The organism is Leeuwenhoekiella aequorea (assembly GCF_004104375.1).
In the GTDB taxonomy this organism is placed as follows: Bacteria; Bacteroidota; Bacteroidia; order Flavobacteriales; family Flavobacteriaceae; genus Leeuwenhoekiella; species Leeuwenhoekiella aequorea.
Genome location: NZ_QOVM01000002.1, coordinates 1 through 115343 on the forward strand (window position 1 = coordinate 1; position 115343 = coordinate 115343).

The 115343-nt window shown below is 34.3% G+C and carries 112 protein-coding genes and 1 tRNA gene (1 of these 113 running past the window's edge); 57 read left to right on the plus strand and 56 right to left on the minus strand.

Annotated features, from left to right (window positions below):
* Window positions 1-98 precede the first annotated feature (98 nt).
* The 6 genes from DSM00_RS03975 to DSM00_RS04000 form a co-directional block, all read right to left on the minus strand.
* Window positions 99-767 carry a recombination protein NinG gene (locus DSM00_RS03975; protein ID WP_128756740.1) on the minus strand — a complete coding sequence of 223 codons (669 nt, stop codon included), beginning with the start codon at window positions 765-767 and terminating at the stop codon, window positions 99-101.
* Window positions 768-770: 3 nt separating this feature from the next.
* Window positions 771-2006 (minus strand): AAA family ATPase, encoded by a 1236-nt coding sequence (locus DSM00_RS03980; RefSeq protein WP_128756741.1) that lies wholly within the window; start codon window positions 2004-2006, stop codon window positions 771-773.
* A gap of 357 nt (window positions 2007-2363) precedes the next feature.
* Window positions 2364-4187, minus strand: a complete 1824-nt coding sequence (locus DSM00_RS03985) for an ABC transporter ATP-binding protein (RefSeq protein ID WP_128756742.1) — start codon at window positions 4185-4187, stop codon at window positions 2364-2366.
* A 107-nt stretch (window positions 4188-4294) separates the two neighbouring features.
* Window positions 4295-6013 (minus strand): phospho-sugar mutase, encoded by a 1719-nt coding sequence (locus DSM00_RS03990; RefSeq protein WP_128756743.1) that lies wholly within the window; start codon window positions 6011-6013, stop codon window positions 4295-4297.
* A 59-nt stretch (window positions 6014-6072) separates the two neighbouring features.
* Window positions 6073-7020: a glycosyltransferase family 2 protein gene (locus DSM00_RS03995; protein ID WP_128756744.1), complete on the minus strand. Its 948-nt coding sequence runs from the start codon at window positions 7018-7020 to the stop codon at window positions 6073-6075.
* Window positions 7021-7026: 6 nt separating this feature from the next.
* Window positions 7027-7557, minus strand: a complete 531-nt coding sequence (locus tag DSM00_RS04000) for a DUF4199 domain-containing protein (protein ID WP_128756745.1) — start codon at window positions 7555-7557, stop codon at window positions 7027-7029.
* A 209-nt stretch (window positions 7558-7766) separates the two neighbouring features.
* On the opposite strand from DSM00_RS04000, the gene DSM00_RS04005 reads away from it, so the two are divergent.
* Entirely contained in the window at window positions 7767-8018 is a 252-nt protein-coding gene (locus DSM00_RS04005; RefSeq protein WP_028375723.1) for a type B 50S ribosomal protein L31, read from the plus strand.
* Window positions 8019-8101: 83 nt separating this feature from the next.
* On the opposite strand, the gene DSM00_RS04010 is transcribed toward DSM00_RS04005, so the two are convergent.
* From DSM00_RS04010 to DSM00_RS04050, 9 genes are all read right to left on the minus strand, one after another.
* The gene (locus DSM00_RS04010) at window positions 8102-8326 is read right to left on the minus strand and encodes a DUF6095 family protein (protein ID WP_128756746.1); all 225 of its coding nucleotides are present in this window, start codon (window positions 8324-8326) and stop codon (window positions 8102-8104) included.
* Window position 8327: 1 nt separating this feature from the next.
* Window positions 8328-9140 (minus strand): N-acetylmuramic acid 6-phosphate etherase, encoded by an 813-nt coding sequence (murQ, locus tag DSM00_RS04015; RefSeq protein WP_128756747.1) that lies wholly within the window; start codon window positions 9138-9140, stop codon window positions 8328-8330.
* 51 nt (window positions 9141-9191) lie between these two features.
* Window positions 9192-10001 carry a DUF4249 family protein gene (locus DSM00_RS04020; RefSeq protein ID WP_128756748.1) on the minus strand — a complete coding sequence of 270 codons (810 nt, stop codon included), beginning with the start codon at window positions 9999-10001 and terminating at the stop codon, window positions 9192-9194.
* Window positions 10001-12367: a TonB-dependent receptor gene (locus DSM00_RS04025; RefSeq protein ID WP_394365791.1), complete on the minus strand. Its 2367-nt coding sequence runs from the start codon at window positions 12365-12367 to the stop codon at window positions 10001-10003. Before DSM00_RS04025 ends, DSM00_RS04020 begins: the two co-directional genes overlap by 1 nt.
* Window positions 12368-12505: 138 nt before the next feature.
* Window positions 12506-14731 (minus strand): NADP-dependent isocitrate dehydrogenase, encoded by a 2226-nt coding sequence (locus tag DSM00_RS04030; RefSeq protein WP_128756749.1) that lies wholly within the window; start codon window positions 14729-14731, stop codon window positions 12506-12508.
* 616 nt (window positions 14732-15347) lie between these two features.
* Window positions 15348-15698, minus strand: coding sequence for a 50S ribosomal protein L19 (gene rplS, locus DSM00_RS04035; RefSeq protein ID WP_128756750.1), 351 nt, complete (start codon window positions 15696-15698; stop codon window positions 15348-15350).
* A 132-nt stretch (window positions 15699-15830) separates the two neighbouring features.
* Window positions 15831-16508, minus strand: a complete 678-nt coding sequence (gene trmD, locus DSM00_RS04040) for a tRNA (guanosine(37)-N1)-methyltransferase TrmD (RefSeq protein WP_128756751.1) — start codon at window positions 16506-16508, stop codon at window positions 15831-15833.
* Window positions 16509-16559: 51 nt separating this feature from the next.
* Window positions 16560-17171, minus strand: a complete 612-nt coding sequence (locus DSM00_RS04045; RefSeq protein ID WP_128756752.1) for a hypothetical protein — start codon at window positions 17169-17171, stop codon at window positions 16560-16562.
* A 239-nt stretch (window positions 17172-17410) separates the two neighbouring features.
* Window positions 17411-18808, minus strand: coding sequence for a trypsin-like peptidase domain-containing protein (locus DSM00_RS04050; RefSeq protein WP_128756753.1), 1398 nt, complete (start codon window positions 18806-18808; stop codon window positions 17411-17413).
* Between the two features lie 132 nt (window positions 18809-18940).
* Here DSM00_RS04050 and dapF point away from each other — a divergent pair, with 132 nt between their 5' ends.
* From dapF to DSM00_RS04070, 4 genes are all read left to right on the plus strand, one after another.
* Window positions 18941-19717 carry a diaminopimelate epimerase gene (gene dapF, locus DSM00_RS04055; RefSeq protein ID WP_128756754.1) on the plus strand — a complete coding sequence of 259 codons (777 nt, stop codon included), beginning with the start codon at window positions 18941-18943 and terminating at the stop codon, window positions 19715-19717.
* Window positions 19705-20235, plus strand: a complete 531-nt coding sequence (locus DSM00_RS04060; RefSeq protein ID WP_128756755.1) for a GNAT family N-acetyltransferase — start codon at window positions 19705-19707, stop codon at window positions 20233-20235. The genes dapF and DSM00_RS04060 overlap by 13 nt, the downstream gene beginning before the upstream one ends.
* A 2-nt stretch (window positions 20236-20237) precedes the next feature.
* Window positions 20238-21281 carry an endolytic transglycosylase MltG gene (mltG, locus tag DSM00_RS04065; protein ID WP_128756756.1) on the plus strand — a complete coding sequence of 348 codons (1044 nt, stop codon included), beginning with the start codon at window positions 20238-20240 and terminating at the stop codon, window positions 21279-21281.
* 231 nt (window positions 21282-21512) lie between these two features.
* Complete coding sequence (locus DSM00_RS04070) at window positions 21513-22175, plus strand: peptidoglycan-binding protein LysM (RefSeq protein WP_128756757.1); 663 nt, start codon at window positions 21513-21515, stop codon at window positions 22173-22175.
* A gap of 48 nt (window positions 22176-22223) precedes the next feature.
* Here DSM00_RS04070 and DSM00_RS04075 read toward each other — a convergent pair whose 3' ends face one another.
* The 3 genes from DSM00_RS04075 to dnaA form a co-directional block, all read right to left on the minus strand.
* Window positions 22224-22943, minus strand: a complete 720-nt coding sequence (locus tag DSM00_RS04075) for an SAM-dependent methyltransferase (RefSeq protein ID WP_128756758.1) — start codon at window positions 22941-22943, stop codon at window positions 22224-22226.
* 9 nt (window positions 22944-22952) lie between these two features.
* The gene (locus DSM00_RS04080) at window positions 22953-23414 is read right to left on the minus strand and encodes a low molecular weight protein-tyrosine-phosphatase (RefSeq protein WP_128756759.1); all 462 of its coding nucleotides are present in this window, start codon (window positions 23412-23414) and stop codon (window positions 22953-22955) included.
* A 71-nt stretch (window positions 23415-23485) separates the two neighbouring features.
* Window positions 23486-24916, minus strand: coding sequence for a chromosomal replication initiator protein DnaA (gene dnaA / locus DSM00_RS04085; protein WP_128756760.1), 1431 nt, complete (start codon window positions 24914-24916; stop codon window positions 23486-23488).
* Window positions 24917-25116: 200 nt separating this feature from the next.
* Between dnaA and DSM00_RS04090 the strand changes: the two genes are divergently transcribed.
* A complete protein-coding gene (locus DSM00_RS04090) occupies window positions 25117-25515 on the plus strand; it encodes an acyl-CoA thioesterase (RefSeq protein WP_128756761.1) in 399 nt (132 codons plus the stop codon).
* On the opposite strand, the gene DSM00_RS04095 is transcribed toward DSM00_RS04090, so the two are convergent.
* Genes DSM00_RS04095 through ribD form a run of 4 tightly spaced genes read right to left on the minus strand, consistent with a single transcriptional unit; the run spans window position 25512 to window position 28661 of the window.
* Window positions 25512-26129 carry an IMPACT family protein gene (locus DSM00_RS04095; protein WP_128756762.1) on the minus strand — a complete coding sequence of 206 codons (618 nt, stop codon included), beginning with the start codon at window positions 26127-26129 and terminating at the stop codon, window positions 25512-25514. The genes DSM00_RS04090 and DSM00_RS04095 overlap by 4 nt on opposite strands.
* 3 nt (window positions 26130-26132) lie before the next feature.
* Window positions 26133-27005, minus strand: a complete 873-nt coding sequence (locus DSM00_RS04100; protein WP_128756763.1) for an EamA family transporter — start codon at window positions 27003-27005, stop codon at window positions 26133-26135.
* Entirely contained in the window at window positions 27002-27616 is a 615-nt protein-coding gene (locus DSM00_RS04105) for an HAD family hydrolase (protein WP_128756764.1), read from the minus strand. Before DSM00_RS04105 ends, DSM00_RS04100 begins: the two co-directional genes overlap by 4 nt.
* The gene (gene ribD / locus DSM00_RS04110; protein WP_128756765.1) at window positions 27609-28661 is read right to left on the minus strand and encodes a bifunctional diaminohydroxyphosphoribosylaminopyrimidine deaminase/5-amino-6-(5-phosphoribosylamino)uracil reductase RibD; all 1053 of its coding nucleotides are present in this window, start codon (window positions 28659-28661) and stop codon (window positions 27609-27611) included. The genes DSM00_RS04105 and ribD overlap by 8 nt, the downstream gene beginning before the upstream one ends.
* 33 nt (window positions 28662-28694) lie before the next feature.
* On the opposite strand from ribD, the gene DSM00_RS04115 reads away from it, so the two are divergent.
* The 5 genes from DSM00_RS04115 to DSM00_RS04135 are packed head-to-tail and all read left to right on the plus strand — an operon-like array spanning window position 28695 to window position 33372.
* On the plus strand, window positions 28695-29174 hold the full coding sequence (locus DSM00_RS04115; protein WP_128756766.1) for a GNAT family N-acetyltransferase: 480 nt from the start codon (window positions 28695-28697) through the stop codon (window positions 29172-29174).
* Entirely contained in the window at window positions 29174-30025 is an 852-nt protein-coding gene (gene prmC / locus DSM00_RS04120; protein WP_128756767.1) for a peptide chain release factor N(5)-glutamine methyltransferase, read from the plus strand. The genes DSM00_RS04115 and prmC overlap by 1 nt, the downstream gene beginning before the upstream one ends.
* Window positions 30025-30615, plus strand: a complete 591-nt coding sequence (locus tag DSM00_RS04125; RefSeq protein WP_128756768.1) for an LOG family protein — start codon at window positions 30025-30027, stop codon at window positions 30613-30615. The genes prmC and DSM00_RS04125 overlap by 1 nt, the downstream gene beginning before the upstream one ends.
* A 50-nt stretch (window positions 30616-30665) precedes the next feature.
* Window positions 30666-32657 carry an NAD-dependent DNA ligase LigA gene (gene ligA / locus DSM00_RS04130; protein WP_128756769.1) on the plus strand — a complete coding sequence of 664 codons (1992 nt, stop codon included), beginning with the start codon at window positions 30666-30668 and terminating at the stop codon, window positions 32655-32657.
* A gap of 25 nt (window positions 32658-32682) precedes the next feature.
* Window positions 32683-33372, plus strand: a complete 690-nt coding sequence (locus tag DSM00_RS04135) for a hypothetical protein (protein ID WP_128756770.1) — start codon at window positions 32683-32685, stop codon at window positions 33370-33372.
* On the opposite strand, the gene DSM00_RS04140 is transcribed toward DSM00_RS04135, so the two are convergent.
* The gene (locus DSM00_RS04140) at window positions 33369-34277 is read right to left on the minus strand and encodes a bifunctional metallophosphatase/5'-nucleotidase (RefSeq protein ID WP_128756771.1); all 909 of its coding nucleotides are present in this window, start codon (window positions 34275-34277) and stop codon (window positions 33369-33371) included. The two genes, DSM00_RS04135 and DSM00_RS04140, sit on opposite strands and share 4 nt — an antisense overlap.
* Before the next feature lie 5 nt (window positions 34278-34282).
* Window positions 34283-35032 (minus strand): 5'-nucleotidase C-terminal domain-containing protein, encoded by a 750-nt coding sequence (locus tag DSM00_RS04145; protein WP_128756772.1) that lies wholly within the window; start codon window positions 35030-35032, stop codon window positions 34283-34285.
* Window positions 35033-35096: 64 nt separating this feature from the next.
* On the opposite strand from DSM00_RS04145, the gene DSM00_RS04150 reads away from it, so the two are divergent.
* From DSM00_RS04150 to DSM00_RS04210, 13 genes are all read left to right on the plus strand, one after another.
* The gene (locus DSM00_RS04150) at window positions 35097-35615 is read left to right on the plus strand and encodes a DUF6913 domain-containing protein (RefSeq protein WP_128756773.1); all 519 of its coding nucleotides are present in this window, start codon (window positions 35097-35099) and stop codon (window positions 35613-35615) included.
* Complete coding sequence (dapA, locus tag DSM00_RS04155; RefSeq protein ID WP_128756774.1) at window positions 35616-36497, plus strand: 4-hydroxy-tetrahydrodipicolinate synthase; 882 nt, start codon at window positions 35616-35618, stop codon at window positions 36495-36497.
* 36 nt (window positions 36498-36533) lie between these two features.
* Window positions 36534-37340: an outer membrane protein assembly factor BamD gene (locus DSM00_RS04160; protein ID WP_128756775.1), complete on the plus strand. Its 807-nt coding sequence runs from the start codon at window positions 36534-36536 to the stop codon at window positions 37338-37340.
* A gap of 18 nt (window positions 37341-37358) precedes the next feature.
* Window positions 37359-37685 (plus strand): DNA-directed RNA polymerase subunit omega, encoded by a 327-nt coding sequence (locus tag DSM00_RS04165; protein WP_128756776.1) that lies wholly within the window; start codon window positions 37359-37361, stop codon window positions 37683-37685.
* A gap of 3 nt (window positions 37686-37688) precedes the next feature.
* Entirely contained in the window at window positions 37689-38900 is a 1212-nt protein-coding gene (coaBC, locus tag DSM00_RS04170; RefSeq protein WP_128756777.1) for a bifunctional phosphopantothenoylcysteine decarboxylase/phosphopantothenate--cysteine ligase CoaBC, read from the plus strand.
* Window positions 38893-39777 (plus strand): type IX secretion system protein PorD, encoded by an 885-nt coding sequence (porD, locus tag DSM00_RS04175; RefSeq protein ID WP_128756778.1) that lies wholly within the window; start codon window positions 38893-38895, stop codon window positions 39775-39777. Before coaBC ends, porD begins: the two co-directional genes overlap by 8 nt.
* Before the next feature lie 89 nt (window positions 39778-39866).
* Window positions 39867-41519, plus strand: a complete 1653-nt coding sequence (gene recN, locus DSM00_RS04180) for a DNA repair protein RecN (RefSeq protein WP_128756779.1) — start codon at window positions 39867-39869, stop codon at window positions 41517-41519.
* A 39-nt stretch (window positions 41520-41558) separates the two neighbouring features.
* Window positions 41559-42380: an enoyl-ACP reductase FabI gene (locus DSM00_RS04185; protein ID WP_128756780.1), complete on the plus strand. Its 822-nt coding sequence runs from the start codon at window positions 41559-41561 to the stop codon at window positions 42378-42380.
* 83 nt (window positions 42381-42463) lie between these two features.
* Entirely contained in the window at window positions 42464-43462 is a 999-nt protein-coding gene (locus tag DSM00_RS04190) for a glycosyltransferase (RefSeq protein ID WP_128756781.1), read from the plus strand.
* 23 nt (window positions 43463-43485) lie between these two features.
* The gene (locus DSM00_RS04195; RefSeq protein ID WP_128756782.1) at window positions 43486-44430 is read left to right on the plus strand and encodes a CdaR family protein; all 945 of its coding nucleotides are present in this window, start codon (window positions 43486-43488) and stop codon (window positions 44428-44430) included.
* Window positions 44427-45020 (plus strand): dephospho-CoA kinase, encoded by a 594-nt coding sequence (gene coaE, locus DSM00_RS04200; RefSeq protein WP_128756783.1) that lies wholly within the window; start codon window positions 44427-44429, stop codon window positions 45018-45020. The genes DSM00_RS04195 and coaE overlap by 4 nt, the downstream gene beginning before the upstream one ends.
* 66 nt (window positions 45021-45086) lie before the next feature.
* The gene (locus DSM00_RS04205) at window positions 45087-46658 is read left to right on the plus strand and encodes a sensor histidine kinase (RefSeq protein ID WP_128756784.1); all 1572 of its coding nucleotides are present in this window, start codon (window positions 45087-45089) and stop codon (window positions 46656-46658) included.
* A 4-nt stretch (window positions 46659-46662) separates the two neighbouring features.
* Window positions 46663-47382 (plus strand): response regulator transcription factor, encoded by a 720-nt coding sequence (locus DSM00_RS04210; RefSeq protein WP_128756785.1) that lies wholly within the window; start codon window positions 46663-46665, stop codon window positions 47380-47382.
* A 20-nt stretch (window positions 47383-47402) separates the two neighbouring features.
* Here DSM00_RS04210 and miaA read toward each other — a convergent pair whose 3' ends face one another.
* From miaA to DSM00_RS04255, 9 genes are all read right to left on the minus strand, one after another.
* Entirely contained in the window at window positions 47403-48314 is a 912-nt protein-coding gene (gene miaA, locus DSM00_RS04215; protein WP_128756786.1) for a tRNA (adenosine(37)-N6)-dimethylallyltransferase MiaA, read from the minus strand.
* Entirely contained in the window at window positions 48307-49152 is an 846-nt protein-coding gene (locus tag DSM00_RS04220) for an ion transporter (protein ID WP_128756787.1), read from the minus strand. Before DSM00_RS04220 ends, miaA begins: the two co-directional genes overlap by 8 nt.
* 14 nt (window positions 49153-49166) lie before the next feature.
* Entirely contained in the window at window positions 49167-49541 is a 375-nt protein-coding gene (locus DSM00_RS04225; RefSeq protein WP_128756788.1) for a hypothetical protein, read from the minus strand.
* On the minus strand, window positions 49542-50909 hold the full coding sequence (locus DSM00_RS04230) for an exonuclease domain-containing protein (RefSeq protein ID WP_128756789.1): 1368 nt from the start codon (window positions 50907-50909) through the stop codon (window positions 49542-49544).
* Window positions 50910-50949: 40 nt separating this feature from the next.
* Window positions 50950-51612 (minus strand): YggS family pyridoxal phosphate-dependent enzyme, encoded by a 663-nt coding sequence (locus DSM00_RS04235; protein ID WP_128756790.1) that lies wholly within the window; start codon window positions 51610-51612, stop codon window positions 50950-50952.
* Window positions 51613-51668: 56 nt separating this feature from the next.
* Entirely contained in the window at window positions 51669-52901 is a 1233-nt protein-coding gene (locus tag DSM00_RS04240) for a DUF1015 domain-containing protein (protein WP_128756791.1), read from the minus strand.
* Window positions 52902-53080: 179 nt separating this feature from the next.
* On the minus strand, window positions 53081-53968 hold the full coding sequence (locus DSM00_RS04245; RefSeq protein ID WP_128756792.1) for a 3-hydroxyacyl-CoA dehydrogenase family protein: 888 nt from the start codon (window positions 53966-53968) through the stop codon (window positions 53081-53083).
* Window positions 53969-54059: 91 nt separating this feature from the next.
* Window positions 54060-54356, minus strand: a complete 297-nt coding sequence (locus DSM00_RS04250; RefSeq protein ID WP_128756793.1) for a putative quinol monooxygenase — start codon at window positions 54354-54356, stop codon at window positions 54060-54062.
* A 9-nt stretch (window positions 54357-54365) separates the two neighbouring features.
* Window positions 54366-55196: an SAM hydrolase/SAM-dependent halogenase family protein gene (locus DSM00_RS04255; RefSeq protein WP_128756794.1), complete on the minus strand. Its 831-nt coding sequence runs from the start codon at window positions 55194-55196 to the stop codon at window positions 54366-54368.
* 109 nt (window positions 55197-55305) lie between these two features.
* Between DSM00_RS04255 and DSM00_RS04260 the strand changes: the two genes are divergently transcribed.
* The 9 genes from DSM00_RS04260 (at window position 55306) to DSM00_RS04300 (ending at window position 63874) form a co-directional block, all read left to right on the plus strand.
* Complete coding sequence (locus DSM00_RS04260) at window positions 55306-56259, plus strand: PhoH family protein (RefSeq protein WP_128756795.1); 954 nt, start codon at window positions 55306-55308, stop codon at window positions 56257-56259.
* A gap of 23 nt (window positions 56260-56282) precedes the next feature.
* Window positions 56283-57236: a phosphoribosylaminoimidazolesuccinocarboxamide synthase gene (locus DSM00_RS04265; protein WP_128756796.1), complete on the plus strand. Its 954-nt coding sequence runs from the start codon at window positions 56283-56285 to the stop codon at window positions 57234-57236.
* A gap of 95 nt (window positions 57237-57331) precedes the next feature.
* Window positions 57332-58702, plus strand: a complete 1371-nt coding sequence (locus DSM00_RS04270) for an alanine/glycine:cation symporter family protein (RefSeq protein WP_128757380.1) — start codon at window positions 57332-57334, stop codon at window positions 58700-58702.
* Window positions 58703-58892: 190 nt separating this feature from the next.
* Entirely contained in the window at window positions 58893-59312 is a 420-nt protein-coding gene (locus DSM00_RS04275; protein WP_128756797.1) for a response regulator, read from the plus strand.
* Window positions 59309-59866, plus strand: coding sequence for a heme NO-binding domain-containing protein (locus tag DSM00_RS04280; protein WP_128756798.1), 558 nt, complete (start codon window positions 59309-59311; stop codon window positions 59864-59866). Before DSM00_RS04275 ends, DSM00_RS04280 begins: the two co-directional genes overlap by 4 nt.
* Entirely contained in the window at window positions 59847-62213 is a 2367-nt protein-coding gene (locus tag DSM00_RS04285) for a PAS domain-containing sensor histidine kinase (protein ID WP_128756799.1), read from the plus strand. The genes DSM00_RS04280 and DSM00_RS04285 overlap by 20 nt, the downstream gene beginning before the upstream one ends.
* A 67-nt stretch (window positions 62214-62280) precedes the next feature.
* The gene (locus DSM00_RS04290; RefSeq protein WP_128756800.1) at window positions 62281-62604 is read left to right on the plus strand and encodes an Hpt domain-containing protein; all 324 of its coding nucleotides are present in this window, start codon (window positions 62281-62283) and stop codon (window positions 62602-62604) included.
* 4 nt (window positions 62605-62608) lie between these two features.
* Complete coding sequence (locus DSM00_RS04295) at window positions 62609-63331, plus strand: LytR/AlgR family response regulator transcription factor (RefSeq protein ID WP_128756801.1); 723 nt, start codon at window positions 62609-62611, stop codon at window positions 63329-63331.
* 249 nt (window positions 63332-63580) lie between these two features.
* Complete coding sequence (locus DSM00_RS04300; RefSeq protein ID WP_128756802.1) at window positions 63581-63874, plus strand: hypothetical protein; 294 nt, start codon at window positions 63581-63583, stop codon at window positions 63872-63874.
* A 530-nt stretch (window positions 63875-64404) separates the two neighbouring features.
* On the opposite strand, the gene DSM00_RS04305 is transcribed toward DSM00_RS04300, so the two are convergent.
* On the minus strand, window positions 64405-65016 hold the full coding sequence (locus DSM00_RS04305; protein WP_128756803.1) for an alpha-ketoglutarate-dependent dioxygenase AlkB family protein: 612 nt from the start codon (window positions 65014-65016) through the stop codon (window positions 64405-64407).
* A gap of 244 nt (window positions 65017-65260) precedes the next feature.
* Between DSM00_RS04305 and DSM00_RS04310 the strand changes: the two genes are divergently transcribed.
* The 7 genes from DSM00_RS04310 (at window position 65261) to ligD (ending at window position 70921) form a co-directional block, all read left to right on the plus strand.
* Window positions 65261-65334: transfer RNA gene (locus DSM00_RS04310), tRNA-Arg, on the plus strand.
* 230 nt (window positions 65335-65564) lie between these two features.
* Window positions 65565-65732, plus strand: coding sequence for a BatA domain-containing protein (locus DSM00_RS04315; protein WP_128756804.1), 168 nt, complete (start codon window positions 65565-65567; stop codon window positions 65730-65732).
* A 189-nt stretch (window positions 65733-65921) separates the two neighbouring features.
* Entirely contained in the window at window positions 65922-66200 is a 279-nt protein-coding gene (locus DSM00_RS04320; protein WP_128756805.1) for a hypothetical protein, read from the plus strand.
* A gap of 22 nt (window positions 66201-66222) precedes the next feature.
* A complete protein-coding gene (locus DSM00_RS04325; protein ID WP_128756806.1) occupies window positions 66223-66687 on the plus strand; it encodes a hypothetical protein in 465 nt (154 codons plus the stop codon).
* A gap of 13 nt (window positions 66688-66700) precedes the next feature.
* Window positions 66701-67549 carry an SDR family oxidoreductase gene (locus tag DSM00_RS04330; protein WP_128756807.1) on the plus strand — a complete coding sequence of 283 codons (849 nt, stop codon included), beginning with the start codon at window positions 66701-66703 and terminating at the stop codon, window positions 67547-67549.
* Window positions 67550-67702: 153 nt separating this feature from the next.
* Window positions 67703-68479, plus strand: coding sequence for a non-homologous end joining protein Ku (gene ku, locus DSM00_RS04335; protein WP_128756808.1), 777 nt, complete (start codon window positions 67703-67705; stop codon window positions 68477-68479).
* Window positions 68480-68482: 3 nt separating this feature from the next.
* Window positions 68483-70921 carry a DNA ligase D gene (ligD, locus tag DSM00_RS04340; protein ID WP_128756809.1) on the plus strand — a complete coding sequence of 813 codons (2439 nt, stop codon included), beginning with the start codon at window positions 68483-68485 and terminating at the stop codon, window positions 70919-70921.
* A 72-nt stretch (window positions 70922-70993) separates the two neighbouring features.
* Here the strand turns inward: ligD and DSM00_RS04345 are convergent, their stop codons facing one another.
* From DSM00_RS04345 to DSM00_RS04355, 3 genes are all read right to left on the minus strand, one after another.
* Window positions 70994-71683: a type 1 glutamine amidotransferase domain-containing protein gene (locus DSM00_RS04345; RefSeq protein WP_128756810.1), complete on the minus strand. Its 690-nt coding sequence runs from the start codon at window positions 71681-71683 to the stop codon at window positions 70994-70996.
* Between the two features lie 120 nt (window positions 71684-71803).
* Entirely contained in the window at window positions 71804-73228 is a 1425-nt protein-coding gene (locus DSM00_RS04350) for a phytoene desaturase family protein (RefSeq protein ID WP_128756811.1), read from the minus strand.
* Entirely contained in the window at window positions 73228-74097 is an 870-nt protein-coding gene (locus tag DSM00_RS04355; protein ID WP_128756812.1) for an SDR family oxidoreductase, read from the minus strand. Before DSM00_RS04355 ends, DSM00_RS04350 begins: the two co-directional genes overlap by 1 nt.
* Before the next feature lie 469 nt (window positions 74098-74566).
* Between DSM00_RS04355 and DSM00_RS04360 the strand changes: the two genes are divergently transcribed.
* From DSM00_RS04360 to DSM00_RS15710, 3 genes are all read left to right on the plus strand, one after another.
* A complete protein-coding gene (locus tag DSM00_RS04360; protein WP_128756813.1) occupies window positions 74567-76447 on the plus strand; it encodes a PAS domain S-box protein in 1881 nt (626 codons plus the stop codon).
* 8 nt (window positions 76448-76455) lie between these two features.
* Window positions 76456-76824 (plus strand): response regulator, encoded by a 369-nt coding sequence (locus tag DSM00_RS04365; protein ID WP_128756814.1) that lies wholly within the window; start codon window positions 76456-76458, stop codon window positions 76822-76824.
* Between the two features lie 113 nt (window positions 76825-76937).
* Window positions 76938-77069 carry a hypothetical protein gene (locus DSM00_RS15710; protein WP_262707464.1) on the plus strand — a complete coding sequence of 44 codons (132 nt, stop codon included), beginning with the start codon at window positions 76938-76940 and terminating at the stop codon, window positions 77067-77069.
* Between the two features lie 55 nt (window positions 77070-77124).
* On the opposite strand, the gene DSM00_RS04370 is transcribed toward DSM00_RS15710, so the two are convergent.
* The 4 genes from DSM00_RS04370 to sbnA form a co-directional block, all read right to left on the minus strand.
* On the minus strand, window positions 77125-79266 hold the full coding sequence (locus DSM00_RS04370) for a catalase (RefSeq protein ID WP_128756815.1): 2142 nt from the start codon (window positions 79264-79266) through the stop codon (window positions 77125-77127).
* Between the two features lie 266 nt (window positions 79267-79532).
* Window positions 79533-80954: a Y4yA family PLP-dependent enzyme gene (locus DSM00_RS04375; RefSeq protein WP_128756816.1), complete on the minus strand. Its 1422-nt coding sequence runs from the start codon at window positions 80952-80954 to the stop codon at window positions 79533-79535.
* The gene (locus tag DSM00_RS04380; RefSeq protein WP_128756817.1) at window positions 80944-82710 is read right to left on the minus strand and encodes an FAD/NAD(P)-binding protein; all 1767 of its coding nucleotides are present in this window, start codon (window positions 82708-82710) and stop codon (window positions 80944-80946) included. The genes DSM00_RS04375 and DSM00_RS04380 overlap by 11 nt, the downstream gene beginning before the upstream one ends.
* Window positions 82710-83690, minus strand: coding sequence for a 2,3-diaminopropionate biosynthesis protein SbnA (gene sbnA / locus DSM00_RS04385; protein ID WP_128756818.1), 981 nt, complete (start codon window positions 83688-83690; stop codon window positions 82710-82712). The genes DSM00_RS04380 and sbnA overlap by 1 nt, the downstream gene beginning before the upstream one ends.
* Window positions 83691-83883: 193 nt before the next feature.
* Between sbnA and DSM00_RS04390 the strand changes: the two genes are divergently transcribed.
* Window positions 83884-84426: a DUF421 domain-containing protein gene (locus DSM00_RS04390; RefSeq protein WP_128756819.1), complete on the plus strand. Its 543-nt coding sequence runs from the start codon at window positions 83884-83886 to the stop codon at window positions 84424-84426.
* A 56-nt stretch (window positions 84427-84482) separates the two neighbouring features.
* On the opposite strand, the gene pepT is transcribed toward DSM00_RS04390, so the two are convergent.
* Entirely contained in the window at window positions 84483-85718 is a 1236-nt protein-coding gene (gene pepT / locus DSM00_RS04395) for a peptidase T (RefSeq protein ID WP_128756820.1), read from the minus strand.
* Window positions 85719-86051: 333 nt separating this feature from the next.
* Here pepT and DSM00_RS04400 point away from each other — a divergent pair, with 333 nt between their 5' ends.
* From DSM00_RS04400 to guaB, 4 genes are all read left to right on the plus strand, one after another.
* The gene (locus tag DSM00_RS04400) at window positions 86052-87071 is read left to right on the plus strand and encodes a quinone-dependent dihydroorotate dehydrogenase (protein ID WP_128756821.1); all 1020 of its coding nucleotides are present in this window, start codon (window positions 86052-86054) and stop codon (window positions 87069-87071) included.
* A 57-nt stretch (window positions 87072-87128) separates the two neighbouring features.
* Window positions 87129-89075, plus strand: a complete 1947-nt coding sequence (locus tag DSM00_RS04405; protein WP_128756822.1) for a tetratricopeptide repeat-containing sensor histidine kinase — start codon at window positions 87129-87131, stop codon at window positions 89073-89075.
* A gap of 57 nt (window positions 89076-89132) precedes the next feature.
* Window positions 89133-89999: a hydroxymethylglutaryl-CoA lyase gene (locus DSM00_RS04410; protein WP_128756823.1), complete on the plus strand. Its 867-nt coding sequence runs from the start codon at window positions 89133-89135 to the stop codon at window positions 89997-89999.
* A 118-nt stretch (window positions 90000-90117) separates the two neighbouring features.
* Window positions 90118-91590: an IMP dehydrogenase gene (gene guaB / locus DSM00_RS04415; protein ID WP_128756824.1), complete on the plus strand. Its 1473-nt coding sequence runs from the start codon at window positions 90118-90120 to the stop codon at window positions 91588-91590.
* 76 nt (window positions 91591-91666) lie between these two features.
* Here the strand turns inward: guaB and DSM00_RS04420 are convergent, their stop codons facing one another.
* From DSM00_RS04420 to DSM00_RS04430, 3 genes are all read right to left on the minus strand, one after another.
* Window positions 91667-92176 (minus strand): OmpH family outer membrane protein, encoded by a 510-nt coding sequence (locus DSM00_RS04420; RefSeq protein WP_128756825.1) that lies wholly within the window; start codon window positions 92174-92176, stop codon window positions 91667-91669.
* 112 nt (window positions 92177-92288) lie between these two features.
* Complete coding sequence (locus tag DSM00_RS04425) at window positions 92289-92525, minus strand: hypothetical protein (RefSeq protein WP_128756826.1); 237 nt, start codon at window positions 92523-92525, stop codon at window positions 92289-92291.
* Between the two features lie 34 nt (window positions 92526-92559).
* Window positions 92560-93003, minus strand: coding sequence for an SRPBCC family protein (locus tag DSM00_RS04430; RefSeq protein WP_128756827.1), 444 nt, complete (start codon window positions 93001-93003; stop codon window positions 92560-92562).
* 172 nt (window positions 93004-93175) lie between these two features.
* Here DSM00_RS04430 and DSM00_RS04435 point away from each other — a divergent pair, with 172 nt between their 5' ends.
* From DSM00_RS04435 to DSM00_RS04455, 5 genes are all read left to right on the plus strand, one after another.
* Window positions 93176-94042: a peptidyl-prolyl cis-trans isomerase gene (locus DSM00_RS04435; RefSeq protein ID WP_128756828.1), complete on the plus strand. Its 867-nt coding sequence runs from the start codon at window positions 93176-93178 to the stop codon at window positions 94040-94042.
* Window positions 94026-95456 (plus strand): peptidylprolyl isomerase, encoded by a 1431-nt coding sequence (locus tag DSM00_RS04440; protein ID WP_241652354.1) that lies wholly within the window; start codon window positions 94026-94028, stop codon window positions 95454-95456. Before DSM00_RS04435 ends, DSM00_RS04440 begins: the two co-directional genes overlap by 17 nt.
* A gap of 3 nt (window positions 95457-95459) precedes the next feature.
* Window positions 95460-96413 carry an AAA family ATPase gene (locus tag DSM00_RS04445; RefSeq protein WP_128756830.1) on the plus strand — a complete coding sequence of 318 codons (954 nt, stop codon included), beginning with the start codon at window positions 95460-95462 and terminating at the stop codon, window positions 96411-96413.
* A 246-nt stretch (window positions 96414-96659) separates the two neighbouring features.
* The gene (locus DSM00_RS04450) at window positions 96660-98924 is read left to right on the plus strand and encodes an aconitate hydratase (RefSeq protein WP_128756831.1); all 2265 of its coding nucleotides are present in this window, start codon (window positions 96660-96662) and stop codon (window positions 98922-98924) included.
* A 121-nt stretch (window positions 98925-99045) separates the two neighbouring features.
* The gene (locus DSM00_RS04455) at window positions 99046-99936 is read left to right on the plus strand and encodes an anti-sigma factor (RefSeq protein ID WP_128756832.1); all 891 of its coding nucleotides are present in this window, start codon (window positions 99046-99048) and stop codon (window positions 99934-99936) included.
* Window positions 99937-100021: 85 nt separating this feature from the next.
* Here DSM00_RS04455 and DSM00_RS04460 read toward each other — a convergent pair whose 3' ends face one another.
* Entirely contained in the window at window positions 100022-100756 is a 735-nt protein-coding gene (locus DSM00_RS04460; RefSeq protein ID WP_128756833.1) for an XRE family transcriptional regulator, read from the minus strand.
* A 409-nt stretch (window positions 100757-101165) separates the two neighbouring features.
* Between DSM00_RS04460 and guaA the strand changes: the two genes are divergently transcribed.
* The 3 genes from guaA (at window position 101166) to DSM00_RS04475 (ending at window position 105227) form a co-directional block, all read left to right on the plus strand.
* On the plus strand, window positions 101166-102698 hold the full coding sequence (gene guaA, locus DSM00_RS04465) for a glutamine-hydrolyzing GMP synthase (protein WP_128756834.1): 1533 nt from the start codon (window positions 101166-101168) through the stop codon (window positions 102696-102698).
* A 138-nt stretch (window positions 102699-102836) separates the two neighbouring features.
* Window positions 102837-104816, plus strand: coding sequence for a LysM peptidoglycan-binding domain-containing protein (locus tag DSM00_RS04470; protein ID WP_128756835.1), 1980 nt, complete (start codon window positions 102837-102839; stop codon window positions 104814-104816).
* A 6-nt stretch (window positions 104817-104822) separates the two neighbouring features.
* Window positions 104823-105227: an OsmC family protein gene (locus tag DSM00_RS04475; protein ID WP_128756836.1), complete on the plus strand. Its 405-nt coding sequence runs from the start codon at window positions 104823-104825 to the stop codon at window positions 105225-105227.
* A gap of 96 nt (window positions 105228-105323) precedes the next feature.
* Here DSM00_RS04475 and rplT read toward each other — a convergent pair whose 3' ends face one another.
* From rplT to DSM00_RS04525, 10 genes are all read right to left on the minus strand, one after another.
* Window positions 105324-105668, minus strand: a complete 345-nt coding sequence (gene rplT / locus DSM00_RS04480; RefSeq protein WP_128756837.1) for a 50S ribosomal protein L20 — start codon at window positions 105666-105668, stop codon at window positions 105324-105326.
* A gap of 107 nt (window positions 105669-105775) precedes the next feature.
* On the minus strand, window positions 105776-105973 hold the full coding sequence (gene rpmI / locus DSM00_RS04485; RefSeq protein ID WP_128756838.1) for a 50S ribosomal protein L35: 198 nt from the start codon (window positions 105971-105973) through the stop codon (window positions 105776-105778).
* 114 nt (window positions 105974-106087) lie between these two features.
* Entirely contained in the window at window positions 106088-106615 is a 528-nt protein-coding gene (infC, locus tag DSM00_RS04490; RefSeq protein ID WP_128756839.1) for a translation initiation factor IF-3, read from the minus strand.
* A gap of 49 nt (window positions 106616-106664) precedes the next feature.
* Window positions 106665-108611 carry a threonine--tRNA ligase gene (gene thrS / locus DSM00_RS04495; protein WP_128756840.1) on the minus strand — a complete coding sequence of 649 codons (1947 nt, stop codon included), beginning with the start codon at window positions 108609-108611 and terminating at the stop codon, window positions 106665-106667.
* Between the two features lie 82 nt (window positions 108612-108693).
* Window positions 108694-110025, minus strand: a complete 1332-nt coding sequence (locus tag DSM00_RS04500) for a DUF58 domain-containing protein (protein WP_164916307.1) — start codon at window positions 110023-110025, stop codon at window positions 108694-108696.
* An 8-nt stretch (window positions 110026-110033) separates the two neighbouring features.
* Window positions 110034-110999 (minus strand): AAA family ATPase, encoded by a 966-nt coding sequence (locus DSM00_RS04505; RefSeq protein ID WP_241652369.1) that lies wholly within the window; start codon window positions 110997-110999, stop codon window positions 110034-110036.
* Between the two features lie 61 nt (window positions 111000-111060).
* Window positions 111061-112290, minus strand: a complete 1230-nt coding sequence (locus DSM00_RS04510) for a DUF4350 domain-containing protein (protein WP_128756842.1) — start codon at window positions 112288-112290, stop codon at window positions 111061-111063.
* Window positions 112287-113036, minus strand: a complete 750-nt coding sequence (locus DSM00_RS04515; protein WP_128756843.1) for a DUF4129 domain-containing protein — start codon at window positions 113034-113036, stop codon at window positions 112287-112289. The genes DSM00_RS04510 and DSM00_RS04515 overlap by 4 nt, the downstream gene beginning before the upstream one ends.
* Window positions 113036-113893, minus strand: coding sequence for a hypothetical protein (locus DSM00_RS04520; protein WP_128756844.1), 858 nt, complete (start codon window positions 113891-113893; stop codon window positions 113036-113038). The genes DSM00_RS04515 and DSM00_RS04520 overlap by 1 nt, the downstream gene beginning before the upstream one ends.
* Complete coding sequence (locus tag DSM00_RS04525) at window positions 113890-114861, minus strand: stage II sporulation protein M (RefSeq protein WP_128756845.1); 972 nt, start codon at window positions 114859-114861, stop codon at window positions 113890-113892. Before DSM00_RS04525 ends, DSM00_RS04520 begins: the two co-directional genes overlap by 4 nt.
* Before the next feature lie 151 nt (window positions 114862-115012).
* Between DSM00_RS04525 and DSM00_RS04530 the strand changes: the two genes are divergently transcribed.
* A protein-coding gene (locus tag DSM00_RS04530; protein WP_128756846.1) for an RDD family protein crosses the window boundary here: on the plus strand, window positions 115013-115343 show its beginning. The gene runs 392 nt beyond the window's last position; only the first 331 of its 723 coding nucleotides appear in the window; it begins with the start codon at window positions 115013-115015; its stop codon lies beyond the right edge, outside the window.

A 115343-nucleotide genomic window follows, 5' to 3' on the forward strand; every position in this document is an offset into this window, starting at 1 on the left:
GATCTGTAGTTACAGATTTTAGCAAAGGATACGTATGTCTCAAATTTAATGTAGAAAAGAGTTGTTTTTTACCTCAGTTCTTTGTTGGGCACAGGCTTTTAGTCAAAGTATTGTTCAAAATCAGCTTTCATTACTTCATTTTCTCGAATTATCCATCTTTTGAATGCAGTGAAATTTGATGATTTTTTTAGATGTCTTTTTATATGTGCCAAAAAATTGGCTTTATCATCATCGTCAAATCCATCACTGTAATAGTTGAATAAATATTTTTGAAAGTCACGAATATCTTCTAATATTTTATTTCTCAAATTACTAGCTTCAATGGTTTTTAGTTTTGTAGTCCCATTAAAAACTGAATTTAATAATTTAGCAGTTGAAAGTGTTGATTGATTTTGGTCTAAAGGTTCAATAGTAACTGTTTCTTTAGGAAACGGTTTCATTGTTATTTTTAGTCTATTTTCAATGTCTTCATTTAAGTCTGTGCAGTCTATGATATCATCATAGTTATCTAATTTCGTGTTGTTACAATGACTACAAGACCAAAATAGATTCTCCCATTGAAATTTTAAATCATTATTTCCTTTATGAGGTCTAAAATGTTCAATATTTATTGTAACGGGTTCTTTATAACCACAGATGTAGCATTTGTTTTTAAAATCTGTTTTTATTCTATCTAAAACATCACCACATTTGTAATCACCACTTGCTTTTTCTTTTTCTGTTTCTAAACAATCTGGTGCTGGTTGAGATTTTTCAAAATACACCATAACTTATTGTTCTTTTTTCTTTTTGGTTAATTCTTTTAAACTTAATTCTTGAAGCTTAACCATTAGTTCATTAGAAAGGTATTTAGGTGAATGTGCAAAATAATTTCTTAAATCAATAAGTGTGATTTTTTGCTTAGGTGTTAAATCTTCTTTTTCGATAAGTTTTTCAAACTCTATAATTTTGCTTTTTATTTCGTCCGAGTACTTATCAGTTTTGAAATAGCTTTCAATTAATGCATCATAAGAATAGTTTGATAGGTCAGTAGTAACTATTTTAGTTTCTAAATCACAAATTGTAGCATTGGAAATGGATGATAAAACAAATGGTGAGTGTGTGGTTACAATGAATTGAATTTTAGGAAAAAAGTCAGTTAAGAATGGAAGTATTTTTTTCTGTAAATCTACGTGAAGGTGAGTTTCAATTTCATCAATTATTACTATGCCTTCTAAATCGTAAGACTTAACATTATGTGCTTCCATTCTCAATATTAATTCCGAAACAATACTTATAATAGCTGAATACCCGTCTGAAAGGTTATTAAAATTGAACGGTTCGATTTCATTTGTAATAATTTCAAAATTATAAGATTTTCTATCAAATTTTAGTTTCAACTTTTCGAAATCAAAAATATACTGAAGGCGATTTTCGAATCTTTTAAACCATTCATCAATTTTATGAACAGTATCCATTTCATTGTCATCTCGAGCAAATGACCTATCAGCTTTTAGATTAACTAAATATTGAATAAAATTGGTGTTTACTTTATCTGATAGTCTATATTTTTTCTTTAATTCAAGTTTATTTATACCTTTCGGAATGCTAAGGTTACTTAATCTCTTTGAGTCAAAAAAAGCGAGTAAAAATTCTCCACTTTGACATTTATTAGATATTGTCATAGTTTCAGAAGAAAACTTTATTTCAGTTCCACCAAAGTTAGAAAGCCATTGTTCAACACTTTTAATATTGTTTTGTATTGTTAGAGTTTGGTTTTTATCAGTTTGAGTTGTTATTTGGCGTTTTAATTGTTCTAAATAATTAATTTGTCCTTGTAAGCTTTTAAAATTTCCATCATCTATTTTTGATAAATATTTGTTTAATTCTAACAGTAGACTTGTTTTACCACTTCCATTTTTTCCTGTTAAAATTAAATGTTGTCTTTGTTCAGAGGACAGAGGAATATTGAAATTTTTTAGATTTCTTGATGAATTTATTTTTATTTCAGTTATAAAATTCTCCATTTTATTATTTTTTTTCAGCTTGTGCCCAACAATTGGATATGTGTACATGGTACACATATATCCATTTTATAAACTTAGTTTTAAACGCTTGTAACTAGTTGTAAATACTTACAAATACGTTCTAAAATTAAATGTAGCGAATATTTAGATACCTAGTTTATAGATCTCCGTAAATAGTACAAAGTTTCAATTTATTTATAAAATATTTTTGGGCAATCACGGTGTCCTATATGAAAATTAAAAGTATTAATGTTGTTTGCTTTTCGCAACACTTATAACAGGTATAAAAAAACAGCCTCGAAGATCTAATCTTCGAGGCTGTTTTTTTAAATCTAGTACAATTGATAATTAAATATTTTATTCAAAAGACTGCATATCTACCAGTTTTTTATAAGTACCGTTTAAAGCTAATAATTCTTGATGTTTGCCTTGTTCTACGATCTTTCCTTTATTCATTACGATAATTTCATCGGCATTCTGTATAGTAGATAAGCGGTGTGCAATTACAATTGATGTACGATTCATCATCATATTTTCAAGTGCTTTTTGCACCAGTCGCTCACTTTCAGTATCTAGAGCAGAGGTTGCTTCATCCAGAATCATAATAGGAGGGTTTTTAAGAACCGCTCTGGCAATAGAAAGACGCTGCTTTTGACCACCACTTAATTTGTTTCCGCTATCCCCGATGTTGGTATCTAGTCTAAGTGGTAATTCTGCTACAAACTCCCAGGCATTAGCAATTTTAAGCGCATCTATCACTTCTTCATCGCTAGCGTCTGGCTTTCCTAGTAAAATGTTATTTCGTACCGTATCGTTGAAAAGAATAGAGTCCTGGGTTACCAATCCCATTTGAGCGCGTACCGAATTTTTTGTAAGGTCTTTTAAATCTATCCCGTCAAGCTTTATCGCTCCTTCATTTACATCATAAAAACGAGTAACCAGATTGGCTATTGTACTTTTTCCGCTACCACTTTGCCCTACTAAGGCTACGGTTTTGCCTTTAGGTATTACTGCACTAAAATTTGAAAGTACCGGCTCATCTTCATAGCTAAATGTGATGTTTTCAATGTGTACCGATTCTGAAAAATCTGCTGCAACTTGTGCGTTTGGTTTGTCTTTAATTGTTGTTTCCGTATTAAGTACAGATAAAATACGTTCTGCCGCTGCATTTCCTTTTTTAACGCTATACGACGCCTTGCTTATTTGCTTTGCCGGTGTAAGTATCTGGTATGATAAACCTAGAAAGGCTATAAATTGAGATGCTTCGAGCGTATTTTCTATTAGTACCATTTGCCCTCCAAACCATAGAATAATCACAATTACAAAAATTCCTAAAAACTCACTTGTTGGAGATGCGAGATTTTGACGATTTACAAGACTATTTAATATCGAATTTAAGCGGCCGGTACTTGATCTAAATTTAGCTCTAAACTGATTTTCCCCGTTAAATCCTTTTATAATTTTTAAGCTGGACAGGGTTTCTTCTACAATCGATAAAAAAGTGCTGTTTTCTTCTTGTGCATTATTTGATTTTCGCTTGAGCGATTTTCCTATACGTGAAATAATTATACCCGAAATAGGTAAAAACACAAAAACAAATAAGGTAAGTTTTGGACTTATTATAACCATTGCTATAATCGTAAAAATAATAGTCAAAGGTTCACGTACTACCATTTCTAAAATAGATAAGAAAGAATGTTCTACCTCATTTACATCTGCAGTAATTCTCGAAATAGTATCTCCCTTTCTTTTTTCTGAAAAGTAGGAGATAGGTAGCTCCAGTAACTTATCATAAATCGCATCACGTACATCACGCATTACGCCATTACGCAAAAAGGTAATAAAGAAAGTTGCCAGGTAACCAAAAATATTTTTAAGGAAAAACAGGATGACCACAATTGCACATATAAAAACCAGTGCCGAAAGTTCGTTATCTGCAACACGCTCACTTACGTTATAGTAAAAGTAATTTACCGCATAATCCTTTGCAGAGCCCCAACCCTCCCAAACCGGAAGGATAGTAACGCGCTTGCTTTTATCAAAAAGAATTTCGATAACCGGGATTAGTGCTAAAAATGATAAGGTGCTAAAAATAGCGTAAAGTATATTACAAATGATATTAAGAAACGCAAAGCGCTTGTAGGGAATGGCAAATTGTAATATTTGTTTGAAGTAATTCATAGAGCTCTGGAGCTTGTGAAATTTAATATCTATTCTTAATTATAAATCCACCAGTGATTTCAAATACTGGTGGATTTAAATGATTAGCTAAATGATTTGATAACCTTTTACAGACCTAATTCTTTACGAATTCCTGCTATTTTATTATCAAGTCTTTTTTCTGTTTGTTCTAAATCTTCCAGACTGTCTGCCGTATCATTTACACTAATGTAAAATTTAATCTTAGGCTCTGTACCACTTGGTCTGGCTGCTATACGCGAACCTTTATCTGTATGGTAAACCAGAACGTTAGATTTAGGTATTTCAATATCTGTAGAACTCCCAGTATTTACTTTTAATGATTTTGAACTTGCATAATCATCTATTTGTACAATACGTTCTCCAATTATTGTTGTCAACGGATTTTCACGCAGATTTATCATTGTTTTTTTAATCTCTTCTGCTCCAGATATTCCTTTCTTAACCAATGAGGTAAGATCTTCTTTGTAAAACCCGTGATTTACATATAAATCTTGTAATTTTTTATAAAATGACGAACCTTCACTTTTTGCTTTAGTCAAAATCTCACAAGCAAGTAGGGTAGCAGTTACCGCATCCTTATCGCGTACAAAATCGCCTACCATATAGCCAAAACTCTCTTCACCACCACCTATAAAATGTTGGTTAGGGTGATCTTTAATCATTTTAGCAATCCATTTAAAACCGGTAAGCCCTAGTTTACATTCTACATCATAGGATTTTGCTAATACCTCCATCATAGGTGTAGAAACAATTGTAGAGCCTATAAATTCGGTGCCATTTGCTTTGTTATGTTCAAAGTAGTTGTTGAGTAAAAAGTCGGTCATAACAACCATAGTCTGGTTTCCGTTAAGTAAAACCAGTTTCCCAGAATTATCACGAACAGCAATACCCAGACGATCACAATCAGGATCTGTACCTATTACTATATCTGCATTTTTTTCTTCAGCAAGATCCATTGCCATTTTAAGGGCTTCTGGCTCTTCTGGGTTCGGTGATTTAACCGTAGGAAAATTACCATTTGGCTCACGCTGTTCTTCTACAACGTGTACATTTTTATAACCGGCTTGTTCTAGAACATCAGGAATTATTGTTACCGAAGTACCATGTAACGGCGTAAAAACGATTGTTACATCATCACGGTGCTTATCAAGTTCAGAGAAGCTTCCATTTTCTAATGAAGCTTCAATAAAAGCCTGATCAACTTCTTTATCTATGTAGGTGATATGCTCCTTTTTTGCTGAAAAGTTAACTGCGCTATAATCGAGTTCTTCGATACGCGCAACGATTTCAGAATCTTGTGGTGGCACCAGCTGTCCTCCATCTTGCCAGTACACTTTATAACCATTGTATTCTGGCGGATTATGACTTGCCGTAAGTACGATACCACAATGGCAATCTAAGTGTTTAACCGCAAAGCTTAATTCTGGAGTAGGTCTTAAATCACTAAATAGAAATACTTTTATATCATTTGCAGAAAAAACATCTGCAACAACCTGAGCAAGTTCTTTACTATTGTTACGGCAATCATAAGCAATAGCAACTTTTGGAGTCTCGTTAGGAAAAGACATTTTTAAATAATCAGATAAGCCTTGTGTATTTTTTCCTAATGTATATTTATTGATTCGGTTTGTACCTACGCCCATAATACCGCGCATTCCTCCCGTACCAAATTCTAGATTTTTATAAAAACTCTCATTTAAGTCTTCGCTGTTATTCGCTATTAACTTTTTTACTTCCTCTTGAGTGGTTGCGTCAAAGGTTGGAGATAACCATGCCTCCGCTTTCGCAGTAATTTCAGGATTCATAGTGCGCAATTAATTAGTTTAAATTCAAAAATAGTCATTTCGATTAACGTACACTTTACTTAAAATCCCTTTTTATCTTTTATAAGATATCTGGGTCTTTCATTTTTTGTACGCTGTAAAAGTTCGCCAAGAAATCCGGCGATAAAGAGTTGCATACCTATAATCATACTGGTAAGTGCAACATAAAACTGGGGGCGCTGTGTTAATAAACGAGCTGTAGTATTTATAAATAATTTATCGATACCTAAATAGGCTAGAAGGCCAAAACCTATTAAAAACATAATGGCTCCAAGTGTACCAAATAAATGCATAGGTCGTTTGGCAAAATGGGTTACAAACCAGATCGTTAATAAGTCTAGAAACCCTTTTATAAACCGGTCTGTGCCAAATTTTGTTTGGCCATATTTGCGAGCTTGGTGCTGTACTGTCTTTTCGGTAATATTTGTAAAGCCTGCATTTTTTGCGAGTAAAGGAATATAGCGGTGCATATCGCCATATACATCTATATTTTTCACGACTTCGTTGCGGTATGCTTTTAAACCACAATTAAAATCATGTAATTGGAGTCCGCTGGTTTTACGGGCAGCAGCATTAAATAATTTTGACGGAAGATTTTTTGCTAATACAGAATCGTATCTCTTTTTTTTCCATCCTGAAACAATATCGTATCCCTCTTCACTCACCAGCCTATAAAGTTCTGGTATCTCGTCTGGACTATCTTGAAGATCGGCATCCATAGTAATTACCACGTCACCTTCTACGGCAAGAAAGCCAGCATTTAATGCCTGGCTTTTGCCATAGTTTCTGTTAAAACGTAATCCTTTAATGTTGGGATTGCTTTCTGAAAGTTCTTCAATGAGTTGCCAAGAACCATCTGTACTACCATCATCTATAAATAGAAGCTCATACGTTAATTGCTCTGAAGTAATAACTTTTAAAAGCCAGTTATAAAGCTCTTGTATAGATTCTTTTTCGTTAAGAAGAGGTATAACTACCGATAGTTGCATACTGTATTAATCTTGATATGGATTCTCTTTTTTAAGTACGAGACCGCTTATAAGTGATATTATGAAACCAAAAAAGATACCACCCACAATTTGAAATGACGATTGTACCCAAGGACGCGCAAAATTACTCGCCATAGCAAGACCTTGCTCTATTTGTGCATCGGTCATATTAGGTGATTGCTCGATCATCGCTTCACGTTGCTTTTCTACAATTTGATCTACTAATCCTGGCTCAATAAAAGTTAAGAAGATAAAGTTATAAACAGCAGCTATAAGTGCACCGGTAATCGCTATACCTACACCCACTTTTAAAGCTTCTTTAAAACTCATATAACCGCCATTCCCATTCTTATAAACTTTTTGACCGTACACGATCATACCTATCATAATAGCAAAACCTATTACAGCCGTAATCCAATTTTGATCGAGTAGGCTATTAGTAATATAAAGAATAACAGCTTGTATTATAGATAATACACCTAGTAAGGTTCCATAAGTTAAAGCGACTTTACCTGTAGTTTGTTTTTGATCGTTCATCTTGGTTAAGATTTAAGTTTGTAAAAGTAAGTATTAGGTATATATAGACCTATATTTTTAATAACTCATAAGTAGTTATTAATTGCTTAATGTTACATTTAGAATCTTTTTTAAAGAAAAGATAAATATTATTGAAAATAGGCTTGTTAGATTATAAATTATTTCTAAATTTGCACCTCAAAATTCAGCAGATTTTAAAGCATTTTACGATGAAAAAAGAGATACATCCAGAAAATTTTAGAGTAGTAGCATTTAAAGACATGTCTAACGATGATGTGTTTTTAACTAAATCTACTGCCAATACAAAAGAAACAATTGAAGTAGAAGGTGAAGTTTACCCATTGGTAAAACTGGAGATTTCAAGATCATCACACCCATTTTACACCGGTAAATCTAAATTAGTAGATACTGCTGGTCGTATTGACAAGTTCAAGAACAAATACAAGAAATTCGCTAAGTAAGCGATTTCATAAAGTATATAGAAAAAGCCTTTGCAATTTTTGCAAAGGCTTTTTTATTTGTCAATTTATTAGAAATTTGGCTTTTACTTTTTACCGAACATCGAATTCATAATACGGTTGATGCCTTTAAAACCAAAGTAAATTGCTAATACCGCGGCAATACCTCCTAATACAAGTACGGGGATATAAAGTGGATGTTCTTGATTTTTAAAAGCTTGGTATATAAGACCAGGGCCTAAGAACATAAATAATAGCGACATCGCCATTGTTTGTACTCCCTTTGCTAATGCATCTTTATCTGTTCCCATTTTATTTAATATGATTGGTGACGGCACCTCGTACAGAGCCATATTCTTTTAAAAGTTTTGCAGCTTCCTCATTTGAGACTTGTAGTTCTGCCTGAATCATACGAATGCCACGATCTACAAGTTTATCATTGCTCAATTGCATATCGACCATTTTATTGCCTTTCACCTTTCCCAGCTGAATCATAGTTGCTGTAGAAATCATATTCAACACCAGTTTTTGAGCTGTTCCTGCTTTCATTCTACTGCTTCCGGTTACAAATTCTGGTCCTACTACCACTTCAACAGGTAGTTGTGCTTCTAAGGAGATAGGACAACTAGCGTTGCAAGTTATGCTTCCGGTAGATATACCATTTTCATTACATTTTTTTAATGCGTGTAATACATAGGGTGTCGTACCAGACGCCGCAATACCTATTACAATATCATCTTTAGAAATCGCATAATCTTGTAAATCTAACCAGCCTTGAGTGGTGCTGTCTTCAGCAAATTCTACAGCCTTGCGTATTGCAGTTTCTCCTCCGGCAATTAACCCGATGACTAATTCGTGAGGTACTCCAAAAGTAGGTGGACACTCAGATGCATCAACAACACCAAGGCGACCACTTGTACCTGCACCCATATAAAAAAGTCTTCCGCCTAACTTTAATTGTTTGACTACTTTTTCAACTAATCGTTCAATCTGTGGTAAAGCCTTTTCTACTGCGTAGGGTACAGTTTTATCTTCGTTGTTAATAGCCGATAGTAATTCTGAAATAGATTTAGTTTCTAAATCAGAATGGTTTGAATCTTGTTCGGTTACTTTGGTAAAGCTCATGGGTACTAATATATGTTGCTATCAATTCTACAGAATCAATAGTTCTCAAAGTTATTCAATTATTAATTGGTTTGTATAAACTTCACCAATTGCAAAATATCCAAGTGGATAATTAGCTTCATTCGTTTCGTTTGTGACATTACCTCGCACTTCGGTAGGAGGTGCGGCAAAAGGATTACCAGAGCCGGTACCAGATTGATTTATCACAATACTCATATAATCAAAAAATGGTTTGGTAATACCTATAAGTTCTATATTAAGCGTGTCTTGCGGCTCTAAATCTTCATAGAAATAGGAAAAGGAAAAACGCTGACCTTTATAAAAAGTATCTTCACTGGTAAGGTATTCACCTTGATCCAGATCAAAAAGATAATAATTATCCTGATTGGGTGTATCGGTATAAGTGACAATCACTTCTGTTTCATCGCCAGAAAATAAACTTCCATCTCCCTGCTCCAGAGATTCTATAGGAACGGCCGTAATGTACCTAGCTGTAGCTGTGTAAATTTCATCATTATAATATACACGAAGAATCATTAAATCTTGTTCAATTTGATCTCGCGGAATCATCGCACTATAAAAACCATTGCCATTGGATGTAAGTGTATACATTTCAGATGCGCTATCAAGAGTAACTAATGCATCGTCAATAGTAGGAATAGTAGATTCAAAAAAACCTGTTGTTAAACTAAGTCTGAGTGAGGCCTCTACGAATGTAGTACTTGCATTGGGAATACGCATTAGGGCATCTACAACAAGTCGTTCTTCAGTTTGTGGCAAATCAACATCTATTGTTTCCTGACAACTAATAGCGAGAAGCAGAAAAGCACTGGCCAATAAGAATTTTGATATACTTTGCATTAAAATTTAAAATTATAAGTTACTGATGGTAGTATCCCGAATATCGAAGTCTTTACAGCTTCATTGACTCCGGTGTCTTCATTTTGTCTAAAATTTATCGATGCAGCATTCATACGGTTATACACATTATAAATACTGAAAACCCACTCTCCTTTAACGCGACGCTCACTATTTTTTGATGGTGTAAGTGTAGCTGAAATATCTAACCGATTATAAGCGGGTAAGCGCTCCTGATTACGCATACCGTAATTTGAAGTGATTAGATCTTGAAACTGAGACTGACTCACCGGATAATTTGTAGGTTGGCCCGTTTGATAAATGAAATTTGCATTAAAATTCCATTTTTTACTTGCTTTATAATTTATATAAGCGCTTATATCGTGTGTTTTATCATAAGCTGAAGCATACCAATCCCCGTTATTTATACCTAATTCTCCAGGCATTTGTCCGGGTGTTTGTTGCTCACTTCTAGATAGCGTATACGCTAACCATCCTGAGAAGTCACCAGAATTTTTACGTGCTAAAAACTCAAGTCCATAAGCACGGGCTTTACCTACCAGTACTTCACCTTCAATTGCATCATTTGCAATAAGTTGCGCGCCGTTGCGATAGTCAAGTCGGTTTTGCACATCTTTATAAAAAGCTTCAGTCTCTAAAGAATAATCTCCGTCTGCGAGTTCTTTGAAATATCCTACAGCATATTGATCTAATAATTGCGGCTTTAAATAGGGGCCGCTCGGAGCATAAACATCTAGTGGAGTAGGGGCGTTAGTATTTGAAATGAGATGTAAATATTGTGCCATCCTATTATAACTAGCCTTTATTGAGCTTGTGTTGTTTAAAACATAAGATAGCGATGCTCTGGGTTCTAGATTTGTAAATGTTGCCAATGTACCGGTGTTGCGATCTACTTCAGACGGCACTGCTGGTTGGTAAATTTTTAAATTTTCGTCATAAGTCAACGGATTATCATTGAGATATCTATTAAACTCGTCTTGACCCAATCTAGTAAAATGGCTAACTCGCAAGCCATATCTTAAAGTTAGTTTTTCAGAAATATCTTGTTCTGCCTCTAAATATGCCGAAAATTCATTGGCAAATTTATGAGTGAGTTGAGAAGCTACAATTCCAGAATCATCACGATTGGGTTCAATTGTAGCGGGATTAAAGCGGTAATAAATATTATTTAGGCCATAACTCAATTTCAGTTTGTTACTTATATAATGCTGAAGATCGTATTTGAGATTAAAATTGCGTATTCCGGAGTCATATTGAAAACCGACAAAATCCAATTCTAAACCATAATAGTAATCAGAATATATAAGAGATAGATTAGAAAATAATTTATCTGAAAATATATGGTTCCATCTCAAATTTACAGTCGCATTTCCATATATGTTCACAAAGCTTTCGCTTACGCTAAACAAATCTCTTCCAAAATAACCTGATAAGTAAAAATTGTTAGCATCATCTAATTTGTAATTAAATTTTGCATTCAAATCATAGAAATAAGCTTTGTTATCCAGATCAAACAACGGTAAAAACAAATGCGCATAAGACGCTCTACCGCCTATTAAGAATGCCGATTTACCTTTCTGAATAGGTCCTTCTACTAAAAGCCTGCTTGCTACGGCGCCTATGCCACCATTGGCGTGAAACTCTTTACTGTTTCCTTCTTTTTGATAAATATCTAATACCGAAGATACCCGTCCACCATACTTTGCAGGAATACCACCTTTGTATAATTTCAGATCTTTGATGGCATCCGGATTAAAAACAGAGAAAAAACCAAATAAATGGGATGAGTTAAATATAATAGCCTCATCCAGCAAAATTAAATTTTGATCTGCTGCGCCGCCTCGCACATTAAAGCCACTAGCACCTTCCCCAGCGCTGGTTACACCGGGTAATAATAAAATTGATTTGATTACATCTGCTTCCCCAAAAGCAACCGGAATTTGTTTTATAGTCGAAGCGGTAAGTGCATTAACGCTCATTTGAGGTTTTCTGATGCTTAGTTTTTCGATGTTCTCTTCGATTATAACTTCGTCTAAAGCTTCGGTTGATTCTTCTAAGCTAAAATTCAGTTTTGTATTTTGGGTAAGATTTAGTTTTTGAGTAATGGGATCAAAGCCCAAAAAACTTATTTGAATATCATACGTACCTTCTGGAAGTGTAATAGAGTAAAAGCCATACTCATTAGTAACTGCTCCGGTATTTAATTGAGGAACGAGGATATTAACACCTATAAGGGTTTCATTTGATGATGCTGCAGAAACAATACCACTAAACGTGTATTTATTTTGACTTAATCCGGCGTGTGCTATTCCAATGATGAAGAATAGAATGAGATAGTTCTTAATCAATTTTTTATTTCAAAATTAGTTGACTTTACTCTTTAAATCACAAATTGACTCGTAAGATTTCTATGGGTAGTATTTCAAACAAAAAAAATGGGTTTTGAAAGAATTTCAAAACCCATTTTACAGTTATAAAAAATGCAATTATGAATTTATAATAGCATTAAATGTTGCACTAGGACGCATTGCTTCTGAAGCTTTATTATCATCTGGAAAATAATAGCCGCCAAGATCAACCGTTTTTCCTTGAGCTTCTAATAATTCAGATAAGATTTTATCTTCATTTGTTTCCAGCTCACTTGCAATCTCTGCAAAATGTACCTGAAGTTCCTTGTCCTTATCTTGAGCTGCTAGAGCCTGAGCCCAGTATAAAGCTAAATAAAAATGACTTCCACGGTTGTCTAACTCGTTTACATTACGTGAAGGAGATCTGTTGTTGTCTAAAAATTTAATAGTTGCTTCATCAAGAGACTCTGCAAGAACAAGTGCTTTTTGATTTCCGTTAGCTTCCGCTTCATGTTCAAGCGAAACTGCTAATGCAAGAAACTCACCTAACGAATCCCAACGTAAATGACCTTCTTCAACAAATTGCTGAACGTGTTTAGGAGCAGATCCACCGGCACCGGTTTCAAAAAGACCTCCACCATTCATAAGTGGAACAATAGAAAGCATTTTTGCACTCGTTCCTACTTCTAGAATAGGAAATAAATCTGTATTGTAATCACGCAATACATTTCCGGTTACCGAAATTGTATCCTTGCCAGCTTTCATTCTTTTAAGCGTAAAACGTGTTGCTTTCTCAGGAGACATAATTTGAATGTCTAATCCTTCAGTATCGTGATCTTGTAAGTAAAGCTTAACTTTTGAAATTAATTCGGCATCGTGAGCGCGATTTTCATCTAACCAAAATAGAGTAGGAGTACCGGTAGCTCTTGCACGATTTACAGCTAATTTAACCCAATCTTGAATAGGAGCATCTTTAGTCTGGCACATTCTCCAGATATCACCTGCTTCAACATTATGTGATAACAGGACATTACCTGATGCATTAATTACATCAACTTTACCATCAAGTGGAATTTCAAAAGTCTTGTCGTGAGATCCATACTCTTCAGCCTTTTGAGCCATTAAACCTATATTAGGTACAGTTCCCATTGTTTTAGGATCAAAGGCACCGTGCTCTTTACAAAAATCTATGGTTTCCTGGTATATACCAGCATAACTGCTATCTGGTATTACAGCTTTAGTATCTTGAGAATTCCCTGCAGAATTCCACATTTGACCGCTGTTTCTTATCATAGCAGGCATAGAAGCATCAATGATAATATCACTAGGAACGTGAAGGTTAGTAATACCTTTATCTGAATTAACCATAGCAAGATCTGCTCGATTTTCTAGCGTATCAGCAATTGCTAGCTCAATCTCCTGGCTTTTATCTGCAGGTAATTTTTTAATATCGCTTAGTAAAGCTGCTAGTCCGTTTTTAGCATCTGCACCAACTGACTTTAATTCTTCTCCGTATTTTTCAAAAACTTCTTTAAAGTAAACGCGTAATGCATGACCAAAAATGATAGGGTCTGAAACCTTCATCATTGTTGCTTTTAAGTGAACAGATAGCAAAATGTTTTTTGCCTTAGCATCTTCAATTTGTTCGCTTAAGAAAGATAGTAATGATTTTTTACTCATCACCGTAGCGTCTATAACCTCTCCAGACTTAAGCGCTAAATTGCTTTTTAGATTTGTTTTGGTTCCGCTGGCGTCAGTATGAACGATTGAAACTTCGGTTGCATCAGGAAGAGTAAGTGATTTCTCGTTAGATTTAAAATCTCCTGAAGACATTGTTGCAACATGAGATTTGCTATCACTACTCCAGGCTCCCATACTATGTGGGTTTTTCTTTGCGTATTCTTTAACCGGTTTAGGGGCACGTCTATCTGAATTTCCTTCACGCAATACTGGATTCACTGCACTACCTAATACTTTAGCAAAACGTTGTTTTAGCTCTTTTTGATCTTCGGTAGTGGTTTCCTCCGGGTAATTAGGAACTGCAAATCCTTTTGCCTGCAATTCTTTAATAACCTCAGTAAGTTGAGGAATAGAAGCACTTATGTTAGGTAACTTAATAATATTTGCATCTGCACTTTTAGCAAGATCTCCAAGAACAGCAAGTGCATCTTCTACTTTTTGATCCTCGTTAAGATAATCTGGAAATGCAGCTAGTAATCGTGCTGCTAATGAAATATCCTTAACTTCTAATTCGATATTTGCAGCTTTTGCAAATTTTCTAATTATCGGTAAAAGAGAATGAGTAGCTAAAGCCGGTGCTTCGTCTGTTTTTGTGTATGCTATTGTAGACGTTTTGGTTGACATAGAAAGTTTTATTTTTAAATCTTGGTTTTAGGATCACTTCATTTTCCAAGGAGATAATCCAGTATAAATTATATAAAATCTAAAATTGATTTTACTATTTTTTCAGTTTGCAAATATAGAATTTTAAAGCACATTTTAACACTTAAATTGTTGTTAATGCTATTGATATAAGGTATGTAACAGTGCATAACTACGCGATGGCAATAAAAAAGCTCTATTAAGATTTAATAATCTTAATAGAGCTTCAAATGGCTTGATTTTTTACCGGTGAACCCTTTAAGTTCTTTAGTAAGAATATTAGTACTTACACCGTAAATCAATACATAGGGATTAGTCATTTAATCCCGTCCTCTACATTTATGAAATTTAAAAATTCTGAACACGTGTTGTGCTTCATAACTGTATAGGCAACAAATAATACTTTTCAGAATAAATAAAAGTATTACTAAACTTTTGATATACTAATTTACTAAATTATTTGAAAACGATGTAGTTTTTTCAACTATTTAGTTTTAAACATCTTATAAACAAAGCTTATTAACTTTTGTTAATAAGCTTATACATAAAAAATGCCTCTATTTCTAGAGGCATTTTAAATACTATACGTAGTAAAGAATTATTTTCTAACTTCTTTAATTCTAGCTTTCTTACCAGTAAGACCTCTAAAGTAATAGATACGAGATCTACGTACTTTACCTTGTTTGTTAACTTCAATTTTTTGAAGAGCAGGTAGGTTTATTGGGAATATACGTTCTACACCTACAGTACCAGACATTTTTCTGATTGTAAATGTACGTGTTGCACCTGTACCGCGTACCTGTATAACAACACCTCTAAAGAACTGAGTACGTTTCTTTTCACCTTCACGAATTTCGTAATAAACAGTGATAGTGTCTCCAGCACCAAATTCTGGGAATTCTTTTTTCTCTACAAATTCGTTTTGTACAAAACTGATTAAATCTTCCATTTTTGAGATTTTTTAAATTTTATAAAAGCAACATTCACGTATATCGCCAGAGGTTATTCTTAACAGGCTGCAAATTTAGGATTATTTTTAAATCTAACAATCCATTAATTTTATTTTTTTTACAAATAGAACTTAATCTTTTAAAAGATCGGGTCTTCGCTTAAGTGTGTGTTTGTAAGCTTGTTCTTCTCGCCAACTTTCTATTTTTGGCGTATTCCCAGAAGTTAAAATTTCGGGGACTTTCCATCCTTTGTATTCAGCAGGTCGTGTGTAAACCGGCGGTGCAAGTAAATCATCTTGAAAAGAATCTGTTAATGCCGATGTTTCATTACCCAAAACCCCGGGTATAAGCCGTATTACAGCATCACATAAAATTAATGCTCCTAATTCGCCACCACTAAGAACATAATCTCCTATAGAAATTTCACGGGTTATAAAATGATCTCTTACACGCTGATCTACACCTTTATAATGACCACATAATATGATTATATTATTAAGTAAAGACACTTGATTAGCGATACTTTGATTTAAAGTCTCGCCATCTGGAGTCATATATATGATCTCATCATAGTCGCGCTCTTCTTTAAGTGCAGAAATACACTTATCGATAGGTTCTACCATCATAACCATACCGGCTCCACCACCAAATTGATAATCATCAATTTGCTTGTAGGAACTATCTGTATAATCTCTCAAATTGTGAAAATGTACTTCAACAAGTCCTTTAGATATTGACCGTTGCATAATAGAGGCTTCAAACGGACTCTTTAGAAGATCAGGGACAACAGTGATAATATCTATGCGCATTTTAGGAAAATAACTTAATGAATAAACACAATTTGTGAATCACCAAAAGTACTATTTTTTAGGGCTTTTGAGTGCTTTATTGCGTTCGTCCTGAAGCATACGACCCATTTTTTGCTCTTTTTCTAAAGCTTTTTTGCGATATTCATCGTATTCGATTTCAGTTTCATTTAATTTTTTCTGCGCTTCCTGCGTATGTGCATTACTACCTTTATACTTGTAGATAAATAAAACAAGTCCTAATGCTAATACCCCTACAATAGCCCACATCATTGTCATATAGCCTACTTTACTCATTGGTATCCCAAAAAAGTTAATTGAGTCTTTCTCATCTATAGTCGAAGAAAGCGTATTCTTAGTTTCAGCTAATGAATCATTTAATTCTTTGACAGATGATTGTTTAGAATCTATTTCTTGCTGAAGGGTATTTATTGTTTGTTTTAAACTTGATATACTATCAACAGTATTTTGCTGAAGTTTTAAATATAAGTTCTTCTTAATATTTTTGTATTCTTCCCAGCTGTTTGAGTTCTCAAATAAATCTGTAAACTGCTGGTTAATTGTATTGATTTTAGGCTCTTCGCTAGGTACATTATCTACTTCCTGAGCACTCACTCCTGTGAGTGTAAATAATGTAATTATGAGGCTAATTTTAAATGTATTCATTTCTGGTTTGACGTTTTTCTGTTTCTGGGAAAACGAGATGCTTTCCGTATTAGTATAATTAGTACGCAAAAATAATCAATTCCCTTTCTAATGATCTATTTGTCATAATTAAATCATTATAATTTCAACTCCTAAAATTTAGCATTCATTCCTACTAAATTTTTCAGAAATCATGTAAAGTATAGTGCAAAAAAAAAGCCCTTCTAATTTGAAGGGCTTTTTTTTAATTCAGAAAAATTTTATTGAAAAATAATCTGCTTTTTTTCTCCGCCTTTGCTTGCAAAACTTATGCTTATAGGCTCGTTAGAAGCTTTAGACGAAACAATTCGTTTAACATCATCCACAGATTTTACTTTTTGATCATCAATGGCAGTTATAACGATGCCACTAAGGTCATATCTTTTTAATTGATCATTTGTCGCTTGTGCTATCACGACTCCATTCTGGGCTCCATAATCCTTTAGAAGTTCTTTTGAAATCTCACGAACTTCAAGACCTGGCTTTTCAATAATATAAGAGGAGTATTTAAGTAACTTAACAGAAGTGGTTTTTTTATCATCTCCTCGTATATAAGTTACTTCAACCACATCATTAGGTCGTTTTGATCCCAAATAACCAGAAAGATCAGCAAATTTTCTAATAGCTACATTATCAATATTGACAATTACATCCCCTTTTTTTAGTCCGGCTTTTTCGGCTCCTCCTTCAGGTTCAACAGAATCGATATAAAAACCTTCAACGGCATCAATATCATATTCCTTTGCATAGTTAGAATTCATACTACCTCCAGAAACTCCAAGAATACCACGTTGTACATCGCCGTATTCCATAATATCCTCTACAATCTTACGCGCATTATTAGAAGGTACTGCAAATGCATAGCCCACATAACTACCAGTCTGCGAAGTAATCGCGGTGTTGATCCCAATTAATTCTCCATTAATATTTACAAGAGCGCCACCGCTATTTCCAGGATTAATCGCCGCATCTGTTTGAATAAACGATTGGTTATTTCCATCTAATTCATTAAAATCACGAGCTTTTGCTGAAATTATCCCAGCGGTAACAGTACTGGTAAGGTTAAACGGATTTCCTACCGCTAGAGCCCATTCACCAATACGTACATTATCAGAATTTCCAAACGGCAGGTAAGGTAATTCACCATCTGAGTCGATTTTAATCAATGCGATATCTGCTTTTGGATCAGTTCCTACCACTTCAGCTTTATAAGTTCGATTATCATTTAAAGAAACTTCAAGTTCTGTGGCACCATCAATAACATGATTATTAGTAACGATATATCCATCTGCAGAAATAATTACACCGCTGCCGGCTCCAACTAATCCTTTTCTAATTTCCCCACCCCCATAAAATAGATCCTGTAAACTACGAGGTTGTCTCGATACCTGCACATTCTTGACGTGAACCACTGCGTGAACGGTACGATCTGCCGCTTCGGTAAAATCGGCATTTGTACTAGTAATAGGAGTACCATTAAAACTAACGGGACTAAATTTTGATTCTGAAGCTAAAGTTGTGATCTCACTTCCAGTTTCTTCCTCTAGGAATTTATACGCTCCAAGAGTAATACCACCACCTAGGATGGCAACAAACAATAGGCTTGCAAATTTTTTCATAAATAGTTTTCTTTTTATATAACAAATTAAATACGACCGTCAATAATGGGTGTTGCAGTATTTAACTAGTCTTTAACAAGCATTAGAATTCTTGCTTTATGTATTTTTGCCTGCTTATTCAAAATACTTAAAATGGCATTATCATTTTATAAATACCAAGGAACTGGCAACGATTTTGTAATTATTGACAATCGGCAGCAAGTGTTTTCCAAAAATAATACCAAACTTATTAAAGCCATGTGTGACCGTAAATTTGGCATAGGAGCAGATGGTTTAATGCTTCTTGAGAATCACGATACACTAGATTTTACAATGGTTTATTTTAACGCAGATGGCAATCCAAGTACGATGTGTGGGAATGGCGGCCGCTGCCTGGTGGCATTTGCAAAAGAATTAGGCGTAATATCAGATACAACAACCTTTGAAGCGGTAGATGGTATTCATGAGGCTGTAATCAAAGATAATTTAGTACATCTCAAAATGCAGGATGTTGAGAATATAAAAAATAACGATTCGTATTTATTTCTAGATACAGGATCGCCACATCATGTTACTTGGGTCAATGAAATAGAATTATACGATGTAAAGAAAGAAGGTGCAGCGATACGGTATAGTGATTTATATGGTAAAGCTGGAAGTAATATCAATTTTGTAGAGAAAACAGCTTCAGGTTACAAAATGCGTACTTATGAACGCGGTGTAGAAGATGAAACTTTGAGTTGTGGTACGGGAGCCACGGCAGTTGCTCTTGCAATACATAAGCTTGGAAAAACAAATGAAACTAAAATTGCACTGCAAGTAGCTGGTGGAGATCTTGAAGTACAATTTGAAGCCACCGAAGAAGGGTATAAAAATATCTTTCTTATAGGTCCCGCTAAACAAGTTTTTACAGGAGTATGGCCTATATAACGCTAACCGGGGATCTGGTCTATCTTAGGGCTCTTGAACCTGAAGATTTAGATCTCGTTTTTAAGATTGAGAACGATGAAAATCTTTGGGAGCTTACATCTACGATCACTCCATTTTCACGATTTTTACTTAAACAGTATCTTAAAAATTCGCATCGCGATATCTTTGAAGTAAAGCAATTACGCTTGGTTATTTGCAAAATAGATACGTGTGAACCTGTTGGGATGATCGATCTATTTGATTTTGAGCCCAAGCACAGTAGGGCAGGTCTGGGTATTCTCATTTTTGATAATAAAGAACGCAGAAAGGGTTATGGGGCAGAGGCTCTAGAATTAATTATTAAATATAGTTTCAAAGTCTTAGAGCTTCATCAATTATATGCTAATATCTTAGAGTCAAATTCAGGAAGTATTAATTTATTTGAAAATCAAGGATTCAAACCCATAGGTCTTAAAAAAGATTGGGTACGCATAGCAGGCAAGTTTCAAAATGAGTATTTATACCAATTAATAAAATAAAAATGTATATAAAACGAATTATCGCCGCTACGGCAATTATTGGATTGATAATAGCAGGTTTTTTCGCCTATACAATCTACGGAAAATTTTTGACGCCCAATACTGCTTTCAATAATGAAGAAGCTCATGTTTATATTCCTACAAATGCATCTTATCAAGATGTTCAAGCGGAGTTAGAGCCTCTTTTGAAGAATAAAACTTCTTTTGACGAAGTGGCTCAGCGTAAAGGATATATAGGAAATATAAAGGCGGGACATTTTATTATTAAAAAAGGAAGTAATAATAATGATATTGTGAATGCCATACGCAGCGGTAATATTCCTATTAAGATCTCATTTAATAATCAAGAACGATTAGAGGATCTTGCGGGTAGAATTGCACAACAACTAGAGGCCGACAGTACTTCCTTAATGAAAGCATTTAAAGACACTCAGTTTCTCGAAACTAATGGGTTTACTGAAGAAACTGCTTTAAGTATGTATTTGCCAAACACCTATGAATTTTATTGGAATACAGATGCAGTAGGTTATAGGGATAAAATGCTTACGGAGTATAAAAGATTTTGGACAGAAGATCGATTGGCAAAAGCCGAAAAACAAAATTTAACGCCTGCAGAGGTGTATACTCTGGCATCTATAGTGCAAAAGGAGACCGCAAAAAATGATGAGCGTCCGCGTGTAGCAGGTGTTTATCTAAATAGATTGCACAATAACTGGACTTTAGATGCAGATCCCACTGTAATCTATGCCGTGAAAAGAGAATCTAATGATTTTGATCGTGTAATTAAGCGTGTTTTATACAAAGATCTAGAAACAGATTCTCCCTACAATACCTATAAATATGCGGGTTTACCTCCCGGACCTATTTTTATGCCAGACCTTTCTGCAATCAATGCGGTATTAAATCCTGAAAGTCATGAATACTATTTCTTTGTTGCTAACGTTTCTAAACCCGGATATCATTTGTTTGCCAAAACAATAGGTCAGCATAATGCAAATAGAAAGCAATATATCGACTGGATTAATAATCAGGGAATTAACAGATAACTGATATATGTTAAAATTTTGATTTATATGCAATGGAAGCTATAAAATTTGTTAAAAACGGTAGCTAAATGAGTAAATGAAGATTAAAAGTAACGAATAATAACGAAAACTTTAATTTTATAAAAAGCTTAACCATTTCATTATCAGCAACTTAATTAAAAGTTGTATATTTGCCGAGTAATATAGACAGGTATATAAGTAGCGTTTGACTACCGGTCTGAAAAATTATTTATGACAAGAAACATAGTAAAATTAGCAGCGCTCCCTTCTGTATTTGGTCTTGTAGCACTAAGTATGTCTATAAAAGATACAGAAATGCCTCTTGATAACTCTACTGATGGTTTAGAACTTTTTTATACAGTTCCTCAGGCAGACGAGTTAGATTCTTCTACTATTTTTGATGAAACAAAAAATTCAAGTTTAGCGACTACCGGCAAATCATTTACCGGTTTTAAAGAAGCCTTAGGGTTTAAAGAGTCACAAAATGATTACAAACGTATAAACCAGTTTGGATATTTAGGTAAATATCAATTTGGTAGAAGTACGTTACTTTTATTAGGTATTTCAGATACTGATGCATTTTTAGAAAACCCGGTTTTGCAGGAGAAAGCCTTTGTAGCAAATGCTTCGCGTAACAAATGGGTTTTACGCAAAGACATTAAGCGTTTTAGCGGTAAAAAAATGAACGGTATTACGATTACAGAATCAGGGATTTTAGCGGCCGCTCATCTGGCAGGGCCCGGAAGCGTAAAAAACTATTTACGTTCTGGAGGTGCAGACGGATTTAAGGATGCATTTGGTACTTCGGTACACAGCTACCTTAAGAAATTTGGCGGTTATGATATCTCTTTTATCGAAGCAAATAAAAATGCTAAGGTAGATTTAGAAAGTTAAATAGAAACTAAATTTTTAAAAAAAACGACCTCTTTGAGGTCGTTTTTTTTATGCGTGAATTATAAATAATGCAGGTCTTTTGTGTAGATCAGGTTGCTTAGTTTTCCACATAGATATTGGTTTAGTGACTATAAACTCTGTGGGTAGGGTTATATCACAAGCTATACAAAGTCTGGTCGATGCATTTAATGAATTACAGAGCTCTTCAATAAGTTTGTTATTTCGATAAGGTGTTTCAATAAACAATTGAGACTGATTATAATCTCTTGATATGGTTTCTAATCTTTTTAATTCTTGACGTTTTTCCTTCTGGTCAATAGGTAAATAGCCGTTGAAAGCAAAATTTTGACCGTTCATACCACTACTCATCATTGCCATTAAAATAGAAGAAGGGCCTACAAGAGGAACAACCTGAATCCCTTTTTCGTGAGCCAGACGCACAATGTCTGCACCAGGATCTGCAACACCCGGCACACCAGCTTCAGACATTAATCCTATAGATATTCCTTTAAGGCAGGAGTCTAGAAAAGTTGGTATATCTGTAATATCTGTATGTTTATTTAGAGCGTGTAATCTAAGGTTTGGTTGCGATTTGTCAGTACAAAGCTGTTTGATAAATCTGCGTGCGGTTTTTTCATTTTCTACAATAAACTCATCAAGTTCATAAACAATTTTCTGCACCATACCAGGCATTACTTCTAATGGTGCCGTTTCACCTAAAGTGGTAGGGATCAAATAAAGTTTTCCAAATGTTGAATTTATATGCATAAGTCGTAGTTATATCTTAGTCATTCGTTCTGCGATTTTTGAAGTTGCCTCATCGAGCATTTCAAATACAGAATCAAAGCCTCTCAAACTGTCGTTATATGGATCTGGAACATCTACTTTTTCGCCAGGAAATAATTCGTCAAGAATAAGTTTTACTTTAGCTTTATCAGCTTCTGAGCGTGCTAGATTCTGTACATCTTCGAGATTGTAAATATCCATAACGAATATGTGATCATAAGCATCAAAGTGTGCAGTTTTAAATTGCATACCACGTTGATCTGTAATATCAATTCCATTTTTTTGTGCAACAGCTATACTTCTTGAGTCTGGCAAACTACCTATATGCCAAGAACCGGTACCGGCAGAATCTACTTGAAATTTTGTGGGATCCAGTTTTGATTTTAATAATCCTTCAGCCAAAGGAGATCTACAGATATTTCCTAAGCAGACCATAAGAATATGTGTTTTCATTTCAAGAATTTTTAAAATAAGAAGTTAATCTTGATGAAAAGAATTGTAAAAAAAAGGTCTGAACAAGAGACTTACATCGTAAGTTTCTTGTTCAAATCTTCTACATATTTTCTAAACTGTTTATCTGTTGCAGATAAATTATCTACAGTCTTACAAGCGTGTAATACCGTTGCGTGATCTCTTTTTCCTATTTGAGATCCTATACTTGCTAAAGAAGCCTTAGTAAGTTTTTTTGCAAAAAACATAGCTAGCTGACGGGCTTGAACAATATGTCTTTTTCTAGTTTTAGATTGTAATGTATCTACATCCATTTGAAAATAGTCACTTACTACTTTCTGGATATATTCAATAGAAACCTCGCGCTTAGTATGCTTAACATAGTTGTCAACAATACGTTTTGCAAGCTCTAGATTAATTTCTTTTCGGTTGAACGAAGAATGAGCAATTAGGGATATAATAGCTCCTTCTAGTTCTCTAATATTAGTTTTGATGTTATTTGCTAAAAACTCAACAATATCTTCTGGCATTTCGACACCATCTTGATATAGTTTATTTTTAATAATAGAAACACGTGTTTCAAATCCTGGTTGCTGCAATTCTGCAGAAAGACCCCATTTAAAACGAGATAATAAACGCTGTTCTATATCCTGCATATCTACAGGAGCTTTATCACTCGTAAGAACGACTTGCTTTCCGTTTTGATGTAAGTGATTGAAAATGTGAAAAAATACATCTTGTGTTCCTGCTTTACCAGATAATAATTGAATATCATCAACAATTAATACATCAATGACCTGATAGAAATGTATAAAATCGTTACGGTTATTCTTCTTTACAGACTCAATGTATTGCTGCGTAAATTTTTCTGCGGAAATATAGAGAACAGTTTTTTCTGGATATCTATCTTTAATTTGAACACCTATAGCGTGTGCTAAATGTGTTTTACCTAAACCAACACCACCAAATATTAATAAGGGATTAAAAGACGTGCCTCCAGGCTTATTGGCAACAGCCATACCTGCAGAACGAGCTAATCTGTTTGAATCTCCCTCCAGAAAATTATCAAAATTATAATTTGGGTTTAATTGAGATTCAATCTGTAAGTTGCGAATTCCTGGAATTATAAACGGATTCTTAAGCTCTGGATTTTTGTTTTTAAAAGGAGCATCAACCTCCTGAGACTTCATCGTAGAAGGTCTGTTTGTACTTGGAATTTTTTCTGTAAAAGGCTGTCTGTTTCCGTAGGTGTTTTCCATACGTATTACATAAACCAGCTTTGCACTTTCCCCAAGCTCTTTTGTAAGCGAAACTTTTAAAAGTTTAACGTAATGCTCTTCTAGCCACTCGTAAAAAAATTTACTAGGAACCTGTATACTTAAAGCATTATCTGTAAGTTTAACCGCCTTAATGGGTTCGAACCAGGTTTTGTAAGCCTGCGGGGTTATATTGTCTTGAATAAATAAGAGACAATTATCCCAAACTGTTTGCGCAGTCATACTCATTATAATGGTTAAATTTTAAGTTGTTTATAATTTAGATCACTTGAAAAGTGAGAAAATGTAGAGATCTTCGTTTCTTTCAGTGCGGGGCAAATATGTGAACAAAATATGTAATAAAAAAAGAAAATTAGATTGGTTTTGTAGAATTTTTATCGCATACTAAGCTTCTTCTCGAACCTCTAATTATATATGTTAATAAGTCTATGAAAACAAGTACAACCACTGTTAAAGTTCGTTACGCTGAAACTGATAAAATGGGAGTAGTGCATCACGCGAACTACCCAATATACTTGGAACTCGCTCGTATTGAGTGGTTAAACGATATTGGTATTTCTTATAAAAATATGGAGGAGGAAGGTGTGATGCTGCCTGTTTATGAAATGCAATTTTCTTTCTTAAGTCCGGCATATTTTGATGATACTTTAACCATAAAAACTATACTAAAACAATTACCTCGTGCTCGTATTACTTTTGACTACGAAATTACTAATGAAGCGGGTAAATTATTAACAAAAGCGCAAACAACTTTGGTCTTTATCGATACCAAAACTAATAGGCCAACCCGTTGTCCAGAATATGTTTTAGACCGACTTAAAAATTAAAAGTCTTCTAGCGTTGTTTTTAATCCAAAAACCAAGTCAAAACGTTCTTTTACTTGTTCAATTGCATTTTTGCGGACGCTCACGGTAATTGAACAACTTAAATGCATTTCTTGATTAACAATATCTAATTGCTCTTCTTTAATAATACGCATTACGGTATGTAAAAGTGGGTATTCAAATTGAATATTTAAGCTTTGTGTGATTACCTTTATCTTAATTTTTGCACTTTCTAATGCGAGTTGTGCGGCTGTTTTATAGGCTTGGATTAATCCTCCCACACCTAAGTTAGTTCCACCATAATAACGAATTACAGTTACCAGTATTTCAGTAACATCAAATGACTGGATTTGACCGTATATTGGAATTCCCGCAGAATTATTGGGTTCACCATCGTCATTTGCCCGATACTGTTCATAATTTTTTCCTAGCTGCCAAGCATAACATACGTGTGAAGCTTTATTATGATTGGTTTTTAACTGAAGTAATATTGGTTCAATCTCATTTTCTGAACTTACTGGATGTGCTTGACCAATAAATTTACTACCCCGATCTTTAAAAAGGGATTCTTCACTGGTTGTATTAATCGTTTTATAAGTGTCTATGTTGTCAAACATTAATTATGATTTAACTATTGCGATACAAATAATACTAATAAGAGCTAGAAAAAATCCGAGCCAGTTTTTTCTGGACAGCTTTTCTCTAAAGAATAAAATACCTAGTAATACAGCACAAATTAAAATCCCCACATTATTTAAGGTAAATACAACCGAACTTTCGAGCTGCGGATTTCTAAGTGCTTTTACTAAAAAGTAAATGGAATAATAATTAGGTATTCCTAAGGCGAGGCCTCCCACTAGATTCTTGAACTTTATTTTTTCATTTTGCCTCAATACTTTAAATATCAAAATTGATATGCCAATAACAAAAGCAGTTAAAAAGATAACGGCAGAGAATAATGAGATGTCATCCTGCTCAACATAGCTTGTTTCTAAATATTTTATTGTAGTATCTATAATACCGCTACCTAGAAAAACTAAAATAGGAAATAGCAGCTCATTTTTAGAGACTAGTTTAGAGGTATTATCTTTAACTGAAACTAGATATACCGCAATTAAAGCTAAAATAATGCCTGAAATTTTTAATAAACCTGCATTTTCATTATAGTATAATAAACCAAAGGCAATGGGAATGACTACGCTCATTTTTGTAGAAACAGAGACTACAGAAAGACCACTACGTTGTGTGGTGATGGCCATTAAATTAAAAATTAAAATAAATAAAAAACCTAGAAATACAGTTCCTCCAAACCAGGAATAATTAGGAAGATCGATTAGATTTATGGGTTTTGCGTAACCAATTATACCTGCAGCACACGCAATGGCATAGTTAACTACAATTGCTTGGAAGGTGTTTATTTTAAATAAATCAAATAATTTAAATACGAGAAATATTACACTTGATGCTAAAATACTTAGAAGTAGATAAATCAAAAGTATTGTTTTTTTGTGGTGAACAATTGGGTTATATCATCTTGGCCCGGTTCTAAATGCCACGTCTTAATGTTCATAGATGCGGCTGCAGCAGTATTTAAAATCGTGTCATCTATAAAAAACGTTTCTTCAGCAACTAATTTATTTTCTTCAATTACGTAGTCATAAATTTCTAGATCTGGTTTTCTAAGGTTTATTTGTTGAGACAGATAAAAACGCTCAAAGCAATTCTGAAATTGAGAATAACGCAAAGCACCCATATTCTTTATTACTTGTTCAATGTGTAGGTCATTTGTATTACTTAATAAGAATAGCCTGTATTTACCTTGTTGTTTTAACTCCATTAACCAATCTAAACGGTGTTGTGGGAAATCTAAGATGATGCTATTCCACGCAGTTGTAAATGAAATCTTTGTTAGTGATGGAAATTTGTCTAAATAATTAGCTATTAATGCTTCTGTAGTAATCAGTCCTTTTTCATAACTATTATGCCATCTATTCATATCTGCATCTATGTCCCGTATTCCCATTTTTGCTAATGCTTCTTCAGGAGCTTTTTTGTCGAGATTTATAAAAACATCTCCAAAATCAAATAGTAGATTTTTAATCATTTTGATTATAATAATAGGTTAGTATGTCTCCTGAGATTTTTGATACTGATGACTCTTTGTATAATGTTAGTTTAGGTGCAGCTAAACCTTTTTTAAAGTTTGTACTTCCTTTAAAAACTCGTGCTTCATCCCACAGATTGTTGTCTATAAAATGCTGAAGTGTTATCGTACCACCTTCTATTATTACAGATTGCAAGTCTTCAGAATAAAGAAGATCACAAATTTTATAAGGTAGTTCTGTATCAAACTTCATAGTATGATACGTTACATTTTTTGAATCAATTCTCTCTTGTTCAGTAATCACTACTGTGGGTGTGCTACTATCAAGCAATTTACTATCCGTTTTAATAACCAAGTTTCTATCTAAAACAACGCGAGTGGGAGAGTGGCCGTACCATTCACGGGTGGTTAATTCTGGATCATCTGCTTGTGCGGTATTTGTTCCTACTAAAATACTTTGCTCTTCTGAACGCCATTTATGCACGCATATTTTTGTGTGTGGATTAGTAATCCAGAATGGCTGTTTTTCTTGTCTAAAAATAGTATCGGGTGCAATGAAACCATCGTTACTTTCTGCCCATTTTAAAAGTATGTAAGGTCGTTTATTATTATGATAGGTAAAAAAGCGTTTATTTAAATCCTGACATAGTTTTTCTAAAACCCCTACTTGAACTTCACAACCTGCATCCAATAATTTTTTTATGCCTTTACCAGCAACTTGAGCAAATGGGTCTACGGTACCTATAACAATTTTCTTTATTCCTTTTGCAATTATTAAATCACTGCAAGGAGGAGTTTTTCCAAAATGGCTACAGGGTTCCAGACTTACATAAATAGTAGACTCTTTTAATAAATCTTGATTAGAAACGCTATTTATTGCAATTACTTCAGCGTGGGCTTCTCCGGCTTTGCGATGCCAACCTTCACCTATAATTTTTCCGTTATAGACAATTACACTCCCTACCATAGGGTTGGGGTAGGTAGTTCCTAGTCCGTTTTTAGCGAGTTGCACGCAACGTGCCATGTATTTTTCGTGTATCTTCACAAGCTCAAAAATACCAATTAAAACTAAGATAGGATGTTACAAATTAGGCCAGTTGAGCTTCAGGATAATTCTAAGCTCGCTGAAACTATTAGAACGGTTTTGATAGAATTAGGTGTTCCTAAAGTAGGAACTGCTTATGCAGATACGTCACTAGACTTCATGTATGAAACCTACAGAGCAAGTAATGAATCTTACTTTGTAATCACCGATGGTAATCGCATTGTAGGTGGTGCGGGGATTGCTCCTTTAGCAAATTACGAAGGTAATACCTGCGAGCTGCAGAAAATGTATTTGCTTGCCGAAGTAAGAGGTTTAGGCTATGGTATGCAGTTAATACGAACCTGCCTGGATTTTGCTCTTGCTGCGGGATTTGAAGATGTATATTTAGAAACTATGCCTTATATGAAAAATGCTCAAAGATTATATGCTAAAGCCGGTTTTGAATATATAGATGCACCATTAGGAAATACAGGTCATAGCGCTTGCCCGATTTATATGCTAAGAAAGCTGTAATGAAACTAAAATTATTTAAAGAGCAATTTTATAATAAGCTGGAGTCTAAGTTTCCGCAGTCTGAAATTGCTACATTTTTTAAGATACTAATCGATAGCTATCTTTCTATAAAACCCGTAGACCTGGTGCTCAATCCAGATTTAGAATTGAGCGTTGAGCAACTGAAATTAATGAAAACTGCTGAAGAGCGTTTACATACAAATGAACCCATTCAGTATATAATAGGAGAGACAGAATTTTATGGATATCCGTTTGAAGTGACAGATGCTGTACTAATTCCTCGACCTGAAACAGAAGAATTAGTAGAATGGATTACTAAAGACTTACAAGAACAGGTATTTACAAACCTCTCAATTCTAGATATAGGCACCGGATCAGGATGTATTGCAATTAGTCTGGCAAAAAACCTTCCAAATGCTAAAATTTCGGCAATTGATATTTCAGAAAGAGCTATAGAATTAGCCCAGCGCAATGCTGAGAAAAACGCTGTTTCAGTAAATTTTTTAGAACGAGATATACTCAATACCTCAGTTTTACCTCATAAATACACGGTAATTGTTTCAAACCCGCCTTATGTACGTAATCTGGAAAAGGCAGAAATAGTATCTAATGTATTAGATCACGAACCTGAATTAGCCTTATTTGTAGATGATAATGACCCCTTAATTTTTTATCGAAAAATTAGTGAGTTGGCATATTCGTTTTTAGAAGAAGAGGGTATTTTGTATTTCGAGATCAATCAGTATCTTGGTGCAGAAACTATAAATCTTATAAAAAATATAGGTTTTACCACTGTTGAATTGCGTGATGATTTTGCAGGAAAACCTAGAATGATTAAAGCAAAACGTTGATGAACAATTTAAAATCTATTTGTGTTTTCTGCGGAAGCAGTGAGGGAACAGATCCTATAATCGTTAAAGAAGCGCAACAACTTGGAGTTGAATTTGCCAAACGCAATATTGACTTAATTTATGGCGGTTCAAAAATAGGGATAATGGGTAAAATAGCAATTTCGTGTATAGAAAATGGTGGCAAAGCAATAGGCATTATTCCACAATTTTTAAAAACTAAAGAGATTGTTCATGAAGGTCTTGATGAACTCATCACCACTCAAAATATGCACGAGCGAAAGCTTAAAATGCAGGAAATGAGCGATGGTTTTATAACTCTTCCAGGAGGTTTTGGCACTTTTGAAGAGCTTTTTGAAATTATTACCTGGAGTCAATTAGGTTTACACCATAAGCCTATAGGAATATTAAATTCTAATGGTTTTTATGATCATCTAATTGCAATGCTGGATGAGATGGTATCCAGAGGGTTTTTAAAGCCTGAAAACAGAGCATTGCTCATTGAAGATACAGATATTGAGAAACTATTTAATAAGATGGAGAATTTTGTACCAGATTATTCTACAAAATTATTAAAACCGGAAAATACCTGATTTTAAATAATTCTCATATTTACTAATTGCCCAATTTCCATTTTTAATTTATGAATATCAAAGATAAAATACAGGCGCTGCGCGACGAACTGCAAAGTCATAACTATAACTATTATGTTTTAGATAAACCTGTAATAGATGATTATGCTTTTGATCTTAAATTGAAAGAACTTCAAGAATTAGAAGCAACACATCCAGAATTTTATGATCCCAACTCCCCGTCGCTGCGTGTGGGTGGTCAAATCACAAAGAGCTTTAATACGGTTAAACATGAAACACGTATGTATTCTTTAGATAATAGCTATTCTCTACAGGATCTTGAAGACTGGGAAAAACGATTAAAAAAATTAGTAGACGGTGAGGTAGAATATGTTTGTGAATTAAAGTATGATGGAGCTTCGATAAGTTTAACCTACGAAAAAGGAGAATTAATACGAGCAGTTACCCGAGGCGATGGAGTGCAGGGAGATGATGTGACAAATAATATAAAAACGATAAGATCTGTACCTTTAAAATTAAAAGGAGATTTTCCTGAGAAATTTGATATTCGTGGAGAAATTGTATTGCCGCTTGCAGGTTTTGCGGCAATGAATGCAGAACGTGTAGAAGCGGGTGAAGAACCTTATAGTAATCCCCGTAATACTGCTTCGGGTAGCTTAAAACTTCAGGATAGTTCTGAAGTTGCAAAGAGGCCTCTTGAATGCTTATTGTATAGCATTGTAGGAGAGAATTTAAATATTAAGTCGCAGTTTGAAAGTTTAGAAAAGGCACGGTCCTGGGGGTTTAAAGTTCCTGAAGTAGCAAAATTAACGAGCTCAACAGAAGAAACCTTCAAGTTTCTAAATCATTGGGATGCGCATAGACACGAATTGCCATACGAGACAGATGGTGTTGTAATTAAGGTAAATAGTTTTCAGCAACAAGACGAACTAGGGTTTACTGCTAAGGCTCCGCGCTGGGCAATGGCCTATAAGTTTAAAACCGAACAAGCAGAGACATTACTTGAAGAGATTACATATCAAGTAGGGCGTACAGGTGCCATAACTCCGGTTGCTAATCTACAGGCTGTACAGCTAGCGGGTACAATTGTAAAGCGAGCATCTTTACATAATGCTGATCAAATCGCTAAGCTGGATATTCGGGAAGGCGATATGGTTTATGTAGAAAAAGGAGGTGAAATTATACCTAAGATTGTAGGTGTGGATTTTGAAAAACGTTCTATTGATTCAAAGGAAACTCAATATATTACCAACTGTCCAGAATGTAACACCGAGCTCGTAAGGCAACCGGGAGAAGCGCAGCATTATTGTCCCAATACAATGGGATGTCCTCCTCAAATTATCGGAAGAATACAACATTACATTTCTAGAAAAGCTTTAGATATTGAAGGTTTAGGGGGTGAGACCGTTGCCTTACTTGTAAAGCAAGGCTTAATTACAAACTATGCCGATTTATATAGTCTAAAGAAAGAGCAAATATTACCATTAGAGCGTATGGCAGAAAAATCTGCTGTGAATCTTATTAATGGTATTGAAGCCTCTAAGAAGATAGCATTTGAGCGTGTTTTGTTTGGTTTAGGAATACGCTATGTGGGTGAGACGGTTGCGCGTAAATTAGCTAAGCAATTTAAAAATATCGGCGCCTTAGCTAATGCATCTTTAGAAGATTTGATTGCTGTAGATGAAATAGGAGAGCGTATAGCTCAAAGTGTAGTTGAGTTTTTTGGTTCTGAGCAAAATAAAGAATTAGTTGATAGGCTAAAAGAATACGGTGTCCAATTAGAATTAGACGCTGCTGTGTTAGAGAATCAAACTGAAAAGCTAAAAGGAAATACGTTTGTAATTTCTGGAGTATTCACCCAGGTTTCCAGAACAGAACTCAAGAAATTAATTGAAGATAACGGAGGCAAAGCTTCAGGGAGTATATCTTCGAAAACTAATTATCTGGTTGCTGGGGAGAATATGGGGCCAAGTAAACGGGAGAAAGCAGAGAAACTAAATGTACCTATAATTACAGAAGCAGAATTTCTAGATATGATCTAGTAATTTTGATAGACTATAAGAAAATATGAAACCTACTAGATTCTGGTACTTAGCACTCTTAAGTTGCCTGCTATACCTTATTATATCTGAAATTGATATGGAGTGGGGGTTTTATATTAAGCCACTTTATGGGATGTTTTTCTATTTGTTTTATTACTATGCGGTAAAGAAACATAGTATTGTTCTTCTCATTTTTCAGATTACTTCTATTATTGCTGAAGTGTTTTTTGTGCTAGATCTGAATATGTACTTTGATGAGGTACTGTATTTTTATTTTATAGCAACATCCATGATGCTTTTCTTATTTGTACCTATTTTGAAAATTAAATCTAGGGAAGTAACACGAGAAATGACTCTGGAGCCTTTACTTGGAGTCTTATTTTGTGCATATTTAATAGGTCATATGTTGACGCTGTTTTATGATAGCGTACCTAATAAATTACTTCTAATAATTGGAGCTGTATTTTTATTTGCCTTCACGGCGGTTTGTTCACTTATACCCTTACGCTCAGGTCATCCTAGTAATATCAAAGCATATATAATAGCTGGCACCTTAGTTATAGAGTGTGTAACAGGCTTTATTTATTATTACATGCTTGAAATACCGATCATGTTTTCGGTACTCACGATATCTATCTGTTTTCATAAGGCCGCAGTAACCTCATATTTTGTAGATGTTACTAAAATTCTTAAGGATCAGGAAGAATATATCTAAACCCTGATTAACGTAGCAGAATTGCTCTTCTTTCCGTCCATATCAAATTCAAAATCAATTCTCCCTAAATTGACACCGGCCCAGCCTACTTGATTTACAAGCACATCCTTACCTTCGATGTTTTTTAGAATTTCAGGTTTTGGTAAAAAAGTATGAGTATGCCCACCTATAATTAAGTCGATGTTTTTAGTTTGAGATGCTAGCTTACGGTCAGATATTTTATCGTATTTATAATCGTAGCCCAGATGAGAAAGGCTAATAATAAGATCACATTTATGCTCTTCTTTTAATACACGAGTTGTGTCTTGGGCAATTTCTAAGGGGTTGAGGTATTTTGTTTCTTTCGACAGACTTTCAGTAACGAGTCCATCAAGTTGAATGCCCAATCCAAAAACACCTATTTTAATACCGTCTTTTATAAATATATCGTAGGGTTTAGTCAGCCCTTCCATAATTGTATTGGTGAAATCATAATTAGCGCTCAGTAACTTAAATTTTGCGTTAGGCATTTGAGCTGCTAATCCGCCAACACCATTATCAAAGTCATGGTTTCCTATTGTAGCGGCATCGTAACCCATCATACTCATCAATTTAAATTCGAGTTCTCCACCATAGAAATTAAAATAGGGAGTGCCTTGAAAGATATCACCTGCATCTAAAAGGAGTGTGTGCGGATTTTCGTTACGTATATTTTGAATAAGCGTCAATCGTCTTGCTACACCACCCTGATTTGAAAAAGAAGGATCTTCTACTGGAAAAGGTTCGATGTGGCTATGTACATCATTAGTATGTAAAATGGTGATTTTCTTAGTGCTTCTAGTTTCTGCAAAAAGATTAAAACTAGGAGTTGTACTTAAAAGCGCAGTCGCAGCACCTGTTTGCATTAAAAACTTTCTTCTTTCCATAGAATTTATTCCTTAATAAATCGATTGTCGCGTATGGGTGCGATTGTATCCTGTTTTGTAAAGTGATCAATTAAGATACTTCTCATTTTATAATCTAAAATGGTTGTTGATTTTGGATTTGTAAAAAATACCATTCCGTCTCCACCTTGTTGTAAATAATCATTCGTAGCAATAAAATAGGTTTTGCCATCTTCAATAGCTTTGCCGTTCAAAGTTGCGGAAGCTAATTCGTTTTCTGAATTTAGAATGAGTTGCATATTTGATATAGGGTGTGCTTTTCCGGTTTTAAGATATTCAAACATAGCCCGCACATCTCCACTTGTAATTTCTACCACGACAATACTGTTTTCAAAAGGCATAATCTCATATGCGCTTCCCATAGTTACGTCACCTGCACGTAAAACAGATCGTATTCCACCGTGATTTAATACAACACCGTCTATATGTTTACCAGTTTTTTTAAAAAATACCGGATCGCCATATTCGAGAACAGTATCTGCCATCATATTGCCAATAGCCGTGTTGTAAGGGCCATCAGATTTAGATAGACTTTGAGGAGCATAGGCAAGAACTGCGTTCATCTCATCGTCGATACGTTTTTTGTAAGGAGCGATATAGTCAATCACCATTTGATTAGACTCAAGGCTGTCTGTGACTGCAATCTGTTTACCTTGTACAGCTTTTAGATTTGCTTGAGAGGGCTTACAGGTAACGAAGAGAAAACCTATAAGTATTAGAGTATAAATTCTATTCATACGTGTTAAATTAGCGGTTTACATTGAGGTATAATTGTCTACATTTGCCGCAAAACAAAGGTAAATGTTTTTAGACGGATGGAAACTATATTCGCTTAAAAGAAAGCTTCAAAAAAGTGTAGAAAATAGCACGTCAAATCATTTTGATAATGGTAACACGCAGCAGATTGGGATTGTATTTGATGCACGTTATGTAGATAAAAGCCAAATGCTTGCTCTGGCGCAAGATGTTTTTAACGGTTATGAACTGCAGTTATTCGGGTTTTCAAATACTAAAACTTCAGAAGACTTAATTGAAAACACAAGTTTTTCAACTCGTGATTTTACGGTATTTGGAGGTATTAAGAATGAGGCATTAAATATGTTTCTAGCCAAACCTTTTAATATCTTAATAAGCTATTACGATAGAGAAAATGTATTTTTGCAGTTTGTTACATCACAGTCAAAAGCAAGTTTTAAAGTTGGTCTGCCCGTAGAGGATTTAGGAATAAATGATCTTACAATCAGTACTGATTTAGATAATATTACTTTGTTTAAAATTGAATTAGTAAAGTATTTGAAAATATTAAAACGCATATACTAAATGCAAGAATTAAAAGGTACAGGAGTAGCGCTAGTTACTCCATTTAAAGAAGATCTAAGCTTAGATCTTGAAGGATTAAGCAATGTAATTGAAAATTGTATTGCTGGTGGGGTAGATTATCTTGTTGTAATGGGTACAACGGCAGAAAATGCTACATTAACTGAAGATGAAAAGGAAAAGGTTGTAGCGAAGGCTATCGAAGTTAACGCAGGTAGATTACCTTTAGTACTTGGAGTAGGAGGTAACAATACAACTCGTATTATTCAAGAGCTTACCGAAAAAGATTTAAGTGCTTTCACGGCTATCTTATCGGTTTCTCCATATTATAACAGACCCAGCCAAATCGGTATATATGAACACTATAAAGCACTTGCTAGTGTGTCAAAACTGCCTATAATTTTGTACAATGTACCTGGACGCACAGGAAGTAATGTGCTTCCGGAAACTATTATTAGGTTAGCAAATGATTGCCCAAATATTATAGGAGTAAAAGAAGCGGCTGGAGATATAACGCAAATGATGCACATTATTAAAGATCGTCCATCTAATTTTCTAGTTATTTCTGGAGATGATGTTTTGGCCTTGCCTACAATAAGTGCTGGTGGCGATGGTGTGATTTCGGTTTTAGGACAAGGTGTTCCTAAACCATTTTCTAAGATGGTTAAAGAAGGTTTAAATGGTAATTTTAAGGAGGCTTATGCGTTGCATTATCAATTGATGCCTGCTGCAGACCTTATTTTTGCTGAAGGTAATCCTGCAGGGATTAAAGCGATGCTGGCTCAAAAAGGGGTTTGTTCAGATACGGTACGGTTGCCATTAGTTGCAGCAAGTATGTCTTTGAGAGCAAATATTGCAACATACTTAAATGACACCGGTCTTTAAGTTTTTTAATCTATAGAAAAAACCTATTTTTGCACGATGTTTTCAAGAATAAATAAGAAAATTATAATAGTAGCAGTTGCAGCAGTGAGTCTGGCATCTTGTAGTGAGTATCAAAAGGCGTTAAAGTCTGAAGATATGGGTAAGAAGTATGCAATGGCAGATTCTCTATATGACTCTGGTAAATACCGAAAGTCTTTAAAGCTTTGGGAGCAAATTGTACCTAGCTATCGAGGTAAGCCTCAGGCAGAACGCATTATGTTTTTATATGCAGATGCACACTTTCAGGTAGAAGACTATTATTTGGCAGGTTATCAGTTTGATCGTTTTGTTTCTGCCTATCCAGATTCAGAAAAAACAGAGGAAGCACAATACAAAGCGGCTTTAAGCTATGCAGAGTTGTCGCCTAATTATCAGTTAGATCAATCAGAGACTCAAAAAGGTCTTGATCAACTTCAACAATTTATTGCAGCATATCCAGAATCTGAATATACTGAGGATGCTAGTGAGCGCATTAAGGAGTTGAGTATTAAAATGCAGAAAAAATCTTATGAGATTGCAAAGGGATGGCACAAGATTATGGAGTATCCTACAGCTATATCAGCATTAGATGATTTTATTTCAGATTATCCGGGCTCACCTTTTCGTGAAGCAGCATTTTTCTATAAATTAGATTCTCAGTATCAATATGGTTCAAAAAGTATAAATGTACTTGTTAGACCTCGACTGGAAGAAGCATTAGAAATGTACGAGACCTTAACACGTTATTTTCCGGAAGGAGAATACAGAGCTCAGGCAGATGAGATAAAATTAGATATTGAAAAAATATTAGAAAATTATTCCTAATTAAATAATTGAATTACTATGGACGTTAAAAATATGGAAGCACCAGTAAATACAGTAACTCTTAATAGAAGTGAAATTGACGCTCCTACAGGAAATATTTACGAGGCGATCTCAATTATAGCAAAACGTGCTACACAAATTAATACTGAGATTAAAAAAGAATTATTAGAGAAATTAGATGAGTTTGCTACTTACAGTGACAGCTTAGAAGAGATCTTTGAAAATAAAGAACAAATAGAAGTCTCTAAATTCTATGAGCGCTTGCCTAAAGCACATGCAATGGCGGTTCAGGAATGGTTAGATGATAAAATATATTTTCGCGATACGACTACACCTACAGAGTAGTTTATGTCTATTTTAAGTGAAAAAAAGGTATTACTTGGAGTAACTGCCGGAATAGCTGCCTATAAAGCAGCTATTTTGGTTAGAGGGTTTATCAAAGCCGGAGCACAGGTACGTGTGGTTATGACTCCTGAAGCAAAAAATTTTGTAACCCCTTTAACCCTTTCTACACTTTCAAAAAATGAAGTGCATTCTACATTTGTAAGTACAGAAAATGAGAATGCTGTTTGGAATAATCACGTTGAACTCGGTCTATGGGCCGATTTCTTTGTTATAGCCCCGGCGACAGCAAATACACTTTCAAAAATGGCTTCAGGAGCTAGTGATAATTTATTATTGGCAACTTATCTTTCAGCTAAATGTCCGGTTTATTTTGCACCTGCAATGGACCTTGATATGTACAAACATTCCAGTACGCATCATTCCTTTGAGAAATTAATTGGTTTTGGGAATATTATGATTCCTGCTACGAGCGGAGAATTAGCTAGTGGTCTTGAAGGTCAGGGTAGAATGGCTGAGCCAGAGGATATTGTTGCGTTTATTGAACGTGATATACTTAGCAAATTACCTTTAAAAGGAAAGAAATTTCTAGTTACAGCAGGACCTACCTATGAATCTATTGATCCGGTACGCTTTATAGGAAATCACAGTAGCGGCAAAATGGGATTTGCAATAGCAGAAGCCGCTGCTAACTTAGGAGCATCGGTTTATTTGATAGCAGGACCCACACATTTAAATACAACTCATAATTTTGTTACTACAATACGCGTTACTTCAGCTGAAGAAATGTTTGCTGAAGTGACTAAGCATTACGATACTTGTGATGTAGTGATAGCTGCCGCTGCAGTGGCAGATTATAAACCTGCAGCTGTTGCTAATCAAAAAATTAAGAAGAAAGACAGCGCTTTAGTAATAAATTTAGAACCCACGCAAGATATTCTCGCATATATGGGTTCAGAAAAAAAGCAACAATTTTTAGTAGGTTTCGCTTTAGAAACCGAAAATGAGCTTGAAAACGCAAAAGGTAAATTAAAGCGAAAGAATCTAGATTTGATTGTTTTAAATTCACTAAATGATACAGGTGCCGGTTTTAGAACAGAAACTAATAAGGTAACGTTCATAACAGCAGACAATCAGATTTTGCCACAAGAACTCAAACCAAAAAATGAGGTTGCTGAAGATCTACTTGATATAATTCAAAAAGGAATACATGTATAAACTCGTAGTATTATTCTTGTTTTGTGGACTAGGCTTATCAGCTCAAGAGCTTAACTGTTCTGTAATTATTAATGCAGAGCAAACGGGACAAAGCAATCTTCAGGTTTTTAGAACATTAAAAACCGAGTTGACTGAATTTATGAATAATACCACCTGGACAAATTTAAATTTTAAGCAGCAAGAACGTATAGATTGTAGTCTGGTGATTTTAGTATCCAATATCGATTCAGATTCGTTTACTGCTTCGATTCAAGTTCAATCATCACGTCCAGTTTATAATAGCACTTATAGTACGCCGATTTTTAATTTTAACGATAAGCAGTTTAGTTTTAGATATACAGAATTTCAGCCTTTAAATTATAATCCCAATACATTCGACTCTAATTTAATCTCTGTCCTAGCATTTTATGCATATACTATTATAGGTCTTGATGCCGGTAGTTATGAGCTAAACGGAGGTGAGCCTTATTTTGAGGAAGCTAAACAAATTGTAAATACGGCTCAGCAACAAGTGAGTGACGGGTGGTCTGCTCAAAGCGGTACACAATCACGCTTTAGATTAAATCAGGATTTATTATCTCCTAATTTTAGAGAGTTTTCTGATGTGTTATATGCGTATCACAGAAACGGACTTGATTACATGGCAGATAATCCCAGAGAGGCAAAACAAGGAATTGCAGTTAGCTTAGAACTTTTTAATCAAATGTATTTAAACAGACCTAACAACTTTTTGTCTCGGGTATTTTTTGATACTAAGGCAGATGAAATAGCAAAAATGTTTTCATCAGGCCCGCAGGTGAATATAAGTAATCTGGTGTCTATGTTAAATAAAGTAGCTCCTACAAAATCTTCTTCCTGGCAACAAATCAAATTATAAGAGAGCTCCTAAATTCTTTGACTGTCGTTAATTTCTCTACTATATTTACTTTAAATTATTATTCAAAGAAATCTAAACACATTACATAATTGCTCAATTCAATACACATAAAAAATTACGCTTTAATTGAGGAAGTTAACCTTCAGTTTAACAATGGGTTTACAGTAATTACTGGAGAAACTGGAGCTGGTAAATCAATACTTTTAGGAGCTTTAGGGCTCATTTTAGGAAAGCGTGCAGATATTAGTAGTATTGGTAATCCCGATGAAAAATGTGTTATTGAAGCGCATTTTGATCTTACACGATACAATTTAGAGCCTTTGTTTAATTCTGAAGATCTGGATTATGAACCGCAAACTATAATTCGCAGAGAAATATTAGCGAGTGGAAAAAGCAGAGCATTTGTAAATGACACACCAGTTACCTTAAACCAACTCTCTGCTTTAGGTATGAACCTGGTTGATATACATAGTCAACATCAAACTATGGAGGTTACTGATGTTGATTTTCAATTTCAGGTTTTAGATGCTTTTGCCGAAAATGGTAGAAATCTTTCTGAGTATAAAAATGTTTATACGAGTTATAGAAAAAAAGAAAGTGAATTAAAGAAGCTTATTAAGCAAAAGGCTGATGCTCAAAAAGAAGAGGAATATAAGTCCTTTCTTTTAGAAGAATTATTAGCTGCAAATTTAAAACCCGGAGAACAGGAACAATTAGAATCTGCACACGATACACTTAACAATGTAGAGCAAATCACCGAAGGTTTAGCTGCCGCATATCAAACATTAAGCAGAGAAGAAGTGGGTGTCAATGAAATGCTTCTCACAGCAAAAATCCGCTTATCTAAATTATCTGGTTTCAGTCCTAAACTACAAGCATTGAGCGATCGCCTTGAGGCAGTAACCATTGAACTCGATGATATTTCAGAAAGTATAAATGATCTTGCCGCAGATACAGAAGGTGACCCTACTGAACTTGCGCGTTTAGAAAGTAGATTAAAATTGTTTTTTGACCTTCAGAAAAAACATCAGGTTGCTAGTGTTGAAGAGTTGATAGCGATTAGAGATACACTTGATGAAGAGGTGCAATCTCTTACAAATCTTGATCAAAATATTACAAAGCTTGAACGTGAAATTGTCCAGTCTAAAACAGAGCTAGAAAAATTAGCAGTCATTATAACGGGTAAGCGTAGAAATACCATTGAGCCACTTACTGAAAAATTACAGCAAATATTGTCTAACCTGGGAATGCCTAATGCGCGTTTTGAGGTTAGTTTATCAGACAGTACTTCCTTTTTAGAAAATGGAAAAGATATATTAAGTTTCCTTTTTACTGCCAATAAAGGAATGCGAGCTCAAGAACTTAAAAAAGCCGCATCTGGTGGAGAATTATCTCGTATTATGCTTGCTATTAAATCTGTACTTAGTGATTATACTCAACTGCCTACCTTAATTTTTGATGAGATTGATACAGGTGTGAGCGGTGAAATCGCACTTAAAATGGGGCATATTATGAAAGCTATGGGTAATCGTATGCAGCTCATAAGTATTACTCATTTACCTCAAATTGCAGGGCAGGGAGCACATCACTTTAAAGTATTTAAAGAGGATAAACAACAGAAAACCACTACGGGTATTCGGGTTTTAGATCAGGATCAGCGTATTGCAGAGTTGGCAGAAATGCTGGGTGGCAAAGCATCATCTGATGCTGCATTTGATCACGCAAGGCAACTTCTCAATTAATAAAATAGTATATTTGACCACTTAAATTAAACAACAATTATGTCCTATAATTTATTAAAAGGAAAACGAGGAATCATATTTGGAGCGCTTGACGAAAATTCAATCGCTTGGAAGACAGCAGAACGCGTTCACGAAGAAGGTGGAACTTTTGTCTTAACAAATGCACCTATTGCTATGCGTATGGGAAGCATAAATAAGTTAGCTGAAAAAACAGGTTCTAAAATAATTCCTGCAGATGCAACTTCTGTTGAAGATCTAGAGAAACTTGTGGCCGGTGCTGTTGAAGAATTAGGTGGTAAACTTGATTTTGTTTTACACAGTATAGGAATGTCTATTAATGTACGTAAAGGACGTCATTATACAGATCAGAATTATGACTGGACTCAAAAAGGTACAGATGTAAGTGCAATGTCTTTTCATAAAACTATGCAGGTGTTGTACAAACACGATGCAATGAATGAGTGGGGAAGTATTGTAGCTTTAACATATATGGCTGCTCAACGTGTTTTTCCAGACTATAATGATATGGCAGACAATAAAGCATACTTAGAAAGTATAGCACGTAGTTTTGGTTATTTCTTTGGTCGTGATAAAAAAGTACGCGTTAATACTATTTCACAATCACCAACTCCTACAACTGCAGGGCAAGGTGTTAAAGGGTTTGATGGTTTTATAGCATATGCTGAAAAAATGAGTCCGTTAGGAAATGCTACAGCTCAAGAATGTGCAGATTATACAATTACATTGTTTTCTGACCTTACTAAAAAAGTTACTCTTCAGAATTTATTCCACGATGGTGGTTTTAGTAATATGGGTGTTAGTAACGAAGTGATGGAAGCATTTGTAAACGAGCAAAAATAATATTTAATAAGCTTATTTAAATGCCCGAAGATCTACTTCGGGCATTTTTTGTATCAATTAACCAGTAGTAATTAAGGTGTATTATGAACTTAGTTTTTTCTGTTATTGTTCCTGTTTATAACAGACCTGAAGAAGTTCGGGAATTACTTCATAGTTTATGTTTGCAAACTTATAGAAAGGATTTTGAGATAATTATAGTTGAGGATGGATCTACTGAAACTTCTAAAGCTGTAATAGAAGAATTTGGAAATTTAAACATCACCTATTTCTATAAAAAGAATACTGGTCCCGGAGACTCACGCAATTACGCAATGCAGCGTGCTAGTGGAAATTATTTTATTATCCTCGATAGTGATTGTGTACTGCCTAAAGCATATTTAAGCAGTATAGATACCCATCTTATCTCTAATTATTCTGACTTTTTTGGTGGGCCAGATGCTGCTGCATCTAATTTTACATCACTGCAAAAAGCCATTAATTATTCAATGACTTCCTTATTAACCACAGGAGGAATACGAGGAAGAAAGGAAGCAGCAACTAATTTTGAACCCCGAAGTTTTAATATGGGAATATCAAAAGCAGCTTTTGAAAAATCTGGTGGTTTCGGTAAAATTCATCCTGGAGAAGATCCTGATTTAAGTATACGGCTATGGAACTTGGGATTTAAATCTCAGTTAATTTCGGAAGCTTATGTGTATCATAAACGTCGTATCTCTTGGCCTAAATTTTATAATCAGGTGCGCAAGTTTGGTTTAGTACGACCTATACTTACAGTCTGGCATCCCCAAACCGCTAAAATAACATTCTGGTTTCCTACTTTATTTACGTTGGGATTATTTATTTCCTTTGTAATGAGTTTATATGGAATATATTTTCCACTTGTTTTAGTTGCACTATATTTTCTGATTATTCTAGGGCATTCAACTTTCAAAAATAAAAGTTTGCAAGTTGGCTTTTTATCAGTCTGGGCAGTTTTGGTTCAGTTTGCTGGTTATGGTATTGCATTTGCAGAATCTACAATTAGCATACGGTATTTAAAAAACGATCCTCGTAAAAAGTTTCCTCACTTATTTTTTAAGTAATTTTAGCGTTAATCTCTCATTCCATGTCAGAAAAAAAGAAACGTAACAGGAATTCAAACCTTCGGGTTTTTCTAACAATTTTGTTGGTTGTAGCTTCTATTTCGATAATGATTAAGCTTAATCGCAATTTTAGTTTTACCGTAAAGATTCCGCTTACCTTTCAAAATCTTTCCGAAGATTATATACTTAAAAAAAGTTCGACTACCTCTGTAAAAGTTACCGGTAAAGCCAGCGGATATGATTACTTTAAATACCGTTTTTTTTCACAGGCATTTCCTATAGATTTATCAAATCTTCCTAAGGATGGTAAAGAATCTTATTATGTTTTTAATAAAGAAAGTGATGCGTTAAAAGGAAGTTTAAGTGGTAGTGAGATTATTGCATTTGAACCCGATACAGTATTTTTCCTTTTAGATAGAAACTATGATAAGCGTGTGCCGGTTATATCTAATTTTGATATTTCCTATTCACCTGGCTACGGAAGCTTTCAGGGAATGCAAATCACACCAGATAGTATTACCGTGCGAGGCCCCGAGTCTGAAGTTGATACCATCACAAAAGTATATACCAGCTCACAGATTTTTGAAAATACCAGAGCATCAAAAGACGGAGATATATCGGTACATCTCTATAAAAAAATTGCTAATGTCGAACTCATACCAAATACTATAAAGTATAGTTTACAAGTAGATAAATTTACCGAGGGAACGGTTTCTGTACCGTTACAGCTACTTAATGTTCCAGCAAACGTTTCGGCAAAAGTTTTTCCAAAGCGTATTAATGTAATATTTAATGTAAATGTTACAAATTATGATCTTGTAAAATCATCTGATTTTAAGGTGGTAGTTGATTTTGATGAAGCAGATAGTCTATCTACATCTTTAACTCCACAAGTAATTGAGACCCCAGATTTTGTAAGAGATGTGCGTATTAGTGAAAGTACGGTTCAATATTTACTTGTAAAATGAAAATAGTAGGGATCACGGGAGGTATAGGCAGTGGTAAAAGTACGATTGCAGCTTATTTTAATTCAGAATATAATATACCAGTTTACTACTCAGACGCTGAGGCCAAGAAATTGATGGTATCCCCAGATCTCAGAACTCAAATTATTGACTTATTAGGAGTAGCGGCTTATAATGGAAATGATTTAGATCGAAAGTTTGTGGCTTCAAAAGTATTTAATGACGCACAGTTACTAGAAGCACTGAATGCAATAGTGCATCCCGCAGTAGGGGAGCATTTTATAAAATGGTCACGCTCTCAGGACGCTCCTTATGTATTAAAGGAGGCGGCTATTTTATTTGAAAACAACACAGAGACGCTATGTGACTATGTGATTTTAGTCACTGCTCCCGAAGAGGTACGTATTAATCGTGTTTTAGAAAGAGATCAAACTACTGAAGCAGAGATCAAAAGCAGAATGGATAAGCAGTGGAAGGACTCAAAAAAAATTCCTCTTGCAGATTTTGTTATTGAAAATACAGATCTGGAGTTCAGTAAAAAAATGGTTTCTAAAATTCATAGCCAACTCTTGGCAGCCCCTATAAATACCTAGCTTAATCTTGTTAACATTTGGTTAAACCAATTATTCCCTAAATGTTAAAATCATACATTTGGGGATATGAATAAAAAACTCTTTGTACTACTTGTTGTGTTGATGAGCTTGTCTCTCATAGGCATTATATTTGTGCAGGGTTATTGGATATCTAATAGTATAGATGCCAAGCGTGGTCAATTTGGTTTTAATGCGAAGCAAGTATTAAATGCAGTTGCCCGAGATATTCAAATTAAAGAAGTAAACACATGGTATAATCCTGTACTTAAAATGCGGGATAGTTTAGGAATTCCTGATGATGTAAGCCTCTATGATTTGGTTTACAAGCAGGAAGACTCAATAACAAATGAGTCGTATGTTTTTAGAAATAGTATTGTAGAGCAAGACTACAAATTAAGCTCTCCTATTCTTGATTATGAAGTTGATAGCATAAAATTTAAAAAATATCTACAGCGGCAGTATACTCAAATTATAGATAATAACGATATTGACAAAGGGGATGTAGACCGCACAACAATATTCACCAGAATGTCTGATCTAAGTGATATTGAGCGATACAATATTGAGCAGGCGGTGATGTATATTACGCGTAAAATACCTATTCATAAGCGGGTAGATGTTGAGGAGCTAGAACGTCTTCTTACAATGGAGCTTGCTGAACGGGATATGGAAACCAATTTTGAATATGCAATTTACAGTAACAATTTTGTTACTAACGTGCGTTCTAAGGATTTTGATATTCAATCTCCAGATCAAAATTTTAGTGTTCCACTTTTTGCAGATGATGATGGTAATAGTGATTACCAATTAGTGGCGAACTTTCCCGGTGAAAAAAAATATGTAGTTTCTTCGGTTATTGGAATGGGAGGGTTGAGTATTTTATTTACCCTTATAATTGTTATCGCATACAGTAGTGCGTTACAACAATTAGTAAAACAACGTCAGATTTCAGAAATCAAAACCGATTTCATAAATAATATGACGCACGAGTTTAAAACTCCTATAGCAACTATTAATCTTGCCCTTGACGCTATTAAAAATCCAAAAATTAATGGCAACCCGGAGGCGTTAACGCGCTATATGGGAATGATACGTGAAGAAAATAAGAGAATGCATGCCCAAGTGGAGAATGTATTGCGCATTTCAAAATTAGAAAAGAACGAACTTGATATTAAGAAAGAGCGTTTAAAACTTCATGATATTATTGAAGATGCAATCATGCATATTGAATTAATTGTTGAAGATCGCCAAGGATATATAAAAACTCATTTGGGAGCTGTAAAAAGCTCAGTTCTTGCAAATGAATCTCATTTTACAAATGTTTTGGTCAACATTTTAGACAATGCTGTTAAGTATTCGACAGATGTTCCTAAAATAGATATTTACACAGAAAATCTAAAAAATTTCATACTGATTAAAATTAAAGATCAGGGTGATGGGATGACAAAACAAGTTCAAAAGAAAATATTTGATAAATTTTATCGCGAGCATACTGGCGATATACACAATGTAAAAGGTCACGGTCTGGGTCTCGCATATGCAAAACGTATGGTAGAAGATCACGCAGGTGAAATCTGGGTACAGAGCGAAAAAGGCAAAGGCAGTACCTTTATTATTAAACTACCACTAATATCTTAAACAAATGGAAACAGAAAACAAAAAAATCTTACTCGTAGAGGACGATCCAAACTTTGGAACGGTATTGAAAGATTATCTTTCAATGAATGACTACGATGTAACCCATGCAAAAAATGGAATGGAAGGATTTGAGAAGTTCAAAAAGGACGACTTTGATCTTTGTATTTTAGATGTGATGATGCCTTATAAAGATGGATTTACACTTGCGAAAGAAATACGCGAAAAGAACGAAGACGTGCCTATTATATTCTTAACCGCAAAAGCGATGAAAGAAGATGTCTTAAAAGGATATAAAGTAGGTGCAGATGATTACCTTAATAAGCCATTTGATAGCGAAGTTCTTTTGATGAAAATTAAAGCTATCATGATGCGTAAGGCGACAGATTCTGTTGCAGATAGTAAACAATTTGAATTCCAAATAGGTGGTTTCTTCTTAAATTCTAAGTTGCGTTTCCTTACTTATAAAGAAGATGAGCAAATTAAACTTTCTCCCAAGGAAAACGAATTACTGCGTCTTTTAGCATTACATGAAAATGATTTAATGCCTCGAGAGTTAGCACTTACAAAAATATGGAGAGATGATAACTACTTTACTTCTAGAAGTATGGATGTTTATATCGCTAAATTACGTAAGTATTTAAAGCGTGATGATACTGTAGAAATACTTAATATTCACGGTGAAGGTTTCCGCCTTGTTGTTAAGAGTGAAGAAGAAAAAAAATAGTGGTATTTGAAAAACGCCTCTTATTCCAGAGGCGTTTTTTCTTTTATTACTTTTATTATTTCTTCAATAGGTGTAAGATAATTAAACCAGATTACAGAATCATCTCTACGATACCATGTTAATTGCCTTTTAGCAAAACGTCTGGTATTTTTTTTAATTTCCTCAATCGCAGTATTTAAGTCATACTGGTTATCAAAGTAATTGAATAATTCTTTGTAGCCTACGGTGTTTAATGCATTTAAATCTTTAAGGGGATTTAGTGCTTTTGCTTCTTCAATAAGACCGTTTTCTATCATTGAATCAACACGTTGATTAATGCGATTATAAATTACTTCACGTTCTGCATTAAGACCAATTTTTAGTGTTTTAAAGGCTCTCTTTGTTTTATTCTTTGCCAGAAATGAAGAATACGGTTTACCAGTGCTTCTACATATTTCCAAAGCGCGAATAAGTCGTTGCTTATTACTTAAATCTATTGAGTTGTAGTGCTCAGAATCTTTTTCTAAAAGTTCTTTTTGTAGAATTTCTATTCCTTTACTTTCTAAGTCTTCAATAAGATTTTCTCTAATCTGTGGATCTACGTCAGGAAACTTATCGAGACCATTAATTATGGCATCAACGTATAGTCCAGAACCCCCTACTAAAATCGCTATATCTTTATGTACAAAATAGGCGTCTAGTGCCTGAATGCATTCTTTTTCAAATAAACCTACATTATAAGTTTCTTCAATAGATATATGCTGAATGAAATGATGTTTTGCAGCATTAAGTTCGTCATCTTCCGGTACAGCCGTTCCTATTTTCATTTCTTTGAAAAACTGTCTGGAGTCTGCTGAGAATATTTCAGCATTAAAATGCTTGGCAAGTTTTATGGATAAAGAAGTTTTACCGATTGCGGTAGGTCCTACAATTGCTATTAAAAGTTTATTCATAATGTAAACTGTTTCCGCAATTGTGACAGTATTTTGCAGAGTCTTGATGTTTACGTGCTCCGCAATTATGACAAACTTGAGTATTAATATGAAGCTTATGCTCGGGTAGCGCACCAGGTTCTTTTTTAGCCATTTCGGCACTCACGATACCCGTAGGAACTGCAATTATACCATAACCCAAAACCATTATAATCATAGCTATAAATTGCCCTAAGGCTGTCACAGGAGCAATATCTCCAAATCCTACGGTTGTTAACGTAACAATACACCAGTAAACACTAACCGGAATACTATTAAAACCGTGTTCTGGTCCCTCGACTATGTACATTAAAGTACCTGCAATTACTGACAGAATCATAACTGCAAATAGAAAAACAAGTATTTTAGGACGACTATCTTTAAGCGCCTTAGTTAATTTATTTCCTTCTCCTATGTATCTCGTGATTTTCAAGATCCTAAAAACACGAAGCAATCGTAATGCTCTAATTGTGAGTAGTGCATTAGTTCCTACAATAAAAAAGGATAAGTAAAGCGGAATCGTAGATATGAAATCTATAAGACCATAAAAGCTGAAGACATATGCTGAAGCTTTTTTAATGGAAATCACACGTAATATATATTCTATAGTAAAGAAGATGGTAATTATCCACTCGCTGATGTAGAAGTAGTCTCCGTATTTAATTTGCATTCCGGCTACACTTTCAAGCATTACTAAAACAACACTAAGAAGTATTATTATTAGCAGAATTACATCAAATATTTTTCCTGCGGGTGTATCTGCCTCGTAGATTACCTCGTGTATTTTTGATTTCCAGGTATGTTTAGCTAATTCAGTCAAAAAAGAAATTAAATTTAATAAGTAGTATTTATTACTTCCAGATTTTCTAAAGAAAATTCGCCGAGCATTTCATCTTTTAAATACATTTCGACTACACCATATTTTCCAGAATCACCGTATTTAGAAGTTGCATTTTGATCTTTCACAATATTAATTTCCTTAACCCAATCTGATTTTATTTGAAGAAGGTCACCTTCTGTGATTATATATTTTTTTGTATCAACCACTAAGATAATCAAAGGAGACTTTGAATCATTGCATATTTTACAATTGACTCTTGTGGAATCCTTTTTTTGATAATTATTTTTTTCGAAATTAGATGTTTCCTGAGCAACTACTGTAGAAACTGTAAAGCAGGCTATTATAAATAAATAAATAATTGATTTCATCTAGTGGGCTAATTCGTTTAAATCTATTGTTTTAATAACCTTTTTGACACGCAAATAACTTTGGATAATGTGTCTGGCATCTAACGAATTTTCCATAGGGGTGATAATTCGGTTTAAGATTTCAGTATTACTTATTTGATAGTTGAGATTAAAGTAGCCCAAACCTTTAAAGGCTCCTTCTTCTATTAGAATCAAGCTACGTTCATCTGTAGTTCTGCCTCGGTCTATTAACGCCACACTTTTTTGATCAAAACTAACTGCATCAATAAATGATTCTACCCGTTTATTATAATCTGATACAAGTTCTTCATTAAAACAGGCGCCACTACAAGTACTGTCAAGACATCTATCTTCTTTTAGATTTAAGTTGGTTTTTGCTGCACAGAGATTATATTCCTCTAAAATACGCACGAGGTTTGATTTTGCTACGTGTAATGTGGCGTAAGTGACAATACTGGATTTTTGAGGATCTGCTTTTTCAACTTGAAGATTTATATATCCTTTCTCATCTATGAAACTCACTATTTGAGCCTTAAATTTTAATCGGCGGTAGGAGCGATTGTGAGCAGGCTTTATTTTTTTAATCTCTTCATTCTCCTTTAATTGAGCTATAAGTTCGTTACCCGTCTCTTCATAACTAATGGCTTCTACATCTTCTTGTAGCTGTTTTGACTTTCGGTTATCATTAGTAAAGTGTTGAGTAACCCGTTTCTTTATGTTGCGGCTTTTACCGATAAGAATAACTTTCCCATATGCATTATGAAAGTAATATACACCTGTAGAACTCGGAACTTCAGAAATAAGATCCCTTAATTTTGTGTCTAGTTTCTTTTTAGGATTAAGCTTTATCGCTTCTTGTATAATTATCTTATTCGTATCTTTTGCCAGTAATAATTTAAAAAGTTTAACGGTAGCAAGTGCATCCCCGCTTGCGCGATGTCTGTCTGTAATAGGGATTCCCAGATTGCGTACTAATTTTCCTAAACTATAGCTTTCCTGATCTGGAAGTAAATTTTGTGCAAGCTCTACTGTACATAAACTTTTACGCTGATAATCATAGCCGAGCCTATCAAATTCTAATTGAAGAATACGGTAATCAAATTGTGCATTATGCGCTACAATTATACAGTCTTCGGTGATTTCTATGATGCGTTTTGCTACTTCAAAAAATTTAGGAGCATTACGTAACATCTCATTATTTATTCCTGTAAGTCCTACTACAAAAGCTTGTATAGGCCGTTCTGGATTTACGAGACTAATAAATTGATCTACAATCTCGTGACCATCATATTTATAAATCGCAACCTCAGTAACTCCTTCTTCATTATATTTTCCGCCTGTGGTTTCTAAGTCGAGTATTGCGTACATAAATTATCTGCTGTCTTAAGTTTTGTAAATCAGTAATTTATTAATTATAGTTGCGTTCACCAAAAATAGCACTTCCTACACGTACCATTGTACTTCCATAAGCTATAGCAAGTTTATAATCTCCACTCATCCCCATCGAAAGTGTAGTGAAATTGTGTTGCTCTTTATACCGGTCGTAGATTTTTTGCAATTCTGAAAACTCCCGCGTTAATTGATCTTGGTCATCTACGAAAGATGCCATTCCCATTAAACCGACTACATTTATATTTGGATAGTTTTCTTTAAACGAATTGCTGTCTAATAACTGTTTTGCCTCAGCAGGTTGCATTCCGAATTTACTATCTTCTTCAGCAATTTTAATCTGTAATAGAACTTTAATTATTCGGTTATTTTTTTCAGCTTCCTTATCAATCTCCTTAAATAATTTTAATCTATCTGCACTATGTATTAAACCCACATAAGGTGCCATGTATTTAACTTTGTTTGTTTGAACATGACCTATCATATGCCAGTCGATATCTTTGGGAAGTGATTCCCATTTATCAGTCATCTCCTGGATCTTATTTTCACCAAAAATACGTTGTCCCGCATTATAAGCTTCTTGCAAATCTTCAATAGGTTTGGTTTTTGAAACTGCCACCAGATTTACATGTTGTGGTAAAGTAGATTTTATCTGATTAAGATTAGTTTTTATTATAGACATATATTAAACGCAATTAGCTTAAGGGTAAAGTTAAGCAATGCGAAGTTCTATACAGCCTAGAAAAACTCATAAATTGTAATACCACTTCGCAGTTTTGGCTGAATGAAAGTTGATTTTGGAGGCATGGTAAGTCCCTGATCTGATATATCTTTGATTTGCTGTGTAGTAGCCGGAAATAATCCAAAGCCTACAGCATATAATCCTTTATCTACTTTTTGCTTTACAAGAAGCATATCGTCCTTTCCTTTACCATAGCCTAGCCTTACATCTGCACGTGGATTAGTAATATTAAGTATAGGTTTTAAGACCAAATCGTAGAGTATTTGTGCATCTAAATTTTCTAGAGCATTATTAAAGCTGCGATATTGAACACGTAAACTAAGCAAATAGAATTCTCCATCTAGATACATTGAAAATTCGTGAATTCTTGTTGGCTTGACATAGAAGTTTCCTCGGTTTTCAATTTTAAAGACTGAATCTAGTTCTACAAGTAACTGTTCTTTATCCTTTCCGTTTAGATCCTTTATCATTCTGCTGAATGCATGAATACGCAGATGAGACTCCGGAATTATATACGCCATAAAATGGTTAGAAGATTCTCCCGCGCTCTGAGATTGACTTAAATCGTCGTATAAAAGTGCAGAAGAGCTCGATCTATGATGACCATCTGCGATGTACAAAGCCGGCATTTTTGCATATGCGTTTTGTATAGCTTGTATTGTATTATGGTCAAAAACCGGCCATAAATAATGTGTGTCTTGATACGTGGTCGTAAACTCATACTCCGCACGTTGCTGCATAACTGCTTCGCAAATTACTGTTAGCGCTGCAGAATCTGGATGTGTAAGTAAAACCGGTTCAGAATTAAAGCCGGTAATCTTCAAATATTCTTTAAAAATCTCTTCACGATCTTTAATAGTGTTCTCGTGTTTTTTAATGAGGTTATTTTTGTAATCAAGAATACTAGCTGCAGCGATTACACCTACAAATGATTCGTTATCGCGATTTACAATCTTATAGACATAAAATGCAGGCTCTTGATCCTGAATAAATATGCCTTCTTCCTTAAATTCAAGATAACGATTGCGCACTAACTTATAACGAGCTTCTCCGCTAATTTCCTTATGATATTTGTAACCCGGATTTACGATATGTAAAAAGGAATACGGATTGTTATCTAACCGTGCCTTGCGTTCTGACTTTGAATACGTATCGTACGATCGGGAAGCTATTAAACTTACTTTATCTCGCGTGGGACGCACTGCTTTAAATGGAATTATTTTTGGCATAAAAAAGTAATTATAGGTCAAATGCAAAAGGTAATACCCTATATTAATTTGCAAAAAAAAATCTGCTTAATCTAAATACTGAAACTATTAAGATTAAGCAGAATAACAAGAAGATTTTCTTAAAATTAGATATGTTTTGTGAATCAAAAAAGCCTATCTAATTTGAAAAAATATTGAAATTAACTGAATTGTGCTGAAACAATTTCTGCTTTTCTACTTTCACTGTAATCATAAAAACCTTCGCCTGATTTCACGCCAAGTTTTCCGGCACGTACCATATTTACAAGTAATGGACAAGGCGCGTATTTTGGGTTTTTAAATCCGTCATACATCACCTCAAGAATTGCAAGACAAACATCTAGACCTATAAAATCAGCTAGCTGTAACGGTCCCATAGGATGGGCCATTCCTAGCTTCATTACAGTATCTATTTCTGCTACACCGGCAACATCATTATATAATGTTTCAACAGCCTCATTAATCATTGGCATTAAAATACGGTTTGCTACAAATCCCGGATAATCATTAACTGGTACCGGCATTTTACCAAGCTTTTGAGAAAGACTAGTTATCTTCTCGAGAGTTGCTTTTGATGTACTATACCCGCTAATAATTTCTACAAGCTTCATTACCGGAACAGGATTCATAAAATGCATCCCAATTACCTGAGCAGCCCGATTAGTCGCCGCAGCAATTTGAGTTATTGATATAGACGAAGTGTTACTGGCAAGAATAGTTTCAGGTTTACAAAACGTATCAAGATTTTTAAAAATCTCCAGTTTGATTGTGAGATTTTCGCTTGCAGCTTCAACAACAAGATCGACATCTTTAACTCCACTTTCTAGGTTATTAAGTGGAATAATATTTAGAAGCGTTTCATTTTTCTGGCTATCTGTCAAAAGTTCCTTAACAACTTGTCTATCTAGATTTTTGGTAATAGTCTCGATACCTTTCTTGAGAGATGCTTCTGAGATATCGATTAAGTTAACTTTAAAACCATTTTGAGCAAAAGTATGCGCAATTCCATTACCCATTGTACCGGCACCAATAACTGCAATTTTATTCATTTTATATAGTTTGATGATTACACCAGCAGATTACACTTTTCGCGTTATTCGCCAGTGTTATAAGATTAATTCTTTATTTTCTGTAAAGATACTATCGTAAAGTTACGAATTTTTCAACGCTCCACGCTTCGGGTTTTGCGTTAAAAAGAACTTTAGTCTTTGCCCAGGTTGAAGTAAATAAATCACTTTTTCTGTATTTTTCTAACGCTTCTGCACTCGTCCAATGACTATGAGTGAAGAATACCGAGGATTTCTCTGAGCCTTTGAGTAGTTCTAGAAATTCACAACCTTCAAAGCCTCGAATTTTCTCTTTCACTTCGTTAAAAAGAATTTCAAAATTTGCAACCTCTTCTGGTTTGAATTCCATTTTTACAAGACGTACGAGCATGAGATAGATTTAATCAAAGTTTACGGTTACCGTGTCTCTATAATCTAAACCAAAAAGTGTCGAAGCACTACCTACGGTAGAAGGGTTGCTTTTATAGATAGCTAGCTCCAGATATCCAGACGAATTGAATAAGGCTATTTTTTTACCATCTTCTTCCCGTTTAGTTTTTTCGATATCAAAATTGATGGCATCACTATATTTATCATAGATTCTTGTAAAATGTGCTCTCCGAGCTTGTATTCTAAACGCTCTGCTTTTGCCAACCTCTTCAAATAAACGTCGAGTAATATTAGTAATCACATTGCCATAATTATCTACATAAATAACATTTCCTATAATTTGTTTTTGTTCGCTATTAATTACAGGCATAATACCGGTTATGGCGCGTATTTCTTTAATAGGTTTACCTATAACTCCCAGGGTTCCGCCACGTGCAATATGACAGGCAACCTGTACAAATACATCAAGTTCGGTAAAGTTAGTTTTAATACGGTCATGTATATTAATTTCTACAACTTCCTCAGGAACAATGGTGCGCGTAATCATAGACATGATACCATTATTTGCACACACAAAATAATGACCTTCCAGTTTTACGGCAATATGTTTGTTTTCTGGCGTCTGCTCAGAATCAATCCCTATAATATGTATAGTGCCTTCTGGAAAATTGCGATAGGCATTTTGAATGATGTAGGCAGCTTCAGTAATATGAAATGGCGATACATTATGCGAGATATCAACAATTTTGGCATCTGCCAATTCAGAATAAATAGCGCCTTTAACCGCACCGGCAAAATGATCTTTTAAGCCGAAATCTGTGGTTAACGTTATAATGGGCATAGGCGGTTTTGTTGATATATTTAAAGGGTAGAGTTACTAATTTTATTTACATTTGTTAAACGCAAAACTAAAGATAATTAACTAGTTTCTTTATAAAATTCTTCCGCTTTTGAACGAACTTATCATTGAACTTTCAGAGATTACACCAAGAGATTTTTTTGGTGAAAATAATATTAATATTGAACTACTTAAGAAGTACTTCCCAAAACTGAAGATTGTTGCCCGTGGTAACAATATCAAGGCCTACGGTGATGAAGATCTTTTAGAAGAGTTTGATAAGCGTATGACTATGCTCTTAGAGCATTTTGCAAAATATAACAAACTCGATCAGAATTCTATAGAACGTGTTTTAACGAGTGAGAGCAAAGCAGATTACGAGACTTCTGTTGCCAGTGGTGAGATTTTAGTTCACGGGGTAGGAGGAAAGCTTATTAAAGCACAAACTGCTAACCAGCGCAAAATGGTTGACTTATCACGTAAAAATGATATGGTTTTTGCTATAGGACCCGCAGGTACCGGTAAAACATATACAGCTGTTGCATTAGCAGTAAAAGCATTAAAAGAAAAGCAGGTTAAACGCATAATTTTAACACGCCCTGCAGTTGAAGCTGGCGAGAATCTCGGTTTTTTACCAGGTGATTTAAAAGAAAAACTAGATCCATATATGCAGCCGCTTTATGACGCATTGCGTGATATGATACCGCATGAGAAATTAGAGAGTTTTATAGAAAAAGGAGTTGTTCAAATTGCTCCTATGGCTTTTATGCGTGGCCGCACACTAGATAACGCCTTTGTTATACTTGATGAGGCTCAAAATACTACCCACGCACAGATGAAAATGTTCTTGACACGTATGGGTAAACATGCAAAATTTATGATTACCGGAGATCCAGGTCAAATAGATTTACCTAGACGTGTTATAAGTGGTTTAAAAGAAGCTCTTTTAGTACTTAAAGATGTAGATGGTATAGGTATGGTTTACCTTGATGATAAGGACGTTATACGTCACAGACTGGTAAAAGAAGTAATAGCAGCTTACAAAGCAATCGAAAACAGAGACTAAACTTTAAGAATTACAATCAAGAAATGTCAAATAAAACCATTACCGATACAAATTACAATTTTCCGGGACAAACAGCTGTTTACAAAGGAAAAGTACGAGAAGTATATAGTCTTGAAAATAATCAATTAATTATGGTTGCTACAGATAGGCTAAGTGCTTTTGACGTAGTTATGCCTAAAGGAATACCCTATAAAGGACAAATTCTAAACCAGATTGCGACAAAGATGATGCGCGATACTCAGGATATTGTTCCTAACTGGCTTGAAGCTACTCCAGATCCTAATGTTGCTGTAGGTAAAAAATGTGATCCTTTTAAAGTAGAAATGGTTATTCGCGGTTATATGAGTGGGCATGCTGCACGTGAATATAAGGCTGGTAAACGCATACTTTGCGGAGTAGAACTTCCTGAAGGATTAAAAGAGAATGATAAATTTCCTACTCCTATTATCACACCGGCAACTAAAGCCGAAATGGGAGACCATGATGAAGATATCTCTAAAGAAAATATTATTAAACGCGGAATTGTATCTGTGGAAGATTATGCGATTCTTGAAGACTATACTCAAAAATTATTTCAAAGAGGTACTGAAATTGCTCAGGCAAGAGGATTGATTCTCGTAGATACTAAATATGAATTCGGTAAAACGGCTGATGGTGAGATCGTATTGATTGATGAAATACATACTCCAGACTCTTCCCGATATTTCTATGCAGATGGCTATTCAGAGCGTCAGCAAAATGGCGAAGCTCAAAAGCAGTTATCTAAGGAGTTTGTGAGACAATGGCTTATAGGAAATGGTTTTCAAGGTCTTGAAGGTCAAAAGTTACCTGTTATGACCGATGAATATATAGAAACTGTATCTGAGCGATATATTGAGTTATTTGAAAATATAACTGGAGAGAAATTTGTAAAAGCAGATCTTTCTAATATAGATAAGCGCATAGAGGATAATGTACTTGCTTATCTCAACAATTAAAGGACTATTTTTCTGTAAAAATGTTTTAGTTATAAATGCCTTAAGTACTTTGATAACTTCATAATTCAATAATTAAATTTTAAAGATTTTAAATGATGGAAAAAATTAATTATTGGGTTTCAGAAGCAGCATCCTTTGTTTGGGGTTTACCTCTTTTAATTTTATTAATAGGTGGCGGTTTATACCTGCTTATTTATTCCAGATTTTTACCGTTCGCATACTTTGCTCATGCCATAAATGTTTTACGTGGTAAATATGATAATCCTAATGATCCTGGGGAAATAAGTCATTTTCAAGCCTTGATGACTGCACTATCCTCTACTGTGGGAATGGGGAATATTGCAGGTGTTGCGGTTGCTATTGCTGTAGGCGGACCCGGAGCAGTTTTCTGGATGTGGGTAAGTGCAATTGTGGGTATGAGCACCAAATTTTTTACGTGCACGCTTGCCATATTATATCGTGGTAAAGATGATGCTGGTGAAATTCAGGGTGGACCGATGTATTTTATAGTTGAAGGTCTTGGAAAAGCTTGGAAACCACTAGCAATAATGTTTAGTGTAGCCGGTTTAGTGGGAGCCCTACCAGTTTTTAATGTAAATCAGCTTACGCAGGCCATTAATGATATTTTACTAGTTCCTAATGGTTATGAAAAAAGCTTTTCAACAGATTTGGTCATAGGTATTGTACTTGCTTTAATAACCGGTGTTGTAATTCTGGGAGGATTAAATCGTATTAGTAAAACCGCTTCACGCATTGTACCTGCTATGGTGGGATTATATTTTATCGCTGTGTTGGCCATACTTTTCATAAATGTAGACGTAGTTCCCTATTATTTTAAGCTCATATTTACTGATGCTTTTGCCGCAAATAATTATACTGGTGACCCTATGTTTGGTGGTATTCTTGGAGCTTTAATTGTTCTTGGAATTCGTCGAGGAGCATTTTCAAACGAGGCCGGTATAGGTACGGCTCCCATGGCTCATGGTGCCGCAAAAACAAATGAACCTATACGTGAGGGTTTAGTAGCAATGTTAGGTCCATTTATAGATACTATAATTGTGTGTACACTTACAGCTTTAAGTATTTTGGTAACTGGTGTTTGGAAGACTAGCGAGGCAAATGGGGTAAGTCTAACTGCAAAAGCCTTTTCTGATGCGATTCCGGGGTTTGGACCGTATTTACTATTAGTATGTATTGCTGTGTTTAGCATCAGCTCTTTATTTTCATATTCTTATTACGGCACAAAATGCTTATCATTTTTGTTTGGAACACGCCATAAACATATCTACAATTATTTTTATATAGGAAGTATTCTACTTGGTGCGACCACATCATTGAGCTTAATGATAAATCTAATTGATACGTTTTTTGCGCTAATGGCAATACCTACAATGCTTACCACGCTTATATTGGCTCCTAAAGTAATGGCTAGAGCTCGTTTATACTTTGATAATCTTAAAAATTAACCTTAGAATTTGGTGAATTTAACTGGTGTATAAAAAATAGATTACCTAATTAGATCACTTTACCGCTTAACTACACTTTAGCGCAACTCGTCTATACTAAATTTACGGGCTAACGTTTCATGATGAAATAATGCCATTCTTTTTTGCAACTTTATACTATTAAGTACAAGTTGAATTCACACGCTCTGTCATGAAAAAAAGAATTTTATCTATTCTTCTTATAGAAGATGATCGTATTGAGGTAATGAAACTGAAACGTGTGTTAAGTAAGAATAACTTAAAACACGATCTGGTTGAAGCGCGCAATGGTGAGGAAGCCTTAAAAATTCTAGAGGATAGAAGCAATCTTCCAGATATTATTCTTCTTGATTTAAATATGCCAAAAATCGATGGGATTGAATTTCTCAAAGTCTTGAAAAAAGAGCCTCTCTTAAAATATATCCCTACCATAGTTCTAACTACATCAAATAATCATAATGATGTCAAAGAATGTTATGAAATAGGGATTGCCGGTTATGTTTTAAAACCGCTTAAATACGAAGATTATGTAGAAAAAATAGAAAGATTGCTGGAATACTGGAGTATTAATGAGGTGATACATATTTTATGAAAGGAGTAGTATTTACAGAATTTCTCGAGCTAGTTGAAACTAAATTTGGAATCCAGATGGTTGATGATATTATTAAATCTTCTAACCTAGAATCTGGAGGAGCCTATACCGCAGTAGGAACTTATAAATTTGGTGAGATGGTCTCGCTACTTTCAGAATTGAGTAAACGTACCCAGCTTTCAATAGATGATTTACTTTATGTATATGCTCAGCATTTTTTTACTGTTATACAAGTTAGCTATCCGGGATTTTTGAAGACATTTTCAGATCCTATAGAAATGCTTTCTTCTATTGAAGATCATATACACGTTGAGGTGCTTAAAATATACCCTGATGCGCAATTACCTACTTTTAAAACTCTCGAAAAGACAGAAAATACGTTAACTTTAGATTATATGTCTAGTCGTGCTATGTATAGTTTTGGTTTAGGATTGATGCATGAGACATTTAATTTTTTCAAAATCGACTGTACGATTAGATTAGAAAAAATAAAAGACGACGGAACGCACGTTAGATTTTTTATTAAAGTAAAAAATGGAAATACCAGACCTTGAAGTATATAAACGCATAATAGAACGGGAGCGTAAAGCTCGCAAAATGGCTGAGAGTATTCTTGAGGCAAAATCTTCTGAACTTTATAGAACTTCCCAAGAATTAAAACGATCTAATGAGCGTTTGCGGTCCTCTATTTATCAAAAAAATTCTGAGCTCAAAGGTCTTTTTGAAAGTCTGGTAGACGCTTATATCGTCATTGACTTAGAAGGCTACATTTTAAAGATGAATGCTGCTGCCATAAATCTTCTAGGGTATAATTCAGATCAAGAATCGGTGTTTCTTCCGAAGTTAATATTGAAGGAAGATAAGTACAAAGTAATAAAAGGTTTTAAAGCCTTATTGTCTACAGGTAACATCACCAATTTTAAGGTAACAATTCTCACTAAAAATGATAAGTATTGTAGAATTCATATCAATGCAAGTGTTATTAAAAATGAAGAAGGAGAAGCTGTAGCAGCTCAAGGAATTCTAAGAGATATTACTTTTGAAGAAGAAAAAGCGCAAATAATTAGTGATCAGAAAAAGCAGCTCGAATTTATTGTAAACAGTTCGCCTCTAGGTATTGCTCTAACCACAAACGGTCTTATAGATAATTGTAATGCAAGTTTTACAAGAATCCTAGGGTATCAAGAGGATGAAATTATAGGCAAAAGCTTAAAATCTATAACGGTTGCAGCTGAACAGTCTGATTATGATGACAAGAGTAAACAGCTACATAAAGGCGAAATAAATTCGTTTACTACAACTATAAAATACATCACTAATTTTGGAGAGATTATAACTACTAAAATTAATGTAAGTAGTGTTCAGGATCATAATGACATCACCCTTCAGCAAGAAGTAATTACTATTGAAGATATTACTAAAGAGCTCTTAGCTCAAGAAAAACTTATTGAATCAGAAAACCGCTTATCAGCTTTAATTTTAAGGCTGCAAAGTGGGATTTTACTGGAGGATGAAAATAGAAAGGTGGTTTTAACTAATCCGATGTTCTGTGAGATGTTTGGTATTGATGTTAATCCTGAAATGTTAATAGGGGCAGACTGTATTAAAGCAGCAGATGATGCTAAAACTTTGTTTAAAGATCCGGATAAGTTTTTAGTTCGTATTTCTGAGATATTAGAAAAAAGAGAATTAGTAACTGGTGATGAACTTGAATTGATTGACGGAAGAATTTTACTCAGAGATTTTGTTCCCGTTTATTCAAATGAAAAATACAAAGGACATTTGTGGAGTTATAATGATATAACGCTTAGTAAAAGGCATAAGGAAGATCTAAGAAACCAAAAAGAGAAATACAGCAATATAATCGCCAATATGAATCTTGGTCTGGTGGAGACCAATACAGATGGAAAAATTCTATTTGTGAATCAAAGTTTTTGTGAGCAAAGTGGTTATAGCAAACAAGAATTATTAGGCAAAATTGCCAGTGATATATTTGTAACTAAAAAAAGTAAACAGATTATTCTTGAAAAATTTAAATCTCGTAAAAAAGGGATTTCAGATTCTTACGAAGTAGAAATAATATCAAAAGATAGAGGTTTAAGAAATTGGCTTGTAAGTGGAGCTCCTAATTATGATATTCATGGTAACCACATAGGAAGTGTAGGTATTCAGCTTGATATAACAGAGTTTAAAAATCTTGAAATTCAAAAGGAACTACTCTTAAAAAATCTAGAAAAGAGTAATAAAGAATTACAAGAATATGCACACGTGGTATCTCACGATTTAAAAAGTCCGTTGCGCAGTATTAATGCACTTGCAAATTGGATAAAAGAAGATAATGCGGCAGTCTTAGATGAGCAAAGTTTAGAAAATTTTGAAATTCTTGAAAATACTCTGGAGAAAATGGAAAATCTTATTTCAGGGATTTTGAATTATAGTAGTATTCAAATTGAAACTACAAATGATAAAACAACAGACGTATATGATATTATTCAGGATATACGAGAACTTATGTTTATTCCCAGCAATATAAGATTAAATGTCGTGACTAAGTTACCTGTGATTAATGTTGATCGAACACGTCTTCAACAAGTGTTTCAAAATCTAATTGGCAACGCAATACGATATTGCGATAAAGATAAAGGGCATATCGAAATATCCTATATAGATCGAGGGGATTTCCACGAATTTGCAATACGTGATAATGGGATAGGTATTGAAGAAAAATACTATTCTAAGATTTTTAATATATTTCAGTCGTTAACAGATCACGATGATTCAACCGGAATAGGATTATCAATTGTAAAGAAAATAGTAGATATGTATCAAGGTAAGATTTGGGTGGAAAGTATTCCGAAGAAGGGTAGTACATTTTATTTCAGTCTTAAGAAAACGAAATAATTAATTAATTCAGATTAAAGTTAGACTGAACTTAAATAGAATTATTAATCTGTTTAGAATATAAACTATGATTACGGAAATCCCAGATCTAAACAAGATTAAGCATATAGCAGCCGATAGTAAGGACTTTGAATATGAATTGATAGCAATTTTAAAAGAAGAATTACCGCTAGAAATAAATCAATACTATCTGCACCTCAAAACACAGGATTTTATAAAATGTGCTGCAGACGTTCATAAATTAAAGCATAAAATAAGTATATTGAATATGCATATGTCTTATGAATTTGCAATTATATATGAGGATGAACTGAAGTTAGGTGACAATAAATCTTCTTTACATTTTGATAAGATTCTAAATGCAATGTCAACCTTTATTTCAAAAATTTAATACTATGGATTGTATCATAATAGATGACGAAGCTTTAGCCCGAGCAATTGTGAGCAATCACTGTAAAAAAGCAAATCTCAATTTAGTTGCAGAGTTTGATAATGCTATTGCAGCTATAAAATTTCTTAATCAGCAGCCAGTAGATTTGATTTTTCTAGATATACACATGCCAGATTTTACAGGATTTGACTTGATTCAAACTCTAAAAAATCCTCCCAGAATTGTATTGACGACATCAGATCGTAATTTTGCTATAGAGGCTTTCGAATATGAGTGTATTGTAGATTATTTAGTTAAGCCTGTAGAATTACCACGTTTTTTAAAATCTGTTGAAAAGGCAAAACAAGTTAAACATCCAGTATCTTCCTCTTCTACAAAGCCACTTACCGAGGTAAATGAGGTGAAAACCGAAAAGGGTACAGACTTATATGTGAATATTGATAGAAGACTAATTAAAATAAATTTTGATAGCATTTTAATTATAGAAGCTAAAGGAGATTATATTCTTATTAAAACGGAGTCTAAAAATTATACAGTTCATTCGACGTTGAAGAAAATAGAAGAGAAACTACCAGACAGTAAGTTTTTGAAAATTCACCGTTCGTTTGTAATAAACTTCCATAAAATCATAGATATAGAAGATAACAGTGTTCTTATTGCAAAAGACGTAATACCTATAAGTCGCTCAAATCGACCCATTTTGATGAAGCAGCTAAACTTACTGTAAAGTTGATATCATGCAACAACTCAAGCTCCAGATCTTAATTAAAGAACTGGAGCTTTTTTATTTCTACTAACACAAAGTTGATTTTCATATAGATGTAAAACACTGAAATGTAGGAATTTAGGTGATTAGTCAAAGTTTTCTGTAGGAAAATGTTAAAAATTGTTTTTTATAATGTATTTCAACGAATTAAATTGTTTGTTATAGATTAATGGTATTATATTTACGATGTAATACAACAAAACCCAACTTATGCTTAAAATTATTAGTACTAGCTTGATTCTGTTTATAGGATCGATAAGTTTTGCAAATTCGTCTAAAATCGTAATTCCATCAGACAATTTTAAGTCAGAAATCATTCCTCTCTTTAAGTATAATTTGGATAATGTAAAATTTTACGAAGCGAATAATCTAATAGTATCAGAATTACCTAATGCTGTACTGAGATTGCACGATTTGAAAGAAGTTAATTTTAGAGGTGAGATAATATTAAGACGTTCTCCACTAGAACTTGCAAAGTTAAAATCACCAATTAAAACTGCATAAAGAACCCCAAATTACAATTGAAATTTAGTTTCCCCAAAGACTAATTGATTATTACATTAACTATAACAAAACCTAATTTAGATTTTTTTCTTACAAAGATTTCCCCAATTTGTAGGATCATGTAACCCTTACAATTACAACAATTCCCCAAATCGTAATTGACTAAGAATTTAAGTTGGGAGAAAGGCCCGTTGCGTAAGCACGGGTTTTTCATTTTATATAATTTTGAGAATTTATATCAATTCGACTAATTCCTGCATCTCCGTTTAACGGCTCAAAATTACCACTCGTCTACATTCATCAGCTTCCGAACGTTTTTTTTCAAAATAAGTAATTCTAATTGAGAAATTTGAATAGAATTAATAGGGGAAAATATTTAAGGTTTTTTACGATTCACTTTTTTTAGTGATTGATGTCTTATTTTTTAGTTAGCCAATTCTAAGATCAGTTTAAGCCCCCTTATATCTATTCTTTTCAATTACTGAACTCCTTTCACTTTCCCTAGAGCGATTGGAGTTCTTTCATTATGATTAATCTTCTTTAATCATTCTAAAGGTTAGGTTTATTCTAGGAGTAAGAATTTTTTTAGTAGTAGGCAATCTATGCAGCCAGTTTTCTTGTGTTTCTCCTTTCATAACCAGTAAACTGCCATTCTCTAGAGAAAGCTCCACTTTTTCATTTGTACGTTTGTGTTTAAATAAAAATCGTCGTTCTGCACCCAGACTAATTGAGGCTATAGCGCCATTCTTTTTTAAATCTTTTTCAGCATCGCTGTGCCACGACATGCCTTCGCTACCATCGTGATATAGATTTAATAAGCAAGAATTAAATAATTCACCTGTTTTATCTTCGGTGCGTTGTTTTAAAATTTGTAATTCAGTCGTCCAGGGGAGTGCAGATTTTGTAGTTTTTGAGTACGTATATGAATAGGGTTTATCTCCATACCACGCTACTTTACGTTTTGTTATAATCTTTTTTCCAAAAATAATAGCTTCGTCATTTTTCCAGGCAATATTTTCCAAGAGCTTACTGTAAAATAAATGAGCTTCTTGGGAGTCAAACAAAGATCCATAATAGTTAACTGTACCATCTTTTGGGAGTAAATTTATATTTGAATCTGGTTCTAGTTCGAATAATTTCATACCTTAATTTTAATTAAAGTTCTATAATTTTAAGTAGTTATGTGAAATATCTGAATCAATTATGATTTGTAAAGTTTGAATTTTTAAAATTTATATATTTTAATGCATATTAAATTAGCGTGTAGTTTATTTAAAACGAGAGGTTTATATAGACTTTGTCAACTGCGGTGAAAATAATATGTATTTTTTTTCAACTAACACTTTAACTTTTTAGTTAATGTATTATATTTGCACCCGCAAAAAGGGTCGCGTAGCTCAGTTGGATAGAGCATCTGCCTTCTAAGCAGACGGTCACAGGTTCGAATCCTGTCGCGATCACTTTAGAAACTAAGCACTTACAATTAATTTTGTAGGTGCTTTTTTGGTTTTACTATTACAGTCTTAATCTATTGAAGCTTTTCAATTTAAAACTTAGGATGTTCAGACTTAATTCAAGTTTGATCCCACAGACTACATGGTGTAATATTTAAAAGTGTTATAATATAATTTAGAATTTTCAATTTTGTTTTATATAGTTTTAGCTAACAACTAATCTAAAACTTACCAAAATGCTTAATTCAATTATAATGCAAATTCCACACGGGACACCAAATCCAGATAACAACAATCCTGTTGATTTTACAAATCCTTTTGATCTCCTTGTATTTCTAATTTTACCCATTGTACTTGTAGTTTTTTATATTATCTGGAGACGAAAGCGAAATAACCGTAAGTAAATCAGAAAATTTTAAGAATCATAATATTTTAAAACAATAAAAGCATTTTTAAATCGATATCATTTCGTTAATTTTTTTAAGAAAAATTTAAATAACTATATTAAATTTTTAATAATTATAATTTAAGATGATGGCAAAGCAGTATTTAGTTCATAATTTTAAATAATTACTAATAAAAATAATTGCGTTATGAACTTCTCCAACGAAAATCACTTTCTAAATACAATTGATGATTTGCGAAGACGCCATCAATTTTCTGAAAACGAACTTCAAAAATTAGAGCATCTTAAAACAACACCTATTTTAAGTTTAGCATATACAGACGTAGGTGGTTTTGATCTTAAAAACGGAAGTTTTTCCAATGAGGGGCAAACTGGAACTTATAAGTTGAAAATAAGTTATTTAAGTTCAAAAAACGCTCAGCAAAAAGTCACTGGTTTTATTCCAAATACAGTGGAGGATTTATAATTAATATTAAAACCTTCGCATTATGGAAACTTCAGCATCTCATAAACTACTACAGCGTCTTAACGGTTTAAAATTTATTACCTCTAGATATCTAGATATTTATGAGGTAATATCTATTAATTCTAAAAATATTTCACTCAAACGAATTTTCATTAAACTGTATACTAACAAATTAAATTTCATTGAATCATTAGAAAAGCTGAAGCAAAATATTGTTTCAGAGTACGCTACTGAATGTGGTAGTGAATCAGTTATTCCTAACGAGTATCTGAGTATGATGCCAGAAATAGGATATACAAGTGTTATTAAAAATTGTTACCAAATAGAAAATGCGATTTATGAGTCTTGTAAATCTGTAATGGAACAGACGAATAATACCAGTTTTAAGAATAATATAGATAACTTTTTACGAGTTCATAAAAATATACTGAAGGATTTAAAGCCTATAAATCTTGACTGTGTAGAATATAATAATCAAACGATCTAACTAAAACACCAATATGAGCAAGCCAGAAAAATTTCCAAAACAAGACCAAAACTTACCGGGAAGTGAGAAAGAAATGAATCCTCAGCCAGAAATTATTAGAGCTAATTATAAGGGTTCAGAAAAATTAAAGAATAAAATTGCCTTAATTACAGGCGGCGATAGTGGTATAGGGAGAAGCGTGGCGGTGCATTTTGCAAAAGAAGGTGCATCGGTAGCCATTATTTATAAATCAGAATCTGAAGATGCTGCATACACTAAAGAATTAGTTGAGAAAGAAGGTCAAGAGTGCTTACTCTTTGAGGGTGATGTAAAGGATGAAACATTTTGCGCTGAGAGTGTTAAACAAGCGATAGCTCATTTTGGACATATAAATATCTTGGTAAACAATGCGGCTGTGCAATTTCCAAAAAGTACTGTTGCCGATCTTTCAATTTCTGAAATTAAAGAAACTTTTGAAACCAATATTTTTCCGTATTTCTATTTCGTTAAAGCTTTAGAAGATCAGTTTAAAGAAGGGGATTGTGTTATTAATTCAACATCTGTAACAGCTTACAGAGGATCTTCACACCTTCTTGATTATAGTAGTACCAAAGGTTCTATAACTACATTTACCCGATCACTTAGTAAAATGTGGGCCTCTAAGAATATACGCGTAAATGGAGTTGCTCCTGGTCCTATATGGACTCCTCTAATTCCTTCTACTTTTGATGATGTATCAGATTTTGGACAAGATGTTCCACTAGGAAGAGCCGGCCAGCCAAGTGAAGTCGCTCCGGCATACGTATTTCTGGCGAGTGAAGATAGTTCGTATATTACAGGGCAGGTTATCCACGTGAACGGTGGTGAAGTGGTAGGGGCGTAAAAGAGATAACTGCTTTTAGAAAATGATAACCACTAGAAGTGGTTATCGTTTTTTTTTAAATCAACTTAATCTCGACAATTTTCAGATCTGTTAAAGTAATTTGAAAGAATCAAGAAGTCATTTTATGAATGGCTATTTTTAAAAGAAAAAACTATGAGATCTATTTGGAATGGTACAATAAGTTTTGGTTTAGTTTCTATACCCGTAAAACTATTTTCAGGATCTGAAGATAGAAAATTAGATCTTGATATGCTCGACAAGCACGATAATCAACGTATTAGATATAAACGTGTGAATGAGAAGACCGGGAAAGAAGTGGTTTGGGGCGACATCGTAAAAGGGTTTAAGAAAGATGACAGTTATGTGATTTTAGAAAATGAGGATTTTGAGAAAGCCAATTTAAAAAAGAGCAAAACTATAGATATTGAAGAATTTGTAAATCAAGATGATGTAGCTGATGTTCTATTCAAAAAGCCTTATTTTCTCGAGCCTCAGAAAGAAGGAAGTAAATCGTACAACTTACTGCGGGATGCCTTGAAAAAAACGAACAAGTTAGGGGTAGGTACTTTTGTAATGAGACAGAAAGAGCATTTAAGTTTAATAGGTCATTATAAAGATGCTTTAGTACTTCACGTAATTCGCTTTACCGATGAGATTCGCGATCCTTCAGAATTAAAACTTTCTAAAACCAAAGTGACTAAAAAGGAAGTTGATATGGCTATTTCACTTATAGAAAATTATTCTGAAAAATTTAATTTATCAAAATACAAGGATGTTTATAATGATCAGCTTATGAAAATTATAAATGATAAAGCCAAAGGGAAAACCACAAAAGTAGAAGAGGTAAATGTAGAACCTACTGACGCGAAAGATTTGATGGCGCAATTAAAAGCAAGTTTAGAAGCGCGTAAGAAGAAAAAAGCTTCTTAAACTATGAGTCTTCAGAAGTATAACGATAAGCGTGATTTTAAAAACACACCCGAACCTTCTGGTCAACTAGATGCGACAAATAGCAATCGATTTGTAATACAGGTTCATAAAGCTACCCGATTACACTTTGATTTAAGGTTAGAATTAAATGGAGTTTTAAAGAGTTGGGCGATACCTAAAGGCCCTTCATTAAGCACAAAAGATAAACGACTCTCGATACAAACAGAAGATCACCCTGTATCATATTTAAATTTTGAAGGAGTGATTCCTAAGGGTAATTATGGAGCTGGTAAAATGCAGATTTGGGATTCTGGTACATTTGAAATTCTGAATGATACAAAGAAGAGTGATCCTGAAGCTTTATTAAAAAGTGGGGATTTAAAAATTAAATTCTCTGGTGACAAGATACGAGGAGATTTTGCTCTGGTAAGAATAAAAAACTCTAAGTCTACAAATCAATGGTTGCTCATTAAAAAGCAAGATGCTTTCTCCACTTCTCTGGATTATGATATTGATTTGCCAGATTTTGCATTACCTAAAGTAAAGTCTGAAGCTTCTCAACCTAAGATAAAAATTGACCAAGTAATAAAACCTATGTTGGCAACACCAACAAAGGAAATATTTAATAATCCTAATTGGATTTATGAGATTAAATGGGATGGATATCGCTTAATATCTCACGTGAATGAGGGAAAAGTAACTCTACAATCTAGAAATGGTCAGGAATACACTAGTAAATTTGATTTAATTGCTGAAGAATTAAAAGGCCTTTCACAGAACGTTATTTTAGATGGGGAAGTCGTTATTCTTGAAGAAAATGGATTGCCAAATTTCCAAAAATTGCAGAATTATGAAGCTGGTGTCACTAAAGGGGTGCTGAGATACTATGTTTTTGATGCGATTTATCTGAATGGGTATGATATGCAAAAGCTTCCTCTTATAGATCGTAAAAGTCTCTTGCCTGAAATTTTAGAAGGATTAGAATATTGTAAATTCTGTGACCACGTCGAAGGTATGGGTACGATGTTTTACAATCAAGCTATCGAAAGTGGGCTTGAAGGGGTAATTGCCAAAAAGAAAGATAGCCTGTATTATCCCGGAATACGTTTTGAACACTGGTTGAAGATTAAAAACATTGAAAGTGATGAATTTCTAATTTGTGGTTACACTACGCCAACTAATAAACACGATCACTTTGGGTCTTTAATATTAGGTAATTATGTAGATGATAAACTCACCTATGCAGGTAATTGCGGTACTGGTTTTTCAAATGAAATGAAAAAGGATTTGCTTGCAAAATTTAATGAATTTGAAACTACAGAAAGCCCTTTTTTAGAAAAGATTACCTTAAAAGGTAGAAAACCACACTGGATGCTTCCGAAGCTGATATGTGAAGTAAAATTTATGGAACAAACCGAAAATGGCTTGTTGCGACATCCTGTATTTAAAGGCTTACGTATTGATAAAGAATTAAAGAAAATCGATTCCTCATCTCCGACAAAAGAAGTTAAAGCAAATATTGATACATCAACTATATCATCAGATTCAGTTCTTAATATCAACAGTACTTCAGTTTCCATAACAAATATTGAAAAAATTTATTGGCCGGAAATGGGTTATATGAAATATGATTTGATCGATTACTATTTAAATATTTCAGATTTTATTTTACCCTATCTAGTTAACCGACCTCAAAATTTACATAGACATCCTAACGGAATTAAAGAGTCGGGATTTTACCAAAAAGATAATGAGTACTTGCCAGATTGGATAGAAAGTTACTCGATCTACTCTAAGTCTGCAGATCGAGACATTAATTATTTGCTCTGTCAAAATGAACAAACGCTTATTTATATGGCTAATTTGGGCTGTATCGAACTCAATCCCTGGAATTCAAAAATCACTTCTTTAGACAGTCCAGATTATGGAATAATTGATTTGGATCCTTCTTCTAAAAATACTTTTGAAGAAGTTATCGAAGTGGCTCAAGCGGTAAAAGAAGTTCTTACTAAAGCGGGGATTGCTGGTTATTGCAAGACTTCTGGATCTACCGGTTTGCATATTTATATTCCAATGGGTGGGGATTACTCCTATGAAGAAGTTCGTAATTTTATAAAATTACTCTGTATATACGTACATCAATTGCTTCCAGAAATTACAAGTATGGAGCGTAATTTAAAAAAACGCGGAGCAAAAATATATTTAGATTACTTACAGAATAGGAGAGGGCAGACACTCGCTGCAGCATATTGTGTGAGACCAAAAAAATATGCTACGGTTTCTACTCCTTTAAAATGGAACGAGGTAACGCAAGGTTTAAAAATTAAAGATTTTACTATTAAAACAACTCCAGAACGCTTACAAGATTATGGTGATTTGTTCATAAACGTTTTAAAGGAAGGAATAGATATGGAATCTGCCCTGCAAAAACTTGAAAGCTGAAAGAAGATTTTAAAACAAACAAAAGGGCTTCAATAACTTGAGGCCCTTTTGTTTAACTAAATTTTGAATGCTTTAAACTCCCCAAAAATTAAGCAGAGCCTTAGCTGTAGGACCTGCAGATAATGGATTCTGACCAGTGATGAGCAAACCATCTGTCTCAATATGCGATAAAAACGGTACTGTTGCCGTTTTATAAACAGCTCCCAATTCTTTAAGTCGATCCTCCAGATTATAGGGAATATTGTTAGATCGTAATGCAAGTTTTTCTTCCGTATTTGAGAAAGCAGTAACCTTCTTATTCGCTAGTATAGCGGGATCAAGTTCGGCTGCTTTAAGTAGAGCTGCGGGACCGTGACAAACTGCCGCTACAGGTTTTCCACTATTTATAAAATCTACGATTAGTTTTCCGCTCAACTCATTTGAAGCTAAGTCAAACATAGGACCGTGACCACCGGGAAAGAATACTGCATCAAAATCTTCAGCGGCTACGCTTTCAAGTTTTAAGGTTGCATTCAAAGCAATTTGAGCTACTTTGTCATTTTTAAAACGTTTGTTAGACTGCGTAATATTTTCAGTAAGCTGACTCATTTCATCGATTGGTGGTTTTCCTCCCAATGGGCTAGCAAGAGTTATTTCACATCCTGCATCTACAAATTCATAATAAGGATCTGTAAATTCGCCAATCCATAAGCCCGTCTTTGATTTAGTATTTATTAACTCTTCGTGAGAAGTGAGAATCATTAAAATTTTCTTTGCTCTCATTGGTTGTAAGTATTTAAATATTCTTTGATATTAGAATTCGGTTGACCGTTAAAAATAATCCCAATTTTAGTTTTCTCAAGAAGTAGTAAAGCTAATTTTCTGCTAAAATTTCTTGTAGGTTCAGTTTTTGAAGTGATCGTTATATACTTTTTTAGCCGCATTAAAACCACACATTCCGTGAACTCCTCCGCCAGGAGGTGTAGATGAAGAGCAAATATATACTTGATCGTTAGATGTTTTATATGGCGAGACTTTTACAACCGGGCGTGTAAACAATTGAGTGATATCCTGCTTTCCACCATTTATATCGCCTCCTATAATATTGGGATTAAAACGCTCTAATTGCTTTGTGTTTTTAGTACTTCTTGCCAAAATAATTTTCTTAAATCCCGGAGCAGCTTTTTCAATCTGATCTTCAATTACTGAAGTCATATCTGTTGTATCTCCATTAGGAACGTGGCAGTATGCCCAGGCAGTATGCTTATTTTCTGGAGCTCTAGTTTTATCAAAAACTGTATGTTGTGCAATTAAAATATAAGGTGTTTGAGATATTTCACCTTTATGCGTAAGTGCTTCAGAATCTTTAATTTCTTCAGGAGTAAATCCTATGTGAATAGTCCCAGCTTTACGACATTTTTCATTTGTAAATGGAATAGGTTCATCTAGCGCCCAATCAATTTTAAATATCCCAGGACCGTAGTTATAGTTGCTTAGTCTATCTCTGTATGTGGAACTCAGTGCTGTGTTTTTAATTTCAAGTAGCTGTTTTGGGGTTAAATCAAAAACAAAGGAACGGGACTGTGGTAATAATTTGATGTCTGTAACCTTGTGATTCAATATGAGTTTTCCACCGATTGATTCATAATAAGAAATAAGTGCATCTACTAAAGAACTTGCACCTCCTTTAGGAAACGGCCAATTGTATTTATGCGCCATAACGCTTAAAACTAAACCAAATGAACTGGAAGCCCAGACATCTATAGGTAAAGTTGAATGCGCAGCGGCACCGTAGAAAAAGGCTCTGGTTTTTTCATTTTCAAAATAATGTTCGCCAAGTTGTTCTGCAGATTGAATAGCTTTAAGTCCAAATCGTACAAAATCAAATGGATGTGATGGGATAGTTAGCGGACCTAGTAAATCTGATGAAATGGCTTCCCAATTTGACGTTATCTTACTGAATAATGTTAGATATGAATCTTTATCTATTTCAAGTTGGGAAGCTGTTTTTTCTACATCTGTATATGCTGCTAAAGCGCTTCCATCTAAAAATGGATGCGCATAAGGAATTTCTGGAAATACCCATTCTAAACCAAATTTTTTTAAGGGTAAGGTTGTAAAAAATGGAGATGCATATGCCATAGGGTGGATTGCAGAACCGGTATCATGTTTATATCCCGGTAATGTTAAAGCTTCGGTTTTTGTAGATCCTCCGGCAGTTGAGGAGCCCTCATAAATAACCGTGTTTAACCCTTTCTGCTGCAGATAAATGGCTGCACTTATACCATTAATTCCACTTCCTATAATTATGCTATCATATTTCTCCATTAAGGCAAATCGTTTTCGTTAATTCCTTGTAAATACTGTTTAAATGTCATAACACCGTGTTTATCTCCAATCATATCATGGGTAGTTATATATTTAAAAAAATTGATCTTATCGTAAAAATTCTTATCAAAAAATCGTGGTAAGAAAGCACCGATATCTGCTATTGTCTTTGGTATTTTGACAATTTTGGCACCAAAACGATCTTGAATCATTTCGGCCATTTCAAATCTGGTATGAATTTCAGGACCGCCAATAAGCTGTACACCTGTAGTTCTATTTTTTAATGTAGTAATGACCACCTCTGCCATATCATCTTGTGAAATACTATTTGTTCTTGCTTCACCATCCCCAATTATAGGAATCATATTTCGTTTTGCCATTATGGCAAGGTCGTGAAGACCAGAAAACATACCCACTGGTCTTAAAATACAATGCGGAATTTCAGTTTCTGTTAATTTATCTTCAAATTTTTTATGATTTTTAGGAATTGCAAAATCATCATTGTGACCAGCTTCTTTTATAGAAACATAAATATAGTATGGAACCTTATTTTTTAGCGCATCTAAAAGTACTTCAGAATTACCTACATGATCAACCTCATTAAATGTGTCTGGAGAACTTGTAAATAAGCTTACGCTCTTTCCCATACCTGAAATTACAGCGTCCACTCCTAAGGTTATATCTTTTATCTCCTCAGGATTGTTTGCCGGGTCTACAACCCAAATATCATTTGTATAGGGCAACAGTTTAGCCATTCCTTCTTGTGAGCTCGTTTGCGCTCTAAAAGGAATTAAGTCTCTTTTTAGTCGTTTTGCTATTTCCAGCCCCAAAGCACCAGAAGCACCTAATAATAATACACTCGAACTCATAATTTTTTTTATTTAAAATTACACAAGTGGAGAGTAGTTCTATTTATAATTATCTATAATTAACTCTAATTTAATAGGGGAGGGATTGATTACGAACTGCAAGCGCTATTCTGTATTTAGATTAGTTATTCAATATTCTAAACTTCAAATTTTCAAATCATTACTGGTTATTGTATTAAAGATTTGAAAATTAGATATATAAATATTAGCTTTAAAGATATAGCCATAAAGAAATAATTGAATATTGTAATACTAGTAAATTAAAATGCTGATAATAAGGTAATTATATTTAAAATAGAATTACTAAACATTATTTGTCTAGTAATTATTACCCCATTAATTATAATTAATAATGTTTCTTACATAATTATAAATGAGTTGGATGTAATTGTTCCCCGCAAATGCTTTTAACTTATATAGTATTCAAACCCCGCATAGAGCATGTTTATATGATTGATAATTACACTATATGTACCAGATAGAAGAGCGGGAAGTAAAACGTCTTAAGTGCGTAAGTTCATACAGATCTGTGAATGATTCAACAAAGCAGGACTTTGATCAGATAGCCCGAGTAGCGGCAATACTGGCAGATACGCCATCTGTACTCATAAGTTTCATGGATGTCACACACCATACATTTATATCTAATTATGGAATTAATCTAAAAGAAATACCGCGCGAAGAGGCTTTTTGCGAACACTTATTAAAAAACCACAAAAATCCTTTAATAGTTGAAAATGCCCATCTAGACGAGCGGTTTGTAAATAATACCTACGTGGTAGGTTATCCATTTATAATATTTTATGCAGGGTTTCCTATCATCACTCATGATGATTATGTACTAGGAACACTCTGTGTAATTGATCATAAACCCAGAGAAATCTCACAACAGCAAATAGATGGTTTAAGCCTACTGGCTAATCAAATTTTACAAATTTTTGAATTACAAAAGAAAAGCCATGATCTCGAATTAAGTAAAGCCCAGTATAAACACAAATCGGAGCGCTTTTCTAATATTATAGAAGCCTCTAATGTAGGTACATGGGAATGGGATTTAAATTCTGGAAATGTCCATTTTAATGATAAACTGGCTGAAATGCTGGGATACGATCTTTATGAAATGCAACCGGAAACGAAAGATTCATTCACAGCACGGGTGCATAAAAACGATGTTGAGCTATTTGAAAAGACATTAACAGCCTATTTTGATGGGGAAACAGATTTTTATACTTGTGAATATCGTTTACGCGATAAAAATGGGGGATGGGTTTGGATCCTAGATAGAGGGAGAACAGTAACTTGGAATTCTGATGGAACTCCTAAATTAATGTTTGGGACTCACGCTGATATTACACAGCGTAAAGTAGACTCGAGAAAGCTTGCAAATACTAATAAGCGATTAAAGATTGCGCAGAAAATCGCAAAACTTGGTTACTGGGAACTGAATCGTCTTACAAATAAAGAGTTTTGGTCGAATCAGATATTTGAAATATGGAGTATTAATCCGAGAGTGCAAAGCTTCAATTACACGTATTTAATTAGTACGGTTCATCCGGATGATGTAGATCAATTTAAAGCGAAATTTCAGACAGAATCTTCAACTTCTGAGTCCTCATTTCATTTTAGAATACTAGTGGACGGTAAGATTAAGTGGATACGATGCAGTAAAACCTTTAAATTATTTAATCCGGCGCATATTGAGGGAACTTTTCAAGATATTACATCTCAAAAATTACTTAAACTTTCATTAGTAGAATCTGAAAAAAGATATAGTGATTTATTTCAATTGATGCCTATTCCATCATTTGTATATAATCTGGAAACTCTTGAAATAACTGAGGTTAATCTTGCTGCAGAGAAAGATTATGGATTTACAAGAGAGGAATTCTTATCGATGACACTCAAGGATTTAAGACCACAAGATGATATTCAAATTTTAATGGATGCCGTAAATCGGACCAAAAAGGAGATCGGACTTCAAAAAATAGGAGTTTATCGCCACAAGCGTAAGGATGCCTCAGAATTTAAGGTAGAAATTCACAGTAATCAATTGCACGGAAGTAAGAATTTCTCACGTGTAGTAATGGCTGTGAATATATCTGACACGCTCAATTATATTAAGCAAATAGAGGATAGAAATACTCGTCTTCAGGAAATTTCGCACGTACAGTCGCATGTGGTACGAGCACCATTAGCAAAAATGATGGGTATTATAGGCCTTATTAATGAAGACTTTGATTTAGATACTGAAGAAAATAAAATGTTTCTTACGGAGATCCTTGAATCCGCTAAAGAGTTAGATAAAATTATACGTTCCATATCAAATAAAGCATCTCAATTAAATAGTTAATACCCTTTATGGAACAGGAAGTATTTATAATAGATGATGACAAAGTTATATGCAAGGTTCATCAATATTTAATCGCCCATGTTCTTAAAACGGTGACTTCTATCTTCGTAGATGCTGCTGAAGCTCTTGATGTTATTCAAAAAAATTCTTTTTCTAAAGGCTATTTGATTTACCTTGATATTAATATGCCTGAGTTAAATGGATGGGAATTTATTAAACAACTGGAAAGATTAAAGAATCCGGAAAGATTCGTTATTATACTGGTAACATCATCTGTAGATGTTGCAGACAAATGGAAAGCTAGTCAGTTTGAATGCGTTAAAGGCTATGTAGAAAAACCACTTACAAAAGCGAAGTTGATTAATCTTAATTGGTAGTGTTTCTATTCCTGCTTATAATTATAGGAAATATTTAAGACTGACTAATCTTATAATTAAGTACCTTAAACTGATTCAATTTAAATTAATTATTAATCGTAAATAAATTAGCTATGAGTAAGGATAGTAAAGAATCTAAAAACGATAAAAAAGAAGATAAACAAAGTATTGATAAAGGTCCTTTAAAGGATAAGCATGTTAATCAATACGGAGAGAAAAACAAAGATAAGAAGCGAGGAGCTTAAATTTTTGAGAAAAAAAAGGGCTACCATTTGGTAGCCCTTTTTCATTATTAAATGTTTAAACTGGAATACTAGAAGCTTTTTCCATTCGATCCCAATTTCTGTGTTTTGCCATAGCATCCACAAATTCTTGAGGTTGTTTAGCGTTTACAAATAAAGCTTTATCATCATTATAATCTTTGATGTAGCTATTTTTAAGTAAATCTTCAGCCTCATTACATACTGCAATGGCTTTACAGTGTTTGAAAGCCTCGCTTATAAATTTGCTAAACTTTCCGTTCTTAAGCAGGGCATCCACAGATTTTTTACCACCAGGCACAAAAACAGCATCAAATAATACACTTTCAGTAGTCATAATTGCCGCTGCAACTTTATGCTCCATATTCTCATCACATTTAATGGTACCGCCGTGTGGAGCAATAATTTTAACCATCGCACCTTCTTTTTCCAGAATATCTTTATATGGTTTAAAATCACTCATTGAAAAGCCATCTCCTGCAAGTACAGCCACTTTACGTGTAGCAATGCTATTGAATTTAGTATGTGCTTGACTTAAAGCTTTATCAGATTTTAAATATTCTTTCTTAGGAATAGGCTGAAACTTTTCTACTTCAGCATCAGCACCTATAGCTTGATTAACAGGCTCTTCGATACTATCAGGAATTTCCATACCTAAACCTTTAGCGACTTTGTTTGCAAGGCTAGTATCAATATTATTAATAATCCATAACATACGTTCCTTAATATAACTATGCTCACATTTGCCTAATTCAAACGTGTAGGCATCTACTACATGCTCTTGTTCCCAAGGTGCTAAACTTCTATAAAATAGGGCAGGTTGTGAATAGTGATCACTAAAGCTTTCACTTCTAGATCGTATTTTACGCGCATCAATACGCTCTTCATATGATGTGAATGCACCATCAGCCATTTTAGCAAGATGCGGACAACCCATTGTCAAGGAATTTGGGAAATATGCTGTTTGTCCTTTAGGAATTTCAGTTTGCATGTGCCCATCACGCTGATTATTGTGTGTAGGAACAATAGGTTTATTGATAGGTATCTGGTGGAAATTTGGACTTCCCAAACGTGATAACTGTGTATCTCTATAAGAGAATAGACGCCCTTGTAATAAGGGATCATTTGTAAAATCTATTCCTGGCACAATATGACCTGGTAAGAATGCAACTTGTTCAGTTTCTGCAAAGAAATTTTCTGGATTTCTATTTAATGTCATCTTACCAATAATTTCTACCGGTACCATCTCTTCTGGAATTAGTTTTGTAGGATCTAAAAGATCAAAATCAAACTTGTGCTCATCTTCTTCAGCTACAACTTGAATACCAAATTCCCACTCCGGATATTGGCCTGCTTCAATAGCGTCCCATAAATCTCTTCTGTGGAAATCAGAATCTGCACCATTTATTTTTACAGCTTCATCCCAAGTAACAGAATGAACACCTAATACCGGTTTCCAATGAAATTTTACAAAATGGGATTTCCCCTCTTTATTTATAAAGCGAAATGTGTGAATTCCAAAGCCTTCCATCATACGATAACTACGAGGAATTGCGCGATCACTCATAACCCAAATATGATTATGAAGTGTTTCTGTAGCGCGAGAAACAAAATCATAGAATGTATCGTGAGCAGATGCAGCTTGTGGGATTTCTCTGTGTGGTTCTGGTTTTACGGAATGGATCAAATCCGGAAATTTCATCGCATCCTGTATAAAAAATATTGGCATATTGTTACCTACAAGATCCCAGGTTCCTTCTTCATTATAAAATTTTACTGCAAAGCCACGTACATCGCGGGCAAGATCTGGAGAACCTTTAGACCCAGCTACAGTTGAAAATCGAACGAATACTGGCGTCTTTCTTTTAGTATCTGTAAAAAGACCTGCCTTTGTATAATTTTCTATACTCTTATAAAGTTCGAAATATCCATGTGCGGCACTTCCTCGCGCGTGTACAATACGTTCTGGAATACGCTCGTGATCAAAGCTTGTAATTTTTTCACGCAATAAAAAATCCTCTAAAAGAGTTGCTCCGCGTTCACCAGATTTTAGAGAATTATTAGTATCGTTTACTTTTAGACCTTGATTTGTTGTTAGGGTTTTGTCCTTAGGATCTTTATAATGGGATGATAATTGGTCGATTTTTTTTGAAGTTGATTCTTCATTTGTTTTATTCGCCATAACATTGAATAGGTTGATTAATAACTTTAAAATTACTATTGCAAAAAATCAATTATTCAAAATAAAGGTTAAATTATGTTCACTGATAGATTAAAATTATCTTAAATGATATTATTAAAACCAGATTTTATAGGCATTAAACATATCTCATATGACTTTAAGTATTTGAAAATTATTAAAATATAATTTCAACGCAGATTTTAATTCGACATCTTTACAAACTACCAGATTAAATGTATTATTACAAATAATAATTATTTTTAAAATTATTCAGTTTTAAAATCATCAAATGTATAATGTTCTTTTCTTCCTAAAACTGAAAGGTTTTGAGCTCTCTTAAATAGATGTGCTTCAGTTTCAAAAAAGTGCATCATATAGCCTGCTGTATTTACAAAAATGATAGTATCTCCAATTTCTGGTAATTGAGGAAGTTCAATTTTTCTCTTTAAAAGAATATCACGTTCTAAACAATAAGCTCCTGTAAAATACACTTCAACTGGTTCAGCTTCTTTAATCGGGTTATTGTAACTCACAAACGGATCGAGTAAAAAATCTGCACTCGAACTTTTCATTTGGGACATATTCATTTCTAAACCAATGAGGTGATTTCCACGCGCATCAACTTTGCGATGTGCAACTCGAGCCGCAGTAATTCCAACCTGGTTGAGTAAACTTCTTCCCGGTTCTAGTCTTAATTCAATATTTAATTGCTCTAATCTTTGATATACAGCTTTACTTGAATCATTTGTAGTATCTAATATTTCTTTAAGAAAACTGGCTTTGGAGTTTTCATTATAATAGGGGTATGTTGCCAAGTCACCTTCTATTTGTCCGTTTCTATTTGTATAACCTAAACCATCATTATTATAAGTAAGAGGTTCGCGGTTTTCTAAAACGGCATCTTGAAGCTCTGTTTTAAATAGATTCCATTCATTTTGATGTCTTAAATAATTCATCAAAATTCCGCCGCCAATATCTATAAATTTAAATGAGGTTTTTGAAGAGTTAAGGTTTTCAATTAAGTCTAGTGTTTGATGTATTGATTCACCACGCTGTGAAGTGCTGTAACCATCTAAATGAAAATGGAACCCTTCAATATTAAACAAATGCTCGTTGGCTTCTGTAAAATAGTTTTGCAATAGATTTTCGATATCATCAATGTCAAAACCAAAGCGACTCAAAAGTTTGTTGCCTTCATAGTAAAACCCAGAAATACGAATTCCTATTTTAGCTTTAATATTATATTCTCTTGCAATTTGTGCAACTTGATCCAGTTCGTCCTGATTATCAATCACCAGTAGGACCTTATTTTTAATGGCAAGCTCCAGTAGTTTTCTGCTCTTTATTGCTGCAGTGGATATGAGTTTATCTGATGATACCTGAAGATCAATACATTGTTTTAATTCTTCATAGCTAGCAGTATCTACACCGATTCCATTTGCGACTGCAGCGGTTATAAGATTCTGAAATTTATTTGCTTTACGTGCAAAGAATATTTTGCTATTAAAATTATAGGTTGCTAAAATTTCCTGATACTCTTTTATATTACGGGAGAAGGCATCTAAGCTGTGTATGTTTATAGGCGATTCGTAAGATTTAAAAAGGGATTCCTGAAGTTCATAATTATTGATAAACTTGAACATCCATTCTGAAGTAATAGGTTCTAACTTGGGTAATTTAGTATTCATTTGTAGCGGTTAACCGGTTCGTATTTTTTAAAATTAATAAGGCTGTATTCTGCGCCCATTGCGTTACAGTATCATTGTGTTTTCTGGATAGCGTATCGTTATCAAACAGAATATTTTCTGTGGGCGTGCCGTAGCAGACAATATCTTTATTTATGGTATCATTCCGATTTATAATACTACCATCTGCAGTGCACCTTAGTTCGTTATAATCTACTGATTTCTCCTCTACTGAAAAGAGTCCGTCAGAAGAGTTATTAAAAATAACTGGAGCCTCTTTTGAAAATCCTCTTGGCAATCTCGAGTCTACAAGATAATCAACCTCTATAGCTTCGGTATTAGAACGAAAGATAAACTTCTCATTTTCTTTTTTTATAATCGGACTTTTGACAAATGTAAAATCTAAAATTCCAGCGTTATGAAGTGCAATCATTTTTTCAATATTTTGCACAGGTGGACCGTAGGAGATACGATTGAATAATCCGAAATAGCTTTTTTGAAAGAAATTCTTAGAGTCTGGTGTTAGACGATTAGAACTATACAAATAATTAAAATCATCAGATATAAAACGCCATGCCGCTGCCGCTGCCACATATGGGCTAGTAGGATTTGAATTTTCGATTATCCAAAATTTCCAGTATTTTATAACGCTGAAATTACTATTTATTCCTTCAATCTGGTGAGGATTATATAATTCATTCACCGAAAATGGTTTAACCTCAGGATTTTCTTTGTGAAAGATAAGAATTCTTTTTTCGAGTTCGTCAAAAGAGATATCAGGGTCAATAGAGATATTTTTATTTTTAAATAATTGAAAATAAAAGGACGCAATAATATCCTGTTCTATTATAGGTAATAGTGCAGATTCAAAATCAAATATAGTGGTAGTGTTTTTAATTCCGGTAACAAAGCGTTTAAAGTAAAAACTGATTTGTTTTTGTTTCGTGGTATGACTTCCGCGAGGTATAATAGGAATACCAGACCTGGAAAATGGAAGGATGTATTTAGGTTCTAAACCACTTTTATAATACATCAACTGTTGTTCATCAACTTTTTTGAAGTATCCAGATCGGCCTTCGGTAAGTCCTAAAATAGTATCAATAGCAGTTAAGCCCAGACCTTTACAACTTACTACAGCTTGCGATTTTATACCTTTTAGTTTTTCAGAAAAAGGATATACAAATGGAATTGTAGCATCTGTAGAATCGTCCGTAGTTTTTTTACTTATGATACTTGGGGAATGACCTGTTGTAATTAAAAGTTTATCTACAATAACCTCCATTCCAAGTGATTTAGCATCTATACGATATCTAGATTCTATTTTGTGAATTGCATCTACGCGGACAACATAGGTATATATTTTGATTGAAGGTATAGCAACATCCTTTAACTTATTAAAGTAACAGCTCAGATAGGCGCCTACCTCTTTACGTGGAGCAATTTGAGAATTTTCATAATCTTCAGAATTACCGGTGCGTTTAGAAATATAGGAAGTAAATGAAGGTATAGTTACTAACGCAGGTGGATCTGAAGCGGGAGCACAGGATATAAACTGATTGGGATAATTCATCAATAAATAATCAGGTTGATTTACATCGTAAACCCACCCTGTGGCAAATGCTTCAGACTCATTAAATAGATGAATGTTTACATCAGATGATATGTTGTACTTTTTTAAAAATGCCAGAATGCGTTCAAAACCATAAAAACCTTTAGGTCCAAACCCAATTATTGCTATATTGAAAGCTTCCGATGGCATTATTTTAATTTTTTAGCTACCCATTCTTCATTATAAATAGTTTCCAGATACCGCTCTCCGCGATCGCAAAGAATTAAAACACATTTTGAGTTTTTTGGTAGTTCAGGTACTCGTTTTAAAAACGCTGTAGTAACAGCACCGGAAGAACCTCCAGCTAATATACTTTCTATTTCCAGTAATTTTTTACATCCCATTACACATTCCATATCAGAAATATGCATTACATCATAAATAGAAGATTTATCTAAAAATTGTGAAGGTAAACCTGCACCGTGTCCGGGAATAAAACGCTCTTTGGGTTTATTACCAAAAATAACGCTACCCTGTGCATCAACAGCGATTAATTTTGTTGAGAGATTTTTCTCTTGAATATATGATGCGCAACCCATTAAAGTTCCGCAAGTGCTAGTTGCTGAAAAAACGTAATCTGCATCGGGCAAACTAGAAGCAATTTCAGACATCGTTACATAATGTGCTTTTGGGTTTGCTCTATTCCCATATTGATTTGTCCATACCGCATTATCGAGTGTATCTACCAATTCTTGCACGCGATCCAGACGAGCACCTAAATAACCACCTTCATCATTGGGTTTATTGACTATATCAACTTTTACACCATAAGCGTTTAAGATTTTTAGAGTATGCTTGTTAGCTTTAGGGTCAACTACAATTATTAACGGAATATTGTAATATCTACAAACTTGTGCTAATCCTATAGCCATGTTACCGCTACTACTTTCAATAAGGGTAGTGCTAGGAGTTATATCACCTTTCTTAATGCCTTCTTCTATAATACTTAAAGAGGTTCGGTCTTTGATACTACCGCCGGGATTTGCCATTTCTAATTTACCATATACATCAATTCCTGTTAGGGCAGACAGTTGTTTGAGATGTACAAGAGGTGTATTTCCAACAGTATTTAAAATAGAGTCGAACTGTGCAGGACTAGATTTTACTGGAGAAGTGAGAATCGCATTCATAGTAGTAATACGTGTTTATAAATAGCTTGGTTGATTCAATCTCAAATCTATATTATTATAAATTCTGCCTTATTTACAATAACAATATTTAACAAGATGTAGTTAAATATTTTAGAAATTAAAGAACGATCTATGGTTTAACCCCGCGCAATACTTTATTTTGAGCAACAACTAACAATTTATTCTTACAACTATGGAAACCTGGACATTTGCTTCTGCCTCAATCATTGTAAAAGTACTTATATCGATACTAGTCATATTTTCAGTAATTATTCTAATAACTCGAATAAGCGGTCTGCGCACATTTGCCAAAATGTCGAGTTTCGATTTTGCATCTACGATTGCTATAGGATCGATATTAGCATCGGTGGTATTGAATACAAATCAATCTCTCCTTAAAGGAAGTATAGCTCTAGGAGGTATAGTCTTATTTCAGACGTTTTTTTCTTATGTAACTAGAAAGTCAAAAAGACTGGATTCTTTATTTACAAATTCACCCGTTATGTTGATGTATGAGGGTAAAATATTATATGAAAACCTTGATAAAACAAACGTAGGTGAAGATGATTTAATAGCAAAATTAAGAGAATCCAATGCCCTTAAATTTTCTGAAGTTAGAGCGGTAATTCTTGAGTCTACCGGAGATATGTCTGTCCTACACAGTTCTGAGACTACAGATCTAGACGCTAAAGTATTACAAGGGGTAAAGGGTATTCCAGACTACGTAAATTTGTAGTGAGTTTTAAAAAAAAATAAAGCCCTGACTTTTTTGAAAAGTCAGGGCTTTATTTTTTATAATTTCGTTGCTAGTTCAGCAATCTTAACTATTACCTCTGTAGCTTTTATCATACTTTCGACAGGAACATATTCAAATCTTCCGTGAAAATTATGACCACCGGCAAATATATTAGGGCAAGGTAAACCCATAAATGAAAGTTGAGAACCATCTGTACCACCACGAATTGGTTTTATTAATGGTTTAACACCTATTGCTCGCATAGCATCTTCAGCTAAATCTACAATATGCATAACGGGCTCAATTTTCTCGCGCATATTAAAATATTGATCTTTAATTTCAATACTTATAAGCTCTAAGCCATACTGACTATTGATTTCTACAGCCAGATTATGTAGAACTTCTTTTCTAGCTTCAAAATGCCCGCTATCGTGATCTCTAATGATATACTCTAGTACAGTTTGCTCTACATCTCCTGTTATGCCATTTAAATGGAAAAAACCTTCCCGATCAGAAGTATGCTCCGGAGTTTCTAAACGTGGTAGCGAATTGATAAAATCTTGAGCAATATAAATGCTGTTAATCATTTTACCTTTTGCATAACCTGGATGCACACTTTTTCCTTTTACAAAAACTTTTACCCCAGCCGCATTAAAATTTTCAAACTCTAGTTCGCCAATCTGACTTCCATCCATAGTGTAGGCCCAAGCAGCACCAAACTTATCAACATCAAATTTATGTGCGCCACGACCTATTTCTTCATCGGGTGTGAATCCCACGCGTATAGTTCCGTGTTCAATTTGCGGATTATTTTTAAGATATTTTACAGCTTCCATTATTTCGGTAATACCTGCTTTATCGTCTGCACCTAATAGTGTAGTTCCATCTGTCGTGATCAATGTTTGACCTTCATATTGCAATAAATCATCAAAATCGCCTGGTGATAAAACTATATCTAAATCGGCATTTAACACGATATCTTTTCCGTCGTAATTTTCTATAATTAACGGATTAACATTAGTTCCTGTAAAATCTGGTGTAGTATCATAATGCGCAATAAAGCCAATGGTAGGTACAATAGCCGATGTTGTTGATGGCAGAGTAGCCATAATGTAGCCATTTTCATCAATGGAGGCGTCAGAAAGGCCCATATCTAACAATTCCTGATGCAGTTTATTTGCAAGATCCCATTGCTTGGATGTACTGGGTGTACTCAGACTATTTTCATCACTTTGTGTGTCTATAGTCACATAACTCAAAAATCTATTTACTAGTGCGTCTTTTTCTATCATAACTGGAGGTTGCTTATCGATGAGTGTGGCCGTAATATTCCTAATATTTTAAATACAAATATCTTGCTTATAATTTTTAATTATAAAGTCTAACCCATCGGTAACTAAAATTTTTCGCAAAATTAATATTCTCTTTATAGATTATAGCACACCCGTTAAAATTTATTCTTTAAATGTTGAGTTATTAATCAGTATTAAATGACTTAATCCTTATTTATTGAATTATTTGCCGTGGATAAACGATTTACTTGAAAAAATGCTAACTATTAACTCACTATTTCTTTTAGAAATTACTTGAGCAAATGTATTTTTGAAGCCACTTACTCAGCTACTATGTATAAATCAATTATTAGGCCTTTACTGTTCAAATATGATCCAGAAAAAGTACACCATTTTACCTTTAAGAGTATTCGCTTATTAAGTGGGATTGGGTTAACTAAACTTTTGAAACCCGTATTTAATATAGAAGATAAGCGCTTAGAACGTACGGTATTCGGCTTAAAATTTAAAAATCCAGTAGGTCTTGCTGCTGGTTTTGATAAAGATGCAAAATTGTTTCAAGAACTTTCTGATTTTGGTTTTGGATTTGTCGAGATCGGAACTCTTACTCCTAAGCCCCAAGATGGAAACCCTAAAAAGCGTCTATTTCGGCTTAAAGAAGATCAAGCAATTATTAACCGAATGGGATTTAATAATGGAGGAGTAGATGAGGCTGTAAAACGATTAAAAAAGAATAAAAATGTTTTAATAGGCGGTAATATTGGTAAGAATAAAATCACGCCTAATGAGGAAGCATTTGAAGATTATAAAATATGCTTTAACGCTTTATTCGATTATGTAGACTACTTTGTTGTAAATGTAAGTTCGCCAAATACGCCTAATTTGAGAGCCTTACAAGACAAAGAACCGTTGACAAAATTATTAACCGGTTTGCAGCAACTCAATGTTAATAAGCAACGTCAAAAACCTATTCTTTTAAAGATAGCTCCAGATCTTACAAATGATCAATTACTCGATATAATCGAGATCGTAAACACAACCAATATTGCAGGTGTAATTGCTACCAACACAACCATAAGTAGAAATGGGCTTACTTCAGAAACTAAATTTGAAATGGGTGGTTTAAGCGGTAAACCCTTAAGAAGTCGCTCAACAGAAGTAATACGATTTTTATCTGAAAAAAGTAATAATGCGTTCCCGATCATAGGAGTAGGAGGTATTCATACAAAAGAAGATGCTATAGAAAAATTAGAAGCTGGTGCTTCGCTAGTTCAGCTTTATACAGGATTTATTTATGAAGGCCCCCAACTTATTAAAAAAATAAATTCTGAAATTTTATTGCGCGGCTTATAATATAAAACCATTTTCTGCTTAAATTACCTAATAAACCCTAAAACCCTAAATACATTAATGTCTATAACAAGCAGCTCTAATATAAAGATGTGGATTATTTTTCTACTCAACAGCTGGTTGTTGTGTTCGTTTACAAATGTGAGTTACGGGCAAAAAGTCATTATAGATTCTCTTCAAAATGTCCTGAATAATACAAAATCAGATTCCATACGTAGTGATATTAATGAGCAGATCGCCTATCAGTACTTGTATTATAAACCAGATTCTTCCAAGATATATATTGAAAGATCACTTGAATTAGCTAAGAAAATTAATTCTCAAGCTGCAATAGCCAAGGCCCATAATAGAATGGGGACTTACAATGTCGTAACCTCCCAATATACAGACGCTATACTTGAATTTCAGAAATCGCTTCAATATTATAAGAAGAGTACAGATTTAAATGGTCTGAGTACGACATATGGAAATCTGGGTGCTCTAGATTTCTATTTAAAGGATTATGATGCGGCTCTTGAAAATTTTCACAAGTCAATTAAGCTTCTTGATACTGCTAAGCATACGAGTCAATACACAAAAGAGATCATTAATTTAGGTGCAGTACATCGCGAAAAGAAAAATCTGGACAGTGCTTATTATTATGCTAAACTCTCTATAGCCTATTCAAAAAAGCTAGTGGATAAGCGTATGCTTTCTGTAGCTAATTATAATATGGGTACGGCCCAGTTTCTACTTAATCAACCTGAAGAGGCTTTAAAAAGTTTGAATGCCTCTTTAGAACAGAAAAATGTTCCGTTACAGTTTAAATTACTTGCGACTTGTTATAAAGCTCAAGTGTTGAATAGTCTTGGGAAATATAATGAAGCAGAGAATTTATTAGAAGGGCTTGAGGAGAAGATACTATCTTTAAATGATCATTATCTCACCCTTGTATTTTATGAATCTAAGGAAGTTATTTATCAGTCTTTGAATCAGTTTGCAAAAGCTTTAGCCTACTCGCAGCGATATAAGACTCTGAATAAGACAGTTCATAACGAGGAGCAAACTAATATTTTTCAGAATATAAAAGCAAAATATGCTCAAGAAGAGCGTGCTTATGAAAATGAGTTATTACGCAATGAGTCCGAAATTCAATCCTTACAAATAGAACGCCAGAAACACGCTATATATGCAGTGGGTATTATACTTGTACTACTTCTAATAATTATTATAATACTTTATCGTCTCTATAAATTTAAGGCACAGAACAATCAGGTTCTAAAAGATAATCAGAAGCGACTTAATGCAAGTAACAGTGACCTTGCCGCTATTAATCGTCAAAAAGACAATTTGTTTTCCATTGTAGCTCATGATGTTAAAAGTCCCTTAGCAGCAATATTAAACAGCATAAATTTACTTCATGAGGATCATAAAAATTTAAATGAAGAAGAGACTGCCTTGGTGTATAGCGAATTGCAAAAGCAAACTTCAGATTTATTTTATCTGATTGAAAATGTGCTTGTGTGGGCAAAATCTCAAATGAATGGTTTTAAATTCAGCTATAGTAAATTAAATACAGACAAATTTATAAGAGAGGCGCTACAAGTAGAAATGATTTTTATAAACCGAAAAAACATTAACGTTGTAAATAATATTAACAAAGAAGAAACTATTAATACCGATTCTCAGGTATTGCGTGTTTTACTGCGTAATCTAATCAATAACGCTGTTAAATTTACTCCCGTTGATGGTACCATAACATTTAGCACATATTATAATAAAGACTATTATCATATTAATATTACAGATACGGGTATTGGTATTTCTGAAGATAAAATTAAAAAGGTCTTAGTAGATCAAGAGCGCTATACCTTAAAGGGAACTGCTGATGAACCTGGTAATGGTATAGGTCTTATCTTATGTCAAGAAATAGCTAGTAAAATAGGAGGGCACATTGAAGCTAGAAGTGAAATGGGCAAAGGGTCTACATTTACACTAGTTATACCTACCCATATGCATGGAGAATAGTATTGATAACCTACTTCCTTTAAATTGTATCTTTATCCTGTTATTTAAATTTAAACAATGAGCCAGGCGCTTAAAATTATAGAATGTCCACGTGATGCAATGCAGGGTATAAAAGACTTTATTCCTACAGATATGAAGGTGCAATATTTGCAATCTTTATTGCGGTGCGGTTTTGATACACTCGATTTTGGAAGTTTTGTATCTCCCAAAGCCATTCCTCAAATGGTGGATACGGCTGAGGTACTAGGTAAAATAGATTTAAGTAGAACTTCGACAAAATTGCTGGCAATTATAGCAAATTTACGAGGAGCAGAGGAAGCGGTTGTTCATCCTGAAATTAATTATTTGGGTTATCCATTTAGTATTTCTGAAAATTTTCAGATGCGTAATACCCATAAAACCATAGCAGAATCTGTGGCGTTACTTCAGGAAATATTAAATCTTGCAGATAAACATAATAAAGAAGTGGTTACCTATATTTCTATGGGTTTTGGTAATCCCTATGGCGACCCCTGGAATGTTGAAATAGTAGGAGAGTGGACAGAGAAGCTCTCCAATATGGGAGTTTCAATATTATCACTATCAGATACAGTAGGAAGTTCTGATGCAAAGACTATCGATTATTTATTTAGCAATCTTATTCCAAAGTATCCTCAAATAGAGTTTGGTGCTCACTTGCATACGACACCTGCGAAATGGCACGAGAAAATTGACGCTGCCTATAAAGCAGGATGCCGTCGTTTTGATGGTGCCATACAAGGCTTTGGCGGTTGCCCCATGGCAAAAGATGACTTAACAGGAAATATGCCTACAGAAAAAATACTCTCTTATTTTACGAGTGTGAAAGATGATTCTGGTATTAGACCTATGAGTTTTGAATCTGCATACAACGAAGCGTCAAAAATCTTTCATAATTACCATTAATTGAGTTTTTCTTAAGCCGGTCTATTCCAGAAATAGCAATTACTGTCTTTAGTCTAAAAATACACCGCTATTTTAAGATATTAGCAGTACCTTTGCACGCAATTAAATCTTAATTGCAATGACGGCACACGAAACTAAAATAGTAGGAGAAGGTCTAACTTATGATGACGTACTCTTAGTTCCCGCATATTCTGAAGTACTTCCGCGCGAAGTAAACATTCAATCTAAATTTTCAAGAAACATCACACTTAATGTACCCATTGTATCTGCTGCTATGGATACCGTTACCGAGTCACGTATGGCAATTGCTATAGCTCGTGAAGGTGGTATAGGTGTATTACATAAGAATATGACCATTGAAGAACAAGCGGTGAAAGTTCGTCGAGTAAAGCGTGCCGAAAGTGGTATGATCATCGATCCCGTTACGCTTAGTCTGGATGCAAAAGTAAAAGACGCAAAACGATTGATGTCTGAGCATAGCATTGGCGGTATTCCTATTATAGATGACAAAGGACATTTACAAGGAATAGTTACAAACCGAGATTTGCGTTTTGAAAAAAATGAAGAGCGTGCTATTGTTGAGGTAATGACTAGCGAAAATTTAATCACTACTGCTGAAGGTACCTCTTTAGGTGAGGCTGAGGTGATATTGCAAGAGAAGAAAATAGAAAAGCTACCGGTAGTTACAGACGATAACAAACTTATAGGCTTAATAACGTTTAGAGATATAACAAAACTTACCCAAAAGCCAATTGCAAATAAAGATACCTACGGAAGATTACGTGTTGCTGCCGCGGTAGGTGTTACGGGTGATGCTGTAGACCGCGTTGAAGCGCTTGTAAATGCTGGAGTTGATGCTGTAGTAATAGATACGGCGCACGGGCATACACAAGGTGTAGTACGTGTATTAAAACAAGTGAAAGAAAAATTTCCGGGACTTGATGTAGTTGTAGGAAATATAGCAACTGCCGATGCTGCAAGATATCTTGTAGAAGCCGGAGCAGATGCTGTAAAGGTAGGAATAGGACCTGGATCTATATGTACCACACGTGTTGTTGCAGGTGTAGGATTTCCACAATTTAGTGCAGTATTAGAAGTGGGTGCTGCTTTAAAAGGAACTGGTGTTCCTGTTATTGCCGATGGTGGTATTAGATATACCGGCGATATTCCTAAAGCGATCGCTGCTGGGGCAGATTGTGTAATGCTTGGGTCACTGCTTGCAGGTACAAAGGAATCTCCGGGAGAAACAATTATTTATGAGGGTCGTAAGTTTAAGACCTATCGTGGAATGGGTTCTGTTGAAGCTATGAAAACTGGTTCAAAAGACAGGTACTTCCAAGATGTAGAAGATGATATTAAAAAGCTTGTTCCAGAAGGTATTGTAGGTCGTGTTCCTTATAAAGGCGAACTTTATGAAAGTGTTCACCAATTTATAGGAGGTCTACGTGCAGGTATGGGATATTGCGGAGCAAAGGATATTGCAACTCTTAAAGATAACGGTCGTTTTGTGAAAATTACCGCAAGCGGAATCAATGAAAGTCATCCTCATGATGTTACTATCACAAAAGAATCTCCTAATTATAGCAGATAACAATTTGGTGATATATAGTAAAAAAAATAGGAGCAATTGCTCCTATTTTTTTTTTTTTTTGATAACAGTGAAGATATTACTCCGTTTTTAAAGTAACACCAAGTTTCTTAGCAACTGCTTCTGTAAGATCTAAAGCCGGATCAAAATAAGCTACTCCAGAGTTAAGAGTAAGAACTTGAGAATACTTCTGTTCTTTAGCAACAGCATCTAAAGCCTGACCTACTTTCTGATATAATGGCTGCATTAATTCATTTTGTTTAATTTGAATTAAACCTTGAGAATTTTGTCTAAATCTCTGAATGTCCTCTTCCATACCTACTATTTCTTCTTGCTTAGCCTTTTTATCTTCTTCTGTAGCTGTAGCTTCAGCACTTTGATATGCTGTTACAGCAGACTGATATTTTGTAACTAATTCTTTGAACTGCTTATCAAGATCAGCTCCGTAAGCTTCTAAATCTTTTTGTACTTGTGTTACTTCATTTAAACTTGAAATCACAAGATCGCTATCTATAGTACCTACCTTTGATTGTGCAAAAGCACTCACACTAATTAGAAAAGCTGCTAAGGGGATAAATATTTTTTTCATTCTTTAATTTTTAATACCTCTGGATGAGGCTGTCGTTATATTTATTAATTGGTTTTTAAAAAAGTACAAACAAAGATAAAAAAGCGGTTGAGCTAACAAAGCTTTTTAAAGGTTAATCAAGAAATTCGCCACGATGCGGTTTAAGAGCATCTCGCACCGCAATCATCTCAGATTTATAAACCGTTATATAGGCAATGCTGTAAGAGCTCGATTTTACTTCTATTCCAGTAGTACTATCTTTTAGTTCACTAGAAGCAATATAATCATTGAGATGTATCACGTGATGTTCTGCTATTTTCTCTGCATCCGGACCTCTAAAGTCCCAGATTAATTTAAGTTTAGTGTTCATTATGACTTATATTTCAATTCTTGTGCCAAAAAAACTAGGCGATTTCTGATTCTGCAAAGCTCTTAAAATCCCGCATATACTTGAGCGATTGTTTTTTGAATATTCCCGGCATAAGCAGCCCTAAGGTTTTCATACCTAAACCTTCAAATTTAAACATATTCTCAGAGCGCCATACGGTTTTGCCATCTTCGGTGCTTTCAAATGTGTTCTTTTGAATGTTTAATACACCCGGCGCTCTATATTCTGCAATTAAATGATGTGGCATTTCAGTTTCAAGAATGGTTTCTATCATCGTTATTTTACGTTTGCCAAAATCATATTTTAATTCTGTTTTAGCTCCTTGCTCACCAAAATTTCCGGAAATAACTCGGGCAGATATTAATCCGTCTTGCCATTTCTTCAAGTTTTCAAGGGTATCCATTTTATCAATGGTGTCTTTTAGAGGTAAGTCAATTATAATTTTAAGAGAATACTTCATATTATTTCTTTTGTTGCATTTTTTTGTAAAAATATACATATTCTAAGATTGGTGCTCTATTAGATTATTTAGAGTTCTCGATGATCTGGTAATTAATGTTTAATTTTGCAGTCTTTTATGCGAAAAGTTTTTTATCAAAATATAAAAGTTAAAAACATTTAATTTCAAATTTATGTCACACCTCTTAAATCGAGTCGTCTTTGTTATCACTTGTGCACTGGTTTTGATCTCGTGTGATCTTTTAGGCACAAAGGCTCCGGTAGGAGATCCCGTAGCTCGGGTAGGTGATAGCTACTTGTATAAGGAAGATATCGCAAATCTGGTTACAGCAGAAATGACAGAGCAAGATAGTGCGCTTGTTGTATCAAGTTTTATAACACGCTGGGCAACTCAGAAGTTGTTGATGAGTGGTGCGCAACGTAATATAACAAGCGAGGAGCAGGAGCGATTAAATAATTTAGTAAATCAGTATCGTTCGGAGTTGTATTCACAAGCATATAAAGATGCTCTTGTTGAACGTAATTTAGACAGTACAATTACAGATGCTGAGGCTAAGGCATTTTATAAGGAAAATAAAGCCAACTTTAAGTTGAATGAAGAATTATTGAAGCTTCGGTATATTAAAATGGCAGATACCGATTATAATATAGAAGAGATTAAAAGAAGGTTTACACGTTTTAACAAACAGGATAAAAAATTTCTAGATTCAATTTCTGTTCAATTTAAAGCGCAATATTTAAATGATTCAACTTGGATACGTAGAGATAAAGTGATCGCGATTATTCCGCCGATATCAGTCGAAAATAGTGACAGACTTTTAAATAAAACTGAATTTTTACAGTTGCGTGATTCATTAGGATTATATTTGATCGCTGTAAAAGATAAGCTTAATCGTAATGCAGATGCGCCTTTAGAATATGTGTTACCAACAGTTAAACAAATACTTCTTAATAGAAGAAAATTAGAATTTATTAAACAATTAGAAAAAGATATTACCAAAGATGCAATCAAAAATAAAGAATTTGAACTCTACAATTAACCTTTATCTAGTTCTCCTGATAAGCCTATTATCAGGAAATCTATTAAGTGCTCAGGAAATTATCTCAACTACAGAAAATGCTGAGACTGCAGAGGTGGAGCCTAAAGCACCTACCACAGGAACTACTTTTAAAGTTGATGGAGTAGCGGCAGTTGTAGGGGAGTTTGTGATATTAGATAGTGATATTCAACAAGCTATAGAAAGCCTTAAACAGCAAAAAGTAGAAGCTGAGGCTTTAACAGAGTGCAAGGTGCTTGATAAGCTAATGGAAGATAAGTTATATGCGCACCATGCAGTTGTAGATAGTATTACCATTTCTGAAGACCAGGTAAGATCCTACACGCAACAACAAATTGATTATTTCTTAAATCAATTTGGTGGTTCTGAAGAACGCGTCTTAAAGTTTTACAGAAAAGAAAAAATGAGTGATCTTCAAAAAGAACTTCTAGAGCTTAACAGAAATCAGGAGCTGGCCAAAGCAATGCAGCAAAAAATTGTTGAGGATGTTGAAGTTACTCCAGAAGAAATACGTGATTACTTTAAAGGTCTTGAGCGTGATGGTTTACCGCAATTTGGTGTTGAACTTGAAATTTCAAAGATTTTAATAGAGCCGGAAGTTCCGCAAGCGGAAAAGCAAAAGGTAATTGACGAACTTAATGGTTATCGAAAAGACATTGTAGAAAACGGAAGCAGTTTTGCTACAAAAGCGGTGTTATGGTCTGAAGACGAGTCTAGTCGAGGCGATGGTGGTCTAATTAAAGATGTGGATCGTAAATCACAATTTGTAAAAGAATTTAGAGATGTTGCTTTTAGTCTTGAAGAAGGCGAAGTGAGTAAGCCTTTTGAAACTGAATTTGGTTATCATATAATAAAGGTTGAGAAAATAAGAGGTCAGAAAATTGATCTAAGACACATCTTGAGAATACCTAAGGTAACCACCGCTGCTGAAAATGAAGCAAAAGATAAAATTGAGAAAATAAAGAAACGTATAGAAGAAGGCGAGCTTACTTTTGCCGAAGCTGCAAAGGAGTTCTCTGATGAGAAAGAAACTGCAAGTGATGGAGGTATAATGATTAATCCGGTAACTCAAGACCGTATGTTCGAATTAAAAAATCTTCCTCCAGATTTATATCCTAAAGTTCAGAATTTAAAAGAAGGAGAAATCTCAATTGCTTTTAATAACCCTACTCGTACCGGTAAGACCCGTTATGAAATTTATACTGTTTCTGATCGTCTAGAAGAACACGAAGCAGATTTTGCTTTGGATTATGTGAAAATTAAAGAGTTTACCTTACAAGCAAAGCGTATTAAAGCTATTGAGAAGTGGCAGAATGAAAAAATAGCTGAAACCTATATTAAGCTTAATGGAACTCGAAAAGACTGTGAGTATAGCAGTAACTGGTTAAAAAAATAATATATGTCTGATGTTAAGGCGATAGATACACTTGTTGGCCGTTTTAAAGATTTAAAAAAGGAAATAGGTAAAATTATCATAGGTCAGGATGAAGTTATAGAGCAAATCATAATTTCAATTTTTTCCGGAGGTCACGCACTATTAATTGGTGTACCTGGATTAGCAAAGACATTAATGGTAAATACTGTTGCTCAAACATTAGGACTAGATTTTAAACGTATCCAGTTTACGCCAGATTTAATGCCCAGTGATATCGTAGGGTCTGAAATATTAAATGAAAACCGCTCTTTTAGATTTTTAAAAGGGCCTGTTTTTTCTAATATTATTTTAGCGGATGAGATCAACCGGACTCCGCCTAAAACTCAAGCAGCCTTGTTAGAAGCTATGCAGGAAAAAGCAGTAACTGTAGCTGGAAAACAATACAAGTTAGATGCTCCTTATTTTGTACTGGCAACACAAAATCCAATAGAGCAGGAGGGGACTTACCCGCTTCCAGAAGCGCAATTAGATAGATTTATGTTTGCAATAAATCTTTCCTATCCTACATATGAAGAAGAAGTACGTATTGTAAAAGCAACTACAGCAGATGTTAAAACTACTGTGAATGCACTATTTACTGCAGAGGATATTGTGAGTTACCAGCAACTTATCCGCCGCATTCCTGTAGCAGATAATGTAATTGAATACGCTGTAAAACTTGTAGCTCAAACAAGACCAGACTCAACTGCTGCTCCACGAATTGTTAAAGATTATATTGATTGGGGTGCCGGCCCCAGAGCCTCTCAAAATTTAATTCTTGCAGCAAAAGCACATGCTGCAATGCAAGGAAAGTATTCTCCAGACATTGAAAATGTTCAAGCAGTAGCTCAGGGAATTCTTGGGCACCGACTTATCAAAAATTACAAAGCAGAAGCTGAAGGTTTAACGCTACAGGATATTATAAAATCCTTGCTGTAGAGTAATATAGAGACGCTCTAAATAAGCTTAAATAGGCGTCTTTTAAATACTTTGAGCGCGTAACTATCTAATTCTTAAAATCAACCAACGATATCGTTATATATTTATCAAAATTTAAAAATTTTTGATATTTCTTCAATAGGTCTTAATCTGTTCAAACACTTCGTATTTTGAAGGCTTTTTCGTATTTTTCCGTCCGCTTTTAAGCGAAATTTTTATACATATTCATTTAACTAAAATTTAGATATGGCATTTGATATTGATATGATCAAATCGGTTTACAGTAATGTAAAGGAGCGCGTAGATGCCGCTCGTGAAGTTACCGGTAAACCTTTAACACTGGCAGAAAAAATATTGTATTCTCACCTTTGGGATGGTAAAACAGATAAGGCATTTGTACGTGGTAAAGATTACGTAGATTTTGCTCCAGATCGTATCGCTTGCCAGGATGCTACAGCTCAAATGGCGCTTTTGCAATTTATGCAGGCAGGTAAGAAGAATGTTGCAGTTCCTACCACTGTTCATTGTGATCACCTTATTCAAGCAAAGCAAGGTGCTAAAAAAGATTTAATTCGTGCTAACGAAACAAGTAATGAAGTTTTTGACTTCTTAGAGTCTGTTTCTAATAAATACGGAATAGGTTTCTGGAAGCCGGGTGCAGGTATTATTCACCAGGTAGTTCTAGAAAACTATGCATTTCCTGGAGGGATGATGATAGGTACAGATAGTCATACTGTAAATGCAGGTGGTTTAGGTATGGTTGCTATAGGTGTAGGTGGTGCTGATGCTGTTGATGTTATGGCAGGTATGGCTTGGGAGTTAAAATTCCCTAAGTTAATCGGTGTAAAATTAACCGGTGAGTTAAATGGATGGACCGCATCTAAAGATGTTATTCTTAAAGTTGCAGGTATACTTACTGTAAAAGGAGGAACAGGTGCTATTGTAGAATATTTTGGCCCTGGTGCTCGTAACTTGTCTTGTACAGGTAAAGGAACAATCTGTAACATGGGTGCAGAAATAGGTGCTACAACTTCCACTTTTGGTTATGATGAGTCTATGGAGCGTTTCCTTAGAGCTACAGATCGTGCAGATGTTGCAGATGCAGCAAATGAGGTTAAAGAATATTTAACTGGAGATGATGAAGTATATGCCAACCCAGAACAATACTTCGACGAAGTAATCGAAATCAATCTTTCAGAATTAAGACCACATCTTAATGGACCTTTTACTCCAGATTTAGCTACCCCTGTAGGTGAATTAGGTGAGAAAGCAAGAAGAAATGACTGGCCTTTAAAAGTAGATTGGGGACTTATAGGTTCTTGTACAAACTCTTCTTACGAAGATTTATCAAGAGCAGCCTCAATTGCTCAACAAGCGATAGATAAAAATTTAAAGCCTAAGAGTGATTTTGGTATTAATCCAGGATCAGAACAAATACGTTTTACAGCAGAGCGAGACGGTTTGCTTCAGGTTTTTGAAAACTTAGGAGCTACTATATTTACAAATGCTTGTGGACCTTGTATAGGACAGTGGGATCGTAGCGATCGAAAAGGGGACGAGAAAAATACAATTGTACATTCTTTTAACCGTAACTTCTCTAAGCGTGCAGATGGTAACCCTAACACACACGCATTTGTAGGATCTCCAGAAATGGTTGCAGCTATTGCAATTTCAGGAAGATTAGATTTTGATCCTATTAATGACACACTTCTTAACGAAGATGGAGAGGAAGTAAAATTAGATATTCCTGTAGGTTTAGAATTACCTCCAAAAGGTTTTGCTGTTGATGAAAATGGTTATTTAGCACCTACCGAAGATGGAAGTTCTGTTGTTGTTAAGGTAGCTGAAGATAGCGAGCGACTAGAGTTATTAGAGCCTTTTACCCCAATTCAGGATTCTGAGTTAAAAGAGGTTAAGCTTCTTATTAAAGCGTTTGGAAAATGTACTACAGACCACATATCTATGGCAGGTCCTTGGTTACGATACAGAGGACATTTAGATAATATTTCTAATAACTGTCTTATAGGTGCTGTAAATGCATTTAACAAGCAAACAAACTTTGTGAAGAATCAACTTACTAATGAGTATGGTGGAGTTCCTGATACACAAAGAGAATATAAAGCTAAAGGAATCAAAACTATTGTTGTAGGTGATCACAACTATGGAGAAGGATCTTCTCGTGAGCACGCTGCAATGGAACCACGTTTCTTAGGTGTTGCTGCAGTATTAGTAAAATCTTTTGCTCGTATTCACGAGACAAACCTTAAAAAACAAGGTATGTTAGGTCTTACTTTTGCTAATGAAAGCGACTACGATCTAATTCAGGAAGATGATACTTTCAGCTTTGTTGATATTGAATCTTTTGCTCCAGATAAGCCTCTTACATTAGAAGTAACACATGCAGATGGTAGCAAAGACACAATTATTGCAAACCATACGTATAATGATGCTCAAATTAAATGGTACCGTGAAGGTTCTGCGTTAAATCTTATTAAGAAGCAGAACGCTTAATCAGCCTTTTTACTAAATATTTATTAAAACCAAACTGCTTTATACCAGTTTGGTTTTTTTATTGAAATTTTTGTACGCTATTTGCGTTAACATAACACAACTTAAAAACTTAAACATAGATATGAAAAAAATTAAATTTCTGGGACTTTTAACGGCAGCTGCATTATTAGCTTCATGTTCAGGTGACGATGATTCGGTTTCTAGAACAGATATCACGTTACAATCAATTACTTTACTTCCAAGTCTTGAAGAAAATTCTCAATACGAAGTTTGGATAACCTCAGGAGGTGAAGATATTTCTTTAGGTAAATATAGAAGTCTTTCAAACGGACAGACATTCTCTGCTGCTTCATCGAGTGTAGAGAATGCTTCGGCTTTCAAAATTAGTTTAGAGCCTGGAAATGATCCTAGTTCTGATATAAGTAATACTGTAATTTTATCGGGAAGTTTTAATGGGAATTCAGCAGATCTAACTATTGCAAATTCAATAGGTAATTTCTCTAACGCCTCTGGTATTTTTACCTTATGGACGCCTACAGATTCTGATGCTAATAATAATCAGAATGGTGTGTATTTTTTAAATCCAAATAATGGAAACCCACAAGCTGGTCTAAACTTACCTACACTACCTGCAGGTTGGAGATATGAGGGTTGGGTTACCGTTCCTAATGCTAATAATCAACTTGTTAATCTAAGTACAGGTAGATTTAGTTCTCCAACGGGAAGAGATGAAACTGCTGCTTATAGTTCACAAGTAAATACAGCTCCGCAATTTCCTGGAGAAGATTTTGTAAATCAAAGTATTCTTGGTCAGTTAGGATTTAACTTGCTTCCAGATTTAAGATTGAAAAAAATATTTATTTCGGTGGAACCTGAGCCAGACAATAATTATGCTGAGCCTTTTGTAATACAGCCACTAATTAACCCAAGATCTACTAATTCATTATATCCTACAACTCAAACTATGGATTTAAATACACTGTCTTTCCCAAGGGGAGTTGTTTCGAGATAGTATTTAAAAAAATATAGAGTCATAAAAAAGCCGGTCTAATAACCGGCTTTTTTATGACTTCTAATTTAAGTATGTTTCATTATTACTAAACGAGTTTATTTATCTTTTCAATAAGTTTACTCATATCTCCTTGTAGTTTATCTACTTGACTTTCTAAATGTTGAACGCGCTTATTTGCATCCATATCGATTACATTTAGTGAGCTGGTGATTTTACCACGTACGATTAAAATCTCAAGTATATTGTCAAGATCGTAGCTAATGCTCTCGTATTTACTGTTGTCACTTATTAAGATAAGTGCATTATTAGAAAGGTCCTTCTTAATCCGTTTTGTAAGTACAGATTTTGAAGTAACAATTACAGCAACAGAGCCGTCAAGTATTTCAGTAATATCATCTGCATGCTGAGTAATTAGTATATCGCCATGCATTAATGTTGGCATCATACTGTCACCTTCTACTTCAAACAACTTTTGACCATCTGCTGGTTCATAGCCCGGTAACTTGAACATGTCTAACGTAGACATCCACTGCTCATTATCTTTATTTTCTATAAAACCAGCACGAGCCTCTACATTAATAAGAGGTACAAAACCATTTGATGAACTCATCATAATCGAGTTATGAGATCCTTTTAAAATGCGATCTGTAGGGACGCTGTATAATTTACTTAATGTAAGTAAGTGTTCTGTTGTAATAGAATTTTGGCCATTTTCTATAAGAGAATAGGCGCCTTGGGTAATACCAAGTTCTGTCGCAACCTTCTTTTGTGATAAAGCAGAGCGCTCACGAAGTAACTTTAGTTGTTTTGATATGGACATTTTATTAAGGTTTAGGGAACTTAAATTTAAAGATGTTGTAAATATAGGATTTATATCTCTTATATTGTTTTTAGTTATATTTTTAGTAATTTGTCAGTTATATCCAATAAATATTTATAATTTATTAATATATAACATATTATTAACGAATTTGATATATATTTTAATAATTTTCAAATTTTTTTAATATATATGTATTCTTTACTTGTGGATTTATATCGACAATTAGCTAATCTTCATCTATTTATAGTAACAAAAAATTAAAGTATTCTTACAAATGGAATAGTACAAAAAGTATTATTTTATTCAAAATGAAATAAGTGTTAATCGATAAATAAAAGTGTGATATATTCTAAAATTTGCACATAAATTGAAGTAGTCAAAATAGATAGAAATACTATTTTTGCCTATGCAAAATAACGTACTCATCTTAGATTTCGGTTCGCAGTATACCCAATTAATTGCAAGACGCATACGGGAGCTTAATATTTTCTGCGAGATCAAACCATTTAATAAATTACCAGAAGACTTAAGCAGCTACAAAGCGGTCATATTATCTGGATCACCATCATCAGTTCGTGCATTAGATGCACCGCATCCAGATTTGACAAACATACGTGGTAAGAAGCCATTGCTGGGTGTATGCTATGGTGCTCAATATTTGGCGCATTTTCATGGCGGTGAAGTAGGACAGTCAAGTACTCGTGAATACGGTAGAGCAAACCTCTCAATGATAAAAGAGGATGAAGCGTTTTTTGAAAACGTAACTCTGGGAAGTCAGGTTTGGATGAGTCATAGTGATACAATTAAGCGCTTACCAGAAGGTGCGGTGCGATTGGCCAGTACTCACGATGTGGAGAATGCTGCTTACCGACTTCAAGGAGAAGAAACCTATGCAATACAATTTCACCCAGAAGTTTATCACTCGACTGATGGAAAGCAGATCTTAGAGAATTTTCTTGTAAATATCGCTCAGGTAGAACAAAGCTGGACTCCAGATAGTTTTGTAGATAGCACGGTAGCGCAACTTAAAAGCAAAATAGGATCAGATAAAGTTATTTTAGGTCTTTCTGGTGGGGTTGATAGCTCTGTCGCAGCTATGCTCTTGCATAAAGCTATTGGAAAGAATCTACATTGTATTTTTGTGAATAACGGGCTTTTACGTAAAAATGAGTTTCAGGATGTATTAAAGCAATACGAGGGAATGGGACTTAATGTAAAGGGAGTAGATGCTTCAGCTCGATTTCTAGATGCTTTAGCAGGAAAGAGTGATCCTGAAGAAAAGCGAAAAACAATAGGTAGAGTATTTATTGACGTTTTTGATGATGAATCACATCAGGTTGAAAATGCAAAGTGGCTAGCGCAAGGAACAATATATCCCGATGTTATAGAATCTGTTTCTGCGACTGGTGGCCCTTCAGCAACTATAAAGTCACATCATAATGTAGGTGGATTGCCAGATTTTATGAAGCTTCAGGTTGTAGAACCTTTACGTATGCTATTTAAAGATGAAGTGCGTAGAGTAGGAGCAAGTATGGATATGAACCCAGCACTTTTAGGTAGACATCCTTTTCCCGGTCCTGGTTTAGCAATTCGTATTCTAGGAGATATTACTCCCGAGAAAGTAAGAATATTACAAGAAGTTGATGCTGTCTTTATAAATAGTCTTAAAGATTGGAATTTATATGATCAAGTGTGGCAAGCAGGTGCAATTTTATTGCCTGTAGATTCTGTAGGGGTAATGGGAGATGAGCGTACCTATGAAAAATGTGTTGCGCTAAGAGCTGTAGAAAGTACCGATGGAATGACAGCAGACTGGGTGAATCTACCTTATAATTTTTTACAAAAGGTATCTAATGATATAATAAATAAGGTTAAAGGCGTTAATAGAGTAGTTTACGATATCAGTTCAAAACCACCAGCAACTATAGAATGGGAATAATTAGTATATATTTTAACTAATTTTTCGATAGTATTATATTATAAAGCAAATACGTATTTAGGTATTTCACTTTAATTAAGTCTAATAATGGGGTTTTGAGTCTTGACTTAAAATCCCATTTATAATAAAATCCCAGTAATGAGAAATGTAACCATATTGTTTATTTTCATTTTTGTAGTATTCAGTTGCTCAAGTATAGGGCAACAAACCTATTCTAGTCATCGCGTTAGTGAAGGCGAGACTGTGTCCAGTATTGCAAATAAATATAATGTAACTGTCTATGAAATCTATAAACTGAATCCTGAGGCTAAAGGCCAACTATATCCTGGTTTAGTTCTTATACTTCCTGGTGGAAATGCAGACACTACTGGCTCAAATACTGAAAATGAAAATTTTATATTTCATACGGTACAAAAAGGAGAGACGCTATATAATCTTACAAAAAAATACGGAGTTACCGAATCACAAATCAAGCGTTATAATCAACATCTGTATAGTGCTGAATTGCGAAACGGAGAGATTATAAAAATACTGAAGCCAAAAGCTTCTGAAGCAATTTCAGAAACTTCAAAACCTACGACTACAAACAGAAAACACATCGTAAAGCCAAAAGAAACTAAATATGGTTTGGCTTCTATGTACGGTATTTCTGTATCAGATCTTGAAAACCTAAATCCGGGTATTGTTGATGGGTTACAAATAGGAGATATATTGAATGTTCCCGATAAAGCTTACACAAATAATGCTGTCATTGAGGATAGTAAATATGGTTTTTATGAGGTTAAGCCTAAGGAAACCTTATACAGTCTTATCCAGCGATGGAATTTATCTGAAGAACAATTGACTACTTTAAACCCGTCTCTTAGAGATGGATTGAAAAGTGGAATGGTTTTAACGATTCCGAAGTCAAAACTTACAAATGAAATTAAAGTTAGTACCACCGGTGGTGCGATAAATCTTTCCAAGAATCTAAAAAACTTATCTGTCAAAAATGTGGCTGTAATGATGCCATTTAATCTGGGTAGTGTTCAGGTAGATTCTGAAGAATTGAAAAAAAGTGCCTTAAAGTCAGATCGCGTAATGAATATTGCGCTGGACTTTTACAGTGGTGTACTTATGGCTGTTGATTCAGCTAAAGCATTAGGGATTTCTTCAAATTTATACGTTTATGACACCCAGTATTCTCGATCTGCGGGTAATGCTACTAATGATCGTAAAATTGAAGAAATCATTAACCGCAAAGACTTTGATAAAATGAATGTTGTAATAGGTCCTTTACTTACATCTAATGTTGAAAAAGCCTCAGCAATGTTGAGAAATAAAGGTATTCCGGTGGTTTCACCTATCGTTCCATCGGTTACAATGAGCTCAAATCTGTTTCAATCTCGTCCAGATGATAAAATTTTAAAAGATCAAATGATCAATTTTATAAAACAAAATGGTCGAGGAAAAAATATAATTATTGTTGCAGATTCTAAAAATCAAAATACAAAACAACGTATTCAAAGTTTATATCCTGATGCAAAAATTGTGACGCCAAGAAGTAGTGGTAATGGCTATTATATAAGAGCTAGTGATTTAGTCTCAAATCTTTCTCGTACCATTCAAAACTGGGTAATTTTAGAATCTAATGATATTGCCTTAATAAGTAATATTACTACAACCTTAAGTACACAGTTGTCTGGCAGTGAGATAACCTTGTTAACTACAGATAAGGGTTCTGCATATGATAGTGATGATGTATCTAATATTACTCTAATGAAATTAAATTTTCATTTTCCATCTGTTTCAAGAGAATATGATTATTCTCATGAGTCTTTTGTAAATGCTTACAGTTCTAAGTATGGTTATGCCCCTAGCAGTTATGCTGTAAGAGGATATGATATTACATTTGATACCTTATTACGATTAGCAGCTTCAGAAAGTCTTTACACTGCTGCCGATTCTGGTTATATAACCCAATATGTAGAGAATAAGTTCAATTATGTTCAAGACCCTGCTTCTTCAGGATACTATAACAAAGCATCTTATATTATTAAATACGGGAAAGATTTAGAAGAGATTGTGGTTGAAGTTTCTAGTGACACTAATGTAAATACTGGGTATCTAAAAAACTAAACTTTTATGACTAGTAAAGTGACTTATTTAGGTGGATTACGTACTACGTGCGAACATTTGAAATCAGGAAATTCGTTTATTACAGATGCTCCTACAGATAATAATGGTAAAGGAGAGGCTTTTTCACCTACTGACACTGTGGCAACTGCTCTAGCAAGCTGTATGCTTACTGTAATGGGAATTAAAGCTGAATCTTTAGAAGGTGTCAATTTGGAAGGATCTGTGGCACTAATTAATAAGATAATGTCTTCAAATCCTAGACGAATTGCTAGAATCGAAATACAATTAGATCTAAAAGGTGTGGCTGCTGATAAGGATCGAAAGATATTAGAGAATACGGCTAATACCTGTCCCGTTCATAACAGTCTTCATCCAGATATTGAAAAGGAAATTCATTTTAACTGGTTGTAAAGCTAAAACTAATATTATTTATAGAATAAAAAAAAGCCCAATCGTAAGATTGGGCTTTTCTAGTATAAGCGGAATATTGTTAATTAGGCGTTAGCCTTATTTTACTTTATTTACGATTGCTTCAAAAGCTTCTGGGTGATTCATTGCTAAATCTGCTAAAACCTTACGGTTAAGTTCGATTTTTGCAGTTTTCACTTTGCCCATAAACTGAGAATAAGACATACCATGTAAACGTACACCCGCGTTGATACGAGTTATCCATAAAGCACGGAAATTTCTTTTCTTTTGGCGACGGTCACGGTATGCATATAGCATTGCTTTGTCAACCGCATTTTTTGCAACTGTATAGACGTTTTTACGTCTTCCAAAGTAACCTTTGGCTTGCTTCATTACCTTTTTTCTTCGGGCTCTAGAAGCAACTGAATTTACTGATCTTGGCATAATTTAATTGTTTTTGTAGCAGGCGGGTAGTAATACCACTTTTAAAACGCTTTATTTAATGTTTTGCCTAACTCCAGGGTTTATAAAATAATTGAACCGGTTACGTATTATTTAATACGTAACATAATTTTCACGTTGTTTTCGTCAGCTTTGTGAACGAGAGTATCGTGAGTTAATGCAAGCTTACGTTTCTTAGACTTTTTAGTCAAGATGTGACTCTTAAACGCGTGCTTTCTTTTGATTTTACCAGTACCTGTAAGCTTAAAACGCTTCTTAGCACTGCCTTTTGTTTTCATCTTAGGCATAATTCCTAGTTTATTTAATTAATCCGCTTATGTTTTTTGCTTTGATCTTTTAATATCAAAACAATCCCGTCCTTGTAAAAAAGACGGGATTTATCTTTTGTGTCTTAAAGACTGTTATTTAGCTGTTTTCTTAGGAGCTAAGAACATAATCATTCTTTTACCTTCTAATTTTGGCATTTGTTCAACTTTGCCATAATCTTCAAGTTCCTGAGCTAGACGTAACAGTAATATTTGACCCTGATCTTTATAGATTATTGAGCGACCTTTAAAGAAAACGTATGCTTTTAATTTAGAACCTTCTTCAAGGAATTTAATTGCATGTTTCTTTTTAAACTCGTAGTCATGATCATCTGTATTAGGCCCAAATCTAATTTCCTTTACGACTACTTTAGACGCTTTGGCCTTCATGACCTTCTCACGCTTTTTCTGCTCGTAAACGAACTTTTTATAATCCATCACTTTACAAACAGGAGGTTCTGCATTTGGTGATATTTCAACCAAATCTAATTCCTGCTCATCTGCGATTTCTTGTGCCTTACTGGTGGGATAAACCCCCATTTCTACATTATCTCCTACAAGTCGTACTTCACGAGCACGTATCTTTTGATTGATAAGGTGTTGGTCTGTCTTCTGAACCCTCATGGGTCCTCTTGATCTTTTTCTACGTATTGCTATGGCTATATCTTTTTAATTAAACTTCAAATTTCTTTAGTGTTTTGTTGATTTCGGTATTAACAACTTCTGCAAATTCTGCAACTGTCATCGTACCTAAATCCTCACCACCATGTTTACGTACAGAAACCGTACCATCATTAGCTTCTTTCTCACCAATAATCAACATGAACGGTAATTTTTGCATTTCCGCTTCTCGAATCTTACGACCCATAGTTTCTCCGCGGTCATCTACCGTGGCGCGAATTTCGTGATTTTCTAACAATTCTAAAACATTTTGAGCGTATTTCTCATAATTCTCACTGAGCGTTAAAACGATAGCTTGCTGCGGCATAAGCCAAAGTGGGAAATTACCTCCCGTATGTTCTAACAATATCGCCACAAAACGTTCCATACTGCCAAAAGGGGCACGGTGTATCATTACTGGGCGATGCTCTTCGTTGTCACTGCCTTTATAGGTAAGTTCAAAGCGTTCTGGCAGATTATAATCTACCTGTATAGTCCCTAACTGCCAGCTACGACCTAACGCATCCTTAACCATAAAATCTAATTTAGGTCCGTAGAATGCAGCTTCGCCGGTTTCTATGACATAATTTAATCCTTTAGCTTTAGCGGCGTTTATGATTGCATTTTCAGCCTTAGCCCAGTTTTCATCAGAGCCTATGTATTTTTCTTTATTGTCAGGATCACGCAATGAAACTTGAGCTGTGAAGTTTTCAAAGCCTAATGATCCAAATACATAAAGTACTAGATCTATAACTTTCATAAACTCGTCATCTAACTGATCTGGAGTACAAAATATATGAGCATCATCTTGAGTAAACCCGCGTACACGCGTTAAGCCGTGTAATTCACCACTTTGCTCATAACGATATACAGTTCCAAATTCAGCAAAACGTTTTGGTAAATCTCTGTAACTCCATTGCACTGCATTATAAATCTCACAGTGATGTGGACAGTTCATTGGTTTCAACAAAAACTCTTCTCCTTCGGCAGGAGTTGTAATGGGTTGAAAACTATCTGCACCATATTTTGCATAATGACCTGAGGTCACATACAATTCTTTTTGACCTATATGTGGCGTAACTACCATTTCATAGCCTGCCTTTTTCTGTGCAGCCTTTAAAAAGTTTTCTAAGCGTTCACGCAAAGCGGCACCTTTAGGCAGCCATAATGGCAGGCCTTGACCTACTTTTTGAGAAAATGTAAATAATTGTAGTTCTTTACCTAGTTTTCTATGATCTCTCTTTTTTGCTTCTTCTAATAACTCCAGATATTCTTTTAAATCTTTCTGCTTCGGAAAAGAAATACCATAAACTCGAGTCAACTGCGGATTTTTCTCATCACCTCTCCAATAAGCACCTGCGACACTCATTAATTTTACCGCTTTTACAAAACCGGTATTAGGTAAATGACCTCCTCTACATAAATCTGTAAAACTATCGTGATCACAGAAAGTAATCGTTCCGTCCTCAAGATTTTCTATTAATTCAACCTTATACGGATTGTCCTGTTTTTTGTATAATTCTAAAGCATCTGCTTTAGAGACGCTTCGCATAGAAAATTCGTGTTTTCCGCGTGCGATTTCAAGCATTTTATCTTCGATCTTTTTAAAATCGTGTTCTCCTAACGTACGTTCTCCAAGATCTACGTCATAATAAAAACCTTTATCAATTGCAGGTCCTATAGTAAGTTTTACACCAGGATACAATTCTTCTAATGCCTGAGCAAGAATATGAGCAGAGGAGTGCCAGAAGGCTGTTTTTCCTTCATCATCATTCCACGTGTATAGAACAAGTGATCCATCTGTTGTTAATGGCGTCGTTGTTTCTACTGTTGTATTATTATATTTTGCTGAAATAACATTACGTGCAAGACCTGCACTTATGCTGTTTGCGACATCAAATGGTGTTGCGCCGCTTTCAAATTCTTTTACACTGCCGTCTGGCAAAGTAACCTTGATCATAGTTCAAATTTAAGCTGTAAATATAAGGGGTTTCACGACAATACTAAAAAAATCAAATTCAAAGTTTAGTATAACTTTCAACTTACAAAATTCCTCTTGCCTTTATCTCAAGATATTTATTTATTGTATTCACAGAAAGATCTTCAGGTCGCGTTAAAACAGCTTGTATTCCGTGATTTTCTAATTCTTTTACCATAAGTTTTTTATCATATTCCATTTTTTGTGCTATTGTTTTATGATAAATTTCTGGAGTGTTTGCAGCTTTTTTCTTGATAAGAGTATCGAGTTCTGTGTTTTCAAAAAAGATAACAACAAGTACGTGTTTTTTTGACAAGCCTTTTAAATAAGGTAGTTGTCGATGCAAACTGCTTATATGTTCAAAGTTTGTATACAGAAGTAACAAACTTCTATGGGTAATTTTACGCTTGACTTCTGCATATAACCTTCCGAAGTCGCTATCTAAAAATTCTGTATTTATAGCATATAAGATTTCTAGAATAATATTAAGATGTGTTTTTTTATTACTTGCAGCTAAATGATTTTGAATGCTGTTACTGAAAGTGATTAAACCAGTCTTATCATTTTTTTTAAGTGCAATATTACTGAAGGCTAACGTACTGTTTATAGCATAATCTAATAGTGTAAGGCCATTAAAAGGCATTTTCATTACCCGACTTGCATCTATTATAGAATAAACCGGTTGAGATTTTTCGTCCTGAAACTGATTAATCATTAAAGAACCTCGTTTTGCTGTAGCCTTCCAGTTTATTGTGCGCACATCATCACCACTCACGTAATCCTTTATTTGCTCAAACTCCATTGTGTGACCTATTCTACGTATTTTCTTGAGTCCGAACTGTGTTAGTTTATTATCTATAGCTAAAAATGCATATTTCTTCATTTGAATAAAGGAAGGATACACTTTTACGGTCTGTCCATTATTAAATGTATATCGGCGCTTAATGATTTGCAGTGGAGAATGTACGTATATATTGAGATTTCCAAAGTTATAAACTCCTCTGTCAACGGGTCGTAGTGCATAATTAATAGCTACGCGATCTTTTGATTCTATGGAACCTGATTTTAAAAAATCTCGTTTTTGAAATTGAATGGGGATTTCATCAATTATTTCGTAATAGATTTTAAAGCTGTATTTGTTTTGAATAAAAAGAGGAACTTCATTTAAATCACTATTAGAGAACTTTTCGGGTAAATTTCTAGTAGCGGTTATTCCTTCAGCTGTTCTATAAAGTGTTACACAGTCAAATAAGATGATTAGTAATAAAAGCCATATCCCAATTAATGCAATTGGGAAAAATAGATGAACCCAATATGAAATTAAGAATAGAAGTATGAGTATAGCTACGGCATAGTAAACCCGTGTTCCTAAATATAAACTTTTTATAAATCTAATTATGCGCACTAGCGGGGTACTTCTATAGATTGAACAAGCATATCTATTACATTTTCTGGTGTCATCCCTTCCATTTCTCGTTCTGGAGAGAGAATTACACGATGTCGAAGCACCGGTATAACTGTTCTTTTTACATCATCTGGTGTAACAAAATCACGTCCATTGATTGCAGCAAAAGCCTTTGAGGTGTTCATAATTGCTAGTGATGCACGTGGCGAACCTCCTAAATACAAATGAGGATGCGTTCTTGATTTGACAGTGATCGCGGCGATGTAGTTTAATATCTTTTCTTCAATACATATTTGATGAATTTGACTGCGGTATTCTGCCAACTGGTCTGGAGTTAGGACAGGTGTAATTGAAGCTTCTTGGCTTATAGTTCGTTCATTGTGGCTTTTTAGAATGGCAATCTCATCGGTAAGGTCTGGGTAACCCACTTTAATTTTAAATAAAAATCGGTCTAATTGTGCTTCAGGTAATGCATAAGTTCCTTCCTGCTCAATAGGATTCTGAGTTGCTAAAACCATAAATGGCTTGTCTAATTTGTATTGATGACCATCTATGGTTATTTGACGTTCTTCCATTACTTCAAAAAGGGCTGCCTGCGTTTTTGCAGGTGCTCTGTTTATCTCATCGATAAGTACAATATTTGAAAATATAGGCCCGTGTTTAAATTCAAAATTACTTGTACTCATATTTAATACCGATGTTCCTAATACATCACTCGGCATAAGATCTGGGGTAAACTGTATTCGACTAAATGCTGTACTTAATGTTTTTGCAAATAGTTTTGCGGTTACCGTTTTTGCGATACCGGGAACTCCTTCTATCAATACATGTCCTTCAGATAAAAGTGCAACTATTAATAACTCAATAAACTCGTGTTGACCCACGATTACTTTAGCTAATTCTGATTTAAGTTGGTCTACGGCACTACGAAGTCCCTCTAAGGGAATTCGGTTTACAAAATCCATATTCTCTGAACTTTCAGTAGCAGAAGTAGATTGTAACTCCTTGTTTGTATTTTCAGAATTATTAATTGATTCGTCCATCTTGATGGTATTTTTTAAAGTTTTCAATGTAAGAGTTTAACTGTATCAATTCATCTTCAGTAATTACAGCTTTTGGCTTCAGTGTGTTGATAAAGTCTATTGTATTTTTAATTTCCAATACCGAAATATTGCTTTTAGCAGCAAGTTTTTCGATGAAATCTTGATCTTTTTTATCTGTTGCCAAAATAAAGGTAGACCTTATATATTCCATAAAGTGGTTAATCTGGTGAATTGCAATCTGTCTATTATCCTTTTTATCTAAATACATTCCTGCAATAGTTCTCGTATAATCTAGAGTTTGATTTGGCAACGGCTTGATTATTTCTATACTGCGCTGTTTTCGCTTACCCTCAAACAAAACCCAGATAACTGTCGTAAGCAATAGGGTATACCAAGCCCATTTTAAATACTTGTTGTTTAAAATTATATACAAGGGAGATTCTGCTACAGCCTTACTATTTTTATAATTATGATCTAAATAAATTTTACCATTAGCAGGTAGATAGGTGAGAGCCCCAGCCGTATATCTGGCATTTCCTTCTTTTAGCATAAATGCATTTGTAAACCCTTCAGCAAATGTGTTTATTATGATGGTCCCTTTTTTAAATGGTGTTGCAATAAAATTAATTTTAGGCTCTTTGATTTGCGTAGAATCTTCATCTTTCATAAGATCAAATACCCCTAAAACAGTGGTTTTTAAGGTGTCGATCTCATCAAAATAAGTGGTGCTAACATCTTTATCTAGTAAATAGGGTGATCTACTTTTTAATTGTGGATTACTCAGATTAACCAGAGGTCGTTTCTTGATTAATTTTGTAGTACTGTAATAAGCAGTACTTAAGTTAAGAGTGTCCAGAAGTGTTTTGCTTACCGTATTTGCAGCGATAAATAAAGTATTACCACTTGCAACCCATTCAAGAAGTTTTTGCGCTTCTGCTTCATCATTATAGACTGAACTATTGAGAAAAAAATAAGTTCCCATTTTTGTACTATCTATAAACTCAAAGGGTGGAATATTAACTTCTTCAAGTCTGTCCTTATCGACAATAGAACTGAGCTGATCGTAAAAAATATAAGTTCCAAAAGGAATTTTATCGATTTTACCATAACTCGGAAACCAATTTACAGGTTCAGGTTTTGTGGCTTCTGCAGCAATTAAAAGAGTGACAGCGAGAATAAGTATACCCGCTAAAATTTTATAACGTAGTGTCATAGGGTAGCGGTTAATTTTATAAACTCTTTTTCGGCTTTATAAAATGCAGACTCAGTTACTTCAAAGTTTCCATACCATATGAAATCATAAATACGCGTAAGTTTTGAAAATTCACTGCGCAGTTCTGGATTTTTGATTTCGTAGATATAGTCGGCATTTGTCTTTTGTACTTGCCAATCGATTAGTTCTTTTTTTGCAAGTTTTTGAAGAAGTAGCAGGTAATAATATCTAACCGCTAATTGATAATTTTTTTGAGTTAGCGCATCATTTATCAGTTCCTGTATATTTTGACTCTCGATAATCTGTTGCTCGTCGGTTACTAATACAGTATTAAGATCTTTCCTTTTAAGAGGGGATCCACCTATATCCACTTTTATGAACAGCCATATTAAAAATGCCACAACGCCTGCAATTAAAAGATAGGGTAGTGCACGTACGAGAAATCCTAAAATTCCGGTAGCCTCTTCTCCTTGTAAAATCCATTTTATTAACGATTCCCATAAATCATCAAGCCAGGTTTTAAAGCGATTCCACAGATTATCTGGCGGAATTAACTCTTCATAATTAAATGCTTCTCTTGATCTGTAATCTTTAAGAATTTCACTGTCAAATTCCTGAATATCCACCCTGCGCTCGTCGTATTGAATACTTTTATCAGGTTGTACAGAGTCTTGAACTTCAGCTTTTATACTAAAATTAAATACACTAAGAAATAGAAATAATATGTAGTAAAATGGATAGTGCATTAAATATCAGATCCTATACTATCTATAGTTTCAAAAGTTCCTGTTTGGTTAATTTTTTCGTTTAAGTTGAAGTATATTAACGCAATGGCGATAGCAAATATCCCGGCTAAAATATACTGAATTGCGGTTGTAGCTACATTTAGACTAATATAAACCCAATCAAAAACCCCAGAAAGATTTGCCGGTGAAAGTTGTTCCGTTGAAGAAAATGCTTTTACTAATGAGTAAATAATTAACGGAAGAGAAAATACCACATTCGCTACGTAAAGCAAGAGCCCTACTACCAGAATTGTGGCAAACGTCATCCACCATTCCCCTTTAACAAGACTAAAACTATAAGCAATAGCGTCAATCACAGATTTATTTTTAAACACTATAACAGCAAAGGATAATGATAATGGGACAGAGATGTAAACTCCTGGAAGAATACACATCATAAAACCTATTAAGAGCATTAAACCAGAGAGAAAAGACAAACCTGTTAATCTACCAAGATCTGCGCGCACTTGTTGTTTCAGTAATGTCTGATCTACAATTCCTTCATTTTCGATATAAAGTTTGATATAATTTAAAATGGTTCCATAAAGAACTCCATAATAAAAAAACAGAGCGATCACTAAGCCAATAAGGGAAATAAATACTCCCGAAGCATTAAAGGAGCCTTCTAAGATGTTTGTGAAATCTGTAGCAACGCTGGTGTAATAAGCAGAAAACACAATTAGAATAACAAAAGGTACTGCCGCATTCTGAAGGAGCGCTTTAAATAGAGGTTTATATTCTAGGCGCAAAAATTTAAAGGTATCAGATAGGACATCTCCAAGTTCTCGCTGTCTTTTAAATTGTATTAGTTCTTTCATTTTTTTAGTTGGCGTTGTTTTTTGTTAACGATATGAGGATATAGGACGTAGTAAAACAATATTAGTAACAAGGAAATGCTAATAATTAAAATAGCTAACCAGTCTGGCATTTCAGTATGGCGTGTTACAAAACCTTCTAGAAATCCAGCTATTATAAAAAAAGGAATAGTACTAACGACAATTTTTAAACCATCTTTCATACTGTGTTTAAAAGATGCTAAGCGCGTATACGTACCAGGAAATAATATTCCAGAACCTAAAACTAAACCTGCTGCTCCTGCAATTATTATAACAGAAATTTCAATAGTACCGTGTATCCATATAGTGCGTACAGACTCCCAAAGCACGCCTTTATCATAGAAGAAATACTGAAAAGAACCCAGCATAACACCGTTTTTCATCATTATAAAGAGTGAGCCTACGCAGAATAAAATTCCGTAGATAAATGCCATTAAAGCGACTTTAATATTATTTATGGTGATCCCTAAGAACATTTCTGTTTCATTCATTTCTTTATAAACCCGCATAGGATCATTATTAGCGATATTTTTTAATGTCATATTTACATATCCATCGCCTAAAATACTGCGTACATAAGCGCCATCTGTAGCGGCACTATAAGCGCCTATTATTGCAAAAAGTAAAAATGTCAAAAATGAAAGAAGTAGATGTCTTTGATAACCAAACATTAATTTTGGAAATTCATTAGTGAAAAATGAAATAAATCTGTTGCTTGATTCTCTCTTATTTTTATAAATTTTTTGATGAGATTGTGAAGCTAAGTAATTGAGGTAGCTGGTGGTTTTGCTTTCTGGATAAAATGTTCGGGAATAGCTTAAGTTATCGGTAACTTCTAAATACAGAGCAGATAATTCATCTGGAGATAAATCACTTTGATTACCTACCATTACATTTTCAAATCTTAACCATTTATCCTTATTTTGCTTCACAAAAGCTGCTTCGCGCATAAAACGGGTATTAGAAGAATCAATTTTGATTAAATTTCCTGAAAACTAGTTTAAATAATTATAAAATCAGGGTAAAGCCTGTAGCAATTCAAATTTGTTATTTAAAGAATAGATTTCTCAAAATTAACAAGGAAGGTAAAGAAAAGAATTAATGGATAATTTTCAAATTGAAACTGCTCAAAATGTGAGCATAAATCAAAATGTAGCAGGAATAGGTGACCGTATTCTGGCGTACATTATAGACTTCTTTATTTTAGTTGCCTATTTTTTAATTACAGTTTTTTCTCTGGCTGCTTTCGGAATTGAAAGCAATTCACTCGCTTCTGCCAGTATATTCTTTATGGTTATAGGAATACCTGCTTTTCTTTATTTCCTCTTTATGGAAACTTTTTGGAATGGTCGCACATTGGGTAAAGCAGCTTTAAATCTAAGAGTCGTAAAAATTGATGGTTCTAAGCCGGGATTTGGAAGCTTTTTTGTAC

Coding starts and splice junctions, on each gene's coding strand:
- DSM00_RS04360 (WP_128756813.1), top strand. CDS start 74,567: ATGTACCAGATAGAAGAGCGGGAAGTAAAACGTCTTAAGTGCGTAAGT.
- DSM00_RS04090 (WP_128756761.1), top strand. CDS start 25,117: ATGAAAACAAGTACAACCACTGTTAAAGTTCGTTACGCTGAAACTGAT.
- ligA (WP_128756769.1), top strand. CDS start 30,666: ATGAATATCAAAGATAAAATACAGGCGCTGCGCGACGAACTGCAAAGT.
- DSM00_RS04135 (WP_128756770.1), top strand. CDS start 32,683: ATGAAACCTACTAGATTCTGGTACTTAGCACTCTTAAGTTGCCTGCTA.
- DSM00_RS04210 (WP_128756785.1), top strand. CDS start 46,663: ATGGAAACAGAAAACAAAAAAATCTTACTCGTAGAGGACGATCCAAAC.
- DSM00_RS03975 (WP_128756740.1), bottom strand. CDS start 767: ATGGTGTATTTTGAAAAATCTCAACCAGCACCAGATTGTTTAGAAACA.
- DSM00_RS03990 (WP_128756743.1), bottom strand. CDS start 6,013: ATGAATCCTGAAATTACTGCGAAAGCGGAGGCATGGTTATCTCCAACC.
- DSM00_RS04125 (WP_128756768.1), top strand. CDS start 30,025: ATGAACAATTTAAAATCTATTTGTGTTTTCTGCGGAAGCAGTGAGGGA.
- DSM00_RS03985 (WP_128756742.1), bottom strand. CDS start 4,187: ATGAATTACTTCAAACAAATATTACAATTTGCCATTCCCTACAAGCGC.
- DSM00_RS04005 (WP_028375723.1), top strand. CDS start 7,767: ATGAAAAAAGAGATACATCCAGAAAATTTTAGAGTAGTAGCATTTAAA.
- DSM00_RS04185 (WP_128756780.1), top strand. CDS start 41,559: ATGTCCTATAATTTATTAAAAGGAAAACGAGGAATCATATTTGGAGCG.
- DSM00_RS03980 (WP_128756741.1), bottom strand. CDS start 2,006: ATGGAGAATTTTATAACTGAAATAAAAATAAATTCATCAAGAAATCTA.
- sbnA (WP_128756818.1), bottom strand. CDS start 83,690: ATGAATGCGATTCTCACTTCTCCAGTAAAATCTAGTCCTGCACAGTTC.
- dapA (WP_128756774.1), top strand. CDS start 35,616: ATGCAAGAATTAAAAGGTACAGGAGTAGCGCTAGTTACTCCATTTAAA.
- ligD (WP_128756809.1), top strand. CDS start 68,483: ATGAGTCTTCAGAAGTATAACGATAAGCGTGATTTTAAAAACACACCC.
- DSM00_RS04275 (WP_128756797.1), top strand. CDS start 58,893: ATGAAAAAAAGAATTTTATCTATTCTTCTTATAGAAGATGATCGTATT.
- DSM00_RS04195 (WP_128756782.1), top strand. CDS start 43,486: ATGTCAGAAAAAAAGAAACGTAACAGGAATTCAAACCTTCGGGTTTTT.
- thrS (WP_128756840.1), bottom strand. CDS start 108,611: ATGATCAAGGTTACTTTGCCAGACGGCAGTGTAAAAGAATTTGAAAGC.
- DSM00_RS04400 (WP_128756821.1), top strand. CDS start 86,052: ATGTATAAATCAATTATTAGGCCTTTACTGTTCAAATATGATCCAGAA.
- DSM00_RS04410 (WP_128756823.1), top strand. CDS start 89,133: ATGAGCCAGGCGCTTAAAATTATAGAATGTCCACGTGATGCAATGCAG.
- DSM00_RS04080 (WP_128756759.1), bottom strand. CDS start 23,414: ATGAAAACACATATTCTTATGGTCTGCTTAGGAAATATCTGTAGATCT.
- DSM00_RS04290 (WP_128756800.1), top strand. CDS start 62,281: ATGATTACGGAAATCCCAGATCTAAACAAGATTAAGCATATAGCAGCC.
- DSM00_RS04145 (WP_128756772.1), bottom strand. CDS start 35,032: ATGAATAGAATTTATACTCTAATACTTATAGGTTTTCTCTTCGTTACC.
- DSM00_RS04305 (WP_128756803.1), bottom strand. CDS start 65,016: ATGAAATTATTCGAACTAGAACCAGATTCAAATATAAATTTACTCCCA.
- porD (WP_128756778.1), top strand. CDS start 38,893: ATGTATAAACTCGTAGTATTATTCTTGTTTTGTGGACTAGGCTTATCA.
- DSM00_RS15710 (WP_262707464.1), top strand. CDS start 76,938: ATGAGTAAGGATAGTAAAGAATCTAAAAACGATAAAAAAGAAGATAAA.
- DSM00_RS04350 (WP_128756811.1), bottom strand. CDS start 73,228: ATGGAGAAATATGATAGCATAATTATAGGAAGTGGAATTAATGGTATA.
- DSM00_RS04045 (WP_128756752.1), bottom strand. CDS start 17,171: ATGAATACATTTAAAATTAGCCTCATAATTACATTATTTACACTCACA.
- DSM00_RS04140 (WP_128756771.1), bottom strand. CDS start 34,277: ATGGAAAGAAGAAAGTTTTTAATGCAAACAGGTGCTGCGACTGCGCTT.
- murQ (WP_128756747.1), bottom strand. CDS start 9,140: ATGAGCTTTACCAAAGTAACCGAACAAGATTCAAACCATTCTGATTTA.
- trmD (WP_128756751.1), bottom strand. CDS start 16,508: ATGCGCATAGATATTATCACTGTTGTCCCTGATCTTCTAAAGAGTCCG.
- DSM00_RS04240 (WP_128756791.1), bottom strand. CDS start 52,901: ATGCCAAAAATAATTCCATTTAAAGCAGTGCGTCCCACGCGAGATAAA.
- DSM00_RS04245 (WP_128756792.1), bottom strand. CDS start 53,968: ATGAATAAAATTGCAGTTATTGGTGCCGGTACAATGGGTAATGGAATT.
- coaBC (WP_128756777.1), top strand. CDS start 37,689: ATGTCTATTTTAAGTGAAAAAAAGGTATTACTTGGAGTAACTGCCGGA.
- DSM00_RS04370 (WP_128756815.1), bottom strand. CDS start 79,266: ATGGCGAATAAAACAAATGAAGAATCAACTTCAAAAAAAATCGACCAA.
- DSM00_RS04190 (WP_128756781.1), top strand. CDS start 42,464: ATGAACTTAGTTTTTTCTGTTATTGTTCCTGTTTATAACAGACCTGAA.
- DSM00_RS04160 (WP_128756775.1), top strand. CDS start 36,534: ATGTTTTCAAGAATAAATAAGAAAATTATAATAGTAGCAGTTGCAGCA.
- DSM00_RS04470 (WP_128756835.1), top strand. CDS start 102,837: ATGAGAAATGTAACCATATTGTTTATTTTCATTTTTGTAGTATTCAGT.
- mltG (WP_128756756.1), top strand. CDS start 20,238: ATGTATATAAAACGAATTATCGCCGCTACGGCAATTATTGGATTGATA.
- DSM00_RS04060 (WP_128756755.1), top strand. CDS start 19,705: ATGGCCTATATAACGCTAACCGGGGATCTGGTCTATCTTAGGGCTCTT.
- DSM00_RS04365 (WP_128756814.1), top strand. CDS start 76,456: ATGGAACAGGAAGTATTTATAATAGATGATGACAAAGTTATATGCAAG.
- DSM00_RS04430 (WP_128756827.1), bottom strand. CDS start 93,003: ATGAAGTATTCTCTTAAAATTATAATTGACTTACCTCTAAAAGACACC.
- pepT (WP_128756820.1), bottom strand. CDS start 85,718: ATGATAGAAAAAGACGCACTAGTAAATAGATTTTTGAGTTATGTGACT.
- DSM00_RS04205 (WP_128756784.1), top strand. CDS start 45,087: ATGAATAAAAAACTCTTTGTACTACTTGTTGTGTTGATGAGCTTGTCT.
- DSM00_RS04405 (WP_128756822.1), top strand. CDS start 87,129: ATGTCTATAACAAGCAGCTCTAATATAAAGATGTGGATTATTTTTCTA.
- prmC (WP_128756767.1), top strand. CDS start 29,174: ATGAAACTAAAATTATTTAAAGAGCAATTTTATAATAAGCTGGAGTCT.
- DSM00_RS04320 (WP_128756805.1), top strand. CDS start 65,922: ATGAACTTCTCCAACGAAAATCACTTTCTAAATACAATTGATGATTTG.
- miaA (WP_128756786.1), bottom strand. CDS start 48,314: ATGAATAAACTTTTAATAGCAATTGTAGGACCTACCGCAATCGGTAAA.
- coaE (WP_128756783.1), top strand. CDS start 44,427: ATGAAAATAGTAGGGATCACGGGAGGTATAGGCAGTGGTAAAAGTACG.
- DSM00_RS04270 (WP_128757380.1), top strand. CDS start 57,332: ATGGAAAAAATTAATTATTGGGTTTCAGAAGCAGCATCCTTTGTTTGG.
- DSM00_RS04285 (WP_128756799.1), top strand. CDS start 59,847: ATGGAAATACCAGACCTTGAAGTATATAAACGCATAATAGAACGGGAG.
- DSM00_RS04325 (WP_128756806.1), top strand. CDS start 66,223: ATGGAAACTTCAGCATCTCATAAACTACTACAGCGTCTTAACGGTTTA.
- DSM00_RS04505 (WP_241652369.1), bottom strand. CDS start 110,999: ATGGATTTTGTAAACCGAATTCCCTTAGAGGGACTTCGTAGTGCCGTA.
- guaB (WP_128756824.1), top strand. CDS start 90,118: ATGACGGCACACGAAACTAAAATAGTAGGAGAAGGTCTAACTTATGAT.
- DSM00_RS04330 (WP_128756807.1), top strand. CDS start 66,701: ATGAGCAAGCCAGAAAAATTTCCAAAACAAGACCAAAACTTACCGGGA.
- DSM00_RS04450 (WP_128756831.1), top strand. CDS start 96,660: ATGGCATTTGATATTGATATGATCAAATCGGTTTACAGTAATGTAAAG.
- rplT (WP_128756837.1), bottom strand. CDS start 105,668: ATGCCAAGATCAGTAAATTCAGTTGCTTCTAGAGCCCGAAGAAAAAAG.
- DSM00_RS04435 (WP_128756828.1), top strand. CDS start 93,176: ATGTCACACCTCTTAAATCGAGTCGTCTTTGTTATCACTTGTGCACTG.
- rplS (WP_128756750.1), bottom strand. CDS start 15,698: ATGGAAGATTTAATCAGTTTTGTACAAAACGAATTTGTAGAGAAAAAA.
- DSM00_RS04525 (WP_128756845.1), bottom strand. CDS start 114,861: ATGCGCGAAGCAGCTTTTGTGAAGCAAAATAAGGATAAATGGTTAAGA.
- DSM00_RS04095 (WP_128756762.1), bottom strand. CDS start 26,129: ATGTTTGACAACATAGACACTTATAAAACGATTAATACAACCAGTGAA.
- dapF (WP_128756754.1), top strand. CDS start 18,941: ATGGCATTATCATTTTATAAATACCAAGGAACTGGCAACGATTTTGTA.
- DSM00_RS03995 (WP_128756744.1), bottom strand. CDS start 7,020: ATGCAACTATCGGTAGTTATACCTCTTCTTAACGAAAAAGAATCTATA.
- DSM00_RS04455 (WP_128756832.1), top strand. CDS start 99,046: ATGAAAAAAATTAAATTTCTGGGACTTTTAACGGCAGCTGCATTATTA.
- ku (WP_128756808.1), top strand. CDS start 67,703: ATGAGATCTATTTGGAATGGTACAATAAGTTTTGGTTTAGTTTCTATA.
- infC (WP_128756839.1), bottom strand. CDS start 106,615: ATGAGGGTTCAGAAGACAGACCAACACCTTATCAATCAAAAGATACGT.
- DSM00_RS04420 (WP_128756825.1), bottom strand. CDS start 92,176: ATGAAAAAAATATTTATCCCCTTAGCAGCTTTTCTAATTAGTGTGAGT.
- DSM00_RS04295 (WP_128756801.1), top strand. CDS start 62,609: ATGGATTGTATCATAATAGATGACGAAGCTTTAGCCCGAGCAATTGTG.
- DSM00_RS04225 (WP_128756788.1), bottom strand. CDS start 49,541: ATGAAATCAATTATTTATTTATTTATAATAGCCTGCTTTACAGTTTCT.
- dnaA (WP_128756760.1), bottom strand. CDS start 24,916: ATGAGTATGACTGCGCAAACAGTTTGGGATAATTGTCTCTTATTTATT.
- DSM00_RS04265 (WP_128756796.1), top strand. CDS start 56,283: ATGTCAAATAAAACCATTACCGATACAAATTACAATTTTCCGGGACAA.
- DSM00_RS04000 (WP_128756745.1), bottom strand. CDS start 7,557: ATGAACGATCAAAAACAAACTACAGGTAAAGTCGCTTTAACTTATGGA.
- DSM00_RS04380 (WP_128756817.1), bottom strand. CDS start 82,710: ATGCCATCGGAAGCTTTCAATATAGCAATAATTGGGTTTGGACCTAAA.
- DSM00_RS04105 (WP_128756764.1), bottom strand. CDS start 27,616: ATGATTAAAAATCTACTATTTGATTTTGGAGATGTTTTTATAAATCTC.
- DSM00_RS04375 (WP_128756816.1), bottom strand. CDS start 80,954: ATGAATACTAAATTACCCAAGTTAGAACCTATTACTTCAGAATGGATG.
- DSM00_RS04520 (WP_128756844.1), bottom strand. CDS start 113,893: ATGAAAGAACTAATACAATTTAAAAGACAGCGAGAACTTGGAGATGTC.
- DSM00_RS04510 (WP_128756842.1), bottom strand. CDS start 112,290: ATGACACTACGTTATAAAATTTTAGCGGGTATACTTATTCTCGCTGTC.
- guaA (WP_128756834.1), top strand. CDS start 101,166: ATGCAAAATAACGTACTCATCTTAGATTTCGGTTCGCAGTATACCCAA.
- DSM00_RS04070 (WP_128756757.1), top strand. CDS start 21,513: ATGACAAGAAACATAGTAAAATTAGCAGCGCTCCCTTCTGTATTTGGT.
- DSM00_RS04475 (WP_128756836.1), top strand. CDS start 104,823: ATGACTAGTAAAGTGACTTATTTAGGTGGATTACGTACTACGTGCGAA.
- DSM00_RS04445 (WP_128756830.1), top strand. CDS start 95,460: ATGTCTGATGTTAAGGCGATAGATACACTTGTTGGCCGTTTTAAAGAT.
- DSM00_RS04010 (WP_128756746.1), bottom strand. CDS start 8,326: ATGGGAACAGATAAAGATGCATTAGCAAAGGGAGTACAAACAATGGCG.
- DSM00_RS04020 (WP_128756748.1), bottom strand. CDS start 10,001: ATGCAAAGTATATCAAAATTCTTATTGGCCAGTGCTTTTCTGCTTCTC.
- DSM00_RS04150 (WP_128756773.1), top strand. CDS start 35,097: ATGTTTTTAGACGGATGGAAACTATATTCGCTTAAAAGAAAGCTTCAA.
- DSM00_RS04250 (WP_128756793.1), bottom strand. CDS start 54,356: ATGCTCGTACGTCTTGTAAAAATGGAATTCAAACCAGAAGAGGTTGCA.
- DSM00_RS04425 (WP_128756826.1), bottom strand. CDS start 92,525: ATGAACACTAAACTTAAATTAATCTGGGACTTTAGAGGTCCGGATGCA.
- DSM00_RS04030 (WP_128756749.1), bottom strand. CDS start 14,731: ATGTCAACCAAAACGTCTACAATAGCATACACAAAAACAGACGAAGCA.
- DSM00_RS04315 (WP_128756804.1), top strand. CDS start 65,565: ATGCTTAATTCAATTATAATGCAAATTCCACACGGGACACCAAATCCA.
- DSM00_RS04115 (WP_128756766.1), top strand. CDS start 28,695: ATGTTACAAATTAGGCCAGTTGAGCTTCAGGATAATTCTAAGCTCGCT.
- DSM00_RS04515 (WP_128756843.1), bottom strand. CDS start 113,036: ATGCACTATCCATTTTACTACATATTATTTCTATTTCTTAGTGTATTT.
- DSM00_RS04050 (WP_128756753.1), bottom strand. CDS start 18,808: ATGAAAAAATTTGCAAGCCTATTGTTTGTTGCCATCCTAGGTGGTGGT.
- DSM00_RS04280 (WP_128756798.1), top strand. CDS start 59,309: ATGAAAGGAGTAGTATTTACAGAATTTCTCGAGCTAGTTGAAACTAAA.
- DSM00_RS04355 (WP_128756812.1), bottom strand. CDS start 74,097: ATGAGTTCGAGTGTATTATTATTAGGTGCTTCTGGTGCTTTGGGGCTG.
- DSM00_RS04390 (WP_128756819.1), top strand. CDS start 83,884: ATGGAAACCTGGACATTTGCTTCTGCCTCAATCATTGTAAAAGTACTT.
- DSM00_RS04165 (WP_128756776.1), top strand. CDS start 37,359: ATGGACGTTAAAAATATGGAAGCACCAGTAAATACAGTAACTCTTAAT.
- DSM00_RS04255 (WP_128756794.1), bottom strand. CDS start 55,196: ATGCCCATTATAACGTTAACCACAGATTTCGGCTTAAAAGATCATTTT.
- DSM00_RS04345 (WP_128756810.1), bottom strand. CDS start 71,683: ATGAGAGCAAAGAAAATTTTAATGATTCTCACTTCTCACGAAGAGTTA.
- rpmI (WP_128756838.1), bottom strand. CDS start 105,973: ATGCCTAAGATGAAAACAAAAGGCAGTGCTAAGAAGCGTTTTAAGCTT.
- DSM00_RS04075 (WP_128756758.1), bottom strand. CDS start 22,943: ATGCATATAAATTCAACATTTGGAAAACTTTATTTGATCCCTACCACT.
- DSM00_RS04300 (WP_128756802.1), top strand. CDS start 63,581: ATGCTTAAAATTATTAGTACTAGCTTGATTCTGTTTATAGGATCGATA.
- DSM00_RS04230 (WP_128756789.1), bottom strand. CDS start 50,909: ATGTACGCAATACTCGACTTAGAAACCACAGGCGGAAAATATAATGAA.
- DSM00_RS04460 (WP_128756833.1), bottom strand. CDS start 100,756: ATGTCCATATCAAAACAACTAAAGTTACTTCGTGAGCGCTCTGCTTTA.
- DSM00_RS04235 (WP_128756790.1), bottom strand. CDS start 51,612: ATGTCTATAATAAAAACTAATCTTAATCAGATAAAATCTACTTTACCA.